Below are 110,766 nucleotides of genomic sequence, written 5' to 3' on the forward strand. Positions count from 1 at the left end.
GGCCGGATTCAGCACCATCTGGATGGCCCAGGGACTTCCCGACGACGGCCAGCTGGTCACGTGTGAATATCTCACCAAACACGCGGACATAGCCCGCGCGAATGTGGACGCTGCCGGGCTGGGCCACAAAGTGGAGATCCGGATAGGCGCGGCGCTGGACACGCTTGCTGCGCTGCAGGCCGAGGGCGGCGCACCGTTCGACTTTGTCTTCATCGACGCGGATAAAGAGAACAACCCGAAGTACCTGGACTGGGCTGTCCGGCTGGGCCGGCCGGGAACCAGCATTGTCATGGACAACGTGGTGTGGGAGGGTGCGGTGCTGGATCCGTCCATGGACGAGGTCAACGCCCCGGGGATCGTCAGCGCGCTGAAGCTGATGGGGGAGGACGCCAGGCTCGACGCCACGGTGATCCAGACGGTGGGGTCCAAGGGCTGGGACGGCTTCGCGCTGGCCGTGGTCCGCTAGCCGGGTTCCCCGGCCCCCTGGCCGCGAAGCCTACAGAGCATAAACCCGGCACGACGCGGCACCGCCCGCGTACTGGCTGTACGCGGGCGGTGCTGCGTCGGAACTCAGAATGCCGGTGCTACATGATGGCGTTCATGGTGTTCCAGCCCGTGCCGATCTGGGCCTTGCCGAGGAAGCCGGTCGCCCCGTTGCCACGGTAGAGAATCAGGTTTCCGGCAGCATCGCGGGCCGTCAGGTCAGCCCGACGGTCGCCGTTGAAGTCCCCCGTCCCGGCAACGCTCAGGCCGTTCCAGCCGGATCCGATCTGGACCCTGCCGAGGAACGATCCGAAGCCGTTGCCACGGTAGAGCCAGAGGTTTCCGGCCGTATCGCGGGCGGCCAGGTCGGCCTTGCCGTCGCTGTTGAAGTCACCGGTAGCCACGATGGCATTCATCGTGTTCCAGCCGTTGCCGATCTGGGTCCGTCCGAGGAAGCCGCCCGTGCCATTGCCGAGGTAAAGGTACAGGTTTCCGGCGGCATCCCGTGCTGCCAGGTCGGGCTTGCGGTCGCCGTTGAAGTCGCCGGGGGCGACGATGTTGTTCAACCCGGTCCAGCCGTTGCCGATCTGGACGCGTCCGGTGAAGCCGCTTGCGCCGTTGCCGCGGTAGAGCCAGAGGGCACCAGCGGAGTCCCGGGCCACGATGTCCGCTTTGCGGTCACCATTGAAGTCGCCGGTGCTGACCATGGCGGTCATGCTGCCCCAGCCGTTGCCGATCTGGAGCCTGGGGAGGAAGCCGCCGGTTCCGTTGCCCCGGTAGAGCCAAAGCCTTCCGGCAGTGTCCCTGGACACGATGTCCGCCCGGCCGTCGCTATTGAAGTCCTGAAGCTTGGGCGTGGCGGCGGCCGCCGTGCCCTGCCCGATCTGCACAGTGCGGCTTGCGAGGGCGCTGACGTTTCCGGCCGCATCCGTGGCCCGAACGTTGAAGACGTACGTGCCGTTGGCCTGTGCATCCCAGGTCCTGGGTGAGGCGCAGGTGGCATCCCAAATGGGGTTGCTGGGCTGCAGCTGGCATTCGAACCTTGCCCCGGCTTCACCCGAGAAGCTAAGCGTGGGCGTGTTGTCCAAGCTCGGTGTTGACGGGAACGGCGCCGTGACGGAAACGCCGGGCGCAGTGGTGTCCACCGTGAACGTCAGCGTCGAGGAGACTAGGAACTGCGGCTGGGTGGGATCGGCTGCGAAGGCCGGATTGGTGATGCGGGACTGCACCCGGTGAACGCCCTGCGGCAGGGCCGCCAGCGTTGCGGAGTAGGTGGAGCCGGAAAGCGTTGTCGCCCGGGGGGCGCCGGCGTCGACAATCAACTGAACGGGTCCGGACGCGCCGGCTGGAAGCGTCCCGGTGATGGTCGGTGTTGTCACACGGGTGACGTTGTCCGTCGAGGAACGGCCGGTGTCGCTGGCCGCCGCCAGGTCGGGAGCGGACGGTGCGCCGTCTGAAGCTCCGTCTATGAGCCCCTGGACAGTGAACGTGTTGACCGTGAGCGTGTCGACTCCGGAGCCGCCAGCATCAGGGCCTGTCACGATGACGGCGTTGGTGCCGGACGGGGCGCCCGTGACGGTCCTGGCGGTATTGATGTCGCCCAATGTTCCGGCGGCGGCGCCGTCCTGGCGGAGGAAGGTGGCGGTGGATCCCGAGGCGAAGTCGCCAAGGAATGAAGCACCGACGCTGGCCCAGTCACAGGCAGCCGTAGCGGACGGAGTGCAGCCTTCATCGAGGGTCACGTTGATTTCACCCAGGCTCGGATCCTGCGGGTCCGCTGCTGCCGTGAAGGTGTGGACGCCGTAGGGGTGGGTGATGGTGTACGAGGCTCCCGCCACGAGGTTGTTCAGCCGGAACCGCAGCCGGCCGAATCCCATCTGGTCGCCGTCGACCACAGGCCCGTTAACGTGGGCTGCCTCAAGGGCAGCCTCGTAGAGACCGAGATTCCCGCCGCTGGCCTCGGCATTGAACCAGAAGGCCTCATCCGGGAAGTTGTCCGGGTAGGACGCCGGCGAGTTCGGGTCTGGCGGCTCGGTGAGGCACCCGCTGTTGGCGATGTAGCACAACTGCAGCTTGACGGTTCCGTCCGAATACCAGGTGGGGAAGCCGTTGGCCGAATCCACGGGACCCATTCCGGCCGTTTCGGCGCCGGCCGGAACCGCGCCCAGCGGTGCGAGTGCGGCGGCCAACAGGGCCCCCGCAGCAACAGGGGCGAGACGTGCCGCGGCGGTCGGCGTGGACCGGTGGTGGGCGGGTTCGATGCGGTTTGTTCCGTCCGGCATCATCGGCCGTTTCACGGATTGCGAGAACATGGTGACTCCTTAGATGGACACTCGATTTGTGGCCCCCAGTACCCTCAAGGCCAGGCCAGAAAGTCATTCCCGACCAATTTCAAAGTGAACTAAAGACCTTGGATAAAAGTCGGATAAAACCAGCCGCTGAGGCGGAAATATGGCTCCGCAGGCCGTTCTTGGGCGGACGCCGGGTCTGGTGCCGATGGGGATACGGCACAGGACCCGGCGGTCCTGGTCCGTCACCGGCGGCGGCCACCGTCCGGTTCAGGACAATGACAAGCGTGCGGGCAGGGACTTGGGAATTTCCCGGGACCGGCCTCTTCGCAGGTCTCTGGACCGCCCAGCGAGGGGGTCGGGAGGGTCCTTCCCGGCCTGCGGGGTTAGACCATCGATTTGAGGGGGCCTAAATAGGGGTGGCGCCAAATCAGCCCCTGCGGGCCTGCTGGCGGCTCCGGTTTTTTCCAAGACGGCCCGGTCATGCTCCTGGCAGCATACGAAAGGAGCTCCGTCGTGACCGATTCCCGGCGGGGAAAGAAAATCACGACGGCGGCCCTGCTGGCGGCGGCCGTGCTGGCCGCGCGCCTGTGGGTAGTGGAGCCGGTGACGGTCAGCTCGGAAAGCATGGAACCGGCAGTGCCCCGGGGGAGCACTGTGCTGATATTCAAGCCAGGGCCGGTCCTGGGCGGACTCAGGGCCGGCGATCTTGTGGTGTTCACGAGTCCGGAGGACGGCAGCCCTGCAATTAAGCGTGCCATTGCCTTCCAGGGCCAGACGGTGGCAATCGAGGACTCAGTGCTGGTGGTGGACGGCGTACCGCAGCCCGAACCGGGCATTGACCACAGCCGGATCGACGGTACGTATTTTGGGCCGGTCACGGTGCCCGCCGGCCACGTTTTTGTCCTCGGCGACAACCGGGCCGGGTCCATCGACTCACGGACATACGGCAGCGTGCCGGTGGGAAACGTTCAGGCCACCGTGCTGTGGCCGGCCGGGCACTAGGAACAGCCGGACACCACCGGCAGCCGGACCGAGGAGCGTCCCGGCGCCCGGAACCGGGCGGAAACCGTGCAGCGCGCGCGGCCTGCGGCGCCGAAGCTAAGTATGCTTGGAATGATGGTCCCGGCCGCAGGCGGCCGGTCCCTGGCATACTGCAGCGGAGGAAGAGATGAAAGCATCCCAGGCGTTGGCCGCCAACCCTCAAAGGGTCGTCGCCGACCTGGTCGAGCTGCAGCGCGCGATGTCAGCGAGCAGTGCATGACCCCGCCGCACCGCCCCTGGCAGGCAGTTGGCATCAGTTCCTCCCCGAAGCAGCTGGCGGAGCTGGACACCACCCTGGAGGCGATGGCCGCTGCCGTGGGGGACGTACCGGCACTCCTGGCCGCAGCCAATCAGGCGGGCCGGTTCGCTCCCAAGCCGGGAGAAGGCCAGACAGCCCGGCTGTGGGAACTCCTGGCCTCCGTAGCTGCGATTGACGTGGCTGCGGGCCGCATCCTGGAACCCCATCTGGACGCCGGCGCCATCCTGTCCCAGGCAAGGGCCGCAGACTCCTTCACCGGAACCTGGGGCGTCTTTGCCGCCGAGGCCCCGGGCACACGCCTTACCGCCGTGCCCCAGTCCGGCGGCGAACCATCCGACGGCGAACACGGCGGCGAACACGGCGGCGTGCGCCTCAGCGGGTCTAAACCGTGGTGCTCGCTGGCGCAGTTCGTGGACCATGCCGTCGTGACGGCACATACGCAATCAGGCGGCCGGGCCGCTTTCGCCATAGACCTCAGGGATGCCGGTGTGACCTGCGTCGACCCGGAATGGACAAGCCGGGGCCTGCGGGAAATACCCAGTGGAACCGTCCACTTCGACCGTGTTCCGGCGGTGCCGCTGGGCGGAGACGGCTGGTATTTCCAGCGCCCGGGCTTCGCCTGGGGCGGCATGGGGGTCGCCGCGTGCTGGCTGGGCGGCGCGGTGGCGCTGGGCCGGCATTTCAAGGCAGCCCTGATACGCGGGGCACAGTCCCAGCGGGAACCTGACCAGGTGGCGCTCGCGAGCCTCGGCGAAGTGGACCGGATCCTCACATCCGCCCTCCAGTATCTTGCCCGGACTGCAGAACTCATCGACGCCCGCCCGGGACATGGGGAACTGCCGGAAGAACCGGGCAGGAGTTCCGGCGCGTGGAGCGAGGCGCTCCGGGTCCGCGGGACCGTTGCTGCCGCCGTCGAACGCGTCCAGCTCCTGGTGAGCCAGAACCTGGGACCCGGGCCGCTGGCGTTCGACGAGCGGTATGGCAAGTGCATGGCGGACCTGTCGCTGTACGTCCGGCAGCACCATGCCCTGCGGGACGACGCGCAGCTGGGCGCCCTCACGCTCAAGGGCGAGCACGAGTGGTGAGCTTTTCGCACACTGACGCCGGCACGGACGAATCAGCCTGGGAGGCGGCCGGGCTGGCCACGCTGGGCGAGTTGCCGCTGGACCAGGGCGAGCTGGCCGGCACGGCATTCATCCTCCTTGCAGCCCACCCGGACGACGAAACGCTTGGAGCAGGCGGCCTGCTGGCGCGGCTGAAGGCGGCAGGTGCCGAGGCGGAGGTGCTGTTGTGTACCGCGGGGGAGGCGTCCCATCCGGTCTCTCCGACCACCACGCCGGAGCAGCTGGCCGCGGTCCGGCTCGAAGAGTTCGGGCGCGCGATGTCCGTGCTCCGGCCCACGGGCGGCTGGCAGTTCCTGGAGCTTCCGGACGGCCGGCTGGCAGAACACCGCGGGGAGATAGCGCGGCACGCTCAAGACGCCATCGGCCGGCACCGCGGCCCGGCTGAGCGGCTGGTGATTGTTGCCCCCTACCGCTCCGACGGGCACCCGGACCACGACACGCTGGGCGCTATCGCGGCCGAACTCGCGCAGGCGGGCGGCCACGGGCTGCTGGAATATCCCATCTGGTACTGGCTTTGGGCAACTCCGGAACACCCGGAATGGCGCCGCTGGGTGCGGCTGCCGCTGGGCGCCGAGGAACAGCGGGCGAAACAGGGCGCCCTGCGGACCCACGCCTCGCAGCTGGAACCCCTGTCCGAGCGGCCTGGGGACGAGGCGCTCCTGGAGGACCATTTCCTGGCGCACTTTGAACGCCCCTTCGAGGTGTTCTCCTGGCTTCCTCCGGTATCCGGAACGCTGGGCGCCCGCGACGCCGAGGGCGTCTTTGATGCCCTGCATCGCCGGGCCGATGACCCGTGGGGGTACGACGTCAGCTGGTATGAGCAGCGCAAGCGGGCGCTGACGCTCGCTGCCCTGCCTGAGCCAAAGTACGACGCCGGGCTGGAAGTGGGTTGCTCGATCGGCACCTTGAGCGCGGAGCTAGCCGGGCGGTGCGGACGGCTGCTGGCCGTTGACGCCAGCGGCGCGGCCGTGGCCAGTGCGGCCCAGCGGCTGGCACCCTTTGCCGCCGCCGAGGCCAGGCAGCTCACGGTTCCGCAGCACTGGCCGGACGGCGGCTTCGACCTGATCGTGCTGTCCGAAGTGGGCTACTACCTTGCGCCGTTGGAGCTCGACGGGCTGTTCACGAGGATCGTCGGATCGCTGGCCCCCGGCGGGACCCTGCTGCTGTGCCATTGGAGGCATCCCATTTCCGGCTGGGAGCTCGACGGCGATGGCGTCCACGCGCGGGCACGTCACCGGCTCGGATGGCCCACCGCCGGCCTGTACCGGGAGCGTGATTTTGTGATCGAAACGTTCTTTGCGCCGGAGCCGCCGAGTGAGGCCGGATCCGTTGAATAACGCCGGAGGCTTCGGATGAGCCCTGAGCCGGTGCGGCCGCCGGTCCGCAGGGTTGAGGTGGTGATGCCGGCCCATGACGAGGAACACCACATCGAGCACGCCCTCCGCGCGCTCCAGGTGGCAGCGCAGGCGCTGGCCGAACGGCGGCCCTCAGTCACCGTCGGAATCACCGTGGTCCTGGACCACTGCACCGACGGTTCGGCTGACATCGCTGCCCGCATCGCCGCAACAGACGAGCGGTTCAGCGTGCTGCACCAAACCTTCCGCAACGCCGGCGCCAGCAGGGCCGCCGGAGTGGCGGCCGCCCTTGGCCACGGCCCGCCGCGCCTGGAAAACACCATCCCGGAAAGCCCAGGCCCGGAACGCCCGGGCCTGGGCGGCATCTGGCTGGCCAGCACGGACGCCGATTCGCGTGTCCCGGAGAACTGGCTATGGCGCCAGCTCGAGTTGGCCGACGCCGGCTGGGACGTGGTGCTGGGTTCCGTCGAGCCGGATCCCCGCGGCATGGATCCTGAAGTCCTCCGGAGGTGGCGCAGCCGGCATCCCGTTCAAGAGCGCCACCCCCATGTGTACGGAGCCAACCTGGGCGTCAGGGCGTCGGCGTACCGGCTGGCCGGAGGCTTTCCGGAAATACCGTCCTCGGAGGACAGCGTCCTGGTGGGCCGGCTGCGGCGGCGCGGATTCGCGGTGGTGGCCACCGATACCATCCGGGTGGTGACATCGGGGCGGACCTCCGCGCGGGCACCCCACGGCTTCGGAGCGTACCTGCGGACGCTGGGGGCGGACGCCGTGGCCGAGTCAGTGGCTGTCGCGCCCGGCTGACCGGCCGCCGCGGTCCGGGGCCGCGCCTGCGCGGCGGTTCCCGCCGTCGTCGTCCGCCCCGGCGCCGCCTTCCTCGCTGTACTTCTCGCGCAGTTCCCGTCCGCGCCGGATGTCCTCTTCTTCCTTCTCCTGGAGTTTGTCGCTCTTCTTGGTATCGCGGGGCGGCAGCTGAATCGTTTCCTCCGCCTCGATGCCCGCCTGCAGCTGCCTGCCGCGCTCCATTTCAGCGTCAAACTCCGCGCCAAACAGGAGGGACATGTTCAGGATCCACAGCCACAGCAGCATCACAATGACGCCGCCGATCGCACCGTACGTCTTGTCGTAGCTGCTGAAGTTGGCCACATAGAACCCGAACCCGACGGAGGCGAGCACGAACGCCATCAAGGCAATGACGGAGCCAATGCTCATCCACCGGATCTTCGGCTGCCTGACATTGGGAGTGGCGTAGTAGAGCACGGCAATGATCACGATGACCAGCAGGAGGATAACCGGCCACTTCGCAATGTTCCAGACCGTCAGGAACACCCCGCCGAGCCCCAGGACGCCGCCCACAGCTTCGGCCACCGGGCCACTGACCACCAGCATTGCCGCCAGGAGCGCCACGATGACGACGGCAAGAAGCGTAACTCCGAGCATCGTCCCCCTGAGCTTGACGAACCCGCGGCCTTCATCGATTTCGTAAACCCGGTTCATGGCGCGGCCGAACGCGCCCACATACCCGGAAGCGGACCAAAGGGCCGTCGCGAGCCCGATCACCAGGGCGAACCCGGCGGCGGGGGACCTGGTGAGTTCCTCAATAGGCTGGCGGATCATGTCCACGGTGGAACCGGGCGCGATGCCCTGCACAATGTCGAGGAGTGCCGCCGTCGTCTTTTCCGGCTGGCCAAAGATCCCCAGCAGCGAAACCAGTGCGAGCAGTGCCGGGAACAGCGATAGGACGCCATAGTAGGTGAGCCCGGCCGCGAGGTCGGGGCACTGGTCCGACGTAAACTCGCGGAGCGTCTTGCGGGCGATGTACTTCCACGACGGTTTGGTGACGTCCGACGGGCTGTCGGGCTTGCGTTCGTCGTCCGGGGCCGGCGCTGTGGCCGCTTTGGCCGTACTGGTGTCGGGGGCTTCGTTCGGGGCCATGAGGCCATCCTTTCCGTCGTCACTCACCCTGCGGGCGGGCGGCGCTCCTGCGGTCGAGGGTGAGCGGGTCGCTGCCCGAAGGGTCGTCGGCCGGCTGCTTTCCGGCGAGCGGATCATCAGCCATCCCCGTGCCGGATGCTGGACTTTCGGCCAGTTGGGTGGAATTCAGCGGGTTGGGGACGTGGGGAGGCACGCTGGCCGGAGTGCCTGTGTCCCCGGGCGCTTCAGGGCCGTCCTCCGGAAGCTGTTGGTCGTCTTTCATCGCCGCTCTCTCTCGAAGAAGGTGGGCCGCGGATCACCACCCGGCATTGCTGGCCCTAAATAGTAAGCATGATTACTATTAGATTGTAAGTACCACGATTGCCGCTAGTTCAATTGGTCGCGCGTTCAGGTGCAACCCGCTGTACGCGCACATGGCCGGCCGGTGCTGGATAGGGAGAGAGGTGGATCCACGGTGGATGCAACCGTCTGGATTTGGATCGTCGTTGTCATTGTCGTCATCGCACTCATTGTTCTGCTCATGAACCGCAGGCGCAGGGAAGCGTTCCGGCAGAAGCGCGATGAGCAGAACCGTCAGCATGCGGCCGAAATCCGCAGCAAAGCTGAGGAGTCGGAACTTCAGGCCCGTGAAAATGAAGCCCAGGCCATGCGTGCCAAAGCCGATGCCGAGAAGGCCCAGGTTGAGGCGGCAAGGCTCCGCCAGCAGGCCGAGCAGCGGCAGGCTGAGGCGCAGGGCTTCCGGACGGACTCCGAGAAGCACCTTCACAAGGCCAATGCCCTGGACCCGGACGTGGATGAGGACGGCGGCCGGCGGGCTGACGCGGACGCTGGGCGCGACGTTGACGCGGACCGGGATCCGCGAACCGATGCGGACACGCGGCGGACCAACCCGCGGGAGTAGCGGGCCGCCCGGATTCGCCATGGCCGGCTATTCCGTGCCCCGGCTCTTCCCTGCTGGCGCTGGGGGAAGGTGTCCGGGGCTCCCCGTCCTGAGGCGGCAGCTGCCTAGGCCGGGTAGATGGCGATGGCGGCTGCCTTGATGACAAAGTAGACGGTCATGCCGGGCGTCAGTCCGAGGTCGGCCGACGCGGCCGGTGTGATGTCGGCGGACAGGCCGCCTCCGTGGACGCGGATCTGGTCGCCGTGCGGCTCGAGGTCCGTGATGGCGACGCGGAATGAGTTGCGCGGGCTGCCGTGCTCCGCCGTGAGGAACACGGACACTGCCGAGGGCGGAAAAGCCGCAACGCCGTCCTGCCCGGAGGCGATGGTGTCGGCGGAGTTGCCGGCGACAAACTGTCCTTGGGGAGTGGTGATGCCGTGGTCGCCGACAATCCCGGTCACGAGGTTCAAGCCGGCCAGTCCTGCCGCGAACCGGCTGCGCGGCTTTTCGAGGACGTCACGCGTGGGTCCTTGCTCACTGATCCGGCCGTCCTCAAGGACGATCACCCTGTCTGCCAGCATCAGGGCGTCAAGGATGTCGTGGGTGATGATGATGGCCCTGCGGCCGGCAAGGACGCGCTTGAGGAGACGGCGGAGCAGCGGGGCGGCGTGGATGTCCAGGGCAGCCATGGGCTCGTCGAGGAGCAGCAGTTCGGGGTCGGCGGCCAGGGCGCGGGCAACGGCAACACGCTGGGCTTGTCCCCCCGAGAGCTGTCCGGGTCGTCGTGAGGCGAGGGATTCGGCGTCGACCTCGGTCAGCCAGTGCATTGCTGTGGCGCGGGCCTCGGCGCTGGAGGCGCCGGCGCTGCGCGGTCCGAACGCGACGTTGTCCAATGCGCTCAGGTGCGGAAACAGCAGGGCCTCCTGGGCCAGGAGCGCCGTGCCCCGGCTGTGCGGAGCACTCCAGGCGGTCCGGCCGGCCGCCAGGTCGAAGAGTACCTCGTCCCCGATCGATGCCTTGCCGGTGTCGGGGCGCAGCAGGCCGGCGATGATCGCGAGGAGCGTTGACTTGCCGGCGCCGTTGGGGCCGAGGACGGCGACGGTCTCGGCCGGCCCCAGGCTGAGGGAGACATCGAAGCCTCGTGCCGCAAGGCTGGCATCCAGCTGAAACGTCATTGCGGCGCCCTTTCCGGCAGTGCCCCGCTGCGGGGGCGACGGTAGGAGAGTCCGACGACTGTGACGGCCACGGCAACAAGGACGAGGGAGAGCGCGACGGCGGCATCGGCGTCGGTCTCCCGTTGCAGGTAGATCTCCAGCGGGAGGGTTCGGGTCACGCCTTGAAGGCTGCCGGCGAAGGTAAGGGTGGCCCCGAATTCCCCCAGGCTGCGTGCGAACGACAAAACCGCGCCGGAGGCCAGGCCGGGCAGGACCAGCGGGATGGTGACGCGGCGCAGCACGGTGGACGGGCGCGCCCCGAGCGTTGCGGCGACGGCCTCGTATTTGTTGCCGGCGGTGCGCAGGGCGCCCTCGAGGCTGACCACGAGGAACGGCAGTGCGACGAACGTTTGGGCAAGGACGACGGCGGTGGTGGAGAAGGCGATCTGGATTCCGGCGAGTTCGAGGTTCTTGCCAAGGAGGCCCTGGCGTCCGAACGTGTAGAGCAGGGCGATGCCTCCCACGACGGGAGGCAGGACCAGGGGCAGCAGGACGAAGGCCCGGAGCAGCCGCTGGCCGGGGAACCGGTTCCGGGCCAGGACCAGTGCCAAGGGCACGCCAAAGATGACGCACAGGGCAGTGCTTCCGGCTGACGTCCGCAGGCTCAGGCCCAGGGCCGTGACTGAGGATTCGGATGTGATCAGCGGGATGAACTGCGGCCAGTTGACCTTGGCCACCATGGCCACCAGCGGCAGCAGGACAAAAAGTGCTCCTGCCGCCGCGATGGCGTAAATCCATGGCGGGATGCCGGTGTAGCCGGTGCCGCTGCGTCGGTTCATGCCGTCCTTACGGGGTGCCGAATTAGGGGGTGCCGAATCCGGCGTCGTTCAGCACTTTCTTGCCCTCGCTGCCGGTGACCATGGCGATAAAGGCGGCGGCCAGGTCCTTGTTCTTGCTCGCGCCGACGGTGGCGATCGGGTACGTGTTCACGGCCTTGCCCGACTCGGCGAAAGGGATGCCCTTGACCTTGCCGCCGGCGGTTGTCACATCGGTCACGTAGACGAGCCCGGCATCAGCCTCGCCGGAGGTGACCTTGCCCAGGACGTCGGTGACGGAGGACTCTTCGCTGACCGGCTCCAGGGTAGTGCCGGTAGCCTGTTCGACCTTGTCGGTGGCAGCGCCACACGGGACCTGGGGGGCGCAGACGACCACCTTCACCCCCGGCTTGGCCAGATCGGCAAAGGAGCTGATCGACGCCGGGTTGGCCGGCGGGACGGCGATCTCGAGGACGTTCGTGGCGAAGTTGCTGGCGGTCCCGTCGATGAGTTTCGCCTCGGAAAGCTTGGTCATATTCTTCGTGTCGGCGGAAGCGAAGACGTCGGCCGGGGCGCCCTGGCTGATCTGCGTGACCAGGTCCGAGGATCCGGCGAAGTTCAGCGTGATTTTGGTCCCGGGGTTCTTGACCTCGAAGTCGCTGGCCAGCTTGGTGAAGGTCGACTTCAGGGACGCCGCGGCGAAGACAGTGATGGTGCCGGACTTTCGGGCGGCCTCGCTGGCGTTGGCCGAGCCGCCCGCAGCCGGGCTCGTAGTGCCGGAGGCGCAGCCGGACAGGCCCGCGGCCAGCGCGCCGGCGGCCAGCACTGCGGCGAGCCGTGTGCGGGTGATCCTCATACGATGCTCTTTCCTCGGGGTGTTTCGATGATGACGGTGGTGGCTTTGACGACGGCGGTAGCGACGGATCCGAGCTCAAGCCCGAGTTCCCGCACGGCCTCGCTGCTCATGAGGGACACAACGCGGAACGGGCCGCATTGAAGCTCGACCTGCGCCATGACTTTGTCGGCCGTGATGCCGGTGACAAGGCCGACGAAGCGGTTGCGGGCCGAGCTGCCCACGCGGGTGGGGTCCCCGGGCAGCTGCGCCTGGTCGCGGGCGAGGTGGGCGAGTTCCAGTCCATCCACGGCCAGGCGGCCGGACTCATCCTTGCCCGGCGTCAGGATCCCGCTCTCCGTCCAGCGCCGTACGGTGTCGTCACTGACCCCGAGAAAACGCGCTGCTTCTGACACTCGAAATTTCGGCATGCTCCCATATTCCCCTATTTGCGGTTCTTTTGGGCATTATGAGCCGCAAATCAGTATGTGACTGTTCCGAGGGGGCTTGCCCGGGATGCATGGGACCGTTGTTTTATAAGTACACTTATGATTTCCTTCTCCTAAGTCTTGCCGCAGGCTTTCTAGAGATCCAGGTCGAAGGAATCCGACGACAATGCCAGAGAATCCTCCACTAATGGCCGTGACCGTGACACCGGTGCCCACTGCAGATCTCCACTACGACGGCGCCGGCGCCCGGTCCGCTGAGCGTCGTGACAGGCATCCTGCCCCGGGGGCGGGCGGCGTCCATGACGCCGTCCAAAATGAGCTGGTGCTGAACTACCTCGACCTTGCCGAGTCCCTAGCGTCACGCTTTGCCGCGCGCGGCAGGGAGCGCTCCGATCTGGTCCAGGTCGCGTACCTGGGGCTGATCAAGGCAGCCAGGGGCTTCGACAAGGAAAAGGGCGAGAGCTTTCCGGCGTACGCCGCCCCGACCATCAGCGGTGAACTGAAGCGGTTTCTGAGGGACCGCTGCTGGACCGTGCGGCCCCCGCGGCGCGTCCAGGACGTGCGGACGCAATTGCTTCGCACCGTGCCGGACCTTACCCAGGCACTCGGCCGCGTTCCTTCAACCGAGGAACTGGCGCACGAACTCGGCGTCAGCCCGGAGGACGTCCGGGAGGCCCACGCGGCGGCCAGCAGCATGCATCCGTATTCGCTGGACACCGCCGATCCTTGGGGCGGTCCGTCGATGGCGGAAGTGTTGGTCTCGCCCGAGGCACCGATCGAGCATCTGGAGGACCTGCTCTGCCTGAACGAGGCGATCCTGGAGCTTGACCCCGACGACCGCGAACTGCTGTATTTGCGGTATTTCGAGGAGGTGACCCAGGCTGATCTCGGCAGGCGGTTCGGGATCTCCCAGATGCAGGTATCGCGGCGCCTGGCGCGCATCCTCGTGCGGCTGCAGCGCAGGCTGCTGGCAGAGGACGATCAGGCCGGCCGGAGCTCGCGCGCCGCCGCAAGCACATCCTGCACGGTCACCGCCAGCAACGCGGGGTCCGGTGTGGCTGCGAACGCGTCGCCCCGGCGGACCCGGGCATCGGTAAGCACAACGTGCGGGCCCGGCGGCGGGCCCCAGGCCTCCGCCGGCGCGGGGCCGAACAGCACTACCGAGGGCCGGGAGTAGGCGGAGGCAAGGTGGGCCGCGCCGGTGTCCGCTGAGATCACCAGCCCGGCTTCCCCAATGCAGGCCGCAAATTCGGACAGCCGAAGACGGCCCGCCAAAACGACGTCTTCACCGAGTCCCGCCATGTGTGCCACCTCGACTGCCCGCTGACGCTCCGCGGTGCTGCCGGTGAAGACTATCTGGTGCCCTTCCGCGGCCAGCTTCCTGGCGACCCCGGCGAAGCGCTCCCCGGGCCACAGCCGGCTGCCGTACGCGGCGCCGACGTGCAGGACCGTTGCACCCGGGCAGGGGCTGGCCACCGCCGGAGGGTGAAGCCTGTAGTCGGCGGAGTCGGCTTCGATGCCGTGCCACCGGAGCAGCCGGGTCCACCGCTCGCGCTCGTGGATCCCGTCGACCCACCGCGGGCCCGGCCTGGCCGCGGTCCGGTGTCCGATTACCGTGTGTGCCGCCAGGGCCGAGAGGCGCGCTTCACTCTCCGGCCCGCAGCCGTGGAGGTTCACCGCCACGTCAACCCGGCCGGGTTCGATGGGAATCGGGACGTCCAGTCCGTGCGTGGGCAGCAGTTCGTACCCGCCCACCAGTTCCAGTGCCTCCTCCAGCCAGCCCTGAGCGGCGTACACCAGCCGGTGGTCAGGGTAGGCCCGCTGCAGCGCACGGAGCGCCGGCACAGCGACCAGCAGGTCGCCCAGCTTCAGTGCCCTCAGTACCAGCAGCAGCGGCCGGTCCGGGCCGCTGTTCGACGCCTCCACCGCTTGGCCTCCTTCGCCGCCGACAGCCCGGGCGGGCCGCCTGCCGAGGAGTCTAGCCCGAAGAAGTGTCCCGCAGGCTGTTTAGGCCCAGCCCGGACGGGGAACGGAGGGGGTATGGCAGGCAATGCTTCCCCACTCAAAGCCGTGCTGTTCGACCGGGACGGAACCTTGGTTGTGGACGTGCCCTACAACGGCGATCCCCTTAGGGTGGAGCCGTTCCCCGCGGCGCGTGACGGGCTCGACGCCGTGCGCAGCCGCGGCCTGGCAACCGGTGTGCTGAGCAACCAGTCCGGCATCGCCCGGGGCATCCTGACCAGCCGGCAGGTCGAAAGCGTGAACGCGAGGGTGGAGCAACTGCTCGGCCCCTTCGACGTCTGGGAAGTCTGCCCGCATGCCGCCGAGGACGGCTGCCCCTGCCGCAAACCGGCCCCCGGAATGATCCGCAGCGCGTGCAGCCGGCTGGGCATTGACCCCTCGGAGGCGGCGTTCATCGGCGACATCGGCAGCGACATCGAGGCGGCACGGGCGGCCGGAGCCCGGGGTGTCCTGGTTCCCACTCCGCTGACACGGGCCGAGGAAATCGCCGCCGCCCGCGAGGTCGCCCACGATCTGGCGCACGCCGTCGCCCTGTTGCTCGCGGATCCGCTGTGAGCAGGGTGCTGGTGGCCCGGCTGGACAGCGTGGGCGATGTCCTGTTGGCGGGACCCGCCGTCCGGGCAGTGGCCCACGGACGGCGGGCCGACGGCGGCAGTCCCAACGACGTCGTCGTGCTCTGCGGAGCGCAGGGAAAGTCCGCGGCTTGGCTGCTGCCCCAAGTCTCCGATATTTTCGCGTGGGACGGCCCCTGGATCAGTAATCCCGCGCCGCGTCTGACGGGTCCCCACGTGGACACCCTGGTGGACTATGTCCGCAATTCCAGGATCATCGAGGCGGTCATCCTCACCTCCTTCCATCAGTCCCCGCTTCCGCTGGCGCTCCTGCTCCGGCTGGCCGGGGTGGAGCGCATCACGGGTGCCTCGACGGACTACGCCGGATCGCTGCTCGACGTCCGGCTGAAGCCCGGAGAAGACTTCCCCGAAGACCAGCCCGAGCCTGTGCGCGCGCTGGGCATCGCCCTGGCTGCCGGATTTCGTCTGGGGCCCGGCGACGACGGCAAGCTCATGGTGAAGGAGCCACCGGACGTCCGGGACCTGGTGGGGAGCGACCCCTACGTCGTGGTGCATCCGGGCGCAACAGTAGCGGCGCGGTCCTGGCCGCCGCTGCATCATGCGGCTGCCGTGGAACTGCTCGAACGGGCCGGTCACCGGGTAGTAGTGACCGGAGGGCCCGGCGAGCAGCAGCTCACCGCCATCGTGGCGGGACGGTCGGCGATCGATCTGGGCGGTCGTACCGGCCTGGCTGCCCTCGCCGGAGTCCTGGCCAACGCCGGGGTGGTGGTCGCCGGAAACACCGGCCCCGCGCATCTGGCGGCCGCAGTCGGAACCCCCGTGGTGAGCCTCTTCGCACCGGTTGTGCCGGCCATCCGGTGGGCGCCGTACGGCGTTCCGCTGGAACTGCTCGGCGACCAGAACGCGCCGTGCAGGCTCAGCCGGGCACGCGAGTGTCCGGTGCCGGGGCACCCGTGCCTGGGGTCGGTTTCCCCGGAAAACGTGGTTGACGCGGTCGAGCGCCTGCTGCGCGGAGTGTCCTCGCTCAGCACCCGGAGAAAGGTTCGCCGGCCGTGAGAGTCCTCCTATGGCACGTCCACGGGTCATGGACGGACGCGTTCGTCCGCGGCAGACACGAGTACCTGCTGCCCGTCCTGCCCGAAGGCGGTCCGTGGGGCCTCGGACGGGCCGGCAGGAACTGGCCCGCGTCAGTGCGGGAGGTGGCGCTGGCGGAGCTGGACGCGGACAGCGTTGACGCCGTCGTCCTCCAACGCCCCGGGGAGGCAGACGAGGTGCGGCGGGTCCTGCGGCGGCGACCCGGCGTCGACCTGCCGGCCGTCTTCGTGGAACACAACACGCCCAAGGGAGATATCCCGTTCACCCAGCATCCGCTCGCTGAGCAGCGGGAGATACCGCTTGTCCACGTGACGCACTTCAACGGGCTCTTCTGGGACAGCGGCAGGGCCCCCACCACCGTCATCGAGCACGGCATCGCGGATCCGGGCTACCTCTACAGCGGCGAACTCGCGGAGCTCGGCGTGGTGGTGAACGAACCGGTCCGCCGGGGGCGCGTGACCGGCACGGACCTGCTGCCCCGATTTGCGGCAGCGGCACCGCTCCAGGTCTTCGGGATGGGCGGCGCCGGGCTTCCGGCCACTAGCGGCATCCCGCCGTCGCGGCTCAGGGTCCGGGGAGACCTCCCGACCGGAGAGCTGCACCGGGAACTCGCCTGCTGCCGGGTATACCTGCATCCGCTGCGCTGGACGTCGCTGGGCCTGGCGCTGCTGGAGGCGATGCACCTGGGCATGCCGGTGCTGGCCCTGGCCACCACCGAAGCGGCGAGGGCCGTGCCACCGGAGGCGGGCGCCATCTCGACCAGCGTTGAGGAGCTCCTCCGGTGCGCCACGCTGCTCGTCAACGATCCGGAGGAGGCCCGCCGGCGCGGCATGGCGGCACGGGAAGCGGTGTTGGAACGCTACGGTCTTGACCGGTTCCTGGCGGACTGGGACGAAATGCTGGCCGCGCTGGGGAGCCGGACACGGAACGGGTCTTTGAAGGGGCCCGGACCGGTGGCCCTTGCCCCGGCGCGAGAGAGGAATGCCACGTGAGGATCTCCATGATTTCAGAACACGCCAGCCCGCTTGCCGCGCTCGGCGGAGTGGACGCGGGCGGCCAGAACGTCCACGTTGCGGCGCTGTCCGGTGCGCTGGCCAGGCGCGGGCACCGCGTCACGGTGTACACGAGGCGCGATGCACCGGACTTGCCCACGCGGGTTCGCGTGCAGCCCGGGCTGGAGGTGGTCCACGTCGATGCCGGCCCGGCCGCCTATGTACCCAAGGACGATCTGCTGCCCTTCATGGGCGCTCTCGCGGACGGGATAGCGGAGGACTGGGCGGAGGCCGCACCTGATGTGGTCCACGCACATTTCTGGATGTCGGGCGTCGCCGCCCTTGACGCCGCGCGCCGCGGGCCGGCCGGTTCCGGGGTTCCCGTGGTGCAGACGTTCCACGCGCTGGGCACTGTCAAGCGCCGCCATCAGGGCGCTGATGACACGAGCCCGCCCGAACGCCGCTTCCTTGAGCCGTCCCTTGGCCGGGCGGCAGACCGCATCATCGCCACCTGTTCCGACGAAGCCTTCGAACTGAAAGCCATGGGCATTGACACGCGCACGGTATCAATCGCCCCGTGCGGCGTCGACCTGGAACTCTTCTCCAGTGAGGGCCCGGCCGACGCCAAGCGCCGGGCGCACCGCATCCTTTCGGTGGGCCGGCTGGTTCCCCGCAAAGGCGTTGACCTGGTGATCCGCTCCCTGCCCCATTTGAAGGACTTGGGGTTCGCCGACGTCGAGCTTCTGATTGTGGGCGGCGGCGGCACCGGAGGCCGGGATCCCGAGGCCCGCAGGTTGGTCGAACTCGCCCGCAGCCTGGGCGTAGCCGGCCAGGTGGAACTGCGCGGGCAGGTCCCGAGGGACGCCATGCCGGGCATCTTCCGGAGCGCAGACGCCGTGGCGTGCACCCCCTGGTACGAGCCGTTCGGCATCGTTCCGCTTGAAGCCATGGCCTGCGGAATCCCGGTGGTCGCTGCCGCGGTTGGCGGGTTGACGGACAGTGTTGTGGACCGCGGAACCGGCCTCCACGTGCCGCCCAGGAACCCCGAGGCCATAGCAGGGGCGCTGGCTGCGCTTCTTGCCAGCCCCCGGCTCCGCACCAAGCTGGGCCGGGCGGGGGAGCGGCGGGCACGGGCCCGGTATTCCTGGAACCGCGTGGCCGAGGAAACCGAAAAGGCCTACCGGCTGGCCATCGCTGGAATGGCCGGCGCCGCCAGGCTGGAACCGATGGAAGGAGCGGCGCTGTGACGACGGAATGGTCCTTGCGGGAAGCCGAACTTCCTCCGTTGTCCGTGAACGCCGGAACGGCGGCGGCCTTTGGAGCGCCGGCGGCGTCCGGGCCGCCGGCCGTCGCGCCGGGCCGGCGTGACGCCGGCACCGGCACAGGCGTCCCGATTGGGTCGCGGGAGGCCGTCAGGGCGCACCTGGCAAACGTCCTGCCCGCCCTTCGGTCACTCGAAAGCCAGGCCGACCGCCTGGCGGCATGGGGCGTGCAGCTGGCTCAGCGGCTGCTCAGCGGGCAGCGGCTGCTGGCTGCGGGCAACGGCGGCTCCGCTGCCGAGGCCCAGCACCTGACGGCCGAGCTCGTGGGCAGGTTCGACGGCGAACGGGTGCCCTTTTCCGCCATCTCGCTGCACGCGGAGAGTTCCGCGGTAACGGCCGTCGCCAACGACTACGGGTACGCCGAAGTGTTCGCCCGGCAGGTCCGCGCGCACGGCAGGTCCGGCGACATCCTGTTGCTTCTCTCCACGAGCGGCCAGAGCCCTAACCTGCTGCGCGCTGTGGAAGCCGCTTCCCGGCTCAACGTAACCACCTGGGCGCTCACTGGCCCGGCGCCGAATCCGCTGGCCTCCTGCTGCGATGACGCCGTGGCCGTCGACGCGGTCTCGGCGAACGCGCAGGAAGGCCACCTCATCGCCCTCCACGCGATGTGCCGCGCGTTCGAGGCGGAGGTCGCTCGCCGCGGCCGGCCCATGGACGGTTCCGGGGGTGGCCGCTGATGAGGATCACCGTGGTGGGAGACGTGCTGCTGGACGTGGACCTGACCGGCGAAGCAACCCGGTTGTGCCCGGACGCGCCCGTGCCCGTGGTGGACCTTACCGATGCCCGACGGCGAGCCGGCGGCGCCGGCCTGGTGGCCCGGATGCTCGCCCGGGACGGACACCGCGTCACGCTCGTGACCGTCCTCTCCGACGACGCATCGCTGGAACTGGCGGGAACGCTCGCCGGCCTGACGGTGGTGGCCGGACCGTCCGGCGCACGCACACCGGTGAAGACCCGCATCCGGGCGGGCCGCTACCCTCTGCTCCGGGTCGACGAGGCCTGCGGCCGTCCGGACGTGCCCGGGGTGACGCCGGCCATGCTGCGGGCCCTCGAGGACTCCGACGCGATCGTTGTGGCCGATTACGGCCGGGGCCTGGCCGCCAACCCGGAGCTCCGGACCCTCCTCGGCGACCTCGCCGATGACATTCCGATCGTGTGGGATCCGCATCCCTCCGGTGCCGTGCCGGTGCCAGGCATAGCGGTGGCCACGCCGAATCTGGCCGAAGCGGCCAAAGCCGCTGGCACCCGAGCGGTGACACCTGCTGAAATCGCCGAGGCGGGCAACGTCCTCCTGGAACGCTGGGGGAGCCAAGCCGTTCTGGTGACCATGGGCGAGCGGGGAGGCCTGCTGATGCGGCCGCCGAACCGCCCGCCGCGGGCCATCCCGGCGCCGCCGGCCGACGTCGCCGATCCATGCGGGGCGGGGGACCGGCTGGCGGCCAGCCTCGCCGTCCGCCTTGCCGAGGGACGCAGCCTCGACGACGCCGCCGAACTGGCCATCCACGAAGCCGCGGACTTCCTGGCCGCCGGGGGAGTGGCCGCCCTTTCCAACAGTTACGTTTCAGACCGGGACCCTTCCGGCGGGAACCTTACGAGCCGGCACCGTCCCGCCTGGCGCCACAGCCGGGACGAAGACGCCCTCGCGCTGGCCCGGAGAGTGCAGGCAAGCGGCGGAACCGTGGTGGCGACCGGGGGCTGCTTCGACCTGCTGCATGCCGGCCACGCCCGCACCCTGGCGGCGGCCCGGGACCTGGGCGACTGCCTGATCGTCTGCCTGAACTCGGACGCATCCGTCCACCGGATCAAGGGCGAACCCAGGCCCATCGTGAGCCAGCAGGACAGGGCCGAGCTCCTCCTTGCCCTCGAATGCGTGGACGCTGTGATGGTTTTCGAGGAGGACACCCCGCAGGCCTGCCTCGACGCGCTGCGGCCGGCCGTCTGGGTCAAGGGCGGAGACTACCGGGTGTCACTGCTGCCTGAGGCGGACCTCGTTGCGAGCTGGGGCGGGCGCTGCGTGACCGTGCCCTACCACCAGGCCCGCTCCACCTCCGTATTGGCGGACGCGCTTGCCAAGGTGAGCTGAGGCCGGCGCAACCCGGCAACTGGCTGAGCTGCCGTGCAACCAGGGCTGCCCACGCGAACCACACGAACACTGAACCCGACCTTCTGAAAGGAACACCATGAACCACATCTCAATCCGGCCCGGACGGGTGCTCGTCACCGGCGGGGCCTCGGGCCTGGGCGCCGCCGTCGTCGACGCTGTCCTGAAGGCGGGCGGAACCCCGGTGGTGCTGGACCGGGACATCCGGAACGTCGCGGCGGCGAAGGCCTTCGAGGTTGACGTGTCCGACCGGGCCGCGGTGAGCGAGGCGGTGCAGCAGGCCGCCGAAACGCTCGACGGCCTGGATGCCGTGGTCACCGCCGCCGGGATCGACCGCTGCGGAAAACTCGAGGACGTGGCCGCCGACGAATGGGAACGGGTCATCGGCGTCAACCTCCTGGGCACGGTATCAGTGGTGCGCGCGGCACTGCCCTACCTGAAACAGTCCCGGGGCAGGGTTGTCACCGTTGCCTCCACGCTGGGCAAGAGGGCGTTGCCCGAGGCCAGCGCCTACTGCGCGTCGAAGTTCGGAGTGGTGGGCTTCAGCCATTCCCTTGCGGCCGAGACGGGAGGGGAGATCGGCGTGACCACCATGATCCCTGGCGGAATGAAGACACGCTTCTTCGACGACCGCGCCGAGCAATACAAGCCGCAGGACGATTCCCGCCTGAACGATCCGGCCAACGTGGCACAGGCCATCCTTTTCGTGCTGTCGCAGCCCGCCGGGTGCGAAATACGCGAGATGCTCATCTGCCACGAGGACGAGGGGTCATGGCCGTGAGCTGGAGGACGTCCTCGTAGACGGCGTCGGCTGCCACGGTCTCCACCGTGGACACATCGTGCCGGCACCGCGGCGCGGTCCACCCCACCTGGGTGATGTCGATCCCGCACACGGCGCAATGGGTGGCCCAGCCAAGGTGGATCCGGTGCATGCTGCGGCCCAGCGGCGCGGCATTGATGGCATTGCCCGCCCAGAAGATGCCAACCGTCGGCGTCCCCAGGGCCTGCGCCAAGTGCCGGGGGCCGCTGTCGTTGGCCACCACCACGCTGCAGCCGGCGAGCAGCCCCGCGAGCTCGCCCAGGCTCAGTTTTCCGGCGAGCGACGCCACCGGCGGATCGGAACTGCTGCCCCTCGCGTCGTCCGCTCCGGGCGGGACAGGGCCGCCGGCGAGTTCCACCACTGTTTCTGCCAGTTCCCGTTCGCTCTGGTCACCGATTACCAGAACCCGGAAGCCGTCGTCGGCCGCCCGCCTGGCCACGGCGGCGAAGCGTTGGGCCGGCCAGCGCCGACGGGGATCGGTGGCGCCCGGGTGGATCACCACCACGGTGTGCGTGTCACCCGCGAGGCTAACGGCCAGTTGCCTCTCGAACTCCGGCCGGGGACGCAGCCGGGCTTCGAGGTCAACCGGCGGCGCGCCGGCGTAACCCGCCACTTCGAGCGCCCGCAGCGGCTCGTGCTGGTAATACGTGTAGGGCACGGTGCGCTCCAGCCTGGCGGCGTCCGGCGTTCCGGCACCCACGGTGTGCCGTGCGCCAAGCCGGAGCAGGAAGGGGTTGGAATGGCGGCCGCCGCCATGCAGCTGGACGGCGAGATCGAAATTTCGGGCGCGCATCGCGGCGATGAACCCGTCCTGATGTTCCTCAATCACGGGCCCGGGGCGTACACCTTCCGCGAACGGAAGGATGGCAGTTTCATCCACCGGACTCTCAACCTGGGCAAGAAGCTCGGCGTGAATGGGCGTGCCCAGCAGCGTCACCGTGGACTTCGGATAAGCCGCTTTCAACGCCGTGACGGCCGGGACGGCGTACATCAGATCGCCCAATCCGCCGCCGCGGAGTACGGCGATCCGCGAGACCCCGGTGAATTCCTCCAACACGGGTCCAATTCCAAACCCGGTCATGTGTGCTCCGCCAAAATCGGCGTTGAGGTGTCCCATGGCGTCAGCCCCTTCGGCTCTTTCCGGGCGGACCAAGGTCCTGCGGGTACGGTCCGTGGTGCCACCATACGGCGCGTCGGCGCTCTGCCGCCAGCGCCGAAACTACTGCCGCGGCGGCGTGTAAACCCGCCGGCGCGAGGGTACGGATGACGTCAGAAGTAGGCGGCGTCCAAGACCCAGCGAAACCCACAACGAGGAGCCCCCCATGCGATCGACAATCGTGGCCGCTGCGGCGGACGAGCTCACCATTCGGGACCCCATCGGCGCAGCCCCGCCGGCAATGGCGCTGCCGGGCCAGGCTGCCCAGGCACCGGCCGCACCACCGGCGGAAGAGGCCGAACCGTGAGCGGCGGCCCGGCCCGGGATGGCTGGCAGGAGCTTTCCGAGCAACGGGGTCTTGCCGCCTGGCTTCCGCGTCGGCTCGCAGCGGAACGCCCTGCCATAACCGTGGTGGGCGATTTAATGCTTGACGGCTGGTGGCGGGGTTCGATCGACAGAATGTGCCGCGAGGCGCCCGCTCCTGTGGTGGACGTCGAGCGCCGGGATTTTGCCCCGGGTGGCGCAGCGAACACCGCCATGAACCTGGCCGCGCTGGGGGCCGAGGTCAGGGTCGCCGGAATTATCGGCCGGGATGACGCCGGTGGGGAACTGAAGCGGAAGCTGCTGGCCGCGGGCATAGACGCCGGCCCGCTGTGCGAGCACCAGGACATGGTCACCACCACGAAGGTCAGGATCAGCAGCGGCGGGCAGGTCCTGTTGCGCTTCGACGACTCCGCGGGCGACATCCCCGGCGACGCCCTGGCCGCGCTGGCCGCAGCGGTGCCTGCCGCCGTCGAACGCCAAGCCGCCGTGGTGATCTGCGACTACGGAACAGGCGTGCTGGCCGGGCCGGTGCGCCGTCGGCTCATCGACTGCCTGGCCCGGCGGGGGCCGGAAACGCTTGTGGTGGTGGACGCCCACGACCCCCGACCCTGGGCGGAGCTCATGCCGGACCTCGCGACCCCCAACGCGCAGGAGGCTGCCGGGCTGCTGGACCTCCGGCTGCCGGCCGGGCCAGAACGTGCCGCCGTGGTCACGAAGCACGGGCGACGGCTGCTGCACTCAACTGGGGCGCGCGCCGTCGTCGTAACCCTGGACCGGGACGGCACCGTCCTGATTCCGGCCACCGGCAGTTCGCACCGGACCTGGGCACGGCCGGTCGCAGAGAAGCAGGCCTCGGGAGCAGGGGATACTTTTGTTGCCGCCCTGACCCTGGCCCGCGCCGCCTCGCTCCCGCTGACGGCCAGCCTCGACCTGGCCCAGGCCGCCGCCGATGTGGTGGTCCATCATCCCGGCACTTCGGTGTGCGGCACGGACGAACTGGGGCGCTACCTTGAAAGCTTCGCTGACACCGCCCTGACCGCCGACGAGCTGGAGCGGCACCTGCGGGCACACCGAAGTGAAGGGCAGCGCGTGGTCCTCACCAACGGCTGCTTCGATGTGCTGCACCGGGGACACACGCGCTACCTGAACCAGGCAAAGCAGCTGGGGGACATCCTGGTAGTGGCCCTGAACAGTGACGACTCGGTGCGCAAACTCAAAGGACCCGGCCGGCCCATCAACGGCGTGGCGGACCGGGCGGCCGTGATCGCGGCGTTGAGCTGCGTGGACTACGTCACCGTCTTTGACACCCCGACGCCCATTCCGCTCATCGAGCGGCTGCGCCCGGAGGTTTACGCCAAGGGCGGCGACTACACTCCCGAGATGCTGGCGGAAACCGAGGCGGTGGAGGCCTACGGCGGCAGGGTTTCCATCCTCGACTATGTGGCGGAGCGCTCCACCACGGCCGTGGTCCAGCGCATCCGCAGCGGAGAAGGCGCTTCCGTGCCGGACGCCTAGCGGGCTCTGCCGGAGTGGCCCGGTTTTGGCGGGGCAGGTCTGATTGGCGCGGCGGCGCCGAGGCAATGCGGCCCAAAGCTGGCCCAGTTCAGCCGGACACCGCCCGGCCCGGCGGGCGTGCCCCGTCAACTAGGGTTGAAGCATGACGGAAGCGGCGGAGAACTGATGGCACGGCGCGGAAAGTCGGGAAGAAAGTCGGACGACTCTGGGCCCGGAGTGGTGGAGCTGCCGCGGGGCGTCCGCCCTGACGGTCCCGTTGAAGGCGTCTACTACATCGACACCGGAGACTGCGAACTCATCGCGGACCAGGACAATTCCACGGGCTGGCTCCTGCGCATTAACGGGGTCATGAGCTCGCACATTGACGTCGCCGACCCGCTGTTCCTCGAGTTCGAGTACATGCGGTGGATGGCGGCCCTCATTGAGTCGCGCTGGCCCACCGAGTCCCGGCCCAAACTGCGCGGGCTGCATCTTGGCGGCGGGGCATGTTCGCTGGCCCGATACTTCCACGCCGCCTATCCCGAGGCGCGGCAGGTCGTCGTGGAACTGGACGGCAAGCTCGCCGAATACGTCCGCGGCTGGTTCGACCTCCCCAAGGCTCCGCTGCTGCGGCTGCGCGTGGGCGAGGCCCGGGCCGTCACCGAGACCCTGACGCCGCAGACCCGCGACTTCATCATCCGCGACGTCTTCGCCGGTGCCCTGACGCCGCGTCCCCTGACCACGGGGGAGTTCAATGACCACGTGCGCCGGGTGCTGGCACCCGGCGGCATCTACGTGGTGAACTCCGGGGACGGACCGGACCTGAAAAACGCGCGCGAGGATGCCGCCACCATCGCGGCTTCATTTAAGCACACGGTGATCATCGCGGATCCCGCCATGCTGAAGGGACGCCGGTACGGCAACATGGTGATGGCCGGCAGCGACGAGCCCTTCAACGACGATCCAGGGCTGGCGCGCCGCCTCCTGGGCGGGGCAGTGCCAGCGCACATTTGGAATGATGCGAAGGTCCGCGCCTTCGCCGCCGGCGCGCGCGTCCGCCACGATCCGGAGCCGGCGTCGCCTGCTCGCTGACTGCGGTTTGAGGGAGCAGCAGGGCAGTTACGGTGCGGCAGTTGAGTCGCCGCCGTGCCCCAGCAGCCACTCCCGGTGAGCCGCGGTCTGTTCCCGCACTGCCTGCACAACGGCCGCGACCGCCGGCCGGCGCATCGAGTCGGGGCGCAGCACCATCCAGTAGGGCAGCCGTTCGCCGATGTCCCCGGGCAGCAGGCGGACCAGGTCGTCATGCCGGTCCGCCATGAAGCACGGCAGGAACCCGATGCCGGCGCCAGCCCGCGTTGCCTCCACATGCACAAACACGTTGGTGGAGCTCACTCCGTCCCGCATGGCCGGTACCAGGCGCCGCGGAGCGTCGAGGTCGTCCACCTGCAGCATGGAGTCCACGAAGTACACCAGCGGATGCGTGCTCAGGGATTCCACGGAGTCGGGCATGCCGTTCTCCTCCAGGTACGCCCGGGATGCGTACATGCCCAGGACGTATTCGCCCAGCCGGAACGCTTCGGCCCGGTGCACCTGCGGTTCGCCCACCACCACCTCGATATCCAGCCCCGAGCGCTGCTGCAGCGCCCGCCTCGTGACAGTGACGATCTCCACGCTGAGCCCCGGATGGTTCCGCCGCAGCCGCGCCACCGCCGGCGCGGCAATGTACGCGCTGAAACCGTCGGTGGCGGTCATGCGGACGACGCCGGTGATGGGGTCCGGCGCACGGCCTGACGGTCCCAGCGCGCGCACCGCAGTTTCGACCTGCTCCGCGACCACCACGGCCTGCGCGCCCAGTTCGGTCAGTTCCCAGCCGCCGGCCGCCCGGGAGAGGACCCTCCCGCCCAGGGCCTTCTCCAAGGCTGCTATCCGGCGCGAAACCGTGGTGTGGTTCAGGCCCAAAACCTGCGCCGCCGTCGTGAATTTTGCCGAGCGCGAGACGGCGAGCAGGACCAGCAGATCATCCGGGTTGGCATCCATATCTGCAATTTTGCACGACTCAAGTGCCGGATTAGTTATTGAACCGCGTTCTTTCTGCAGCAATACTCAGGTGAACCGGATGCGCCGAAATGCGCAGCACGTGTCAACGTGGACACCTTGAGGAGCCAACCATGAACGCGAATCCATCCTTGCCGGCGGGGCAGTGCCCGGCCGCAGACTTGTCGACCGCTCCGGCCCGGCGCCACACGACTCGATAGGCGGTCCTGGGATGGAGAAGACACTGAACGGCCGCAAGGCAGTGGTAACCGGCGGCGCCAGCGGAATAGGTGCCGCCTGCGTGCGCGCGCTCGCGGACCGGGGAGCCAAAGTGGTGGTGGCGGACGTGGACGAAGCCGGGGCCGCGGCGCTCGCCGATGAGGTAGGCGGCACCGCCTGGGCGGTGGACCTCCTGGACGTGGACGCCCTGGCCGCGCTGAGCCTGGACTGCGACATCCTGGTCAACAACGCCGGAATCCAGCGGGTCAGCCCCATCGAGGAGTTCGAACCGGAAGCCTTCCGCAAGATTATCTCGCTCATGCTCGAGGCGCCGTTCCTGCTGATCCGGGCTGCGTTGCCGCACATGTACGCCAACGGTTTCGGCCGCATCATCAACGTCTCGTCCGTGCACGGGATCCGGGCCTCCCCGTTCAAGAGCGCCTACGTTTCGGCCAAGCACGGGCTCGAAGGGCTGAGCAAGGTCACGGCGCTGGAGGGCGGCGAACACGGAGTCACATCGAACTGCATCAATCCCGGGTACGTGCGGACGCCTCTCGTGGAAAAACAGATCGTCGACCAGGCGCGCGTCCATGGAATTCCCGAGTCGGAGGTCCTGGCCAAGGTCATGCTGACCGAGTCCGCGGTCAAGCGGCTCGTCGAGCCCGAGGAGGTGGCCTCGCTCGTGGTGTGGCTGGCCTCCAACGCCGCCGGCATGGTGACCGGAGCCAGCTACACCATGGACGGCGGCTGGTCGGCTCGCTAGCCCCGGTGGCTGAACCTGTCGAAACCCGGGCGGACCCGCTGACGCGATCCGGCGGTTGAGCCTGTCGGAACCCGCTAGGTCTTGGTGCCTGTCAAGGCGAGGGTGCCGCCCAGGGCTATCATCATGGCTCCGCCGGTGGCGCTGACTGCGGAGATGCGGCGGGGCGAACGGGCGAACCATTGCCGGGCGGTGCCGGCGGCGAGGGCCCAGGCACTGTCCGAAATCAGGGCGATCGCAAGGAACGTGGCCCCCAGCACGGCGAGTTGGAGCGGAATGGCCCCGGCAGCGTGGTCCACGAACTGGGGGAGCACGGCCACGAAGAACACCACGGACTTGGGGTTCGTGGCTCCCACGATGAACCCTTCCCCGAGAATGCGCAGCGTGGAGGCGGAACGCGACACGTCCCGCGCCGCCGAACGCCCCTTGCGTTGCCGGACCGCCTGGATGCCCAGATAGATGAGGTAGGCCGCTCCGGCGAATTTCACGACGGTGAACAGCAGCACCGACTGTGCCAGCACCACGCCGAGGCCCAGCGCCACCACCGCGATCTGCAGCAGTTCGCCTACGGCATTTCCCGCAACGCTGAGGAGGCCGCCCCGCCGGCCCAAAGCCAGGGACCGCCCGATGACGAAAAGGACACTCGGTCCGGGGACAGCTATCAGCAACGCGGAGACCAGGGCAAAAGCCACCAGGTTGGTCAAAGGCACCATGCCTGATCGTAACTCCGGCGGCCCCGGCCAGCCACCCGCCGGACCTCCCCGGCCTTAGCCATCCCCGGCGTCCCCACTGTCGCCGGTGTCGCCAGTGGCCGGGGTGCCGGACTGCCGGATGTACTCCTCGACAGCCGATTCCGGGACCCGGTACGACTTGCCGAAGCGGTCCGCCGCCAGCGTTCCGGCCCTGACCATGCGGTACACGGTCATCCTGGAGAGGCGCATGGCCGCGGCGACTTCGGCAATGGTGAGGTACGCGGTGGGTAAGTTGGCGATGGACATGGCTTCGGGGCTCCTCGGTCGGGTGGACTGGACTGACGCCGCATTCCCGGGCCTAGTCCGGCCGCCTCAGCTGCCGGTAGTCGTAGAAATACGTCCGGCCCAAGGACCGGAGCCCGACCGAATGGCCGTCTTTGACCACCACGGTGCCTTCGTGCCTCCCGTTGAAGGGATCATCGCCCACGAGGACGTCGCCAAGCTTGTACGGCACACCCGCCGTGCGTGCACGGTGCAGGGTCTGGCTTAGGAGACCGGAGAGCCGGCCGCTTCGGGTTCTGTCAGCCGGGGCTCCGGCAGGGATTTTCAACATCAGTGACCACTCCTTCACAGCGTGACCGATCGTCGGTTCACTGGCGGCGCGGATCCGGAATGTCTGACAACGGAGAATCGTCCCCGTGGCCGGCTGGCACCGTGGAGTTAACTGTACGAAGCAATCCCATCCATCACACGAGTAACATCTACCCCATTTATCACATTGATCACTCGCGTAACAGTCGGTTAAGTACCCGATTTCGGCCCCGACGGTACTTGGAAGTGGGAATGCCGGCTAGAGTAGTCCGGCGTCCGGCCAGCCCGGCGTCCGGCCAGCCCGGCGGCCCTTGAATCCCCGCCGTCAGCCCCGAACTACGGGCAGCGGTGAAGTTTCGTCCTCAAGGTGGGCCCGCCGTCGTCCGTTCCCCTTGACCCAGAGCCGGTAGGCGAGGAACAGCAGGGCCAGCCAGGCCGCGCCCACGTACAGCGCTATGCGGGTGTCCTCGAAGATGCCCAGGACGGCGATCACCATGGCCATGAAGCCGATGTTGAGCACGGAGGCGGCCGGCCACCAGGGTGACGGGAATTCCGACGCAGGCAGTCCGTCGCGGGCGATCTCGCGCTTCATTGCCACATGGGAGGCCAGGATCATGACCCACACCCAGACGGTGGCGAACGTGGCGATTGAGGCGATCAGGAGGAAGACGTCCTCGGGGATGACCGCATTCAGGACAACGCCCACCAGGAGAATTCCGGCCATCATCACCACCGTCATCCAGGGCACGCCGTGCCGCGATACCCGGCCGAAGCTCTGCGGAGCGTGTCCCTGCCGGGCCAGGCCGAACAGGATGCGGCCGGCGCCGAAAATGTCACTGTTGATCGCCGACAGGGCCGCGGTGATGACCACGGCGTTGAGGATGTGGGGTGCTGCCGGAATGCCCAGGCCGCTGAAGATCTGCACGAACGGGCTGCCGTTGCTGCCGATCTCGTTCCACGGGAAGAGGGACATGAGGACGCCGAGGGTGAGCACGTAGAACAGCAGCACGCGGACAGGCACCGTGTTGACGGCCTGGGGAATCACCTTCTTGGGGTCGGCGGCTTCGCCGGCCGTGATGCCAATGGTTTCGATCCCGCCGAAGGCGAACATCACGACGGCGAAGGACGCCAGGAGCCCCTCGAATCCGTGCGGGAACATTCCGCCGTGCTCCACCAGGTTGCCCAGGCCCGGCGCTGGCGAGGACCCGCCGGCCTGGAACCCGAACGCGAGGATTGCCGCGCCGCCCGCGATCATCGCGATGATCGCCACCACCTTGACCAGGGTGAACCAGAACTCAAGTTCGCCGAACACCTTCACGCTCAGCAGGTTCAGGGCCGCGAGGAGGAAGATGATGGCCAGGACCCAGATCCAGCGCTCCACGGCGGGGAACCAGAAGCCCATGTAGATACTGAAGGCGGTGACATCGGCGATGGCAACGATCGCCATCTCGAACACATACGTCCAGCCGGTCACGAAGCCCGCCAAGGGGCCGAGGTAGCGGCTGGCGTACTGCCCGAACGAGCCCGACACCGGGTGCCTTACTGCCATTTCGCCCAGCGCCCGCATCACCATGAAGACGGCGGCCCCGCCGATCATGTAGGCGAACAGCACGGCGGGCCCGGCTTTCTGGATCGCGGACGCGGATCCGTAGAACAGGCCCGTGCCGATGGCCGAGCCCAGCGCCATGAAGCGGATGTGCCGGACGCTGAGTCCGCGGGTCAGGACGGTTTCCACCGCGGCGGTCGCCGTCCGGATCGCGGCTGCGGGTGCCGTCTTGATGGCGTCTGGTGCTTGCTGCATACGAATACCTTCTCGTCTTTGGGAGGGGGATCGCTTACCAGCAGACCATTTCCGGGGCACACGTGATGAGCCTCACGGCGTACCGGTGTCTTCAATTTCAGACTGTTCGACGGTAGCCATATCCGGCGGTAGCCGCCGTCGGCATTGACCTGAGCGAGCTGGCGCCGTCAGCGGTAACCGGCGGGATCCGCCGGAAGTCCGGCATCATGGACCACGGCCAGGTACCGCCAGCAGTCGGGCTGCGAGCCGTCAACATCGGTGAAACCATACTCGCGGGCCAGTCCGCCGGAGGAGTACGAGCCGCCGTTGCGGAGATGCAGTTCCGGGTCCGCCGCCAGTGCGGCCACTGCACGGCCGACGAAGCGGGGGCTTTCGGAGATCGCGGCGAAGTGCGGGTTCACTGCTGCCCCGTCGCGCCAGTTCGCTTCCGTCACGCCGTAGTGTTCGAGCATCATTTCCGAGCGCATCCACCCGGGCGTGAGGGCCAGCGCCGTGCATCCGAAAGGTTTCAGCTCCTCGGCCTGGCTGAAGGCGAGGCGGAGGACGGCGGACTTTGCCAGGTCGTAGAACGCGGAAAGCCGGTAGTGCGCCGCGTTGTAGTCCCGGGTCCCGTCCGTCATCTCCACCACGAGCCCGCCAGGGCGACGGATGAGCAGGGGGAGCGCGAAATGACTGGTGACCAGGTGCGTGTCCACGGCGCCGTGCAGCATTTTCAGGCCGGCATCGAGGTTGTGCTCCCACAGCGGCGTATTCCACTCGATGAGGTTCTCGCCGCCCCACACGTCGTTGACCAGGATGTCCAGCCGCCCGCGTTCGGCGTCAATCCGGCGGATCAGTTGTTCCACTTCTGCGGCACTGAGGTGGTCGACGGCGGCGGCGATGCCGGTCCCGCCGGCGGAGGTCACCATCGCGGCCGTCTCCTCGATGGTTTCGGCGCGGTTGTAGGCGGACCTGCGGTCCTTGGTGGTGCGGCCTGTGCAGTAGACGATGGCGCCTGCTTCGCCCAGCGCCACAGCGGTGCCTCGCCCGGCCCCGCGGGTGGCACCGGCAACCAGGGCGACTTTCCCAGCCAGCGGTGAGTCCATGCCTAACGCTACCTCCGGCGCCCGCCGGTGGAACATGCGGCAATTGTCTGGTATTCCGGACAGGTAGGTCTTCGCTTCGACCCGCAGGTCAGTCCCGAAGGTGCACGCTTAAGTACGGTATCCCGGACACGAGCCCCGCACGGGACCGGAACGACGGAGGAAAAATGGCAGACACCCCGGCGCCGCAGGCAGCGGTGCGGGCACCGAAGGCGGCTGCAAAGGCGACGTCGAAGGTGCCGGCGGCCGAAAACACCCTCAGGATCCTCAAACTGCTGGCCTCAAGGCGGGGCCCGATGGCGGCGTCGAACATTGCCACTGCGCTAGGACTGCCGCGTTCGAGTGTCTACCACCTCCTGGGGGTGATGGAGGCCAACGGCTTTGTCCTGCACCTGCACGAGGAACAGCGCTATGGCCTCGGCATCAGCGCCTTCGAACTGAGTTCCGCCTACTCGCGGCAGGAGCCGCTGTCCCGGCTGGGGCGGCCCGTGCTCGCTTCCCTCGTGGACGCGATCGGCGAGAGCGCGCACCTTGCGGTGCTGCACGGTCGGGACGTGCTGTACATCGTGGAGGAGCGCGCAAAGAACCGGCCGTCGCTCGTGACCGACGTCGGCGTGCGGCTGCCGAGCCACCTCACCGCCAGCGGGCGGGCCATCCTCGCCGCGCTGCCCAAGTCCCAGGTCCGGGCGCTGTATCCCAATGCCGCCGCGTTCAGCGCCCGGCACGAGGTGGAGGGGGCCATCATGAAGTACTCGGCTCTCTCCTCGCACCTGGACCAGGTCCGCCAGCGCGGCTACGCCACGGAACACGGCGAGGTGACGCCCGGCTTCGGTTCCATCGCCGCCGCCGTCACGGACCACCTGGGATGGCCGACGGCGGCAGTCGCCGTGACCTTCCTCGAGGACAAGCTCCCGGCTGACCAGTGGCCGGCGCTCGCCGCGCGCGTGCAGAAGGTCGCCGACGAGCTCTCCGTCCGCATCCACGGCCGCCGGCAACCCGCCTGACAACCCCACCCCCGGTTGAGCTATCACTTTGGGCTGTCATTCGCCCGTTTTAGCCACCGGGAGTGATAGCGCAACGGGGGGAGGGGTGCGTCTGGAATCCCGGACAGCACCGGCCTGAACCCCCTGTTTCCGGGGCCCGGGACAGGCTTTAGTTGATACAGAACCACTTCCCCGAACCACTGAACACACGAAGGAGCCCCTCATGGCACCCGCCGATTTCACCACCGGTGCCCGCCCGGTCAAAGCTGCCCGCGGTACCGAGCTCACCGCCAGGTCCTGGCAGACGGAAGCCCCGCTGCGGATGCTGATGAACAACCTGGACCCGGAGGTTGCCGAGCGCCCGGATGACCTGGTGGTGTACGGCGGGACCGGCCGTGCGGTCCGGTCCTGGGCCGCGTTCGACGCGATCACCCGCACCCTGGAGACCATGGAGAAGGACGAGACGCTGCTGGTCCAGTCCGGCAAGCCGGTGGGTGTGTTCCGGACCAACGAGTGGGCGCCGCGGGTGCTGCTGGCGAACTCGAACCTGGTGGGGGATTGGGCGAACTGGCCCGAGTTCCGCCGGCTCGAGGCCGAGGGCCTGATGATGTACGGGCAGATGACCGCCGGGTCCTGGATCTATATCGGCACCCAGGGCATCCTGCAGGGCACCTTCGAGACCTTCGCCGCGATCGCGCGCAAGCTCACCGGGGACGAGAACGGCACCCTGGCCGGCACGCTGACCCTCACCGGCGGTTGCGGCGGCATGGGCGGGGCCCAGCCGCTCGCCGTCACGCTGAACGAGGGCGCCTGCCTGATTGTCGACGTCGACGAGACCCGGCTGCGCCGCCGGGCCGGCAAGCGCTACCTCGACGAGGTCGAGACCGACCTGGACGCCGCGATCGCGAAGGTCCTGGCGGCCAAGGCCGAGCGCCGCGGCTGGTCGGTCGGGTATGTGGGCAACGCCGCGGAGGTCTTCCCGGAGATCCTGCGCCGCCACAATGCCGGGGAGCTGACCGTGGACATCGTCACGGACCAGACCAGTGCGCATGACCCGCTCTCCTACCTGCCCGAGGGCATCACGGTCGCCGAATGGCACACCGAGGCCGCGGCGGATCCGGAAGGGTTCACCAAGAAGGCCCAGGCCTCGATGGCGAAGCAGGTCCAGGCCATGGTGGAGTTCCAGGACGCCGGCGCCGAGGTCTTCGACTACGGCAACTCCATCCGTGACGAGGCCCGCACGGGCGGCTATGACCGGGCGTTCGAGTTCCCCGGGTTCGTCCCGGCCTACATCCGGCCGCTGTTCTGCGAGGGCCTGGGCCCGTTCCGCTGGGTCGCGCTCTCCGGGGACCCGGAGGACATCGCGGTCACCGATGCGGCGATCAAGGAGCTCTTCCCGGAGAACAAGCACCTGCACCGCTGGATCGACGCCGCGCAGGAACGGGTGGAGTTCGAGGGCCTGCCGGCGCGGATCTGCTGGCTCGGCTACGGCGAACGCGCCAAGGCCGGCCTGCTCTTCAACCGGCTGGTCAAGGAGGGCAAGGTCAAGGCGCCCATCGTGATCGGCCGCGACCACCTCGACTCCGGCTCCGTCGCCTCCCCGTACCGCGAGACCGAGGCCATGGCCGACGGCTCCGACGCGATTGCCGACTGGCCGCTGCTGAACGCGCTGCTCAACACCGCCTCGGGCGCGACCTGGGTCTCGATCCACCACGGCGGCGGCGTCGGCATCGGCCGGTCCATCCACGCCGGCCAGGTCTCCGTGGCCGACGGCACCGACCTCGCCGCGCAGAAACTCGAGCGCCTCCTGACCAACGACCCGGGCATGGGCGTGATCCGCCACGCCGACGCCGGCTACGACCGCGCCCTCGAGATAGCCAACGAACGCGGCGTCCGCATCCCCATGAAAGAAAACCGCTAACCAACCGCTGGTCGAGCTTGTCGAGATCGAGGTTCGACAGGCTCAACCAGCGGTCCTCAGGCTCAACCACCAGAATTAAGTAGGGATCATGACTCTCACCACCCACGAACCGCTGACCGTTACTCTCGGCTCCAGCGGGGTCACCCCCGAGGACGTTGTCGCCGTCGCACGCCACAACGCCAAGGTGGCCATCTCTCCGGAAGCGCTGGCCACCGTCGCCAAGGTCCGCGCCCACATCGACGAACTCGCCTCCAGCGACGTCCCCGCATACGGCATCTCCACGGGCTTCGGGGCCCTCGCCAACCGGCACATCCCCAACGAGCTGCGCACACAGCTGCAGAAGTCGCTCATCCGCAGCCACGCCGCCGGCATGGGCCCGGCCGTCGAACGCGAAGTGGTCCGCGGCATCATGTTCCTCCGTGCCAAGACCCTCGCCTCCGGCCGCACCGGCGTCCGCCCGGTGGTCCTGCAGACGATGGTGGACGTGCTCAACGCCGGCATCACCCCGGTGGTCCGCGAATTTGGCTCGCTGGGCTGCTCCGGCGACCTCGCGCCGCTCTCGCATTGCGCCCTGGTGCTCATGGGCGAAGGCGAAGCCACCGGACCCGACGGCGTGCTGTACGGCGGCAAGGACTGCCGCCCCGTGTCCGAGCTCCTCGCCGACCACGGCATTGAGCCCGTCGTCCTGGCGGAGAAGGAGGGCCTGGCACTCGTGAACGGCACCGAGGGCATGCTGGGCATGCTCCTCATGGCCATCGCGGATCTCCGCCAGTTGCTGACGACGGCGGACATCACCGCCGCTCTCAGCGTCGAGGCGCTGCTCGGCACGGACCAGGTGTTCCTCCCCGAGCTGCACGCGGCCCTGCGGCCGCACCCCGGCCAGGCCGCCAGCGCGGACAACATGCTGCGCGTGCTGTCCAATTCCCCGATCGTTGCCTCACACCGCGTCGGCGACTCCAGGGTCCAGGACGCCTACTCGCTGCGCTGCGCACCGCAGGTTGCCGGCGCGGTCCGCGACACCGTGGACCACGCGGACCTGGTGGCTTCCCGCGAACTGGCGGCGGCCATCGACAACCCCGTGGTCCTCCCGGACGGCCGGGTGACCTCCAACGGCAACTTCCACGGTGCCCCCGTGGCGTACGTCCTCGACTTCCTGGCGATCGCCGTGGCCGATTTGAGTTCCATCGCCGAGCGCCGCACCGACCGCATGCTGGATCCGGCGCGTTCGCACGGGCTTCCGGCATTCCTCGCCGCCGATCCCGGCGTGGATTCGGGGCTCATGATCGCGCAGTACACACAGGCCGGGCTGGTCTCGGACAACAAGCGGCTGGCGGTGCCGGCTTCCGTGGACTCCATCCCGAGCTCCGCCATGCAGGAGGACCATGTGTCCATGGGCTGGCACGCCGCCCGGAAACTCAGGAAGTCCGTCGAGAACCTGCGCCGCGTCCTGGCGATCGAACTGGTGACGTCCGCCCGCGCCCTCGACATGCGCACCCAGCTCTCCGGCGGCCAGCTGACTCCGGGACCGGCGGGCGCCGCGGTGGTCGCTGCGCTCCGCGGCGTCGTCGAGGGCCCGGGGGCCGACAGGTTCCTCTCACCGGAACTGGAAGCAGCCGATGTGCTGGTCGCCTCCGGCGAGGTCAGGGCGGCGGCCGAATCCGCCGTCGGAATCCTTGCCTAAAGGTGAACAATCTGCGCCGCCGGCAAACATTTGCCGGCGGCGCCGAAATACTCTGCAACGCTCCACGCACGGGCTCGCGGATTGTAGTAGAACTGAAGGTGTAGTGAAAGTCACATCAAAGACGCTGTGGCAGAGAACATCCACAAAGGGGTAGAAGTTCAAATGAAAGCACGCGGGGCAGTCCTGTCCAGGCGCATCGCACACACGGCCACGGTTTCCGATTGGGGATCGTTGCACGCGGGCGAGCGGGTCGAAATCATCAAGCACGCGCATGTTATTGCCGCAGGCGAGGTGGAGGAAGTCTCACGGAGCGGAAACGTTCTGTGGCTCGTCAGCAGCGGGATCTCCGAGACGCAGCTCTTCATGAAGTCCGACGGCGTGCAGGTCCGACGGACGTAAGCCAGGCAAACAAAAGCCCCCGACCCTGGGATCATCCGGCCGATTAAGGCACTGGATGAGACCAGAGGCGGGGGCTTTTTGCTTTGTTGGGCCGTGCTAGGCTGCGATGTCCTCGTGGGTTTCGCCAAAGGGGACCGACTCGTCGAGGGCCACCTTGTAGTGGCCCGGTTCGAGGCGCGTGACCCTGATGCCGCAGTTGCCGTCCTGGGCTGCCGTTTCGATCAGGGCTTCCACCGCATTCTCCAAGCCCTCGTGGACCTGGTCCGCGCTGGTGAAGGCCAAATCGATGGACCGGGAATCCGAGGAGCCTGCCGCGTTTGAAGGAGCGGTTGGGCGCTCCATAGTTGCTGTGCTCATGTACTGACTTTCTGTGATTCGTGCCGAGACTGCAGCCCATTCTAGCCGCCTGGGGCAATAAACGTAAGATGACTGGCATTTGACGGCTGCCATGACCGGGTTTGTCGAGCATGGGCCGGCGGGTATTCTAAGTTCACTTCCGACGTTTGGTGAGCTGACTTCATGGCAGGCAAAAGCTTTGTATTCCGGACGGCGCGGGCCTTGGCGGCGATGCTGGGATTCGTGATCGTCAGCGGCATCTGCGGCGTTTTGGTGGCCAGCTTCCTGGTTCCGGGCGCCGCCATCGCGGGCACCACAGTCAGCAAGTCGATCTCCTATTTCAAGGGCCTCCCCACTGAACTTGTAGTTCCCACGCCGGCGCAGACCACCAGGATGGTGACGGCGGACGGGAAGCTGATCGCCACGTTCTACGCGGAAAACCGGGTGCGGGTCCCGCTGAAGCAGATGTCCCCGTTCATCCGGGACGCCGTGGTGGCCATCGAGGACAGCCGCTTCTACGAGCACAGCGGTGTGGATGCGCAGGGCGTTCTCCGGGCCCTGGCCAGCAACCTGACGCGCGGCGAGCGGCAGGGGGCCTCGACCCTGACCCAGCAGTACGTCACCAACGTGGCCAACGAGACCCTGATTTCAGCCGGCCGCGAGGACCAGGTGGTGCTCAGCGGGCAGAAAAGCGTGGGGGGCAAGCTCCGCGAAATGCGGTTGGCGATGGCGCTGGAGAAGAAGTTCACCAAGGACCAGATCCTCGAGGGCTACCTCAACATCGTCTTCTTCAACCGGACAGCCTACGGAATCGAAGCGGCGGCCCGGTACTTCTACAGTGTGCCGGCCAGCAAACTGACCCTTCCCCAGGCGGCGCTGCTCGCGGGGCTGGTGAACAGCCCCAGCTTCTATGATCCCGTGGCCAACCCCAAGAACTCCATCGCCCGGCGCAACCAGGTCCTGGCGGCAATGCTCAGCCAGGGCAAGATCACCAAGAAACAGCATGACGCCGCTGTGGCCACGGGCGTGGGGCTGAAGGTCGCGCCCTCTCAGCAGGGCTGCGCCGCGGCCACCATAGCGCCCTACTTCTGTGATTACGTCACCCACCTGATCCTCAACAGCCCCGCGTACGGGGCGGACACGGCAGCGCGCGAGCAGAAGCTCTACCGCGGCGGATTGACCATCACCACCACTTTGGACAGCCGGCTGCAGGAAAAGGCGCAGGCGCAGGTGAACGCCACGGCAGGGGCAAACCCCGCCAAGTGGGGCGCCGCGCTGGTCACGGTCCAGCCGGGCACGGGCAAAATCCTCGCCATGGCGCAGAACACGGTCTTTTTGCCGCAGCGCGGAAGGTTCGATACCCAGCTGAACTTCAACGTGGACTCCACGGACCCCGACGGCAACGACCTCAACGGCGCCGGCGGTTTCCAGCCCGGATCCACGATGAAACCGTTCACGTTCGCCGAATGGCTGCATCAGGGGCGGGCCATGACCGAGGTGGTGGATGCTTCGCGGCGCGAGTACCCGCTGGGATTCCGCTGGCGGTCCTCCTGCGGGAAGGTGCTCGGCGCCTACAGCAGCAAGCAGAATAAGGCGGGCCTGGAAGCGGCCGAGGACCTGCAGAATGCCTCCGCCGGCTACTACCGGAAGATGCCGGCCGACTACGGTCTCTACAACTCCATCAACACCGCAACGTTTGCCGAGGCGGCGCAGCTGGACTTCTGCGGGATCCAGAACATGGTCAATGCGGTGGGCCTGCACAGCGGACTCGACGGGAGCCCCATCAACATGCACCAGCTGGGCAACCTGCTCGGCGGCACCGGAGTGTCCCCGCTGTCCATGGCCAACGCCTTCGCCACGTTTGCCGCCGACGGCCGGTATTGCACGCCGTTCGCACTCCTTCGCGTGGCGGACGTCGCCGGGCAGAAACTTCCCGACCAGGCGCCGGAATGCCGCAGCGCCGTGGACCGGGACATCGCCCGGGGCGTGAACAAGGCGCTGCAGGACATGCTCGCGAAGGGCTCGGGAATCTATATCAACCCCAAGGTCCAGAGCCTTGTGCCGGTGGCCGCCAAGACCGGCACCAACAACAACAACGGCGCCAGCTGGGTGGTGGGCTACACCACCGGCCTGGCCACGGCCTCCTTCTTCGGCGATGCCCTGGAGGGCCAGCAGCGGCCTGGCCGGAACCTCACTATCAACGGCAAGTTCTACTCGCGGATTGATGGCTACATGATCGCAGGCCCGCAGTGGGCGAATTACATGCTCCAGGTGGCAGGGCTGTATCCGGCCGCTGCGTTCCCCAAGCCGCCGGCGGCCATCGTCACAAAGCCTGCTCCCAAGCCGGCGCCGAAACCGGCACCGACACCGACGCCGCGCTCATCGGCAAGCCCGCGCGCGTCCGCGGGCCCTCCCGCCGCCAGTCCTCCCGTCCGCGCAAAGGGTTAGTCCGGCGGGCCCGTGCCCTGGCTTGCCGCTGCCGTCCTGCCCAAGAGGGTGTTTACCAAGCGCGCCGCCACCCGGGCCGTGCGGTTGTCAATGTCGAAGGAGGGGTTCAGTTCCGCCACGTCGGCGTGCAGCAGTTTCCCGCTCGCGCACACCTGCCGGCACACGGCACTGATCACCGGCAACGGGACGCCGAACGCCGCCGGGGCGCTCACTCCAGGGGCCACGGACGCCGGCAGGACGTCCAGATCGATGGTCAGGTACAGGACGTCGACGTCGGCCAGGAAGTCCGCCACGAACGTCTGCACGGCGTCCGGCGCACAGTCCTCGTCCAGGAGGTACTTCACGCCCAGTGCGCGGGCCGTGCTGAACAGCGCTCCCGTGTTGTTCGGTTCGGAAATCCCGACGACGGCGTACTTCAGTTCGCGCCCCGCGGCGGCTTCCGCCCGGGCCATCTGGAGGAACGGCGTGCCAGAACCGGGCACGGCCTCGTCGCGGAGATCGAAATGGGCGTCCAGGTTCAGCACCCCCAGGCGCCGTCCGTCGCGTACGGCCCGGGAACCGGCGACGCCGAGGTAGCTCGCGAACGCTGTCTCGTGGCCGCCGCCGAGCACCACGGTGAGGTTGCCGGCGTCGAGCAGTGCCGCGACCGCCACCCCGGCCCGGGCCTGGCCTGCCGCGAGTTCGCCGTCCCGGACGGTCACGTCACCGGCGTCGAGGATGGGCCGGTCCAGGTGGAAGGCCAGCGGGCCCAGCGCAGTGCGGATGGCGGCGGGCGCCTTCGCGGCACCGGTCCGTCCCTTGTTGTTCCGGACGCCCTCGTCGCTGCAGAAGCCCAGCAGCACGGCCGGCCGGGAACTGCCCGGAGAGGTTGTGCCGGCGGCCGCGCCGCCAGGCGGGGTGACCCTGACCGGCGGGTCGGCGCGGAGCGGACTGCGCTGGTGCCGGGCGGCCGCGTATGGAACCACCGCCTGCCACCAGCGGCGGTGCGCTTCGCCGTCGCCGTCGAAACGGCCGCTCCACGGCGGCGGAGGGGCATCGACGGAAAGCGCGGGAAAATCCATGCTTCAAGCTCACCGCACAGGGCCGGACAATGCCAGCAGCGCCGGGGTCGTACTGTCTGGAATCCCGGAACCGCGCAACGGGAAGAGGCTAGAGCATTCCGAGGGCCTGCTCGATGGGCCCGATGCCGAAGAACAGGACAAAAGCGGCGGCCACCGCCCACATGAGCGGGTGGACCTCCCGCGCACGGCCCTGGAACGTCCGGATGACGACGTAGGAGATGAATCCCGCGCCAAGGCCGTTCGCGATCGAGTAGGTGAACGGCATCAGGGTGAACGTGAGGAAGGCCGGCAGGGCGATGCCCCAGTCCTTCCAGTCGATCTTGTCCACCTGGGCCACCATCATGAAGCCGACCACCACCAGGGCGGGTGCCACGGCTTCGAACGGCACCAGGTTGATGAGCGGGGTGAAGAACATGGCCACCAGGAACAGCAGGCCGGTCACAATCGAGGCGAGGCCGGTCCGCGCGCCTTCACCGATGCCGGCGCCGGACTCGACGTAGATCTGGTTGGAGGACACGGACGCGCCGCCGCCCACGATGGCGCCGAGGGCGTCGACCTGCAGCACCCGGTCGACGTCGGGGATGTTGCCCGCTTTGTCCACGGTTCCGGCCTCGTTGGCCAGGCCAACCATGGTGCCCATGGCGTCGAAGAAGATGCTGAGCAGGATCACGAACGCCAGCAGGGCTGCGGCCACGAAGCCCAGGTGGTCGAAGGCGCCGATCGGGTTGGCCTTGCCGATCAGCGAGAGGTCCGGGGCGGCCCACTCGGTGAACTTGGGGGCAACCAGGGACCAGCCCTGCGGGTTGACGTTCTTGCCGTCGAAGCTCGGGCCGATGTGCAGGCTGAATTCCAGGATCACGGACAGGATGGTGGACGCGATAATGCCGATGAGGATGGCGCCCTTGACGTTGCGGACCAGCAGGCCGATGGTCAGGATGAGCCCGAAGACGAACACCAGCGTGGGCCAGCCGAGGAGCTTGCCGTCAACCCCGAGACCCACCGGCACCGTGGTTCCGGCAGCATCCGGGATGCGGCGCACGAAGCCGGCGTTGACCAGTCCGATCAGGGCGATGAAGAGGCCGATGCCCACCACGATCGCCGTCTTGAGCCCGTCCGGAACCGCCTTGAACACGGCGGTCCGGAAGCCCGTGAGGACCAGGATCAGCATGGTGACCCCGGAGAGGACCACGAGCCCCATCATGTCCGGCCAGGTCAGTCCCGGGTTGGTCGCGACGGTGACGGCCACGAAAGCGTTTACGCCCAGGCCGGTGGCCATCGCGAACGGGTGCTTGGCCCACGCTCCCATGAGGATGGTCAGGACGCCCGCCGCGAACGCGGTGGTGGCGGCTACGGCGGGAAAGCCCAGGCTGGCGCCGGAGGAGTCGGGACCGGACAGGATCAGCGGGTTCAGCACCACGATGTAGCTCATGGCGAAGAACGTGGCAAAACCGCCGCGGATCTCGCGGGAGTAGTTTGACCCCCGTTCGGAAATCTTGAAATACCGGTCCAGTGCAGAGCCCTGCTTAAGCATTAGTCCTCCGGGGGTTTTGGGGTTGGTTGAATCCTATTGGGCGGCAAGGGGCCTTCCCGGCATTTTCGCCTAGTCTGTAAGGAAGCCAACACAAGGGAGAAGTCCGTCCATGCGTTCCACCCGTCAGCTGCTAAGCGCCGTCCTGGGCGCGCTCGCCTTCGCAGCCCTGCTTCTCACCGCCGGCCCGGCCGCCGCACACGATGCCGCCGAGGCCAGCAGCCCGGCCAACGGCGCCACGGTGGCCACGCCGCCGGGGAAGGTGTCCATCACCTTCAACAGGAATCCGCTGGGGCTCGGCTCGCAGGTCAGGGTCAGCGACTCCGCCGGAACTGACTGGGCGGACGGCAAGGTGGAAATCGTCGACAACGTGGCCTCGCAGAAACTGCGGGAGGGCGCCCCGGCGGGCAAATACACGGTGGAATGGCGCGTGGTCAGTTCGGACTCGCACCCCATAGAGGGGACGTTCACGTTCACGGCAACGACCGGGGCCGCGGGATCGACGGCGGCAGTCCCGGTTCCCACGGCCGGCAAGCCCCAGCCGGGCATCACCCCCGCACCGGAAAAGGTCCCTGACGCTTCGGAGCCGTTCCCGTGGAGCGTCGTGGTGTTCGCCGTGGTGGCGCTCGGGCTGCTCGTGACACTTGGGGTACTGGCCCGCCGGAGGCTGGGCGCCGGCAATGACCAGGAGGGCCCGGACGCCGGGGAGGCATCCGATGCCGAGGATAACGACGCCGGTGCCCGCCCCGGCGGGTCCGGCGGCCAGGGGGCACAGTAGGCCGGCCGCCAAGCCGGTGCCGTTGCCGTCAGGCCGGTGCCGGGAGGGCCGCGAAGCGTCCCGTCAGCACTGACGGGACGCTGTCCGGGTAGACCTTGGCCGCGATGGCCTGGCCCACCACCTTCGCCTGCCGCAGGACTTCCTTGGGCGTCGGGGTGATCAGCTCTCCCACACCCACCAGGTAGATACCGATGGCGCGCATGGCCGTCACAAGGTTCTGGCCCACGGAGATGCCGAGGTCGGTGAGCATGCGGCGCAGTTGGCTGTGGGCGCAGCGGGTCAGCACAATGTGGTCGGCCAGCAGGACGCCGTCGGGGGTATGGACGGCCCAGCGGAGCGAAGCCTCCGCCGTTCCCCCGCCCATCTTGTCCAGGTGAACGGCGGCGGTGCCGTTTCGGATGTCCAGATGGTGGCTCGAAGCATAATTGCGCAGGTGGCGCAGGATTTCGTTGCGCTCCTGAAGGGAGGATGCCCCGGCTGCGTCGCACCGCTGCAGGGGCGCTGTCTGGGACGCCTGCCCGGTGCCGGGCGCTTCAAGCCTGCTGACGGTGATCGAGTCCACGCCCCGCCGTCGGAGCTCCGTGGCGATGGCCAGGCCGGGAAGGCCGGCGCCGATGACCACGGTGGTGGTCCGTTCAGCCCCGCTGAGACCAGGCATGCTTGACACTAAGCTTCCTCCTCGAAAATTTTCGAAGCACAGGGCGTCTGCGCCCTGCACGGTCCGCTGCCCCAGCAAGCAGACACAAAATATCGTCCGGATGTGTTCTGAAACACAAATCTCGGATCAACAGTGCCTCGAAGACTACAGAATTTTTCGGCCTCTGGATAGCCCGCCGGAAACAATGGGCCGGTGACCAGCGCGGGGGCTTCGGGCCGCGGTTGGACCCGTGCGCCCGGCCGCCGGAAAGGGCCACCGGGCCTTCTTGCTAACAAGTCGCCGACCGAGAATAGTTGGACTTGAAAGCAGGCCTGACGCAACCGGGAACTGAAGGCCTGCCGGTGACGGCGAAAGTCCCTGCTTCTGGCAGAATAGCCGCATCATCAGGGCAGTATCGCGAGGAGGCGGACCGAATGGACGCACACGAGTTGCATCCGGACCCGGCACGGAATGGCGACGGACGGGCCGCCAGGCCCGAGGGGATCGTAGTCGGCGTCGACGGTTCAGATCATGGGCAGTGTGCCCTGGTGTGGGCGGCCCGCGAAGCCGAGCGCCGCCGTCATCCGCTCCATATCGTCACCGCCTACTCCGTGCCCATCTTCGCGGCGTCCGGACTCGACGGCGGCTATGCCACCGTGGACGATTCGGTGATCCGCGAGGGCGCCGAAGCCATCCTGCAGCACGCGGTGGACAAAGTGGCCGGCTACAACATCGACGTCAGCGCCTCGGTTGAAAACGGGGACGCTTCCGGCGTGCTGCTGGAAATTTCGGAATCCGCGGAACTGCTGGTCGTCGGGACCCGCGGCCGGGGCGGTTTTGTGGGACGGCTCCTCGGTTCCGTGAGCAGCGCCCTGCCCGCCCACTCCAAATGCCCCACGGTTACGGTTCCCCTGATTTGCGCAAACCGGCTGGGTGAAACCACGCAGGACAAACATGTCCGGGCGGAACAGGCCAAGGCAGGATCCGGCCCGGTGGAAAACGTGGTGGTAGTGGGCGTGGACGGCTCTGAACAGGCCCGCGTCGCCGTCCTCGAGGCAGCCGCCCAGGCCGAGCGGCTGGCGGCACCGCTTCGGGTGATCTGCGCCGTGCCCCAGTACAGCGGATCCCTGGCGTGGGTTCCGGCGCCGTTGGACAGGGAGGCCCTGTTTGCGGATATCCAGGTCCAGCTGAAGGCCGGCGTCGCCTGGCTGCAGAGCCACTACCCACGGCTGACCATCGAAACCCGGCTCGTGGACGGTTCGCCCGTGGAGGTGCTCGTCGAAGCCAGCCGCCACGTTGAGCTGGTTGTCGTCGGCACGCGCGGGCGCGGCGGGTTCACCGGTATGCTCCTGGGCTCCACCTCCGACGGCGTCCTGCACCACGCCAAGAGCCCCGTGATGGTGGTGCCGGACAGGGAGGACCCGCGGCTCGCCGACCGTGCCAGTTTCGGGCCGATGCTCGGCGCCGCATAGGCCATGAGCGGGCGGGTGCTCGGCCTCGGAGACCTCAACGCACATATGCTGCCGCAGGTGGGCGGGAAGGCCGCCAACCTGGGCGAGCTGCTCTCCGCCGGGTTGCCCGTGCCGGACGGCTTCTGCCTCACCACCGGCGCCTACGCCGAAGCGACGGCCCCCCTGGGCCTCGGCGCGGTGCACGGGGACCTGCTGGCCACCCCGGCGGACCACCTGGACACCCTGGCCGAGCTCGCTGCCCGGGCCCGAAAGATCATCACCGCGGCCGAACTGCCGCCGGAGATCGCCGGCGAGGTGCTGTCCGCCTATGAGGCGCTGGGCTCCGGACAGGGACCAGGCGTTCCGGTCGCGGTCAGGTCGTCGGCCACAGCCGAGGATCTCCCCTTCGCCAGTTTTGCCGGCCAGCAGGACACCTACCTGAACGTCGTGGGCGCGGATGCGTTGCTGGCGGCAGTCCGGGACTGCTGGGCTTCCCTGTGGACGGACCGTGCCGTCGCCTACCGCGCCAGCCGCAGCATTGACCCGTCCACGGTGACGCTCGCCGTCGTCGTCCAGCGCATGGTGGACGCCGCGGCAGCCGGGGTCATGTTTACGGCGAACCCGGTGACCGGCCGGCGCCGGGAATCCGTGATTGATGCCAGCCCGGGGTTGGGCGAGGCCGTGGTGTCCGGTGCCGTGAACCCTGACCATTTTGTGGTGGACACCGCGACCGGAAGGATCCTGGAGCGCCGGATCGGAGACAAACGCCTGGTCATCCGCGCGCTGTCCGGGGGAGGCACGGAAAGCATCGACCAGCCGGCCGCCGGGGACATGCCCTGCCTGACGGACGTGCAGGTCCGTGAGCTCGCCGCGCTGGGAGCCAAAGCCGAGGAGCACTTCGGGGCGCCGCAGGACACGGAGTGGGCGATCGACGCCGCCGGCAAGGCCTGGCTGACCCAGTCCCGTCCCATCACCACGCTGTACCCGCTGGCGGACAAGGTGCTGCGCGGCGAGGTGTCGGAGTACGACGCGCGGATTTTCCTGTGCTTCAGCCTGGCCCAGGGGCTGACCCGGCCCATCACCCCCATGGGGCTCGCCGCCTTCCGCCGCATCACGGCCGGCGTGGCGGCGGAAGCAGGCTTCGACGTTCCCGATCCGCGGAACGGGCCCCCTCCCTATGCCGAAGCAGGCCAGCGCATCTTCTTCGACCTGACAACCGTGGCACGGAGCACGGTGGGCCGGCGGATCGTCCCCCGGGTATTCGACATCATGGAGTCGCGCTCCGCGATGCTCCTGCGCCAGATGTTCGCCGACCCCCGGTTCTCGATCACCCGCCGCACGCCCTGGGGCCTGATCAAACACGTGGCACCGGTGGCCGTGCGCGCCCGGGTGCCGGAAACACTCTTACGGGCGCTGTTCCGGCCGGAAGCAGCGCTGCGGCGCGTGGACCGGTTCACCAAAGAGTTCAACAAGTCGATCGCACTGCCAGGCGGCGCATCGCCCCGGCAGCGGCTGGACCACGCGGAGCAGGTGCTCTCCCGGCTGTTTCCCAATGTCCCGGCCATCATCCCGCTTCCCGCGCTCGGCTTTGCGATGCTGGCCCTCGCCGGAAAGCTGCTCAGGGGCGGCACGCGGCAAGGACAGGGTCAAGGACAGGGACCAGGGCAGGGGGAGGCCGGGCGCGAGGCGTGGGCCGAGCTCCAGCCGGTTCTCCGCGGACTGCCCAACAACGTCACTACGGAGATGGACCTGGACCTGTGGCGGCTTGCCACGGCCATCCGTGCCGACACTGAATCCTCGCAGCTGCTGACCGGCCAGCCGCCCGCGCTGCTTGCCCAGCGGTTCAGTGCCGGCGAACTGCCGGCCGTGGCGCAGTCCGGCCTGGCCGGATTCCTCGAACGGTTCGGGCACCGGGCTGTTGCGGAAATCGACGTCGGGATGCCGCGGTGGCGGGACGACCCCACCCACATCCTGGGTGTCCTGGCCAACTACCTGCGGCTGGATGACCCCGCTCTCGCCCCGGACCGGCAGTTCAGCCGTGCGGAAGCCGAAGCGGAGGCACAAGTGGCGCGGCTGGTGGCGGAGGCGAGCTCCCGGGGCCGACTCCGCGGGATGATGGTCCGGGCCGCGCTCCGGCGGGCCCGGCTATTCGCCGGCCTGCGCGAACTTCCGAAGTACCAGATCGTCGTGGCCCTGGCGGAGGCCCGCCGGCAGCTGGCCGAGGTGGGCAACGCGCTGGCCGCAGAAGGACGGATCGCCCGCGCCGACGACGTCTTCTTCCTGGATTTTGCGGAAACTGCGGACGCGCTGGACGGCGCGGACATGCAGGAGCTCGTGGCGCGGCGGCAAGGGGCCTACTACCTGGAGCTGGAACGGCGCCATATCCCGCGGCTGCTTCTGTCCGACGGGACGGAGCCTGAAACGCTGGCCTCTGCCCGCGGGTCTGCCGCCGAGGGCGCCCTGACGGGGAGCCCGGCGTCGGCCGGCACGGTGACGGCCCCGGCCCGGGTGATCCTGGACCCGGTGGGTGCGCACCTGGAACCGGGCGAGATCCTGGTGGCCCCTTCCACCGATCCCGGCTGGACTCCGCTGTTCCTCACGGCCGGCGGCCTCGTGATGGAAATGGGCGGCCCCAACTCGCACGGCGCCGTGGTGGCCCGGGAGTACGGCATCCCCGCCGTGGTGGGCGTCCCCGACGCCACGTCCGTCCTGCGGACGGGCCAGGAAGTGACGGTCGACGGCGCCGCCGGCACGGTGGTGCCTAGCGACAGCAAAGTGGCCGGCCCCTGACGACCGGCACTTACTGCGGTTCGTCAGCCGTCTTCCTGCGGCGGATGTACCGGACCACGAGCCACGCCACCACGACTGCCAGCGCCGCATAGACCGCGTAGTTGAGGAAGCGGGAGTACTGCTCCACCATCGAATATTGCTTCCCCAGCAGGACACCCAGCCCGATCAGGGCTCCGTTCCAGATCCCGCTTCCGGCGATGGTGAAGATGCTGAACGTGCCCAGATGCATCTTCTCCGCCCCCGCCGGCAGGGAAATGAGGCTGCGTACGCCGGGAAGCAGCCGGCCGAAAAAGATGGCTGACTTGCCGTGCCGCCGGAACCAGCCTTCCGCGGTCTCGAAGTCCTCCCGCTCCACGAGCGGCAGCTTGGACAGCCACCGGATCGAGCGTTCCAGCCCTACCTTCGCCCCGAGGAAATACAGAGCCAGGGCTCCCGCATATGCCCCGAGCGTGCTGGCCACGAAGACCAGCGGCAGGCTCAGGGACCCCTGCCGGGTCAGGAATCCCGCGAGCGGAAGAATGACCTCGCTGGGGATCGGCGGGAACACCGTTTCCGCTAGCGTGAACAGCCCCACGCCCCACTCCCCAAGGGAATCAATGGACCGCGCGGCAAAGCCAACAATGCCGGTCAGCTCATCGGCGGACGTGGACATGGCACCAATACTGCTCATTTGCTCAGGCTCCTGAAGCTGGATGACGGCGTCCCATCCAGTCTGTCCCAGCGCACGGTCCTGCGATAGCTGCAGCACGAACTGGGGGCTGTCACGCGGTGAGCCGAGGCGTACCCTGAGGATATGAGCTGCGACCACGGATCGGAGTTGTGATGACGCCCACTTGGCTGCGGTGGATGCCCGCCGTGGCGGTACCTGCTGTAATCGCTGCCGGAGTCCTGGCAGGGTCCGTTCCTGCCAGCGCCCGCGATCCGTTGCCCGGCAAGACTCCCGCGCAAGTGCTGGCAATGATCGCGCAGCACAGCACCAAGGCCCTGTCCGGAACGGTGGAGCAGACGTCCGAGCTCGGCCTGCCCGACGTTCCCCAGGTAGGGCCGAGCAGCGGCCCCGCCGCAGGCTCGATGGCGGACCTGCTGACCGGTCCGCATAGCGCCCGGGTCTATGTCGACGGACCCGCCAAGGTGCGCGTGCAGGTCATGGACCGGCTGGCTGAGCGGGACGCGGTGCGGCAGGGCAACGAGGTTTGGCTGTACAACTCCAAGGACAACACGGCTACGCACCTGACGCTTCCGGGCACTGCGTCCGGCAAGACGGACAGCGGCTCCCGGATGCCGGGCAGCGTGGCAACGCCCGAAGAACTTGCCGCCCGGATGCTTGAAAAGGTTGATGCCTCCACGGACGTGGCTGTCCGCGGGGACGTTGATGTGGCTGGCCGGGCCGCATACAACCTGGTGCTCACTCCGCGTTCGCAGGGAACGCTGGTGGAGTCCGTGGCTGTCGCCGTCGACGGTGAGAGCGGCTTGCCGCTGAGCGTGGAGGTGCGGGCCCGCGGACAGCAGGAGCCGGCCTTCCGGACGGCATTCACCAGCCTCCAGCTTGGGGCGCCTGACGCCGCGCTCTTCAACTTCACGCCTCCGCCCGGTGCCACGGTCAAGGAACAGGCGGTGCCGCGGTCCGGCTTTGGCAAGCGCGACCTGGGCGAGCACGCCAAGGGCACCGCCGGCGCCGGGAAAAACGAACAGGGCAAGCTGGACAAGGACCGGAAAACGCCCGCTGCGGCTGGAAGGGCCCCGTCTGTGACCGGCTCCGGCTGGGAGGCGGTGGTCGGCTTCCCGGCCCGCGCCAGCGCCGCTGGGGCAGGCGGGCCGTCCGCCGACACGCTGCTGAATGATCCGCTTCTCCGCCAGGCAGCAGTCGCCGTGTCCGGCGGCAGGGCGATCTCCACGTCGTTGCTGAACGTCCTGCTAACGGACGACGGCCGGATATTCGTTGGCTCGGTACCCCTGGAGCGGCTGCAGGCCGCCGCCGCGAGGTGACTGCCGCTGACCGGGGCGCCGGACTCGCCATTGAAACCACGGGGCTGAGTAAGCGCTTCGGCCATCAGCTTGCCGTCAACAGCATCGACCTTGCCGTGCCGCGGGGTTCCGTCTTTGGCTTCCTCGGGCCCAACGGCTCCGGCAAAACCACCACCATCCGCATGATGCTTGGCCTGGCCGCGGCGACGGCGGGGTCGGTGCGGGTGCTGGGGCAGGACATGCCGGGCAGGCTGGACGAGGTCCTGCCGCAGGTGGGCGCCCTCGTCGAGGGGCCGGCGTTCTATCCATTCCTTTCCGGGGCGGCAAATCTGCACCGCTTTGATGCCGCGGACCGCCACGCTTCGCCTGCAACGCGGCGGGCCCGGGTGGGGGAGGCACTCGAACGGGTGGGGCTCTCACATGCCGCACGCAAGAAGGTGCGCGCCTATTCGCTGGGCATGAAGCAGCGGCTGGGCATCGCCAATGCCCTGCTCTCGCGCCGGGAACTGCTGATCCTGGACGAGCCCACGAACGGGCTGGATCCCCAGGGCACCCGGGAGGTGCGCAGCCTGGTCCGGTCGCTCGCCGCCGACGGCGCCACGGTCTTCGTCTCCAGCCACCTGCTGGCCGAAGTGGAGCAAATTTGCACGCATGCGGCCATCATGAGCGCGGGGCGCCTGGTGGCGCAGGGTCCGCTGGCTGAACTCCGCCAGGCGGGCACCGCACAGCTTCGCCTGATAACGCCCGACGCCGGAGCCGCCTCGGGCGTGCTGGTCCGGTTGGGCATGACTCCGGTCATCGGGCACCCCGACGGCGCCGACGCCGTCATCACATCCGCCCTGCCCGGCAGCGCGGTGGAGCTGTCACCGAACGGCTCCCGCAACCCGGGGGGAACTGGCGGAACGGGCGGAACTGACGAACGGGATGCTGCCGACGGGCTTGATGCGGCGCCGGAGGCCATCGTGGCCGCGCTCGTGGCGGACGGCGTGCGGGTCCGGGGCTTCGCCGTCGAACGGGGCAGCCTCGAGGACCGCTTCGTGGCGCTCACGGGGGAGGGCTTCGATGTCGCGCAGTGACGAGTTGTCCGCACACGGTTCCAGGACCGCAGAGGAGCCCGGCAGGGAGGGGGCCGCACCGCGGCAGCGGCCGTCCAGCCTGCCGCTCCTGGCATCGGAGCTCAAGCAGCTCTTCCGCCGCCGGCGCACCCAGGCCCTGCTGCTGGCGCTCGCCGCGATTCCGGTGCTGATCGCCGTCGTCGTCCGGATGTCCACGGCTGTCCCGCCCGGCCGGGGGCCGGCGTTCCTGGACCGCATCACCCAGAACGGGCTGTTCGTCGGAGTGACCGCCCTGATCGTGGCGGTCCCGCTGTTCCTGCCGCTGACCATCGGCGTCGTGGCCGGAGACACCATCGCCGGGGAGGCCGGCCACGGAACCCTCCGCTACCTGCTCGTGGCTCCCGCCGGGCGGGTGCGGCTGCTCCTCGTCAAGTATGCAGGGGCGGCCGCGTTCTGTGTTGCGGCCCCGCTGGCCGTGGCGCTCGCCGGGGCCGGAATCGGGGCGGCACTGTTTCCCGTAGGTCCCGTGACGCTGCTGTCCGGCGACGTGGTGCAGCCCGGCGAAGCCCTGAACAGGATGCTGCTGATCGCCGCCTACCAGACGGTGTCCCTGCTGGGCCTGTCGGCGATCGGGCTCTTCCTGTCCACCCTGACGGACGTGCCGGTGGGGGCCATGGCAGCCACGATCGTCCTGTCCGTCGGCGCGCAGGTGCTGGACCAGCTGCCCCAGCTGGAGTGGCTGCACCCGTGGCTGTTCAGCCATTACTGGTTCGGCTTTGCGGACCTGCTGCGCCAACCGATCGGGTGGGATTCCTTCACCAGCAATGCCGTGCTGCAGGCAGGCTACATCGCCGTGTTCGGCGCCCTGGCCTACGGCCGGTTCGTCAGCAAGGACGTGCTGTCCTAGGCGTACTGCCCAGGGCGAAGCGGCGCTCGCACACCGAGTCAGGCTGGCCGAGCCAGGCTAGTAGCGCGCCGCCACCGGATGGAGCTGCATGCCCGCCATCATGCTCAAATCCGTCACGGTGATGCCGGCAGACGGGTTCAGGGCCTGCACCACCCTGCCGCCGCCCAGGTAGATGGCCACGTGATAGAAGCCGGGAGCCGATCCCCAGACCAGGAGGTCACCAGGCTGCGCCTGGGACAGGGGAACGTGGACGGGTGCCTGGGCGAACTGCTCGGCGGCCGTGCGCGGCAGGTATTTTCCGGCCGCAGCGAAGGCGTTCTGGACGAGGCCCGAGCAGTCATAACCGTAGGCTCCCGTGCCGCCGTACTGGTAGAAATAGGGCTTCCCCACCTTGCCCAAGGCCACGGAGATGGCGGTCTGGTTGGAGTCTCCCGGTGACGGTGCGGGGGCGGGCTGGACCGGTTGCGGAGCCGGAACCACGGGAGCCGGCTGGACCGGAGCGGGCCGTGCCGGTGCCGGTGCAGGCGCCGGGTTTGCTGCCGCCGGCGCCGGTGCCGGTGGCCGAACAGCCGCCGGTGCAGGAGCTGCCTGTGCCGGAGCTGCAGCCCGGGCAGGGGATTGTTCCTGCGGGGAGGCCGGATCGCCGTTTGCCGTGGCCGCCTGCTCCGCTGCGGCCTGATCGGCGGCTGCGGTGATGGCGGCGAGCCGGGCCTGCTGCCGCTGCCGTTCCAGGCCGTCGATTCTGGCCGACTCAAGGGCCGTCGTGGTGCGCCTCAGCGAGGCAAGCTGCCCCACCAGGACGGTTCGCTGCGCCTTGGCCTCGGACACGGCTTTCAACTGTGCCGCGTTGGCCTGCTCGGCGGCAGCCTTGAGCAATGCGGCGGTCGTGGCGGCGTCATCGGCGGCCCGCCGGGCGTCTGCGGCGGCTGCGGTCAGCGATTCGGCCGCGGAGGCGGTGGTCTCGGCCGATTCGAAGGCGCGGCTGCGGCCGGCAGAGAGGGCCTGCAGCGTTGCCGCCTGCTCCAGGACGTCACCCTTGCCGGCGACGAAGCTGCTCAGCGCGGGGTTCAGCCCGCCGTTGCGGTACAGGTCCCCGGCCAGTTGGCCGATCTCCTTGCGGCTCTTTGCCTGCTCCTTGGCCGCGGCCTCGGCACGGGCGGTTGCCACGGCGGCGGCGTCGGTCCGGTTCCGGAGCTCCACGAGGGCGTCGCTGTAGGCGTTGTTTGCCTCGAGGGTCCGCGCGAAGGTCAGCTCCTGCGCGGACGCGGCATCAGTAAGGATCCGTTCGATGCCGGTGACCTGCGCCGCCGTCGCGCTTTCACTGGACTTGGCGGCAGCAATGTCGCCGGGCGAGGGAATCTCCGGTGCGGCCGGCAACACCAGCGCCGGCGCGGCGGCCGGAGGCAGCAGGGCGGCGTGCGCGGGCGCAGCAAGGCTTCCAAAAACTGCGACGGCAGCGCACAGCGCGGCGGCCTTGCGGCCTGTTCCGGTCAAACTCATTCGCAAACCTCGCTGCGTTCGGGGCCGGGACGAACGAGTAAGGAGGCGGCACGAAAGTGCCCCTCTGCAAATCACCCAGCAGCACTGAGGCTACGGCTCATGTGCAACTTTGGCAACACGAGTCACATCAATAACATAAAACACAAGAGTGTCATTTGCTTGGATTTTCCGCCCGCGTGTCACGCGGCGGCGGAGCGCCAGGCTCGGGCGGCCCCGCTCTCGGCCCTGTTCAGCGCTCAGGCGTGCTGGTGGGACTCGTGCTCGGAATGGCTGGCAGGTTCCAGCTGGAAGGTGCAGTGTTCCGTGTCGAAGTGGGAGCCGAGGCACGTGGTGAGCTTGTCCAAAACCTGGTCCGCGCCCTTGGCGCTCAGGACGGCATCCTCCACCACCACATGGGCGGAAAACACGGGCACGCCGGACGTGATGGTCCAGATATGGATGTCGTGGACGGCCACGACGCCGGCCACGGACAGGATGTGCTCCCGGATCATCTGGACCTCCACACCCTTGGGCGTGGCTTCGAGCAGCACGTCCACCACGTCCCGGAGCAGGTGCCATGCACGCGGCAGGATCATCAGGGCGATGACGACCGAGGCAATCGTGTCCGCCGCGTGGAAGCCGGTGAACTTGATCACCAGGGCCGCGGCGATGACCGCGAACGATCCCAGGAGGTCGCCCAGCACTTCCAGGTATGCGCCGCGCACGTTGAGGCTTTCCTTCTGCGCCGGGCGCAGGATCAGCAGCGACGCCAGGTTGGCTGCTGCGCCCAGGACGGCCGCGTACAGCATAATGTCCGTCTGCACTTCCGGCGCGGAACCGATCCGCCGGATCGCCTCGGTGAAGATGACCACGGAGATCACCACGAGGATGAGCGCGTTGGCGAGGGCGGCCAGGACCTCCGCGCGCTGATAGCCGTAGGTGCGCAGGTCGCTGGCCGGGCGGGCCGCGATCCACGCGGCCAGGAGCGCGATGAACACGCCGGCGGCGTCGGAGAGCATGTGCCCGGCATCGGCCAGCAGGGCGAGGGAGCCCGATAGTGCTGCGCCGATCACCTGGATGAAGACCACGGCCAGGGTGATGGACAGGACCGCAACCAGTCGGCTGCGGTGCTTCCCGGTGGCGGTGACACCCTGCGCGTGGTTGTGGTCGTGTCCCATGCCTACAAGGCTAGTCCCAACCGAGTTCGTGGAGGCGCTGGTCGTCGATTCCGAAGTGGTGGGCGATCTCGTGGACCACCGTAATGGCCACTTCCTCCACTACGTCCTCCCGGGAGGAACAGATGTCCAGGATGGGCTGTCGGAAAATGGTGATCCGGTCCGGCAGGGATCCCGCGTCCCACCATGAATCCCGCTCGGTCAGGGGAACGCCCTCGTACAGTCCCAGCAGCACCGTGTCCGGATCCTCACCCGGCTGGGGGGTGTAGTCATCGTCAATGAAGACCGCCACGTTGTCCATGGCCCGCGCCACTTCCGCCGGTATTTTGTTCAGGGCGTCACTGACGGCAGCTTCAAAATCTGCTTCCGACATATCAAAGCCTGCGGGTTCACCGTCGCCGTCCGGGACGATGGGAAGTCCGGGTGGCAGTTTTGCAGGCATACCCAAACTTTAGCGGGATCTCCGCCGGGTGAGCCCCACGCCGACCAGGCAGATTGCGCCGCCCACCAGCCCCCAGACCGTCGGGATTTCGCTCAGCACCAGCCACGAGATCAGGACGGTGGTGCCGGGAACCAGATACGTGGTGGCGGCTAGCTTCCCGGCGTCGATCAGCGACAGTGCGTAGGCCCAGGTGGTGAATGCAATGGCGGTGGGGAAGATGCCGAGGTACACGAGGCCCAGGGTTGCCGGCAGCGGCGCCGTCTGGAGTTCCGTCACAAGCTGGCCGCCGAACGGCAGGCAGCACAGCAGGCCCACCATGATGCCGAACCACGTGGCCTGCCCGGCAGGGAACTTCCGCAGCACGGGCTTCTGGATAATCACGCTGACGGCCGCGAGAGCGGCAGCGAGGAGGCAAAGCAGCACGCCGGCCACATCCGCCGTCGACCGCTGCCCGGAACCCAGCGCGATCACGGCAACACCGCTGAACGCCACGAGGCTGCCGATGATCAGCCAGCGAGGGAATCCCTCCTTGAGGATGAGGCCGGCCATCACCGCGATGAGGATGGGGTTCACGTTGATCAGCAACGCGCTGGTGCCGGCGTCGAGCAGGTGTTCGGCGGAGTTGAGGGCCACGTTGTACCCGCCGAACCACATGACGCCGTAGGCCAGGATGGGCCACCACTCGCGTCCCCGCGGCAGCATGCGGAGTTTGGGCAGAACCACTGCGCCGAGCACGACGGCGGCAATCGCCAGCCGCCCGAGCGTCAGGGGGCCGGGGGAGAAGCTGGGGCCGACGGCGCGGATGCCGACGAAGGCGGAGGCCCAGAGCACCACGGTGACAACGACGGCGGCGACGCCCAGTTTGTTGACGGGCTTCTGCCGGGGAACCGCGGGCTGGGCCGAGGCTGGGCCGGCCGGAGGGGATTGGGAGGGGCCGGATTGGGTTGGGATTGATGGGGCGGGCGCTGCAGCGGCGGATCCTTCGTGGGGATCAGCGGGGTGCAGGGAACTGGTGTCGGCGGTGGTTGCCATGGTGACAATCTAGTCCTGTTCCGTGTCCCGGGGCTGGCGGAAATCGGTCACCTCTAGGCAAGAAACTGCCATTTTGCCGCGCCCGGCGCGGGGCCGGCGCGGGGCCGCCGCGAAGGCTGCCGAGTCGATTTTGGAATTTCCCGGAGTAGGCCCTATAGTTTTAGAGGTCCAGTTCGGAGCAACTCGGAGGGACAAAAACGAATGGCTTCGGCCCTTTATTTTTGCCCTGAATGAGCCGGATTGAGTTCAGGCCCCCATCGTCTAGCGGCCTAGGACACCGCCCTTTCACGGCGGCGGCACGGGTTCGAATCCCGTTGGGGGTACGCAAGGAAGTGGTCAGACCGGACCAAAAAGTCTGGTAGGCTAAAGGCCTTGAAAAATTGCAGTAGCGATACTGCGAACAGTAAGAAACAAGCAAGGCCCTGTAGCGCAGTTGGTTAGCGCGCCGCCCTGTCACGGCGGAGGTCGCGGGTTCAAGTCCCGTCAGGGTCGCTCTGATTGCCAGAAGAAATTCCGGCTGTCATGGTGACAAGTCACCTAGGCTCTGTAGCTCAGTTGGTAGAGCGTTCGACTGAAAATCGAAAGGTCACCGGATCGACGCCGGTCGGAGCCACCAGCTAGAACCCCGCAGTTCCTCGTGTTTACACGGGAGCTGCGGGGTTTTTTCGTTGCCTTCAAGAGTAGCAGTAGGTAGACTGGTCTAACTACTACTACTCTGACGCCAGCGAAGGACCATTGATGACTGAAAAGCCGACGGCGCCCGGAAGCGTCCTCCCCAAGAGGCCGGCTCGCGCCGCCCTGCTTGAAGCGGCGTCGCGGCGCTTCTATGCCGACGGCCTGGCCCGAACGGGAATTGACACGATTACCTCCGAGGCGGGCGTGGCCAAGAAGAGCCTCTACAACAATTTTTCCTCGAAGGCTGAGCTCGTGGCAGCGTACCTGGAGGCCCGCCACGAGGAGTGGATGGGGCTGTACCGGGTGCGGCTGGAAGCGACCACCAGCGCCCGGGAGCGTGTCCTTGCGGTCTTCGATGCCTATGCGGACCATGCCGATCTGGCCTACGAGCACGGCTTTCGGGGTTGTGGCCTGCTCAACGCTGCGGCGGAGCTGCCTGCCGGGGATCCGGGAAGGGCGGCGGTACGGCGGCACAAGGAGGAAGTTGAGGCGCTGATATCGCAGCATGTGGCCGAACTCCTTCGGCACTCACCCGGGCGGGCCCACTCAATGGCCCGGCACCTGGCCTTCCTGCTTGAAGGTGCCATGGCCCGCGCCGGCCTCGAGGGCAATGACCGCTGTATTCAGGAAGCCCGCCAGATCGCGGCCACCCTGATCGGGACCCTGTGACTGGCGCGGGCTTCCCGGGAAGCGCGTGGGGTGCACTGTTTGTGCTGGCCGCCTCGGTGTTATGGGGCACCACGGGCACCGCGGCCACATTTGCCCCCGACGTCAGCCCGCTGGCGATCGGGGCGGTGGCAATGGGCCTAGGCGGCCTCTTGCAGGCGGCGTTTGCGGCCCGATCGATCATCGCGTTCTCGGCGTCCCTGCGCGGTCAGTGGCCCACGGTGGCTTTGGGATCGGTGGCCGTCGCAACGTACCCGCTCGCCTTCTACTCCTCAATGCACCTGGCCGGCGTGGCGGTCGGCACGGTTGTCTCCATCGGGTCGGCCCCACTCGCCTCCGCCGTCATTGAGCGGATCATGGACAAAAGAGGGTTCACCGGCCGGTGGGCCGTGGGTGCGCTGCTCGGTCTGGCTGGTGCCGCGCTGCTCTGCTTCGCGGAATCCGGGCAGGGTGATCCGGCGTCGGCCACGGACTCGGGGTGGTCCACGCCCGCCGGCATCGGCCTGGGGCTCGTTGCCGGGCTCACGTATGCGCTGTACTCCTGGGCTGCACACCGCCTGATTAACACCCGGGTGCCCTCGAGGGCCGTCATGGGTGCCGTCTTCGGCATGGGCGGCCTGCTTCTCATGCCCGTGCTGGCCGCCACCGGATCGCAGCTCCTGGCCACGTGGCAAAATGCGCTGGTCGGCACGTACATGGCGCTGGTTCCCATGTTTGCGGGCTACGTCCTGTTCGGCTGGGGCCTCGCCCGCGTCCGCGCCAGCACGGCCACCACCATTTCGCTCGCTGAGACGGTGGTGGCTGCCATCCTGGCTGTGGTGGTGGTGGGTGAACGCCTGCCGGCACTGGGATGGGTCGGCGCCGCACTCATTGCGGGCAGCCTCTTCGTTCTGGCGCTGCCTGCCCCGATGCGGCGCAAAGGGCGGGCCGAAGAATCCCCGACCGAAGACGGCAGCCCCGCCCCCGCAGCGCAGACCCTGGCGTAGGCCCAGGCAGGCCTCATCTATTCCTCTGGTGCGCCGCCGGCCAGTTTCTCCGACGTCCAGCCCTGTTCGTGAAGCCGCTCGAAACCATCAAGCATCAGGTCGAGGGCAAACTCGAACTCAAACTGGTCGTCGCAGCCCGCCCCGACCACCGAACCGTCGTCGTGACTGGCGGCGGTGGCGACCTTCAGTATGTTCGGATACCGTTCCGCCATTTCACGGAACATGACGGCCTGCGCGTCCGGCGCCACATCGGCAAAATTCTCGTTTGCCGGGTCGCCGAACAATTCCTGGGTGAACCCCCACATCCGGCTGCCGAGGGCGTGCATCACATGGTGGGTGAGATCGACAGAGAACCCTCCCGCCAGGAACATGCCCATGAACGAGTCCATGTACCCAAGAACGGCAGGCGTCGTGTTGGTGCGGGATTCGAGCACCCGTCGTGCCCAACGGTGCCGCAGAAGTGCCCGCCTCGCCGAGAGGACCCTCAGCCTTACCGTGCGCTTCCAGCCCGCACCCCGGACCGGGGGGTCGATCTCCGCGGCGATCGCGTCGACCATGCCGTCGAGAAGTTCCTCTTTGTTGGCGACGTGCTTGTACAGCGCCATCGGCACCACGCCGAGCTCCTGGGCGAGCCTGCGCATGCTGAGGGACTCGATGCCCACCTCATCAGCCAGCTCGACGGCGGCGGCCAACACGCGGTCGCGGCTCAGGGGTACGCGGCGTGCAGCTTCCGTCTGCTGAGTCATCCGGACCAGCCTCCTTTTGCGGTTTCTCTTGACAAGTGTACTGCGTACACCTACTGTCGGGATTCATGAGGTGTACACCGTACACCCGGTTAGCGGAGGTAGACATATGCCAACAGAAACCATCGGCGCACCGGCGCCCGTTCGGCGTTCACGGGCCCAATGGCCCGTGCCCGCCGCCTTGATTTTGCTCAGCCTCATCCCGGTCTTTTTCGGCGCGGTTCGTCTTGCCGAACTGCCGGGCGGCGCCGCGGTGACGCCGCAGAACGCGCGTTTCTTCGACTCGCCCTTCCCTGTGCTGATCCACATTCCCGCTGCCATTGTCTACAGTCTGTTGGGGGCATTCCAGTTCGTTCCATCACTCCGCCGGGGCGGTCGCGGCAGGCTCGGCTGGCACCGGATCGCGGGGCGGATTCTCGCGCCGGCCGGCCTGCTCGTCGGACTCTCAGGCCTGTGGATGGCGGTCTTCTACGACCTCCCGGAGGGCGACGGCGACATGCTGCTCGTCCTCCGGCTCATCTTCGGCTCGGGCATGGTGGTGAGCATCGTCCTGGGGCTGCTCGCGATTCGGCGCCGGGACTTCGTCAGCCACAGTGCGTGGATGGCCCGCGGCTATGCCATTGGAGTCGCCGCGGGAACCCAGGCGTTGGTGTCCATCCCCTGGCTCCTCCTGATCGGCCCCGCAAGCGAGCTGACCAGAGCGGTGCTCATGGGGTCGGCATGGGTGATCAATCTCGCAGTGGCCGAGTACTTTATCCGTCGGCGCGGAAATCCATCCGCGCGCGGGTAGAACCGGATCGGGCGCTCCGCAACTGCCCTTTTGCGGCTCTAAAAGGACAGCCGTGGAGCAGTTGACGGGTTAACAGGTAGTAAATGACGGGTATAAAGCAGATTTATTAAGCGGCGTTTGAATCGCCGGCCCCGATATGGCACGCGCGCGCAGACGGAGATGTAAGCGCTTGCACTTTTTCGGCCCGGCCTTCCGGGGCGTCGAAAACCGGGTTGAACTCGGCTGACAACGTTGTCTACGGTGGAGTGCAGGCCGGGAAAGCACAACCTCCCGAGCCGCTTTACCGGGGCCTTACCCAAGCCCCGTTCTCCCCTCGACACAACGGCGTCCTCGATGACGCCTGCCGTGTCATCGGGATCTCCGGAGTGCGCGGGGACAAGGGCACATGCCCGTCTTCCACGAAATGTAACTCCGCGAGAAGAGCAAAACATGCACAAGCACCCCAACACACCCCGGATGCTGCGGTGGCGACCCGCCGCCGCAGCTCTGGCGGCCGCCGTCGCGGCCACCACGTTCTTGGCCGTGCCGTCGGCGCAGGCAAACGAACCGTCGGATCCGCCGTCGAACACGCAGATGCCCGCCCCCACCCCGGGCTTCCCCCTGCCGACCAAGCACACGCAGCTGGCTCACGATCCGGCGGCCGACTTCACCTCCAAGTGGACCCGTGCCGATGCCAAACAGGTCATGGCCCAGAGCGACTCCACCGTCACGCCTGGCAAGAACTCCATGAGCCCGGATGTCACCATGCCGGAGATCCCTGAGGATTTCCCCGCCATGAACAACGACGTGTGGGTCTGGGACACCTGGTCCCTGACCGATGAGAACGCCAACCAGATCAGCTACAAGGGTTACGACGTGATCTTCTCGCTCGTCGCCGACCGGCACGCCGGCTACGGCTTCGACCAGCGTCACTGGAACGCCCGCATCGGTTACTTCTTCCGCAAGACCAACGCAGATCCGGCCAAGGACAAATGGAACTACGGCGGACACGTGTTCGTGGACGGCTCTTCCATCGGCAACACTGAGTGGTCCGGTTCAACCCGGCTCATGAAGGGCGGCAAGGTGAACGTGTTCTACACGGCCACCACGTTCTACGACGTCAAGGAGCGCAACGCGGGCGGCGGCGGAATCGCCCCCGACGCAGCCATCGCCAAGGCTCTGGGCAACATCCACGCCGACAAGAACGGCGTCACCTTCGACGGCTTCAAGCACACCAAGCTGCTCGAACCGGACGGCAAGATGTACCAGAACAAGGCCCAGAACCCCGGCTTCGCGTTCCGCGATCCGTACACGTTTGCTGACCCGGCCCACCCGGGCAAGACGTTCATGGTCTTCGAAGGCAACACCGGCGGCAACCGCGGCGATTACCGCTGCAAGAACGAGGACCTGGGTTACGCCAAGGGCGACCCCAACGCCGAGAAGCTCGACGAGGTCAACAGCAAGGGTGCCTACTACCAGACCGCAAACGTCGGCCTGGCAGTGGCCGAGAACAAGGACCTGACCAAGTGGAAGTTCCTTCCGCCGGTCCTGTCCGCCAACTGCGTCAACGACCAGACTGAGCGCCCGCAGATCTTCATCCAGAACGAGGGCGGCAAGAACAAGTACTACCTGTTCACCATCAGCCACCAGTTCACCTACGCAGCGGGCATGCGCGGCCCCGACGGCGTGTACGGTTTCGTGGGCAACGGCGTGCGCTCGGACTACCAGCCGATGAACAACAGCGGCCTGGCCCTCGGATCCCCGACGGACCTGAACCTTCCGTCCGAATCCCCGGAAGCCCCGACGCCGAACCAGAACGGCCGCCAGTTCCAGGCCTACTCGCACTACGTGCAGCCTGGCGGACTGGTCCAGTCCTTCATCGACAACGTCAACGGCGTCCGCGGCGGCTCCCTGTCGCCCACCGTGAAGATCAACTTCCGGGACGGCGTGTCCAAGGTTGACCGCAGCTTCGGCCAGAACGGCCTTGGCCCGTTCGGTTACCTGCCCACCAACCTCAAGGTTGGCGGCGCCGGACAGTACAAGTAAGACAGCATCACAGCATCACGTCTGCGGAGGCGCCCGGAGCACATCCGGGCGCCTCCCCGCGTTAACACTGTGATCTTCCGATTGTCCGGTTCCTGAATGCTGCCCAAATTGCCGTGTTCGTTCCCTTATATAAGGGGAGGGCTGCAAGGACCAGGCGCAAAGTCAACTTGGTAAGCGGGCTACGGCCCGGGCTAGACTCGCACGCCGGGGGACACTGCCGGCGCGCTGCGCCGGCCAGACAGGCCGCCGAAGCCGGCGGCGCAACCGATCCAGGAATGTGAATTGTGAAAAACCTTGCACGCCCGCTGACCGCCGCCGCCCTCTTCGCCGTTGCGGCACTCACTGCCTGCTCCGCTCCGACGGCCGGCAGCGCGCCGTCGTCCGCCTCTCCCAGCACCCCCGCTTCGTCAAGCGGCAGCCCCTCGGCGACGGCCAGTGCGTCGTCCGGCCCATTCGGAGGCTACGCCTCCGCTGCTGAGGCGTGCACGACCATCTCCGAGCAGGCCACCGGAGCCTCGCTGTTGCCGATGTCGGCCGCCCAGGGAAAGACCGCGGAACTGGAGCAGAAGAAGGCCGAACTCAGTGAAACGGCGGAGCGCGTTCCGGATGCGCTGAAGGCCGACTTTGCGAAGCTTAATGAAGTCGCCGTGGCGGGGCTGAAGGACCAGACCGTGTATTCCAGCGGCCAGTTCCAGAACGCCATGGCCCCGGTGACGAAGTGGCTGGCCGCCAACTGTTCGTAAACCGCCGGCGGAGGCTTCTGGAACCGCAGGCGAATCCGGTGCGCTGCGCCCCTGACGTTGTCGGACCTAAGGGATAGGGTTGTGTTCAACAGAAGGGGAGCGCCTGATGGAATACCAGAACCCACAACCCTCCGCCGGAGTCCGCGCGGAGGCGGCCCCGGGCCAGTCCGCGGCCAGCGGCCGCACCATCATCTCTGAGACGGCAGTGGCCAAGGTGGCGGGAATTGCGGCCCGCGCCGTGCCGGGGGTGTATTCCCTTGGAACGGGCTCTTCACGGGCGCTGGGTGCCATCCGCGACGCCGTGGGTAGCTCCGACCATGCCGCAGGTGTGCATGCCGAGGTCGGCGAGACCCAGGTCGCTGTCGATATCACGCTGGTGGCGGCCTACGGGACGCCGCTGCATTCCCTGGCCAACCAAGTCCGGGCGGCTGTCTATTCGGCGGTCGAAAAACTCGTTGGCCTGCAGGTCATTGAGGTGAACGTCGAAATCAATGACGTTTATATAGCTCCGCCGCCGAAACCCGTGGGGGCTGCGGCTGTGACTGAAAGGGAGTCGGTCCTGTGAGCCTGACGGTCGTAGGCATCGCAATCGGTGCGTTCGTGGCGTTCATGTCCTTCCAGTTTGGCCTGTGGGGATTCCTGATCTCCCTGCTGTTCATGGGCATAGGTGCCCTCCTGGGCCGCGCCGCAGAAGGGAAACTGGACCTGCGCAGCGTCATGGACGCCCTCAGCGGCCGGCGCTCCTCATCATGAGCGGGGCAGCCGAAGCAGCCATGCCGAGCCCGCCGTACAGCGGGCATAACCGGATCAGCACCCAGGCCCTCACCAGCCTGGCCAAGGCCGCAGCCGCAGAGTCCCTGGGCGTGCCGGCCCACGACGTCCGTGCGGAGTGGTCGGACGACGACGGCCTGCTGGCTTTATCCCTCGTCACGCCTATCAAGATCCCCGGCCTGACGGCCGTTCTCCGCGATCCGGAACGTGTCTCTGTGTTCGGCGGATCCATCTGGGAGCGAGCGGTCGCCGCCAAGTCCGACATCCTCACCAAGGTCACGGAACTCAGCGGTGCACGGTTGAGCAGGGTGGACATCCGCATCAGCGGGGCACACGTCACGGAGAGGGGCCGGGTTCGTTGAGTTCCGTCACTGAACAGCAGAACGAGGCAGGCGACGCGCCCGGGGAGGGTGCGGCCGGCCCGGCGCATGCCGCCCCGGTGGACATGAACCGGGTTCTGCGCCGGGAGACGCATTCCTCCCGTGCGGCAGCAGCAGGGGTCGCCGCGGCCCTGGTCGTTCTCCTCTGCCTTTATGCCCTGCTCGAGTCCGCCGTGCGCGCCATCGGCCAGCCGCCTTGGCTTATCGATCCCCAGACGGCGGCGGAACGGATCGTGGCGCTGCCGGGCGGAGTGCCTCCGCTCCTCTTGGGAGTCACGGGAGCCGTGACCGCAGCCGCGGGGCTCTTTTTCTTCCTCAGTGCCGTCCTGCCGGGCCGCCGGGCCCGTCACTTACTTGACGATCCGCGAGTAGCCGTGGTGGTTGATGACGAAGTCATCGCCTCAGCCCTTGCCCGCCGGGCTCGCCTGGCGGCGAATGTCACCCAGGAACAGGTCATGGTGGTGGTGTCCCAGCGTCAGGCAGTGGTGAATGTCCGCCCCACGTCCGGCGTGCCGGTCAGCGAGAACGCAATCCGTGAGGCGGTCGAGGACGAACTGCACTCCATGGCCCCGACCCCCATGCCCCAGGTGCGGATCAACCTCGCGACGTCCGGGGTGATAGGCGCATGAATAGCACGCCTAGGACCCTCAACAGGATCCTCATCGGGATCCTTGGATTCAAGTTGCTGGCAGTGGGTATCCTGCTCATGCTGCTGGCCGCTGTTCCCGCTGTGGGGACGTGGTGGCAGTCCTGGTCGCGGGGCGTGTGGAACGTCGCCAACCAGATGTTCGAGAGCACGCGGTTCCCGGGCCGGTCGGAAAGCTGGCTTTGGATCGTCCTGGCCCTGGTCCTTGTTGTGCTGATCGGCCTCATGGTGGCCTGGGTCGCGCAGCAGGGAAAGGGCCGGACAGACCTCCTGCTGGCTGCCGAGGATCCCGGCGGGGTTCCCGGTGACATACGGATCGGAAGCGGAGTGGCCGAACAGGCGCTGAGGAATGCGCTGGCCGAACGCCCTGACCTGGCCGGTGCCACGGTTGCCACGTACGAGGTCCGCGGGCAGCCCGCCCTAAAGATCCGACTGCACCCCAGGCCGGGAGTTCCGCCGCAGGTCCTCGCCGCGGACACCTCGGCGCTGGTGGCCGCACTGGAAGCCGTGGTGGGCCAGCGCACGCCGGTGCTGGTGTACATCGCCGCGGGCGCGCGCGCCCGGTTCAGCCGTGCGGAGCGCGTCCGCTGAATTGAGGTTTCCTGATTGTGACGTCACTGTGCCCTGGTGCGTCCGGGGCCGCGGACGGTTTTGGCCCGGGGATCTTCAAGGCCATAGGTTGAAAGAGAAGGCTGGCGGCTGCCCTGCAGACGCCATTGCCCTGACCGGGCCAAAAACCCGGCGAAGCCCGTCAACAAGGAGAACACTGTGAGCGATGAAGTAACAGGAAACCAGGCTGCCAAGGACGGACTCGAAAACGCGGTTGGGCACGCCAAGGAATTTGCCGGTGAAGCGGCCGGCCACGCGAAGGAATTTGCCGGTCAGGCCACGGAAAACGTCAAGGAATTCCTCTCCGGAGATGTTGCGGACAACGCCAAGGAACTCGCCGGTGACGTGGCAGGGAACGCCAAGGAAATCGCGGGAGACGTTGCCGAGAACGTCAAGGGCCTCGGAGCCCGGATCGCCGGCTTCTTCAAGGGCGGCAAGTAGCCAGGCTCGAATTGCCGGCTCCTGCGGGCTCACCTTCGGCGAGGCGCGTACTCCGTTCCGCTGAGTGCCGTCCCGCCTGAGTGCCGTTCCGCCGGTGCACCGCAGAGCGCTGCGTTCCTTTCGGGACGCAGCGCTCTTTAGTTAAGAGTTAAGGCGCGGAGCGCGGGGCTACCCGGCCACGAGGTACGCGGCAGTGTTGGGGGCAATGACGGCAGCGTCGAGGGTTCCGCCTGCTGGTACCCCGGATGCCGGGACTCCAGTCTCCGCAGCTGCCGGGCGCGAGGCCAGCCGTCCGGCACCTGCCCCGACAACGGCCGGTTCGCCGTGGACCGGTTCGACGGCGGCCGGTCCGCCGGCGCCGGCCTCTGCGGCACTCGAAAGTTCCACCCGGTAACCGTCCGGCACGGGAGTCGGCTCCGTGCCCATGTTGGCGATCACCAGGATGTCACGGTTCTGGAAGGCCAGGACGCCTGTTTCGGGATCGTGCATGTCGGCCCAGCAGAAGGTGCCCGACCCCAGGCCGTGGCCCTTGCGCAGCGACAACGCCGAGCGGTACAGCTCCAGCGTTGAACCCTCGACGCCGTCCTGCCGGTCAGCGGCCAGTTCCCCGAACGAGTCGGGCTGCGGCAGCCACGGAGCCGCAGGCGGGCGGTGACCAGATCCGCCGTCGGACGCAACGCCGTCGGACGCAGCGCCGGCTGTGTAGCCATCGGCGAAACCGTAGCCGGGCTCGCCGGACTTCCACGGCAGCGGCACCCGGCACCCGTCGCGCCCGCGCTCAATGCCGTTGGTGCGGAAGAACGTCGGGTCCTGGCGGGCCTCAGCCGGCAGCGTGGTGTGCTCCGGAAGGCCGAGCTCCTCGCCCTGGTACACGTAGGCCGAACCCGGAAGCGCCAGGGACACCAGAGTGGCTGCCCGGGCGCGGGCCAGGCCCAGGCCGGCGTCCGGCTGCTCGTCCTCCGCCGCAATGCCCTTCGGGAACGTGGTGGGGTCGGCCAGGCCGAAGCGGGTGGTGTGGCGCACGGTGTCGTGGTTGCTCAGGACCCAGGTTGACGGGGCAGCCACCGATGCGGCCGCTTCCAAGGAGTCTTCGATGGCCACCGCCATCCTCTGGGCGTCCCAGCCGGCCAGCAGGAAATCGAAGTTGAAGGCCTGCTGCATCTCGTCCTTGCGGATGTACCGCGCAAGGCGTTCCGCGGGTTCCACCCAGGCCTCGGCCACCAGCATCCGGTCACCGTCGTACCCGGCCAGCACCCGGTTCCAGTCGCGGTAGATCTCATGCACGCCGTCCTGGTCAAAGAAGGGCGACGGCGGGTACAGCGGTGACACCGGCTGGTGCCCGGCGTCGTCTGCAGACTGGTCTTCGCCGGGCCGATCCCGGGAATGGTGGGCCGTGTGCGGCTCCACCGCTTCGCTGTGCGCGCCGGGCGCATCCGGCCGGTGCCCGGCGTCGGCCGAGCCCTCCACCATGGCGGCAACGCCGTCCCAGTCCGGAAGCCCGGCCTCCTTGACCATGCCATGGGCCACGTCCACGCGGAAGCCGTCGACCCCGCGGTCCAGCCAGAACCGCAGCACCGAGCGCATCTCCTCCTGGACTTCCGGGTTCTCCCAGTTCAGGTCGGGCTGCTTGGTATCGAAGAGGTGCAGGTACCAGTCGCCGGGAGATCCGTCTGGATTTGTGGTCCGGGTCCAGGCCGGGCCGCCGAAGATGGATTTCCAGTTGTTTGGCGCCAGGTTTCCGTCGCCGGAACCCGCCACCTGGTCCTTCCCCGGCCTGAACATGTAGCGCTCCCGCGCGGCCGAGCCGGGCGCCGCAGCCAGCGCCTCCTGGAACCAGGCGTGTTCATCAGAAGTGTGGTTCGGTACCAGGTCCACGATGACCTTCAGGCCCAGGCTGTGAGCTTGGCGCAACATGCCGTCGAAGTCCTCCAGCCTGCCAAACATGGGGTCCACCTGGCGGTAATCGGCGACGTCGTAGCCGGCATCCGCCTGGGGGGATTTGTAGAACGGCGACAGCCAGATCGCGTCCACACCGAGCTTCTGAAGGTACGGCAATCGCGCCGTCACACCCAGGAGATCGCCCATTCCGTCCCCGTTGGCGTCGGCGAATGACCGGGGGTAGATCTGATAGACGACGGCGCTGGCCCACCACGCCGTGATGTCGGAACCGGGCGTTGCAGTAGGGCGGTGGGTCATAGTTGCCTCTCCGGTAACAATTAGGTGTAAACGCTTGCATTTCCCAGCGCAACGTTACTAGTGTGATGGTCACCACATCAACCGCACTATGTCTTTTTTCTTGTCACTCAGCGAGGAGTCTCCAGCCAATGAAAACCCCGAAGTTCTTACTCCCGGTAGCTACTGCCGGTATTCTCGCCCTGACGCTTTCCGCCTGTGGTGGCGGCGGCGGAGGCGGCGGTACCCAGGCTGGCGGCGGCGACGCTGCTGCCGGCCTTGATGGGCGTGGACCAATTACCTACGTCCAGGGCAAGGACAACAGCAACGTGGTCCGGCCGCTGGTGGCCAAGTGGAACGCTGCGCACCCGAACGAGAAGGTCACCTTCAAGGAACAGACGGACCAGGCCGACCAGCAGCATGATGACATCGTGCAGCACTTCCAGGCCAAGGATGCCGGTTACGACGTCGTGGATGTTGACGTGGTTTGGACGGCCGAGTTCGCCGCCAAGGGCTGGCTGCAGCCGCTCAAGGACAAGATGGCAATTGACACAAGCGCCATGCTGAAGCCCACCGTTGACAGCGGCACGTACAAGGGGACGCTGTACGCCGCGCCGCAGACCTCCGACGGCGCCCTGCTGTACTACCGCAAGGACCTGGTGCCCACCCCGCCCAAGACCTGGGACGAGATGATGAGCATGTGCTCCATCGCCAAGAAAAACAACATCGGCTGCTACGCCGGCCAGTTCAGCAAGTATGAGGGCCTCACGGTCAACGCGTCCGAGGCCATCAACTCCGCCGGCGGATCGGTCCTGGACAAGGACGGCAAGCCCAGCCTGAACACCCCCGAGGCCAAGGCCGGCCTGGAAAACCTCGCCAAGGCATACGCCGACGGCAACATCCCCAAGGAAGGCATCACCTTCCAGGAGGAACTGAGCCGGCAGGCGTTCCAGAGCGGCAAGCTGCTCTTCCTGCGCAACTGGCCGTACGTCTACAACCTGGCAACTACTGAGGGTTCGTCCGCAGTGAAGGACAAGCTCGGCATCGCTCCGATCCCCGGCGCGAGCGGCCCCGGCGCCTCCTCGCTGGGCGGACACAACCTGGCTGTCAGCGTCTACTCCAAGAACAAGGCCACTGCCCTGGACTTCGTGAAGTTCATGACCTCGGAAGAATCCGAGAAGTTCTACGCAACCCAGGGTTCGCTGGCCCCCGTGCTGGGAGCGCTTTACACGGACAAGGACCTTGTGGCGAAGCTTCCGTACCTGCCGGTCCTGAAGACGTCCATTGAGAACGCCATTCCCCGCCCGGTCAGCCCGTTCTACCCGGCGGTAACCAAGGCCATCCAGGAGAACGCGTACTCAGCCATCAAGGGCGAGAAGCCCGTGGACACTGCACTGTCTGACATGCAGAAGTCCATCGAGTCCGCCGGTGCAGGATCGTAGGTCTGCCATGGCAACCGAAGTAGGCCCGACGCCGGTCAAGGCACCGGCGTCGGGCGGTACCCCGATTCACCACGGGCCCAAGGGTGTTGGTGAGGACAACAAGATCCTGAGCCAGGGCAGGTGGGCCTCTTGGCTCCTTGCCCCCACCATCATCGCGTTGGGCATTGTGATCGTTTACCCGATCATCAGCGCCATCGTGATGTCCTTCCAAAAGGACGCCGGGCTCGACCCGGCCACCGGCCTCTTCACCGCCGGCGGCCCTGCGGGTGTCCAGAACTACGTGAATTGGCTGGCGCAGCAGTGCGCTGCCCCGGCCGGCGGAACCGTCGCCTGCCCTCCGGGAACCCTGGGCGCCCAGTTCTGGTCGGCCACCGCCACCACGTTCTTCTTCACGGTGGTCACCGTTACGCTCGAGACGGTCCTGGGCTTCTGGATGGCCATGATCATGGCCCGGACCTTCAAGGGCCGCAGCCTGGTCCGCGCGGCAGTCCTTGTGCCGTGGGCCATCCCCACGGCCGTGACGGCCAAGCTCTGGTTCTTCATCTTCGCTTTCGAAGGCATCGCCAACAAACTGTTCAACACCACTATCCTGTGGACCGGCAGCGAGTGGCCGGCGAAGTGGGCAGTGATCATCGCCGACGTCTGGAAGACAACGCCATTCATGGCGCTGCTCATCCTCGCCGGCCTGCAGATGATTCCGGCCGAGGTCTACGAGGCGGCCAAGGTGGACGGCGCCACGGCCTGGCAGCGGTTCCGGATGATTACCCTGCCGCTGGTCAAGCCGGCGCTCATGGTGGCCATCCTGTTCCGCACGCTTGACGCGCTCCGCATGTTCGACCTGCCCTACATCCTCACGGGCGGTGCCAACAACACCACCACGCTGTCGATCCTGGTGATCAACCAGATCAGGCAAGGCTTCAACTCCGCCGCGGCGTTGTCGACCATCACCTTCATCATCATCTTTCTTGTCGCTTTCATTTTTGTCCGCTTCCTCGGAGCGAACGTTGTGGAGCAAAGCGGCGCCACCGGTAAGGGGAAGAAATGACCGCCGCGACAACCGAACTGCGCGCGCAGCAGGACAGGGGCAGGAAGGCATCCCAGAACCGGGAGAAATGGGCGCAGGGCCGCACTTACATCAGCGCGGCAGTCGTCCTGATCTGGTGCCTCGCCCCGGCGTACTGGATGGTGGTGACCGCCTTCCGCGACGTCGGCTTCACCTACGACACCTCCATCCTGCCCACGCACATCACGCTGGACAATTTCAATACCGCGTTCGACACATCGTTTGGTAACCGTTTCGGCCAAGCACTGCTCAACAGCGTGTTCATTGGCGGAGTTGTCACCTTGGTGTCACTGGTCATCGGCGTGTTCGCCGCCTACGCACTGGCCCGGCTGAACTTCAAGTTCAAGTATTTGGTGCTTGGCTTCATCCTGGGTGCTTCCATGTTCCCCGGCGTTGCCCTGATCACCCCGCTGTTCCAGCTGTTCACCAACATCGGCTGGATGGGCACCTACCAGGCGCTGATCATCCCGAACATCTCGTTTGTCCTGCCGCTGACCGTTTACACCATGACCTCCTTCTTCCGCGAAATGCCGTGGGAGCTGGAGGAGTCGGCCCGTGTGGACGGTTGCACGCAGGGCCAGGCGTTCCGGAAGGTGATCATGCCGCTGGCGGCTCCGGCCATCTTCACCACTGCGATCCTGGCGTTCATTTCCTCCTGGAATGAATTCCTGATCGCCAGCCAGCTGTCCAGCGATGCGACCCAGCCGGTGACGGTGGCCATCGCCAACTTCGCCGGGGCGCAGCCTAACCAGATTCCGTACACAGCCATCATGGCGGCGGGCACCATCGTCACCATTCCGCTCGTCATTCTGGTGCTGGTGTTCCAGCGCAAGATCGTGGCCGGCCTGACGGCAGGCGCAGTCAAGTGACCGACGGAGCAGCGCCGCGTGGCGGGAAGCCGGCAGCCGGGATCGGCCACAGGCGGGTCCGCTCCGGCGAGGACTTCGACATCATCATCGGATTCCTCGGTTTCTGGGCAGTGGTGCTGCTCGTCGTCACGGTATGGATGGAGGTCACCGCCCAGCCGGCACTCGGCTGGGCGCTGGGCCTGCTGGCCACGCTGCTGGCGCTGTACGGGATGATCAGGCTGCGCAGGCGCCTTCCCGCACGCACGGCCACGCGCCGCAGCTAAGCGCCGGCCAGACTAAAATGATTGCTTGCCGCCGGGAGAACGACATGGCGGAAAACTGTACAGGGGCTTTGAGGGGACACCGTGGCGCGCACAACTGACAGGGCACAGCGCGGCGGCCACTCGGGAGTCAGCATCGAGGACGTGGCAGCGGCGGCCGGAGTGTCCACGGCCACCGTGTCCCGGGCCGTGCGCGGCCTGCCGAGGGTTTCACCGGCCACCCGGGAAAAAATTCTCGAAGTGGCCGGTGCCCTCGGGTACGTGGCGTCGTCGTCGGCGTCTGGCCTGGCCACCGGCCGCACCAAGACCATCGGCGTGCTGGCGCCCTTTGTGAGCCGCTGGTTCTTCTCCAAAGCCATCGAGGGCGCGGACCGCGAACTGCACGCGCGGCAGTACAACCTGTCCCTGTTTAACCTGGGGGGCCACGGCAGCCACCGAGAGCGGCTCTTCAGCAAAACCATGGTCTACAAGCAGATCGACGCGCTGCTGGTCCTGTGTATGGCACTCACGCACGAGGAACTCGAACACCTGCAGAAGATCGAGATCCCCCTGGTGGTGGTGGGCGGGCACGTAGAGGAATGCGCCTACATCGGCATCGACGACTACGCCGCCGCTTCCACCGCCGTCAAGCACCTGATCGACCTCGGCCACCGCGATATTGCGCTGCTCCACGGGGACGACGAAACCGACCTAAACTTCGACGTTCCGCGCGTCCGCATCCTGGCGTTCCAGGACGTGATGACTGCGGCGGGACTTGAGGTCCGTCCGGAGTGGGACGAGTGGGGCGATTTCACCGTCCGCAGCGGCCAGGAGGCGTTCCGGCGGCTGTGGGGCCAGCCGGGAACCAAGCCGACCGCCATCTTCTGTGCCTCCGACGAAATGGCCATGGGGGTCATCTTCGAAGCGCACCGCGTGGGCGTCCGAATTCCCGAGGACCTGTCCGTGATAGGGATCGACGACCACGACTTCTCCGACGCCGTGGGCCTGACCACCGTGGGGCAGCGGCCCGACGAGCAGGCCGAACTGGCCACCAAAATGCTGCTGGACGAGCTGGTGGGGATGACCGGCTCCGTGCGCTCCGCCGTCGCGCCCCACACGCTCATCGTCAGGCGAACGACGGCGCCCCCGCGCGCCTAGCGGGCGGCAATTAGCCCGCGGGAATTAGCCCGCGACAATTACCCCGCGGCAAATTGGCGCGGCCAGTGACAGGCGGGAAGCGGAGCGCCTGGTCAGGAAGCGCGGGCCAGCTGGCGGATGGGGATCCAGCGCGAGGCGAGCCTGCGGTAGGCGGCGGCCGCGCCGGTCATGTCGCCCTCGGCGAGGCACTCGATCCCAAGCCGTACGTCCATGGGGGAGTCGTCCGGGTAGACCTTGTCCGCCACGGCTCCGTAGTCGAGTTCCACCATGGAATCCGCATGGAACAGCTCCAGCCATTCCGTGAGCTGGGTCAGGTCATCCAGCATGTCCAGGTCGGGCGCCGCCAAGGCCAGGTTTGCCACCGCGTAGCGCACCCGGTCCAGGGCCTCGGATATGGTCGCCCACACGCGGACGGTGAGAATCCTGCCGCCGGCCTCCACCACGTCCTGCGGGTCGGACTCCAGGAACAGCGAGAACCAGCTGAAGGGGATTCCCCACGTGGAAGCCCGGGTGTGCACGCGGGTAATGCCGTCGCGGGCGTTGACCTGGTCGATCCGCTCCTGGTGCCGGTCCCGCTGCTCCTCTGGAATCAGCAATTCGGCAAGGGGGCCGTGGATTCCTTCCATGAGCGCGTTGGCGGCCAGGCCGGCCCGCAGCACAAGCTGGCTGGGGCAATACAGCAGGGCGGCGCCGTCGGAGGTTTCCGCGCCGGACTCTTTCGCGGCGTCGCCGCCGGTGGAAATGCCCGGTGCCCGGGTGACGCGCACCAGATCGGTACGCCCTGTGGGGAACGGATCTCCGCCGGGCCGCGTGATCCGTCCCAGCGAGGCCAGCAGCTCGGCGTTTTCGACGGCGGCCCGGGAAACTGCCCGCTTCCCGGCGGCTTTGAGGGCAGCCCGCTGGTCCTCCGGGAAAGCCTCCAGCGGTTCATAGACCCGGAGCGTGGACGAGAACGGCAGCCCGGCCTGCCCCCGGTAAAGGCTTCCCGTCATGAGTGCCTGCCTGTCATCGGCGTTCAGTCCCCATCAGTCGGCCAGTTCCACGATCACGGGCGCGTGGTCCGAGGCGCCCTTGCCCTTACGTTCCTCGCGGTCGATCGAGGCTCCGGTGACACGGGCCGCAAGGGCAGGGGAGGCCAGGACGAAGTCGATCCGCATGCCTTCCTTCTTCGGGAAGCGCAGCTGCGTGTAGTCCCAGTAGGTGTAGACGCCGGGGCCGGGAGTGTGCGGCCGCACGACGTCGGAATAGCCGGCGGCCTCGAAAGCGTGGAACGCGGAGCGTTCGGGTTCACTCACGTGCGTCATGGCATTGGCACGGAAGAAGTCGATGTCCCAGACGTCGCCGTCCTGCGGCGCGATGTTCCAGTCGCCCATCAGGGCAATCTGCGCCTCGGGGTTTTCGGTGACCCAGCCGGCGGCGTGGTTCTTCAGGGACTCGAGCCACTCGAGCTTGTAGGGCATGTGTTCGTCGTCGAGCGAGCGGCCGTTGGGGACATACAGGCTCCAGACCCGGACGCCGCCGCACATGGCAGACATGGCGCGGGCCTCTTGGATGGGGTCCTTGCCCGCCTTGCCGAACACCGGCTGGTCCACAAAGGCGCGTTCCACGTCGTCGAGCCCCACCCGGGAGGCGATGGCCACGCCGTTCCACTGGCTGACGCCGTAATGCGCCACCTCGTAGCCCATCCGCTCGAACAACTCCCATGGAAAGTTGTCGTCCTTGCACTTCGTTTCCTGGATGGCGAGCACGTCGCAGTCACTGCGCTGCAGCCAGGCCTCCACACGGTCGGCGCGGGCACGGAGCGAGTTCACATTCCAGGTAGCAATCTTCACAGTTCCTAACTTACCCAACTTGGGCCGCGGGTGGATGGTGGGCGGCCGGGGTGGGGCTGCCGGCCCGGATCCCCGGACTCTGGAATTTAGTAGGAAGTCCGAGTATATTCAGCTCCAAGATGACCCGGGTCACATGCAAAGGAGCATTCCACCATGGTGCGCGAACTGTCCCACTACGTTGACGGCCGGAGGATGGAGGGCACCTCCGGAAGGTTCAGCGACGTCTATGACCCCTGCACCGGCGAGGTCCAGGCAAAACTCCCGCTGGCCAGTGCGGAGGAAGTCCGCAACATTATCTCCAGCGCGGAAAAGGCCCAGCTGGAGTGGGGTGCCATGAACCCGCAGCGCCGCGGGCGCATCCTGCTCAAGTTCGTGGACCTGGTGAACGAGAACCTGGACGAGCTGGCCCGGCTTCTCTCCTCTGAGCACGGCAAGACGGTTCCGGACGCCAAGGGGGACATCCAGCGCGGCATCGAGGTGGTGGAGTTCGCCGCCGGCGCCCCGCACCTGCTGAAGGGCGAGTTCTCGGACGACGCCGGTTCCGGCATTGACGTTCATTCCATGCGCCAGCCGCTGGGCGTGGTGGCGGGCATCACGCCGTTCAACTTCCCGGCCATGATCCCGCTCTGGAAGTCCGGCCCCGCACTGGCCGCGGGCAACGCCTTCATCCTTAAGCCCTCCGAACGGGATCCCTCCGTGCCCCTGCGCCTGGCCGAGCTCTTCACCGAGGCGGGCGTGCCGGACGGCGTGTTCAACGTGGTCAACGGGGACAAGGAAGCCGTGGATGCGCTGCTTGAGGATCCCCGCGTCAAGGCAATCGGCTTTGTGGGGTCCACGCCCATCGCCCAGTACATCTACGCCACGGCGGCTGCCCACGGCAAGCGGGCGCAGTGCTTCGGCGGCGCCAAAAACCACATGGTGATCATGCCGGACGCCGATCTCGACATGGCCGCGGACGCCCTGATCGGGGCCGGCTACGGCTCCGCCGGCGAACGCTGCATGGCCATCTCGGTGGCTGTTCCGGTGGGGGAGGACACCGCGGACAGGCTTGTCTCACGGCTCCGGGAACGGATCAAGGGACTTAAGGTAGGCCATAGCCTGGACAAGGACTCCGACTTCGGGCCCGTCGTGGCGGCCGCCGCGAAGGAGCGGATCGAGGGGTATATCCAGTCCGGCGTGGACGACGGCGCCACCCTCGTGACTGACGGCCGCGGCCTCACCGTGGACGGGTACGAGGGCGGCTTCTGGGTCGGCCCCACGCTCTTCGACAACGTCACCAAGGACATGAAGATCTACAAAGAGGAGATCTTCGGCCCCGTCCTGAGTGTCCTCCGGGCTTCCGACTACGACGAAGCCCTGCGGCTCTGCAGCGAGCACGAGTTCGGCAACGGCGTGGCCATCTTCACGCGCGACGGCGATGCCGCACGCGACTTCGCCAGCCGGGTGCAGGTGGGCATGGTGGGAATCAACGTTCCGATTCCGGTGCCCATCGCCTATTACACCTTCGGCGGCTGGAAGGCCTCCGGCTTCGGGGACCTCAACCAGCACGGCGCGGACGCCTTCCGCTTCTACACCAAGACCAAGACAGTGACCACCCGCTGGCCGTCGGGCATCCGCCAGGGCGCCAGCTTCATCATGCCGGAAGGAAGCTGATGACCGGAACATCCCCCGACGCCAGCCCCGCAGACGCAGTTCCCGAGGAAGCAACACCCGAAGAAGTGCTGTTCGAGCGGCGCGGCCACCTCGGCGTGGTGACGTTGAACCGGCCCAAGGCCGTCAACGCGCTCACCGCCGGGATGGTATCGGTAATGCTCGATCAGCTGTCCGCGTGGGCGGACGACGACGCCGTGGCGGCCGTCCTGGTGCAGGGTTCCGGTGAGCGCGGACTGTGTGCGGGCGGCGACATCGTGGCGATTTACCGGGACATGCTCGCGGGCGGGGACGAAACGGCCGGATTCTGGGAGGCCGAATACCGGCTTAATTCGCTCATTGCGCGCTACCCGAAGCCTTACGTGGCGTTCATGGACGGGCTGGTGCTGGGCGGCGGTGTGGGCATCTCGGCCCACGGTTCCGTCCGCATCGTCACCGAACGCACCCGGATGGGCATGCCCGAGACCACCATCGGATTCGTCCCCGACGTCGGCGGCACTCTGCTGCTCTCCCGCTCGCCGGGGGAGTCGGGCACCCATGCTGCACTGACGGGGGCGCACCTGAGCGGCGCCGATGCGGTGTTCCTGGGGCTCGCGGACCACTTCGTTCCGTCCCAACGGCTCGCCGACCTTGCGGCGGCGCTGGAAACCGAAACCGCGGAAGCCGCCGTCGGGCGCTTTTCCGGCCCGGCTCCCGCCTCGGGGCTGGAGGCGCAGCGGGACTGGATCGACGCCTGCTACGCCGCGGATGACGCCGAGGAGATCGTCCGCCGGCTGCGAGCGGCGGGCGGCGAGGCCGCGGAGGCTGCGGACACCATTGAGGCGAAATCGCCCACGGCCGTCAAGGTGGCTCTGGAATCGCTGCGCCGGGTCAGGGGGCTGAGCCTCGACGAAACGCTCGCCCAGGAGTACCGCGTGGGTCTGCACTGCCTGGCCGGCCCGGATTTCCGTGAGGGAATCCGTGCGCAGGTGGTGGACAAGGACCGCAACCCGAACTGGCGGCCGGCCACGCTCTCGGAAGTGCGCGCGGACGACGTCGAGAGGTACTTTGCGCCGTTGGGGGACAGGGAGCTGGTTCTTTTGGAGAAGGAGACGGGTCATGCCTGAGGATGCAACGCCGGACGTAGCCGCAGACGATTCCGCGGCCAGGAAGGAACACATCGCCTTCCTCGGGCTGGGCCACATGGGCGGACCCATGGTCGTCAACTTGGTCAAGGCTGGTTATCCGGTCACCGGGTACGACGTCGTGCCGGCGGCGGTCGAAGCCGCCCGGGAGCACGGCATACCCGTCGCCGCCAGCGCCAGCGAAGCCGTCGCCGGGGCCGACGTGGTGCTCACCATGTTCCCGAGCGGGCAGCATGTGCTGGACGCATACCTCGGCGCGGAGGGCCGGCCCGGGCTGCTCGCCGCCGCCGGCCCGGACACCATGTTCCTGGACTGCTCCACCATCAACGTGGACGAGGCCAGGGAAGCGGCCAGGCTGGCCCTCGACGCCGGGCATCGCTCCGTGGACGCGCCGGTCTCCGGCGGCGTTGTCGGCGCGGAGGCCGGCACCCTGACGTTCATGGTGGGCGCACTGCCGGAGGACTTTGAGGCGGTGCGCCCCATGCTGGACGTGATGGGCAAGCGCGCAGTCCTCTGCGGGGAGCACGGCGCGGGCCAGGCGGCGAAGATCTGCAACAACCTCATCCTGGGCGTGTCCATGATCGCCGTGAGCGAGGCGTTCGTCCTGGGCGAGAAGCTGGGCCTGACGCATCAGGCGCTGTTCGACGTCGCCTCCGCGGCGTCCGGCCAGTGCTGGGCACTGACCACCAACTGCCCCGTGCCGGGACCTGTGCCCACCAGTCCGGCCAACCGGGACTATCAGCCCGGATTCGCCGGGGCCCTGATGGCGAAGGACCTGAAGCTGGCCCTAAATGCCGTCCAGAGCACAGGCGTGGCAGCCCGGATGGGCCCGCTGGCCTCCGAAATTTACGATGCCTTTGCCGCTGAGGGCGGCGCCGGGCGCGACTTTTCCGGCATCATCACCGACATCCGGGACAAGTCCGGAAAGTAGTCTTGGATTCAGGACCAACCAACCACGTGAGGAACACGGATGACGCACGAGTACGGGAACATTCTGGTGGAGCGCCGGGGGCGCGTCGGCCTCGTAACCCTGAACCGGCCCGAGGCACTGAACGCCCTCAACAAGGCGACCCTGGATGAGCTCGTCGCCGCGGTCACGGCCATGGACACGGATCCGGGCGTGGGCGCCGTGGTGATCGCGGGGTCGGGCAAGGCGTTCGCCGCCGGCGCCGACATCAAGGAAATGGCCTCCCAGGGCTACATGGAGATGTACGACGCCGATTGGTTCCGCGGGTGGGAGGACCTCACCCGGCTTCGTATTCCACTGATCGCCGCCGTGTCCGGCTTTGCCCTGGGCGGGGGCTGCGAACTGGCCATGATGTGCGATTTCATCATCGCCGGAGACAACGCCAAGTTCGGCCAGCCCGAAATCAACCTGGGGGTTCTTCCGGGGATGGGCGGCTCCCAGCGGCTCACCCGAGCCGTGGGAAAGGCCAAAGCCATGGACATGATCCTGACCGGCCGGTTCATCGACGCGGATGAGGCGGAGCGCTGCGGGCTGGTGGCCAGGGTGGTGCCGGCCGGGGACACGGTGGAGGAGGCCCTGAAGGCCGCCGAAGTGATCGCGTCCAAGTCCAAGCCTGCGGCCATGCTGGCCAAGGAGGCAGTCAACGCGGCCTTCGAGACCGGGCTGGCGCAGGGCGTGCTGTTCGAGCGCCGCCTGTTCCATTCGCTCTTCGCCACCGAGGACCAGAAGGAAGGCATGGCAGCTTTCACCGAGAAGCGCCAGCCGGAGTTCAGGCACCGGTGAGCATGCCCCTGGCCGTGCAGCGCACTGTCAGGGGGACATCCCTGCGCATTATCCCGGCCGCGATGCTGTCGCTGTCCGGCTTCCTCCTGTTCGGGCTGGAGCAGGGCGCTCCCGGATACGCCCTGCTGGCGGCCTCGCTGCTCCTGGCCGCCTTGCTGGACAGGATATTGCTCCGGGACCTGGCGCTGATTGCTGCGGGAGTCGTCGCCATCAGCGCCGTGCCGGTCACCACGGACGTCAGCACGTCCCACATGCTCGTCATGGGATCCGCGATGATTCTGGCCGTCGGGATCCCCTACGCCGTTTCACGATTCGTCACCAGGGAGCACTCGGTGGTCTTCCCGGTCCGGACCGGGAAGAAGTGGACCCGGGCCGAGAAATGGTATCTGCCGGCCGTGGTGGTGATGGGCTACGCCCTGCTGCCCGTGTACATGATCAGGACCGGCGTCTACATGAACTGGCCGGCCGTGCATGACCCCGAAGGCATTGCCCGCCTCTTCGTGGGCACCAACGCCCTGGGCATTTGGGACGAGCTGTTTTTCATCTGCACCACGTTCGCACTGCTCCGGAGGCACCTGCCCGACTGGCAGGCCAACCTGCTGCAGGCCGTCCTGTTCACATCATTTCTGTGGGAACTGGGATTCCGGTCCTGGGCGCCGCTGTTCATCTACCCGTTCGCCCTCCTGCAGGCACGCATCTTCACGGTCACCAAGTCGCTGTCCTACATCGTCAGTGTCCACCTGCTCTTCGACTTCGTGCTGTTCCTGGTGCTGCTCCACGCCCACAACCGCGCATGGATCGACATTTTTCTGTACTAGGGCAGGCCGCCGAGGGGCCGCTGATCGAGCCTGTCGAGATCCCGCCCGTTTCCGCAGGCTGTTGGCCGTCGGGATTTCACCTGCCGTTAAGCGCGGTGCTCTAGCCTTGCACTTCAAGCAACTGGGCGGATCCGGTGACCGGCCGAACCGGCAACTGTGCGGGAAGGGAAACGATCGTGGACAATATTGCTGCTGTACTGGGACGGCTTACCGCGGATGAACTCGAGGAAATCCACGCTGCGGGGCCCCACGGCCACCTCACCCGCCGGATCGTTGAGGCGCTTGATCGCGCTGCGGGCGGGCCGGGATCCGGGCGGGGTTACTACGTGCCGGCGGGAAGCGTCAGCGGGACCGGAAGCCCGCACCTGGTCCTGCGGAGCGACGTCGCGGCGTGGCTCTTCGGGTCGCCAGCGACGGCGGCCGTGGCAAATCCGGTCTGACGCGCTGACACGGTCCCTCCGAGGCTCCGCCCCGGCGCCGTTCCCGGGCGCTGGCTAGTGCGCTGGCCTTAGCGGTGGCACGCAGCGGCTAGAGAGCCGCCGCTCGTCGGCTGCTGGTGCCGGCGGTGGCACGCCGGGCCACTGACGGCAAATTGCCGGTCTGGAAGCCGCCAGCCGGAGGATTTCCGCTGGTCTGGAGGACTGTGCCAAGGAGGCCCCGCGCTGCGTCGAGAACCTCGCTCACGTCCGAGCAGGAGAGTTCGTAGAAGAGGCGGCCGTCCTTCCGCGACGGGACGACCAGGCGCTGGCGGCGGAGAATGCCCAGGTGCTGGGACAGGTTCGATGCCTCAAGGCCCGTCCCGTCCCGCAGGCGGCTAACTGCAACCGGACCGTCAGCCATCATCTCCAGAATCAGGATTCGCGCGGGATGACCCATGGATTTGAACAGCTCAGCCTTCACCTCCGTCTGGATCACACCCTCTGGCATGTCATCCGTCATGGGATTCCTTCCGCTGAATTCCTGGTTCCGGCGCCGATAAATGTCTTCTGGTTCCAAGTATAGAGACAGAACGGTCTGTCTCGAGATATCACCCAATCCGTGCTCTGCAACATGTCGGCACGCCCCGCGGCCGGGCTGCTCGCCGCCCCGTCTTCGGCGCGGACAAGGCTTGCCAAGAGCGCCTCGGCTAGTTCACAATTTCATAAATTCATCAATTCGAACCCCGGGACATCTGCGGGGTTACGGTGCGGAGAACTTCAACTGTCCCCTGTGACGATGGCGTCGCGGGAGGACTGGGTGATCCTTGGATCCAGGAGGACTTTATGGCTGGCATGTTCGAACTTTTCATCGACTCAGACGCTTCTTTCAGATTTCAGCTCACTGCACCGGACGGGACCGTGATGGCAGTTTCCCGGGCGTTTCCGAGCAAGGCAGCCGCGGTGGAAGGTATCGCTGCCGTTCGCGAATACGCCGGCATGGGCCACGTGCGGGAGTTGCCCGAAGCGCCCGCGGAACGCCGGGCCGCACATCGCCCGGCAGCGGTGATGGGCGGAGCTGTCCGGCGGGTCCAGCCCGTCCGGCCCGAATTGCGGCCTTCCTGCAAGGATTCCGTTCCTCCCCTTTCGCTGGCGACGTCTTTCGTTCGGTATCCCGCCGGTGCCCGGGGATGAGCTGGCAGAGGGCGCCGAAGTTGCCCCGATGAACATGCCGAAGACGGTCCGGACCTACTCGAGTGCGCTCGGGGAGGCAGAGTGTGCCGCCGGCACGTTCCGCTACGATGCTGCCACGCAGCGGCTGGACTGGTCGGATGAGCTCTACGCCCTTCACGGATACAGCCGCGGGGAGATCGTTCCAACGCTCGATCTGCTCCTCTCCCACAAACACCCGGAGGACAGGGACCGCTGCCAGGACATCTTTGCGTCTGCCTGCGCCTCGGGAGGGTACTTCTGCAGTTACCACCGCCTCATCGACGCCCGCCTGCGCGAGCACCGGGTCCTGACGGCGGGGGAGGCGCTGGTGGAGGCCGGGACCCTGCGGGTTGTTGACGGGTTCATCATCGACCTCACCAGCACCATGCACTGGGAGACAGAGCGCGCGTCCCGGGAAGCCGTGGCGGGAGCCATCGGCACGCGGAGCACCATAGAACAGGCGAAGGGAATCCTGATGGGGGCCCTGCGCATCCGCTCCGACGCCGCGTTCCAACTGCTTGCCACCTACAGCCAGCAAACCAACATCAAAGTGGCCAGCACCGCCGCCGACCTCGTGCAGTTGGCGAATAATCCGCAGCAGCACGCACTGCTCCGCACGTTCATCGACGAGCTGCACCGCCCCTCCGAACTCCAGCCGGGGAGAGACTCCGTTCCCGGCCGCTAGCCCGTTTGCGGGGCGCTAGTCCAGAGAGGTCATTCGGAGAAGTCACCGGCTCCCCGGCGGAAGTCACCGAGGATGCGGATTAGCTGGTCAACATCACGGTCTGCGAAGCCGGACTGGCTGAACACTTCGGTGTTGAGCACCGCCGTCGCGCTTTTCGCAAGGGTGCGCCCCTCGGCGGTGAGCTCGATCAGCGTGGTGCGACCGTCCGTGGGGTGTGGCGAACGGGCCACCAGCCCGGCCTTTTCGAGGCGGTCGACGGCGTTGGTCACCGAGGTGGGGTGGACCTGAAGCAGGGCGCTCGCCTTGTTCATGGGCAGCGCGCCGCTCCGGGCGAAGCTGAGCAGCGCCAGAAGTTCGTAGCGTGCAAACGTCAGGCCGAAGGGTTTCAGGGCGCCCTCGATCCGGGCCAGGAGAATCTGCTGGGTGCGCATGATCGCCGTGATGGCGGCCATCGGCGCGGCGACGTCCCCCCAGCCGTGGCGCTCCCAGTTGCGCTGCGCATCGGCAATGGGATCGCGGGGCAGCGGCGAGTTCATGGCTCAGCCCTGGCTTTTCAGGCCCGGGAAATCCGCTTCCGAATATTCCCTCCCGAGGCTGGCCTGAACCGCACTCCCGGACGCTCCGGCCGCGCCGGAGGCCGCGTCGGAGGCCGCGTGGGCGGGGCCGGGGGCCGCGGCGCCGGACTCCGCCGGGCCGTGCCGGAGCTCCTCGCTGTGCCGCAGTTCAACGCGCCGGATCTTGCCGGAAATGGTCTTCGGCAGCTCGGCGAATTCGATCCGCCGGATGCGCTTGAACGGTGCCAGGTGCTCGCGGCAGTAGCGCAGGATCTCCTCGGCCAGCTCCGGCCCGGGCTCATGGCCGGCAGCGAGGACCACGAACGCCTTGGGCACGGAGAGCTTGAGCGGGTCAGGGGACGGGACCACGGCGGCCTCCGCCACGGCTGGATGCTCAATCAGGACACTCTCAAGCTCGAACGGGGACAGCCGGTAGTCGGAGGACTTGAAGACGTCGTCGTCGCGGCCCACGTAGGTGATGATGCCGCGCTCGTCCCGGCTGGCCATGTCGCCCGTGTGGTAGTAGCCGCCACGGAAGGCGTCCGCCGTCTTCTCCGGATCCCCGTAGTAGGACTTCATCAGGCCCACGGGCCGCGGCTCCAGGCGCAAGCAGAGTTCGCCGTCGTCGGATTCCTCCCCGGTGGCAGGGTCAACCAGCACCACGTCATACCCCGGGAGGGGCTGGCCCATGGCGCCGATCTTCACCGGCTGTCCGGGCGTGTTGGCCACCTGCACCGTGGTCTCGGTCTGCCCGAAGCCGTCTCGGATCGTCTGGCCCCAGGCGCGCTGGACCTGCCCGATCACCTCGGCGTTGAGCGGCTCGCCCGCGGACACCACCTTCGTGGGCGGGTTCTGGAGGAGCGTGAGGTCAGCCTGGATGAGCATCCGCCAGACCGTTGGCGGGGCGCAGAAACTGGTGACCTTCTCGCGGTCCATCTGCTCCATCAGGGCGCGGGCGTCGAAGCGGTCGTAGTTGTAGATGAACACGCAGGCCTCCGCGATCCACGGCGTGAACACGTTGGACCAGGCGTGCTTGGCCCAGCCCGGGGATGCCACGTTGAGGTGGACGTCGCCGGGCTCCAGGCCGATCCAATACATCGTGGACAGGTGGCCCACGGGATAGGACGTGTGCGTGTGCTCCACGAGCTTGGCCTTGGATGTGGTCCCGGAGGTGAAATACAGGAGCAGCGTCTCGTCGGCCTTGGTCGGGGCGTCCGGAGTGAACTCCGCCGGGGCCGCCGCGGACTCCGTGTACCGGAAGGCATCCGGGGCCGCGTCCGCTGCGGAGGGCCCGGCGTCGCCGATTTCAATGAGCTTGTAATCGCCGGGAACCGCGGCGAATTTGGCGATGTTGGCGCTGCCGACGGCGGCCCAGCCCGCTTCGCCGCGCTCCACGCGGTCCTTCAGGTCGGCCGGGCCCATGAGCGTGGTGGTGGGGATGAGTACGATGCCTAGCTTGATGCCGGCCAGCATGAGTTCCCACAGCTCCACCTGGTTGCCCAGCATGATGATCATGCGGTCGCCTCGTTTCACACCCTGGCCGCGGAGCCAGTTGGCCACCTGGTTCGAGCGCGCCGATAACTCGGCGAAACTGCGGCGCGTCGCCGAGCCGTCCTGCTCGACGATCACCAGCGCCGGGTTGCTCCCCGTGGCCGGATCAGCCGCAATGGCGTCGAACCAGTCGAGCGCGAAGTTGAACTCCTCCAGCCGCGGCCACTCGAAGGTGCTCCTCGCCTGGCTGTAGTCATGGCGCAGGGCGAGCAGGTGGTCGCGTGCGGCACGGAAGTCGTCGGTGACTGTCATGGGGCACCTTTCGCCTTTGGAATCCACGTCCTAGTGATCCACATCACTGTGCAATATACTAGGACATCCAAGGGTTTGGAAGAGCGAAGGGATCTATGCCCGTGCAGCCACAAAGACGTGACAGCGGACAATCAACCGAAACGGCGGCCGCCGGTACCGACGCAGCCGCGCCGCCTTTTCCGGACGCGGACCTCATGTACATCGCGGACCTGCTGCCTGCCGGGGAGCGGCAGCGCTACCTCGACACGAGGGAGTTCCTGCAGTCCCGGGTACGTGCCCAGTCCATCGACTACTGGAACCGCGAGGAGTTCCCCTTCGGGCTGCTGGCCGAGATGGGCAAGCGCGGGCTCGGCGGGCTGCAGACGGACGGCACCTCCAAGCTCTTCAAGGGCCTCATGTACGTGGAAGTGGCCCGGGCCGACGTGTCGCTGTCGGCGCTGGTGGGCATCCACAACGAACTCATCGTGGGCATGATCAACGAGCTTGGCTCCGAGGAACAAAAGCGCCGGTGGTTGCCCGGCCTGACTGCCTTCACCCAGCTGGGTGCCTTTGCGCTCACGGAGCCGGACCACGGTTCCGACATCGCCGGCGGCCTGGCCACCACCGCCCGGCTCGAGAACGGCGAATGGGTGATCAACGGCGCCAAGCGGTGGATCGGGGCCGGCACCATTGCGGACTTTGCCCTGGTGTGGGCCCGCGATGTGGCCGATCAGCAGATCAAAGGCTTCATCGTGGAGACGGACCGCCCGGGCTATGTTGCAACGAAGATCGCCAACAAGATCGGGCTGCGGATCATGCAGAACGCGGACATCGTGCTCGATGACGTCCGGATCCCGGAGGCAAACCTGCTCCCCGGCGCCACCGATTTCTCCAAAGCCAACGAGCTCCTGCGGGATTCGCGTGCCTGGGTGGGCTGGCAAGGTGCCGGGATCCAGCTGGCCGCGTTCGACGTCGCCCGTTCCTATTCGCTGCAGCGCAAACAGTTCGGCAGGGAACTGGCCCGCTTCCAGCTGGTCCAGCAGCAGCTTTCCGAGATCCTGGGCAATGCGTCCGCCTCGCTGGCACTGATGGTTCAGCTGGCCCGGATACAGGAGGACGGCAAGCTGGAAATGGCGCAGGCCGCCATGGCCAAGGCCACCACCACCAGGCTCGCGCGCGCCTCCGTGGCCATGGGACGTTCCCTGCTGGGCGGCAACGGCATCAGCAGCGACTTCGAGATGGGCAAGCTGTTCGGTGACGCCGAGATCCTTTACACCTACGAGGGCAGCTACGAGATCAACTCGCTGATCGTGGCCCGGGCCGTGACGGGGAAATCGGCCTTCGTATAGAGCCGCCGTGCTGGCTGGGGGCGCCACGGCTCCTTGGCGCGGTGCGGCGGGGCAGTTTTGCACCATTTTCCTGCCGGGACCGGTGCACGAGGGTTGGAATTCCGCGGGCTGACCCGGACAGGTCGCGGGGTCGTGGCGGCAAAGCGGTGCAGAAATGCGGGCTAAGGCAGCATCCGCCGCCTAGAACAGTGCGGCCGCAACCGTCTGCGTGACCTGATGGATGATCCCGGTGCCGCCGGGCATGCCTGCAGGGTCCTGCCCCAAGGTGTACACCACAAGCACGTAGGCCCGCGTGCCCTGGACCAGGATGGCCGCATCATGCAGGTTGCCGCCGAGCAGGCCGTACTTGTGGAAAACGTTGATTCCGTCCGGAAGGGCGGCCGGGATCAGCCACTCGTAATTCGTGTACTGCATATAGGAGAGCAGCTGGGCAGTATTGGCATCGCCGAGCAGCCGGCCGCTGAACAGCAGCGCCAATAGCTGCGCCGTCTCTGCCGCGCTGAGGGTGTTCGTCATGCGGTCGTAGGTGATGCCGATCGATGCCGCGTAGTCCTGGATCCCCTGGTGGCCGATGGCGCCAAGGATCAGTGACCAGGACTGGTTGTCACTTTGCTGGATCATCCGGCGGAGCTGGATTTCGGCCGCGGCACCGCCCATGGGCGCCGCCAGCGAGAGGAGCCCCGATTCGGCCAGGTGGTAGTAGGCGGCCGCTGCCAGAACCTTGCCCGTACTCGCCGCCACGAACTTCTCCCGGACACCGTACTGGTGGACGATGCCGTCCGCCATGTCGATCAGGGCGACCCCTACCTGGCTGGGGGCGTTTGCGCTGATGATGCCGCTGATCTGCGCCTCAAGGGCCGGGCCGATGGCCGACACCCGGGTGGCCGGGATGACGGCCGCGGCGGGAACCGGCGATGCTGTGGCACGGGTGGTGGCACTCATTGCGGGAGTTGGCTTTGCAGTGGCTTGCTTCGCGGCAGCCGTCGCCGCACGTGTTGGTGCGGGACTTGCGGCTATTGACCGGCTGGGCGGCACTGGCCGGGCGACGGCCGGATTTGCAGGGGTGGCGGCCGACGACGGCGTCATCCCGGGCGGTGTGCCCGCCGCGCCAACGGGAGGCGAGAGGGCGGATGCATAGATCACCGCCGCGGCGGCCAGGGAGGCAGCCAGGGCCGCTGCAAGAGCGCTGAAAGGGCGGGGAAGAACTCGGCCGCCAGGCGGCCTGTGCGGGCGTCCCGGTATCGGTGTCCGGCGGTCAGGGGTCCCACGATGCCTGCCGTGGCCGCCGTTCATCGGCACGGTCCATGCACGAAATGAGGTTCACGGCTCCGGAACCGGCCGCCGCCGGGACATCCAAAGCGCCACAGTGGCCAGCCTGGCGAGCACCCTGACAACGCCCCTCCCAACGCTTGTCACGCTGATTTCGGTGCACCAAGCTTCGCCGGAGGACGTTGTGAAAACCTTGAAGGCCATTCCACGGGTGAGGAAGGGAAGCGGGCCGAACCGCGCCTGGTCAGGCGATCGGTCCGCCGGCCGCAGCTTGCCGGGCGGCGGCTTCCAGCCGGTCGAAGTGTGCGGTCTTCTCCGCATCGCTCCGCATCGGGAGGTTGGGGTCGCTCGGGCCCTGCCCTGCGGCGCCGTCGATGAGTTCGCGGAGGATGTCCGCGTGCCCGAGGTGCTGGGCCGTCTCCGAACCCATATGGACCAGGATCTGCTGCAGGGTCACGTGCTTTCGCTCTTCCGGCCACCATGGCACCACGCCGGGGGCGTCGAGCGCGAGGGCCTCGATGGTGGCATCGCTGTGGTCCGCCGAGAATTGGTGCAGGGCGATGATGTCCGCGCGGGTTTCAGCGGGCGTCGCCCACATATCCGCATCAGGCTCGGCGTCGTCGTCAAGCCACGGGACGTCCCGCTCGCTCGGCCGTCCGAACACCTCGCCGAAGTAGCCCAGCTCCACGCTGGCAACGTGCTTTACGAGGCCCAGGAGGTTGGTGCCGGTGGGAGTCATGGGACGGCGGACGTCGTATTCGCCCAGCCCGTCGAGCTTCGCGAGCAGTTGGGCCCGCCGCGTCTTCAGGTAGCGGTGCAGAATCGCTTTGTCATCCATAGCGGGCACTATACCGAGAACCTTGGGCACTGGCTGTCACATTGGCCGGCCGGAACCCGGCAGTTCTGCACCACTTTGTCCCGCCGGCCGGGCACGCAAGCCAGGAATGACGGGCGGCCCGGGACTTGGAACTGCGGAAACAGGTGCAGAACTGCGCCGGAAAGCAGCGCAACCAGGCCGGGGAGAGCAAAAAACTCCCCTGTCAGTGCTGAGATCAGCACGGACAGGGGAGCTCTCAAGCCGTTACAGCGGGCGAATGTTCTCTGCCTGCGGGCCCTTGGGACCCTGGGTCACATCGAATTCGACCTTCTGGTTTTCATCCAGGGAGCGGTAGCCGCTGCTGGCAATTGCCGAGTAGTGAGCGAAAACATCTGCTGATCCGTCATCCGGAGCGATGAAGCCAAAACCCTTTTCGGCGTTGAACCATTTAACTGTGCCTGTTGCCATTACTACTACTTCCTTTGTAACCCTTTTCTGGTCCTGCTCCGACGGCAGGCAGATGCGGAGACTGTCTTCCGCTGTCTCAAACCTAGGGGGCGTACGCTGGGCGTGCAATAGCTACCGTCATCAACTGTCCCTCCTGTAACGGGAGATTCTGTCCAAAGGGTCAGCCGGACGGCGGAGGGCGAGCGCTTTTTCGCTGCAGGAACCGGACTACGGCAGGGTCCCGCCGTCGGGTTCGGTCGCAACTTCGGTGATGGTCCCGGCGGCTCCGTCCACGACGACGGTCTGGCCGGTGCGCAACCGCGTGGTGGCGTCCGGCACCCCAACCACGGCGGGGATGCCGTATTCGCGGGCCACCACGGCGCCGTGCGAAATGACACCGCCCATCTCCATTACCAGGGCGCCGGCAGTTAGGAAAAGCGGTGTCCAGCCCGGATCGGTGGACGGCGACACCAGGATTTCCCCTGGTTCCAGGTGCGCGCCTACGGGGTCCATAATCACCCTGACCCTGCCCTCGGCCGTCCCGGCCGACGCAGGTGTCCCAACGAGTGCGCCCGGGGCGCCAGCGGCGCTCGCGATGGCGGCTTCTACGTCTGTGCCGTCGGAGAGCAGGAGCCGCGGTATCCGCCTCCGCCGAAGTTCCGCATCGTAGATGCGACGGCGATCCGCGACCATTTCCTTCAGCTCGCCGCCGCGAAGCCCCACGCGGACCTCATCGAAGGTCAGGAAGAAGACGTCGTCTGCAGCCGCTATGGTGCCTGCCTTGGCCAGCTCGGCGCCGATGGAAGCGAGTTGCCGGTGGACTTCGCCAAACACGGTCACCACGTAAAACTTGGGCAGTTCGCGCAGGCCGGCGAGCTGCCGCGTCCGGTGCAGGCAGAAAGCCACGAGGCGGCCCCGCAACGGGCTCACCGCCCCGGCCCGTGCCACGAGACTGCTGATCCTGGCTTCGGCATGGTCGGCCGCCCGGTCGAACTGCCGGTCCGGCGCCAGCTCAGGATCCTCCACCCTCAGGTAGTTGGAGATCATTCCGAGAAGGTGGTCCGGCTTCTCGGACCACCGCGGCATGCCCAGGTCGATTTCGGCCACGGCTCGATGGCCGTACCGATCCAGGAAGCGGTGCAGGCCCGTCTGGGCCACGTGCGGCAGCTCCCCGGCGGCGTAGCTGACGGCCAGTTCGTCGGGACGCCCGCGCAGGAAAGCCTCCCGCGAGGGGGCGTCGTCGCGGACGGAAACAGCCAGGCTCCACAGTTCAAGGTCCATTTCGGTGGTCACATTGTGGGGGAGCCCTCGCAGGACTGCCTCCAGCTCGCGGGGTTCGGCCACTCCGCGCAGGAGCCAGCGGGCCAGGCCCAGCATGGCGTACCCGGCGGCGGGTGCCGGCAGCGTAGCTCGGATCAGGTCATCAACCATGCGGGCCGGGGCGTGCTGGGCGTGGTCAAGCCTCCTGAACGCTGTTGCGGGCTGGGGCAGGGCGAGGTCCGCCTCGAGTCGCTTTCCGTAGCGAAAAGCCCGGCGCAGCTCAGCCTTTGGCCGGAGGACGGCGCGGATCAGGGCGGGGACCAGCCATACGATCGTGGCCAAGCCCGCCGTGCCGTCCCCGCGGACCCATTCCGCTGCCCTAGTTCTGGACCGCCGGGGCGGGGCGTTGGTGAGGCCGAATCTCGGGTCGTCGAGGAGCGCGGGCAGGACAGCAGCCGATCTCCCGTCCGCGAGGGGAACCCACTTCAGCAGCATCCGGCGGCCGGACGCGGTGCGGATCAAAGGCGTCAGGTCCGCGTACATCCTCAGTCCGGGACTAACATACGTCCAGGGCGACCTGCGGTTTCCCATCATTCCCATCATCGAGAGCCCCATTGGCGTGAGGGGACGCGTCAGCCCCTGCAGCAGAGTGCCGCAGAGATACACGCGGGTTTCAGCGTCCGGCGCCGATTCCAGCCCGAAAGGCTTGGCCGACGATGGATCAGGCAGGGGGTACAGGGTGGTGATCGGCCGTGACTGGGTCAGCCAGATTGTGCCCTCGGCGTCGAGGACCCACTCCACGTCCTGCGGTTCCCCGAAAAGCTCCTGGGCTGATAGGCCCAACGAGGTGAGTTCACGGACCTGCGCTTCGGTCAGGCTTGGGCTGGCTCGGTCGCCTGGTCCGGACTCGTTGCGTCGCGGGCTGGACTGCCGGATCTTTCCCGTGGCCGTCTCCACCACGAAATGGTCCGGAGCCACCGCTCCGGACACCACCGCCGCCCCGGGGCCGGCGCTCGCATCGATGACCGTCTCGCCGCGCGTCCCCGTGACCGGGTTTGCGCTGAACAGCACGCCGGCGGCGGCGGCGTCCACAACATGCTGAACGACGACGGCGAGGCCGACGTCGCCATGGCGGATCCCATTGGCCGAACGGTACGCCACCGCCCGGTCCGTCCAGAGTGAGGCCCAGCAGCGCCGAACCGCCTGGATCACGGCGTCGGCGCCGACGATGTTGAGGAAGGAATCCTGCTGTCCGGCGAAGCTCGCGAAGGGCAGGTCCTCGGCGGTGGCGGAGGACCGCACCGCCACCGCGGGTTCGATGCTGGCGGGCGGCGCGTTGCCGGCGGGCGGCGGCTCGCTCATCGCCGCGTAGGCCGTCCGGACGGCTGCCTCCACCTCGGGGGGGACGGGTGCCGTGCCCACGAGCTCCCTGGCACGCTGCGCCATCCCGTGCTGTGTGGTGTCCCGCTGTGCATCGTCCCGCTGTGCGGTCTCCGCCTGTGCGGTCCCGCGCTGCGTGTCCTCATGGCCGGAACTGCCGGCGGCCGGCGCCTCGCCGGTGCGTGCTGTTCCGGCCGCCAGATCGTCCAGGCGGGCCGCCAGCGCGGCCAGCTCGGGAGGAACCGCCATCCGGTAGGCGGCCGTGGTCAGGCAGAACCCGGCGGGCACCGGGAAGCCGGCGTCGGCGAGCCGCCCGAGATTCAGGGCTTTCCCGCCCACGAGCTGCAGGGGCTGCGAGCCCAGCTGGCCGAGTTGCAGCACGAGCGGGTCAGGCGCGCCGCGCTCCGGAAGGCCCATGTCCTGTGCCTCGTTTCTGGGCCAGGTCCGCTCTTTGTTGCCCGTCTATGTGGCGGGGTCCGACTCCTGACCGGTGTCCTCCCACTGCACGTCGAGATTGCGGAAGACAGGTGGTCCGTCACACAGGGCTGCCATCTTGGCGGCGAAGTCCGACGTTTCCGGCCGGTTGGAGTTCTCCATTGCTGACTCATAGGAGTCGAATTCCACGATGGTGAAGTACATCCCGGGCCGGTCGCGGTCCGCTGCTGCGATGATGCGTCGAAACGTCGGGGCCGTGGTTCCGTCGGTTCTTGACGGCCGGCCCAGCTCTTCGATCTCTTCGATCCGGGAGGTCTGGAATTCGATGATCTGCACAAACCTGGCCATGACGGCTCCTCGATGGCGGCGGTGGAAGCTGATGCGGATCACCGTAGACCCGGTGCCGGGGCAGCGCAATAGCCGCGGCCACGCAGGAGTAGGGCGCGGCACCCGCACCCGGCCTACGGCGTCAGCAGCACCTTGATGGCTCGGCGTTCGTCCATGGCCTTGTACGCCTCGGCCGCCTCCTCGAGCGGCATTTCGACGTCGAACACGCGTCCCGGGTTGATGGTTCCGGCGAGGACATCCGCCAGCAGTTCCGGGATGTACGTCCGGGCCGGAGCCATGCCGCCGCCCACCGTGATGTTGTTGTCGAACAGGTAGCGCAGCGGGATCTCCGCGCCGCCGGTCGGGACTCCCACGAACCCCAGGGCGCCGCCGGGGCGGACGGAATGCAGGGCCTGTTCCATGGACTCCTTGGTGCCCACGCACTCAAGCACGGAGTCGGCCAGCACGCCGCCGAGCAGCTCGCGGACTTTCGCGACGCCGTCGTCCCCGCGTTCCTCCACGATGTCCGTTGCGCCGAACTCGCGGGCGATGGCCTGCCGGTCGGCATGGCGAGACATCGCAATGATCCGCTCGGCTCCGAGCCGCTTCGCCGCCAGGACGCCGCAGAGCCCCACGGCGCCGTCGCCAACGACAACAACGGTCCGGCCGGCGGAGACTCCGGCGCTGAGGGCGGCGTGATGGCCGGTGGCCATGACGTCCGACAATGTCAGGAGGCTGTTCCGCAGGGCGGCATCGGGTTCACGTACATCGGAAACCTTGACCAGGGTGGATTCTGCCAGCGGGACCCGCACCGCCTCGCCCTGGCCGCCGTCGATCTTGAACCCTGAGTCGTCCTTGCCGCCCCAGCCGGCGAGGTGGTCGCAGGCGACGGTGACGCCGTTCAGGCACTGCGGGCACGTGCCGCAGCTGACCACGAACGGGGCAATCACGAGGTCGCCCTCCTTGAGCGCGGTTACGGCAGCCCCGGTGCTCTCCACAACGCCGATGAACTCGTGGCCGATGGCCGCAGGCTTGTGCGTCGGCTTCACGCCGCGGTATGGCCACAGGTCCGAGCCGCAGACACAGGACGCCGTCACCTTGACCACCACGTCGGTGGGCAGCTGGACGACGGGGTAGTCGCGGTCTTCCACCCTGATGTCTCCGGGGCCGTGGATGATGGTGGCGCGCATGGCTGCTCCTGTTACTGATTCGGGTCGGGGGCCGGTTCGGGCTGCAACGAGTCTAGCGCCGGGCCGGGCGGGTTCAGCGGGGCAGCACCGCGTCAGCGCATCCCCTCGCGGCGGATGGCTGTGGCAATGGCGGCGGCACGGGTCTCCACCCCGAGCTTGGCGTAGATGTGGGCGAGGTGGGTCTTGACCGTCGCCTCGGAGATGAACAGCCGCTGGCCGAGCTCCCGGTTGCTGAGCCCCTCGGTCAGGAGGCTCAGCAGCTCGGCCTCCCGCGGGGTCAGCACCTCGTCCGGGTTGCGCAGCTGCTGGAACAGCCGGGAGGCCACGGGTGCGCTCATCACGCTCTTGCCCTGCACAGCCCCGCGGACGGCGGCGAAGATCTCCTCCGGGGCGGCGTCCTTGAGCAGGTAGCCCATGGCGCCGGCGTCCACGGCCCGGACGATGTCGGCGTCGGAATCGTAGGTCGTGAAGACCAGCACGGCCTGCCTGCGGTTGCGCTCGCGGAGCTTCCGGATGGCCTCGATCCCGTCCATGCCGGGGCTCATGGCCAGGTCCATCACCACGACGGCGGGCGAGTGCTCCTCCACAGCGGTCAGCGCCTCCTCGCCGGAGGAAGCCTCGGCCACCACCTCAATGTCCGGCTGGGTCCCGAGCAGGGCCTTGAGCCCGCTGCGGACTACGAGATGATCGTCCACCAGGAGCACGGTAATGGCGCTCATTCCTCTCCCCTCACCGGCAGTTGGGCGGCCACAATCGTTCCTTCACCCGGCGTGCTTTCCACGGAGAAGGCGCCGCCCAGCTGCTCCACGCGTTGCCGCATGGCCCGCAGCCCGTACCCTCCGGCGTCCGACGGCGGTGCTGCCGCCGCCGGATCGAAGCCGGCGCCGTCGTCGTAAATGTCCAGGGTGACGGCGTCCGGGAGGAAGCCGAGGGTAACAGTGGTGTGCGCCGCGGCGGCGTGGAGTTTGATGTTGGCCGCGGCGCTCTGCACCACCCGGAGGAGCGCGTGCCGGACCTCGGCGGGGACGGGCCGCGGTTCACCCGTGACCATCAGCCTGGCATCGGGCACGTATTGGGACGCGGCCTGCCGCAACGCGTCCGGCAGCGGAGAGGCATCGAGCCCGGGGGACGCCAGTTCATGGACCAGGCTGCGGGTATCGGACAGGTTGCGCCGGAGCAGTTCGCTGGCCTGGCGAAGGTCCTGCCGGGAGCCGGGTCCCGGCCAGGCGCGGTTGGCCGCTTCGAGGAGGAGCAGGCTGCTGGCCAGGCCCTGCGTCACGGTGTCATGGATTTCGCGGGAAACGCGCTCGCGCTCGGCGATGGTGCCGGCACGGCGTTCACTGGCTGCCAGCTGTCCCTGGGCGAGCGACACCTCGGCGTGCAGGCGGCGCTGCTCGGCGGCGTCGTGCTCTATGCGGTCGTAGATCAGCGTCAGGAGGACGCCGACGGCAAGCGGGCCCAGTAGCATGGCGACGTCGGTGGCGTCGCTGAGCCTGAACAGCCCGACGGCGGTGGCTGCCGCCGTCGCGCCTGCCGCAATGTAGGCCACCGCGCCCGTGAACGCCGTGCGGCAGAGGAAGAAGAGGGCGAACGAGCACCAGGCGAAGCTGGGGGCGGAAATCACCAGCAGTGCCCAGGCCGCCACCAGGACGAACATCCAGACGGCCCAGGGCCGCCGGCGCTGGGCCAGGACGGCGATGACGGCGTAGAGGGCACAGGCTGCGGCCGCGAGGCCCAGGACCAGGAGGTTGTCATGCGGGCTGTGCCGCATCACGTAGCGCACCACGGACGCCACCATCAGCACTGCGAATCCCACGTGGACGGCGGCGTCAATGCGGCCCAGCCGTCCGCTGCCCTGCGTTGCGGGCGGCCGGGCGGGCAATATTTCCGGGGATGCGGCTGGGGCTGAGGGAGGCATGAGGGGATCCGGTTCCGGTGGTTGAAGTCCTAACCACCATGCTATTGCCCGCGCCGTTGCTGGTCTCTCAGCCTTTTGGCTGATCCGGCCGGCCCGAAGTACGACGCCGGTTCACCTGAAGGCCCGATGTGTCCTGTTGCGCCGGGCGGCACGATGGAATGTAGCCGTTCAGGCCGTTCAAATTTCAGGCTTAGCCAAGGAGAACCACTGTGAAGAAGTCCCAGAAGATTCTTGCCGCCGCAGCAGCCGGGGCGGTGCTGCTGACCGCCGGCGCCACTGCGGTGGCCAATGCGGGCACGGCCCCGATGGCGGCTGCCCCGGCAGCAGCGCCGGCTGCGGTGCCTGCTCCGGCAGCTGTGCCGGCGGCGGACGTCCAGCCTGTACCCGACAATGTCGTGTCCCAGAGCAGGATCAGCGTGGGGGCCTCGGCGAAGGCCGTCGGTGCCGCGCTGGCCAAGTGCCAGGCGGACAAGCTGCCGTTCGTGACCGTAGCCCTTGTGGACCGGTTCGGCACGGTGCAGGCCATCCTGCGCGGGGACAACGCAGCCGAGCACACCATCGAGTCAGCCAAACAGAAGGCCTACACCGCTGCCGCCCTTGGTGCTCCCACGAGTGAGCTGGCCAAGCGCATCACCGGCAACGGACCCAGCATCGCCGATCTTCCGGGAACCCTGTACCTGCCGGGCGGCGTCCCGCTCAAGGTGAACGGCGCATTCGTGGCCGGGATCGGGGTGGGCGGCGCTCCCGACGGCAAGCTTGACGAGGCCTGCGCAGTGGCCGGCGCCGAGGCGATTGCCGGAACCGCGAAGTAGGCTCCGGCTCATGGCAGCGCGCATATCCAGCGGCACGGGCAGATCCGGGAGAACGTGCAGGTCCGGGGGCCCGTGCGGGTCCGGGGGCCGGCGTTCAGCCGCTCAGCCCACGATGCTGGCGCTGGCGTGCCTGGCGGCGCTTCTGGCGGGGTGCGGGCCCGGATCCCCGTCGACTGGAGGAACGCCCTCGGGGAGTGCGTCCGGCAACAGCGGCGCTGCTCCGCCGTCGTCGTCAGCCACGGCCGCGGTACCGGCCACTAGCCGCCCTGCAGCAGCGACTGGCCCGACACAGCCTGGCGCGGCCCAGTCCCGGCCGGCCCAGTCCCGACCGGCCCTGTCCCAGGAGGCCCAAATGAAGCTGGACCAGCAACTGATCCTGGCAGCCAAAGCCGATGACGTCGCCCTCGTCACGAAGCTGATCCAGGACGGCGGGAACGTGAACGCCAAGGATGTGCTTCAGGATTCGGCATTCCTGTACGCAGGGGCTGAAGGCTTCAACGATGTCCTGCGGCTGACCCTGGCCAACGGCGCGGACGTTGCCAGCACCAACCGTTTCGGCGGAACCGCGCTGATTCCCGCTTCCGAGCACGGCCATGTGGAGACCGTGCGGATCCTCATCGCCGCGGGTGTGCCCGTCAACCACGTCAACAATCTCGGCTGGACCGCCATGCAGGAAGCCATCCTGCTGAACAATGGCGGGCCGAACCAGCAGGAAGTGGTCCGGCAGCTTCTTGCCGCCGGAGCCGACCCCAGCATCCGGGATCCGCAGGGCCGTACAGCCTTGGAGAACGCGGAGCGGCTGGGCTTTTCCGAGATTGTAGGGCTCATCCGGGCCCGGGGCTGACGGGGCAGCGGCTGAACTGGCCCGTTTTTGGACCGCCCACCGCCGCCGTGCGCCCGTCTCAGCCGGCAGGTCCCGTCAAAGCTGGGCCGGTTCAGCCAGCCGCTCCAGGGCAACCGTGAAACCCGCCTCGGTTTTCTCCCGGATCTCTTCGACGGTGACGCCCGGGGCAAGCCGGGTCAGCGTGAGGTGCCGGTGGCCGTCGTCCGTCTTTTCCAGGTCGAAGACCGCGAGGTCGCTGATGATCCGGTCCACCACGCTGAGGCCGGTGAGCGGCAGGGTGCATTCCCGGACGATCTTGGCGGTGCCGTCCTTGGCGTTGTGCTCGGTGAGGACCACGACGCGCGGGGTGCCGGCGACGAGGTCCATGGCGCCGCCCATGCCCTTGACCATCTTGCCGGGGATGGTCCAGTTGGCGAGGTCGCCGCCATCGGAGACCTGCATGGCGCCCAGGATGGCGACCTTGACGTGGCCGCCGCGGATCATGCCGAAGGACGTGGCCGAGTCGAAGATGCTGCCGCCGGGCAGGACGGTGACGGTCTGCTTTCCGGCGTTGATGAGGTCGGCGTCCTCGTCACCCTCGTAGGGGAATGGGCCCATGCCAAGCAGCCCGTTCTCGCTTTGCAGGACCACGCGGACGCCGGCGGGCAGGTTGTTGGCCACGAGCGTCGGAATGCCGATGCCCAGGTTGACGTAGTCGCCGTCATTGAGTTCCTCGGCTGCGATGGCGGCCATTTCATCCCTGGTCCAGGCCATGGGGTTCTCCTTGGGTTTTCAAAGTTTCAGGGGGCTTAAGTGTTCGTTCGCGCCAGGTCAGGCAGGCACCGCGGCGGAGGCGGGCTCGACGCGCGGGCGGACGGTGCGCTGTTCGATGTCCTTGACACGGCCGCTGGCCTGCACCAGGCGCTGGACGTACACGCCGGGCGTGACGATGTGGTTGGGGTCCAGGGCGCCGGGCTTCACGATCACCTCGGCCTCGGCGATCGTCACGGCCCCCGCGGTCGCCACCACGGGGTTGAAGTTCCGTGCGGTGTAGCGGTAGATCAGGTTGCCGTCCGTGTCGGCGGTGTGCGCGTGGACCAGTGCGACGTCGGCGCGGATGGCGCGCTCCTGGACGTACATTTCGCCGTCGAACTCGGTCAGCGGTTTGCCTTCGGCAACCAGGGTGCCTACGCCGGTTTTGGTGTAGAACGCCGGGATGCCGGCGCCGCCGGCGCGCAGCCGCTCGGCCAGGGTGCCCTGCGGGGTGAACTCCACTTCGAGGAGCCCGGCCAGGTACTGCTCGGCGAACAGCTTGTTCTCACCCACGTAGGACGCGATGACCTTGCGGACCTGGCCGGCCTCGATCAGGACACCGAGGCCCTTGCCGTCCACGCCCATGTTATTGGACACCACGGTCAGGTCGCGGACGCCGGAATCCCGCACGGCCAGGATCAGGTCCGCCGGGATGCCGCTCAGGCCAAAGCCGCCGACGGCGAGCGTCATGCCGTCCCGGAGCACATCCCGCAGGGCCTCGACCGCTGCGGATCTAAGTTTGGACATCGCATCTCCTCATTGAGCTGGGTTGGATCGTCGGGCGTCGGATTGTCTGGCGGCGAACCCTCTCGAGACATGCTCGCCGCCCGTTCCACTTTGTGGACTCAGGCTTTGGATGTTGAGCGTACGGGCGGCCGAGATGCACTGTCAAGGCCAATATTGCCCACATACCTGGCGCTTATTACAGTGTGGACGGTAGTCTTACGCGTGTCCACATTATGGATACTAGAGGAGAATGATGAACCCGACACCCGTTCAGGGAGCCCAGGTGGTCAGCCGCGTTGCCGGACTGTTACGCATCGCGGGCCGCAGGCCCGAAGGAAGCTCCCTGATGGAACTGGTGCGCGAATCCGGCCTCACCCGGCCGACGGTTCACCGCCTCCTCACCTCTTTGGCTGCGGAAGGACTCCTGGACCACGATGCCCGGACCGGCCATTGGGTCCTGGGCCCGGAGATACTGCTGATGGGATCGGTCGCATCCACCCGGTTCCCCCTGGAGGACATTGCCAGGCCCAGCCTGAGGCGGCTCGCCGAGGAAACAGGCGAGAGCGCTTTTTTCTCTGTTCGCAGGGGCGCCGAGACCGTCTGCCTGCTGCGCGAGGAAGGCAGCTTCCCCATACGCTCGTTCGTGCTGCATGAAGGCGTCAGATTTCCGCTGGGCGTGGCGTCGGCAGGCACAGCCATCCTGGCCTTTCTGCCGGACAGCGAACAGGAGCAGGTCCTGTCGGAGTGGGCCGCCCACGCCGGAAAATTTGCAGAAGGGCATCCGGAGTCAGTCGTGCGGGCAAACCTGCAGCAAACCCGCCAGCTGGGCTATTCGGTGAACCCCGGCCTGGTACTGGAAGGCAGCTGGGGAATGGGCGCGGCCGTGTTCGACCAGGCCAACCGCCCGGCCTGGGCACTGTCCCTGACGGGGATCGAGCCGCGTTTCCGCGGAGACCGGCAGGAGTTCCTGGGCCGGCTCCTCCTCGAAGAGGCCCACCGGATCTCAGCCCTGCTCCGCACGCCCAGCGCCAGCTGACCACCCTCGGCATCTCGACAATTTCATCGACGCGGAGCACGATGGGAACTGTATCTGTAGTCTCTGACCGACAGGCTTCGAGCGCATGCCGTCGGTCACGAATCAGGGCTCTGACGGCTCAGCAGAACCACAACTTATTCCTTCGAGAACCGGAAAGTCCCGTGTTGTCGCCCGTTCGGCGGCGGGTCCGGTTCCGAGGCCTCTTCCCTTCCGTGGGCTGGGCGACATGGGAAAGCAGAAGGGTCCCGATGGATCCGCGCCGCTCTGGCATCGGTCCGACGCCGCAATCTGCGGCTCGGGCTCTCCCGGCCGCACCGCGGCTGCCAACGCCCAGCGAAAAAGGAATGGGTCGTAATGACTCTCAAACCAAAAAACCACCAAAGACCGCACCTGCTGCGCATTCTCCTCGCCTCCCTGGCGACCCTGCTCCTGCCACTCTCACTCAGCAGCGCTGCCATTGCCGACGACGAGAACTCGCCGAGGACCTGGACTGTCCAAGTCGGCTCAGAGTCCTCAGACCAAGCCATCCAGGGCATGGCCTTCCTTCCGTCGAACATCTATGTCAACGCCGGGGACAAGATCAAGTGGGAGGCAAACTCCGCGGAAATCCACACCGTGACGTTTCTCGCGAAAGGCCAGCCGCTCAAGCCGTTCAACCCCTTTGACCCGCAGCAACTGAATCGGCAGGGCGGCACGACGTATGACGGCCACTCGTACTACAACTCCGGAATCATGGCCAATGTCTCCAATACCGGCTTCAAAGAGGTGGAGCATTACACCCTGAAGTTCACGCACACCGGCACATTCACCTACTACTGCGTCGTTCACGGCATGGTGATGAAAGGTACGGTGCATGTCCGGGCCGCCGGAACGGATTACCCGTTCACGCAGTCGCAATACGACCGCCAGACCAAGAAAGAGGAACGGAAGATCGTGCGGGACGGCAAGATGCAGTGGGAGGCAGCCCGCAAGCAGGCCAGCAACCACAAGGTAATCGCCGGAACGGACAACGAAACCGCCATGCTAATGCGGTTCGTCCACCACGATATAGTCGTCCACCTCGGCGACACGGTGACCTTCGTGAACACCGGTATGGGAGCGCCGCACACCGTGACGTTCGGGCATGAGCCGGCCAATGTGTTCGCGCCGGTGGGCAATCCCAAGAACTTCAAGGGCGGGGACCTCAGCTCCGGCCTGATGGAGCCCGGGGACAAATTCACCGTGACCTTCAACAAGGTGGGCGAGTTCGACTACCTTTGCGCCCTGCATGACTACATGGGCATGGTTGGAGAGGTGGAAGTCCGGCGCTGAGGGGACTCCCAGATGCCTCCTTGTGATGCCTGCAATGCCCTGCCTACCCTTGCACTACAGTGCGGGACAGCAGCAAAGGAGCCAGAGCCATGAGCACCAGGGTCTACTTCGACGAATACGGCGGCCCCCACGTCCTCCAGGTGGGAACGGAGGAGCTGCCTGAGGCCGGCGAGGGCGAGGTCCGCGTGGAATTCCGGGCCGTCAGCGTCAACCCCGTCGACTGGAAACTCGTGGCAGGCTACCTGAAGCAATGGGCACCGCTGGATCTTCCGGCGGTGCCCGGCAGTGAGGCCGCTGGCGTGGTCACGGCTGTGGGGCCCGCCTTCGAGGGGTTTGCCGTCGGCGATGAAGTGATCTGGAACGGCCTCACCGGCGGCTACCGCACGGAAGCCCTGGTCCCGGCGGAACAGCTCACTCCGATCCCTGCGGGTGTCGACTTCGAACAGGCGGCGTGCATCCCCGTGGCCGGCGGCACCGCGTACTCTGCCCTCAAGCAGCTGGGAGTGGGCCCCGGGGACACTGTCCTCATCCATGCCGCGGCCGGAGGAGTCGGCTCCGCGGCGGTCCAGATCGCCGTAGCACTCGGGGCGCGGGTGGTCGGCACGGCGTCCGAGTCCAACCATGAATACCTCCGCGAGCTGGGTGCCGAGCCCGTGACCTACGGGGCGGGACTGGCAGACAGGGTGCGGGATCTCAGCGACGCCACAGGCGATGTCACTGCTGTGTTCGACACCATCGGCAACGAGGAGGCCGTTGCCGCGACTGCCGAACTGCTTCAGGGCCGCAGCCGCGCCGTAACAACCGTTCCCGGCAAGCTCTCGGCGGAAGCCGGAATCGCCGCGGTCCGGCAACAGGAGGGACGCGTCGAGGAAGTGGCAACCCTCGCTGCGGACGGCCAGATCACCTTCACCATCTCCCACCGGATGCCGCTCATTGAGGCCGCCGATGCCCTGGAGATCAGCAGGGCGGGCCACGGCCGCGGCAAGATCGTGCTGCTGCCCTAAGCGGCCAAGCAGCTCCCGGCGTCGTGGTTCAACCCGGGTCAGAGACCTACCCTGGGCTCCTCCGGACCCTCGTGCTTCCACCAGGTGTCGAAGATGCTGACCGGGACGGTGCGCTTGTGCCGGGTCCGCAGGTACTTTTCCTCGATCAGGGCGGCGGCGGATTCGGGGACGTCGCGGCCTTCGAGATAGTCGTCGATCTGGTCGTAGCTGATGCCGAGTTCGTCCTCGTCGGTGCGGCCCGGCTTGTCGTCCAGGAGGTCGGCCGTGGGCACCTTCTTCCAGATCCGCTCGGGAGCGCCGAGGTGCTCCAGGAGGGCGCGGTTCTGCCGCTTGTCCAGACCGAAAAGCGGCAGGATGTCGGCCCCGCCGTCGCCGTACTTGGTAAAGAACCCGGTCACGGATTCAGCGCCATGGTCTGTGCCGATGACGAGGTAGTTGTGCTCGCCGGCCAGGGCGTACTGGGCGATCATGCGCGTGCGCGCTTTGGTGTTGCCCTTATGGAAGTCGGAGATCCCGTTGCCGACGGTTTTTTCGAACTCCTCCTCGAAACCGTCCACGGCAGCGGAAATGTTGAAGGTCCACTCCGTCTTTGCCTTGATGAAGTCCAGAGCCGCCTGGGCGTCGTCCTCGTCATGCTGGACGCCGTAGGGGAGACGGACCGCCACGAAGTTCGCATCCGTGCCCTCGGCCTGGAGCTCCTCGACCGCGAGCTGGGCCAGCCGTCCCGCCAGTGAAGAGTCAAGTCCCCCCGAAATGCCCAGGACAAAGCCCTTGGTGCGGGTGGCCTTGAGGTACTCCTTCAGGAAAGTAACCCGTTTGCGCACCTCCTCTGCAGGATCGATCCGGGGCTGAACGCCCATTTCTTCTATGATCTTGGCCTGGAGTTCGCGCATGTGACCCAGCCTAGTCAGCGGGGTCAAGCATGCTCAACTGTGTCCTACCGAGCCGGGCACGGACTTCCCACGTCGGGGGCGGAGTTACGCCGCTGCCGGGCCTGGCGCAGGCGCGAGCCCAGTGGAGCCGCGGACCGTCAGATGCGTGGGCATCACGGACCGGCTGCGGGCGCCGCCACCCGCCAGCGGGTTCAGCTGCGCCAGCAGCATGGAGACTGCCACGCGGCCGGCCTGTTCGATCGGGGAGGCCATGGTGGTCAACGGCGGATTGCAGAAGTCCGCACCGAAGATGTCGTCGCAGCCCACAATGCTCATGTCCTCCGGAACACGGATGCCGCGTTCGCGGAGGCGCTGGAGCATGCCGATGGCGATGAGGTCGTTGAACGCGATGCAGGCCGTCACCCCGCTGTGCACGGCGGCGTCCGCGGCGGCCGCGCCGGACTGCGTCTTGGGCGCGAACGGCCCCAGCCTCCGTACTTCCACGCCGCGTTCCTCTGCCGCCTCGGATAGGGCGGTCCAGCGCCGCGTGCTGGACTGGGACGTTGCCGGTCCGGCGACGTAAGCAATCCGGGTATGGCGCAGCGAGATGAGGTGGTCGAGGGCCTGGCTCGTGGCGGACGGCGTGTCAATGAGAACCGCTGGGATGCCGGGGACGTCCCGGTTGATGGTGACCATAGGCATCTTTGCCGCCGCCGCCAGCAGCGCTTCATCGCTGAGCCGGGAAGCGGTCACCACGATTCCGTCTGCACTCTTGCGGAGCTGTTCCATAGTGCTGGCCTCCACCTCGTCCGATTCCTCCGTGTCCACCAGCAGCTGGGTGTATCCGGCAGCCTTGAGCTGAAGCTGGGTGCCCCGGATGAGGTCGAAGTAGAAGGGGTTGGTGATGTCCGGGACCAGTACTCCCACCGCGCCTGTGCGGCCGGAACTCAGCGCCTTGGCCTGGCTGTTGGGGATGTAGTGCAGCCGCGCCGCGGCCGCCTCGATCCGCTGGCGCGTCCGGATATTGACGCGGTCCGGCGTGGAAAGCGCCCGGGAAACCGTGGAGGCCGCCACACCGCAGAGCGCGGCGATGTCGTGGATGGTGGCCGGGCGGTCCACTGCTGCTGGTTGCGTCGTAGCCACGGCGCTCCTCTCTGAACGTGGTGCCGGGCCGTGGTGGCCGGGCCGTGGTGGCCGGGTCGGATGGGCCGCCCTGTAACTGCGGCCACAGGTCCGGTCAGCAAAGAATGCCACAGATTGTCAAAGTTTGGCAATCGGTTGTCATTTGAAGGCAGGTCTAGCTAAACTGAGATGGACAGTGTTTGTGAACTGCGTCACCGCGCCGGAGCTGGGAAAGCAGGCGCGGCGGCCGCGAAACCCAGGAGATCCGCGTGAGCAAAACAACATCCGCAGTCTGGCCCCTTTCCGGTTTCGGCGATGAGATCGACCCGGATCCCGCGGTCCAGGCCGCCGTTTTGCTGGCACTAGGCGCGAGCCACATCGAGGTCCGCAGCGCCTGGGGCACCAACGTCTCCGAGCTGGAACAGGAGCAGGTTGCCCGGCTCAAGGAGATCCTCGATGAAAAGGGCCTCAAGGTCTCGGCAGTGGCCAGCCCCATCGGCAAGGTGGACGTGAGCCTGCCGGTGGAGCACGAGCTGGAACGGCTCCGGCAGATCATCTCCGTGGCCAAGGGCCTGGACACCAAGTACATCCGCATCTTCTCGTTCTACCGGGCGGAAGGCCGCAGCCCCGAAGATATCCGCGAGGATGTCCTGGCCCGCATGGGTGCGCTGGCAGCGCTCGCGGAGGAGTCCGGCGTCGTGCTTCTGCATGAAAACGAAAAGGGCATCTACGGGGATACGCCGCAGCGCGTGCTGGACATCATGGAGTCCGTGGACTCCCCGGCGCTGCGCATCGCCTGGGACAACGCCAACTTCGTCCAGGTGGGCGTCAAGCCCTACACCGAGGGCTATGCCATGCTGCGCCCGTACCTCGACTACTTCCAGGTCAAGGACGCGCTCTCCACCAGCGGCGAAGTGGTGCCCTCCGGCGAGGGCGACGGCGAACTCGACGCCACCATCGCCGCCCTGAAGGCCGACGGCTTCACCGGTTTCGCCTCGCTGGAACCCCACCTGGCCAGCGCTCACGAGCTGGGCGGCTTCTCAGGCCCGGTGGCCTTCGGTATCGCGGCCCGTGCCTTCGCGGCGCTCGCGGCTAAGAACGGGGTTGAACTCTCTTGAGTACGACGGCGGCGGTCATCGGCTGTGGCGATGTTTCGGCTGTGCACTTCGAGGCGGTTGCAAAGCTCGACGGCGCCACGCTGGTTGCGGTCTGCGATTCGGATCCGCGGCGGCTGGCCGCCGCCGTGGCCGCCTATGGCGTGCCCGGCTTCGCCGACCATCTGAGCCTTATCGAGGCGGTCCGGCCGGACGTGGTGCATATCTGCACCCCCCATGACCAGCATGCCTCGGTGGCCGCGGACTGCCTGGAGCGCGGCGTCAACGTCATCGTGGAGAAACCGCTGGCCCACACCCTGGCGGAAGGCCGGCGGCTGGTGGAAGCCGCGTCGGCAGGCCATGCGAAAATCGCCGTGTGCTTCCAGAACCGGTACAACGCCACCGCGCAGGCCATGCACGCCCTCCTGTCCTCGGGTGAGCTGGGGGCTGTGACGGGAGCGTCGGCAACGGTGATGTGGCAGCGCTCCGCCGAGTACTACGAAAACCGCCCTTGGCGTGGAACCTGGGCCGGCGGCGGAGGCGGGCTGATGATGAACCAGGCCATCCACACCGTAGACCTGCTCCAGTGGCTGGTGGGCGACGTTGTCACGGTCACGGGGAATGCTTCCACGCGGTTCCTGGCCGGCACCATCGAAGTGGAGGACACCGCGGAATTCGTGGCGGAACATGCCAGCGGGGCCCGGAGCGCGTTCTATGCCACGCTGGCCAACGCCTTCAACGCGCCGGTGACGCTTGATGTGGTCACCGAGAAGGCCGTCCTCTGCCTGCGGGGCGACCTCACGGTCACCCATGATGACGGGCGCGTGGACGTCATTCCGGAGCGCAAGAGCGATTCCGGCGGCCGGTCCTACTGGGGTGTCTCGCACGAGCTGCTGATCAACGACTTCTACAGCCGGCTGGACGAGGCGGAGCCGTTCTGGATCAGCCCTGCTGAGGCCGAAAAATCGCTGTGCATCATCAAAGACGTCTACCGGCAGAGCTACCCGGAATTGGCTGGCAAGGTGTCCTGAGGCGCTGGCTGCGGTGACGCCTGGGGCTTAGCCGCAGCAACCGGTTGCCTTCAGTGTGCTCCCGTTCGAACCACTCATTCCGGTACGAAAAAGAAATATTGCAACGATTTTGACAATCGGTTGCCAAGCGAGGCAACAGTGCGTACTGTGAATCTCACAAGGCGGATGTGGCCCACGCCACACTTGATTCATCCCGCAGGTCTTACGTTCCACGGATCCTAGGAGCCAACAATGAAGTTAGGTCCCAAAGCGGCAGCAGCCGCCCTCGTACTCAGCGCCTCGCTGGCGCTCACCGCATGTGGCGGGGGCGCCGGAGCGGGCTCAAACGCCGGCGCTGCACCAACAGCGCTCACCTTGGGCACCCTGCGTGACATCACTTCCTGGGATCCTGCCCAGGCCCACGTCGGCCATGCCCTGCAGCCGTACCAGGCAGCGTATGACACCCTGATCCTGCGCGAACCGGACGGCAAGCTCAGCCCCATGCTGGCCACGAAGTGGAAGTACAACGCCACCAACACGAAGCTCACCGTGGATCTCAGGACCGACGTCACGTTCAGCGACGGTGCCAAGTTCGACGCCGAGGCAGCCAAGGCCAACCTCGACCACTTCAAGAAGGCAAATGGTCCCCAGATGGCCCAGCTGGCTTCTGTGTCCGACGTTGCCGTGGTGGACGCGGACACCATCGACATCAACCTCACTGCCACTGAGCCCGCCCTGGAATACTTCCTGAGCCAGGCAGCTGGCCTGATGGGAAGCCCCGAGTCCCTGGGTACAGACGCCATCAAGACCGTACCGGTGGGCTCCGGCCCGTACGTGATGGACAAAGCAGCCTCCGTGAAAGACTCACAGACCGTCTTCACCGCCCGCGAGGGCTACTGGAACAAGGACCTCCAGAAGTACAAGAAGCTGACCCTCAAGATCCTTACCGATCCCACAGCCCGCACCAACGCCTTGGTTTCCGGCCAGATCGACGCCACCCTGCTGGACCCCAAAAACGGCAAGCAGGCCGAGGGCGCCAAAATGAAGCTTGAAACCAACCAGGTTGACTGGTCCGGCCTGCTCCTCCTGGACCGCGCCGGAACCAAGAACCCCGCTCTGGCCAACGTCAAGGTCCGCCAGGCCATCAACTATGCGTTCGACCGCAAGACCATCCTGGACCAGGTCATGCTCGGCCAGGGCACTCCCACGTCCCAACCGTTTGGCAAGGACAGCGGTGCCTGGACTGAAGAGCTCGAAAACTACTACAGCTACGATCCCGCCAAGGCCAAGCAACTCCTGAAGGACTCCGGCTTCGAAGGCAACGTGACTATCGACGTCCCCACCCTTCCGGGAGCTGAAACGCTCATCTCGGTTCTCCAGCAGCAGCTCGCCGACGTCGGAGTCACCCTGAAGCCGGGCGCCGCGATCACCAACACCTTCACCGCGGACGTCGCAGCCCAGAAATACCACGCATTGTTCTTCAACCTCTTCCAAGGTGAGCCCACGGTAGCGATCGACCAAATCGTCTCCACCAAGGCCCTCTACAACCCCTTCAAGAACACCACCCCGGAGCTGGAGGCCAAGATCCAGGCTGTACGCACAGGTGGCGAGGACGCCGGCAAGCTGGCCCAGAACGTCAACAAGTACGTGGTGGAACAGGCATGGTTCGCGCCGCTGTTCCGTGTGAACCAGATGTATTACCACAACGACAAAGTGAACGTCACCCCGCAGGCACAGCAGGCCGTTCCGTCCATCTACAACTATTCGCCCGCCAAGTAGGACCCCATGATCAAGTTCATTGCGAAAAGGCTAGGCAGCGGGTTGGTGGTGTTGTTCGTAGTCTCGGCACTCACCTTCACTTTGCTGTACACCTCCAGCGGCAGCATTGCCCGGAACATCCTGGGTGACCAGGCCACTCCGGAGCAGGTTGCCCTGAAGGAACAGGAGCTGGGACTCGACCAGCCCCTCGTGACCCGTTACTTCGCCTGGTTGGGCGACGCCCTCTCAGGAAACCTTGGAGCCTCGTGGTTCACCTCGGAACCGGTGGCCAGCTCCCTGGCTACGCGTATCCCGGTGACCATGACGATGGTTTTCACCGCAATGATCCTGATCGCCATCTGCGCAGCACTGATCGGTGCTGCCGCGGCCGTCAAGCGCGGCTGGGTGGACAGGTTAGTCCAGGTGGGCGCGATCGTAGGCGACTCCATCCCGGGGTACGTGATCGGCGTGCTCCTTGTGACCCTCCTGGCCATCCAGCTGGGCTTCTTCCCGGCCACCAGCACCATCTCTCCCGAGGTAGGTCCGGAGGCCTGGGTCTATTCGATGACCCTTCCGGTCATTGCCCTGCTCATCAACGGCGTGACCGGCGGAGCGCAGCAAATCCGCAGCGCCGTGATCAAGCAGCTCGAGCGCGACTACGTCAGGACATTGCGCAGCCGGGGCATCGGAGAGCGGGAAATCCTCTTCAAGCACGTGCTGCGCAGCGCGGCACCGGCAGGCCTGACCGTCTTGAGCCTGCAGCTGATCGGCATGCTGGGCGGCGTGGTGATCATCGAGCAGATCTTTGCCCTTCCCGGAATGGGACCCCTCGCGGTCACCGCCACCGGCCAGTCCGATCTTCCCGTGGTCATGGGAGTGGTCATGTACACCGTGGTGGTGGTCATCGTGGTGAATCTCCTGGTAGACATCCTCAATGGTTGGCTCAACCCGAAAGTGCGTGTGTCATGAGCGATTCCGTAGAAAAAGCGGCGGTAGCCGCACCACTGGCCACCGGCCAGAGCGGCACAGTGGTCCGTTCCACCGTGATGCGCCGCCTCCTCAGGAACCCGATGGGCATCGCCTCGCTGACGATTCTAGGATCCATCGCCTTGCTGGCCATCTTCGCCCCCGTCCTGGCCCCGTTCGAGGAGAACTTCGCGAACATCACCAAGACCCTGGCACCTGCAGACTCGGTGAACATCCTGGGCACGGACAGCGCCGGACGCGACACCTGGAGCCGCGTGCTCTTCGGTGCACAGCTCACGCTGTTGTCCGCACTCCTGTGCGCCGGTGTTGCCATCGTCATCGGCCTCCCGGCCGGTCTGATCGCCGGCTACTACGCAGGGAAGTTCGAGGCCGTCTCCAACTGGGCGGTCAGCATCCTCATGAGCCTTCCGGGCCTGATCGTGCTGCTCACCATCCGCGCAGCGTTCGGACCCTCGGTATGGATTTCGATGATCGCCTTCGGCGTCCTCATCAGCCCGTCCTACTTCCGCTTGACCCGCACCGCGGTCCAGTCTGTACGCAATGAGCTTTACGTCGACGCTGCCCGGGTGTCCGGGCTCTCCGACTGGAGCATCATTGCCCGCCACATCTTCTCCGTGGTCCGCGCACCCATCATCATCCAGACTGCAGCCATTGCCGGCGTGGCCATCGCGATCCAGTCCGGACTTGAGTTCCTGGGACTCGGCGATCCCACCAAGGCAACCTGGGGCGTGATGCTCTCCGAAGGCTTCAAGAACGTCTACCTGACCCCCACGCTGCTCTTCTGGCCCGCCCTCACCATGGCGCTCACCATCGGCGGACTCGTCCTCCTCGGCAACGCTATCCGCGATGCGCTGGAAGACGGCGAAAAGATCAAGCGCCGCAAGAAAAGCGCCGCGTCTTCGGCCACAGGAGCGAACCCGACGGCGGGACCCGCCTCGGCGCGGCCGTCGCGTAAGGCTGTGGCCGCCGTCGATGCCGGAACCGAGCACCACCTCGTAAAGGTCACCAATCTCGGCGTCGGCTACCCGCAGGCCGACGGCTCCATCAAGAAAGTGGTGGACGATGTGTCCTTCCACGTGGACCGGGGTGAGATCCTGGGCATCGTGGGTGAATCCGGTTCGGGGAAGTCCCAGACGGCGTTCTCCATCCTGGGCCTGCTGCCGGACAATGCCCGCATTGTGGGCGGCGCCATCCAGTTCGATGGCAACTACACCGTGGCCCCGGGCGACGAACGCGTCAACCAGACGCGGCTGTCCAAGCTGCGGGGCAAGCGGATCTCCTATATTCCGCAGGAGCCCATGAGCAACTTGGACCCCGCCTTCACCATCGGCTACCAGCTGGTCACGCCCATGGTGCGGGTCCTGGGGATTTCCAAGGAGGAGGCCCGCGGGCGGGCGCTGAAGCTGCTGACCGACGTCGGGATCGTCAGCCCGGAACGGACGTTCAGCGCGTACCCGCATGAAGTCTCCGGGGGCATGGCCCAGCGTGTGCTGATCGCCGGTGCCATCAGCTGTGAACCGGACCTGGTGATCGCCGATGAGCCCACCACCGCGTTGGACGTCACGGTGCAGGCCGATGTGCTGGATCTCCTGCGCGAGCTCCAGCAGCGTCTGAACATTGGCGTCGTCCTGGTGACGCACAACTTCGGTGTGGTGGCGGACCTCTGCGACCGCGTGGCCGTGATGCAGAACGGCCGGCTTGTGGAGGAAGGATCCGTCCGCGACATCCTCCGGAACCCGAAAGAGCAGTACACCCGGACTCTTCTGGCCTCGATGCTCGAAGGCAAAACCCCCATGTCCATGCTTGTATCCAGCCAGAAGGAGCCGGTCGCTTGAGCACCACGGAAAGCGCACCGCTTCTGACATCCCCGCTTCTGACAGTGAGCAACCTGGTTGTCGAATACCCGAGCAAGAAGTTCCGGGCCAAGCCCTTCAGGGCCCTGACGGACATCAACATCTCCATCGGCCAGGGCGAGACCCTTGGCCTGGTGGGGGAGTCCGGCTCCGGCAAGACCACCCTGGGCCGCGCGGTCCTGGGCCTGGCCCCGGTCACGGGCGGCAAAATCACCTTCGAGGGCAAGGACATCAGCCACGCCACTCGCAAGCAGCGGCGAACCCTGAGCCGCGACCTCCAGGTGGTTTTCCAGGATCCGTATACTTCGCTCAACCCCGCCCTGGAGATCGGCGACATCCTCGCCGAGCCCCTCGGCGTGCAGGGCATGGAGCAGAATGCCGCCAAGCATCGCGTCAAAGAACTCCTGGACCAAGTGGGTCTGCCCGCGGACGCCATCCACCGCCTGCCGCGCGAGTTCAGCGGCGGCCAGCGTCAGCGCGTGGCCATCGCCCGTGCCCTGGCCCTCTCGCCCAAGCTGATCGTCTGCGACGAGCCCGTCAGCGCACTGGACCTGTCCACCCAGGCCCGGGTCCTGGACCTGTTCCTGCAGATCCAAAAGGACACCGGTGTTTCGTACCTGTTCGTCTCCCACGACCTTGACGTTGTGCGGCACATCAGCCACCGTGTGGCCGTAATGCACCACGGCGAAATCGTCGAACAGGGACCAGCCGAGATCGTTACCCGCGACCCCGAGCACCCTTACACCCAGCGCCTCCTGCTGGCGTCCCCAGTACCCGATCCGGACCGGCAGGAACAGCGCCGGGCGGATCGTCACCGACTGCTGGAAAGCCAGCGGCATCAGATTGAACAGGCCGGAGCCCTCGCCTAACGGCGGACGCCGGATTTAACACACCAGGTACAACAACGGAGGAATAACGTGGCCAAAATAGGCGTGCAGGCGATGATGCTGAAGGACAGTTTCACCGAACTCGGGGCGTTCGAAACGCTCCGCAAGGTCAGCGCGATCGGTTACAACGCCGTCGAAATTTCCCAGATCCCGATGACCGCTGAGAACGTGGCCGAGCTGGACCGCTCCCGTTCGGAGCTGGGCATGGACATCGCCGCGTTGTCCGTAGCGATGGAATCCCCCAAGGGCCGCCCCGGCGATT

Annotated in this window: 108 protein-coding genes, 3 tRNA genes and 1 pseudogene (2 of these 112 cut by a window edge); 68 read left to right on the top strand and 44 right to left on the bottom strand. The window is 67.3% G+C overall.

Features of this window, described 5'->3' with window-relative positions; translation table 11 throughout:
* On the top strand, positions 1-466 hold the 3' portion of the coding sequence (locus tag ABFP37_RS11885; protein ID WP_144275850.1) for an O-methyltransferase. Its footprint begins 212 nt before the window's first position; the window shows 466 of its 678 coding nt (coding positions 213-678); its start codon lies off the left edge, out of view; it ends in the stop codon at positions 464-466.
* 118 nt (positions 467-584) lie between these two features.
* On the opposite strand, the gene ABFP37_RS11890 is transcribed toward ABFP37_RS11885, so the two are convergent.
* A complete protein-coding gene (locus tag ABFP37_RS11890) occupies positions 585-2,795 on the bottom strand; it encodes an FG-GAP-like repeat-containing protein (protein ID WP_347033692.1) in 2,211 nt (736 codons plus the stop codon).
* 492 nt (positions 2,796-3,287) lie between these two features.
* Here ABFP37_RS11890 and lepB point away from each other — a divergent pair, with 492 nt between their 5' ends.
* The 4 genes from lepB (at position 3,288) to ABFP37_RS11910 (ending at position 7,357) form a co-directional block, all read left to right on the top strand.
* Positions 3,288-3,776 (top strand): signal peptidase I, encoded by a 489-nt coding sequence (lepB, locus tag ABFP37_RS11895; protein WP_260680898.1) that lies wholly within the window; start codon positions 3,288-3,290, stop codon positions 3,774-3,776.
* Between the two features lie 255 nt (positions 3,777-4,031).
* Positions 4,032-5,159: a hypothetical protein gene (locus tag ABFP37_RS11900; protein ID WP_078029107.1), complete on the top strand. Its 1,128-nt coding sequence runs from the start codon at positions 4,032-4,034 to the stop codon at positions 5,157-5,159.
* Positions 5,156-6,535 carry a bifunctional PIG-L family deacetylase/class I SAM-dependent methyltransferase gene (locus ABFP37_RS11905; RefSeq protein WP_347033693.1) on the top strand — a complete coding sequence of 460 codons (1,380 nt, stop codon included), beginning with the start codon at positions 5,156-5,158 and terminating at the stop codon, positions 6,533-6,535. Before ABFP37_RS11900 ends, ABFP37_RS11905 begins: the two co-directional genes overlap by 4 nt.
* A 15-nt stretch (positions 6,536-6,550) precedes the next feature.
* Entirely contained in the window at positions 6,551-7,357 is an 807-nt protein-coding gene (locus tag ABFP37_RS11910) for a glycosyltransferase (protein WP_347033694.1), read from the top strand.
* Here ABFP37_RS11910 and ABFP37_RS11915 read toward each other — a convergent pair.
* A complete protein-coding gene (locus ABFP37_RS11915; RefSeq protein ID WP_347033695.1) occupies positions 7,334-8,488 on the bottom strand; it encodes a YihY/virulence factor BrkB family protein in 1,155 nt (384 codons plus the stop codon). The genes ABFP37_RS11910 and ABFP37_RS11915 overlap by 24 nt on opposite strands.
* A 19-nt stretch (positions 8,489-8,507) precedes the next feature.
* Positions 8,508-8,750: a hypothetical protein gene (locus ABFP37_RS11920; protein WP_347033696.1), complete on the bottom strand. Its 243-nt coding sequence runs from the start codon at positions 8,748-8,750 to the stop codon at positions 8,508-8,510.
* 192 nt (positions 8,751-8,942) lie between these two features.
* Here ABFP37_RS11920 and ABFP37_RS11925 point away from each other — a divergent pair, with 192 nt between their 5' ends.
* Entirely contained in the window at positions 8,943-9,389 is a 447-nt protein-coding gene (locus ABFP37_RS11925) for a hypothetical protein (protein WP_078029110.1), read from the top strand.
* 104 nt (positions 9,390-9,493) lie between these two features.
* Here ABFP37_RS11925 and ABFP37_RS11930 read toward each other — a convergent pair whose 3' ends face one another.
* The 4 genes from ABFP37_RS11930 to ABFP37_RS11945 are packed head-to-tail and all read right to left on the bottom strand — an operon-like array spanning position 9,494 to position 12,585.
* Complete coding sequence (locus tag ABFP37_RS11930) at positions 9,494-10,543, bottom strand: ATP-binding cassette domain-containing protein (RefSeq protein WP_078029111.1); 1,050 nt, start codon at positions 10,541-10,543, stop codon at positions 9,494-9,496.
* Positions 10,540-11,361: an ABC transporter permease gene (locus ABFP37_RS11935; protein WP_078029112.1), complete on the bottom strand. Its 822-nt coding sequence runs from the start codon at positions 11,359-11,361 to the stop codon at positions 10,540-10,542. Before ABFP37_RS11935 ends, ABFP37_RS11930 begins: the two co-directional genes overlap by 4 nt.
* Before the next feature lie 22 nt (positions 11,362-11,383).
* Complete coding sequence (gene modA, locus ABFP37_RS11940) at positions 11,384-12,193, bottom strand: molybdate ABC transporter substrate-binding protein (RefSeq protein WP_078029113.1); 810 nt, start codon at positions 12,191-12,193, stop codon at positions 11,384-11,386.
* A complete protein-coding gene (locus tag ABFP37_RS11945) occupies positions 12,190-12,585 on the bottom strand; it encodes a TOBE domain-containing protein (protein WP_347033697.1) in 396 nt (131 codons plus the stop codon). The genes modA and ABFP37_RS11945 overlap by 4 nt, the downstream gene beginning before the upstream one ends.
* Positions 12,586-12,805: 220 nt before the next feature.
* Here ABFP37_RS11945 and ABFP37_RS11950 point away from each other — a divergent pair.
* Positions 12,806-13,573 (top strand): annotated as a pseudogene (locus ABFP37_RS11950) (sigma-70 family RNA polymerase sigma factor); the annotation flags it as partial.
* A 26-nt stretch (positions 13,574-13,599) separates the two neighbouring features.
* On the opposite strand, the gene ABFP37_RS11955 reads toward ABFP37_RS11950, so the two are convergent.
* Positions 13,600-14,544 (bottom strand): glycosyltransferase family 9 protein, encoded by a 945-nt coding sequence (locus ABFP37_RS11955; RefSeq protein ID WP_078029116.1) that lies wholly within the window; start codon positions 14,542-14,544, stop codon positions 13,600-13,602.
* A 114-nt stretch (positions 14,545-14,658) separates the two neighbouring features.
* Here ABFP37_RS11955 and ABFP37_RS11960 point away from each other — a divergent pair, with 114 nt between their 5' ends.
* The 7 genes from ABFP37_RS11960 (at position 14,659) to ABFP37_RS11990 (ending at position 21,503) form a co-directional block, all read left to right on the top strand.
* A complete protein-coding gene (locus tag ABFP37_RS11960; RefSeq protein ID WP_078029117.1) occupies positions 14,659-15,195 on the top strand; it encodes an HAD-IIIA family hydrolase in 537 nt (178 codons plus the stop codon).
* Positions 15,192-16,268 (top strand): glycosyltransferase family 9 protein, encoded by a 1,077-nt coding sequence (locus tag ABFP37_RS11965; RefSeq protein WP_144275846.1) that lies wholly within the window; start codon positions 15,192-15,194, stop codon positions 16,266-16,268. Before ABFP37_RS11960 ends, ABFP37_RS11965 begins: the two co-directional genes overlap by 4 nt.
* Positions 16,265-17,299 carry a glycosyltransferase gene (locus tag ABFP37_RS11970; protein ID WP_078029118.1) on the top strand — a complete coding sequence of 345 codons (1,035 nt, stop codon included), beginning with the start codon at positions 16,265-16,267 and terminating at the stop codon, positions 17,297-17,299. The genes ABFP37_RS11965 and ABFP37_RS11970 overlap by 4 nt, the downstream gene beginning before the upstream one ends.
* Positions 17,300-17,307: 8 nt before the next feature.
* Positions 17,308-18,546, top strand: a complete 1,239-nt coding sequence (locus tag ABFP37_RS11975; protein ID WP_347033698.1) for a glycosyltransferase — start codon at positions 17,308-17,310, stop codon at positions 18,544-18,546.
* Positions 18,543-19,298: an SIS domain-containing protein gene (locus tag ABFP37_RS11980; protein ID WP_078029120.1), complete on the top strand. Its 756-nt coding sequence runs from the start codon at positions 18,543-18,545 to the stop codon at positions 19,296-19,298. Before ABFP37_RS11975 ends, ABFP37_RS11980 begins: the two co-directional genes overlap by 4 nt.
* On the top strand, positions 19,298-20,704 hold the full coding sequence (locus ABFP37_RS11985) for a PfkB family carbohydrate kinase (RefSeq protein ID WP_347033699.1): 1,407 nt from the start codon (positions 19,298-19,300) through the stop codon (positions 20,702-20,704). Before ABFP37_RS11980 ends, ABFP37_RS11985 begins: the two co-directional genes overlap by 1 nt.
* Positions 20,705-20,801: 97 nt before the next feature.
* Positions 20,802-21,503: an SDR family oxidoreductase gene (locus ABFP37_RS11990; protein WP_078029121.1), complete on the top strand. Its 702-nt coding sequence runs from the start codon at positions 20,802-20,804 to the stop codon at positions 21,501-21,503.
* Here the strand turns inward: ABFP37_RS11990 and ABFP37_RS11995 are convergent.
* Positions 21,469-22,623 carry a glycosyltransferase family 9 protein gene (locus ABFP37_RS11995; RefSeq protein WP_347033700.1) on the bottom strand — a complete coding sequence of 385 codons (1,155 nt, stop codon included), beginning with the start codon at positions 22,621-22,623 and terminating at the stop codon, positions 21,469-21,471. The two genes, ABFP37_RS11990 and ABFP37_RS11995, sit on opposite strands and share 35 nt — an antisense overlap.
* A gap of 241 nt (positions 22,624-22,864) precedes the next feature.
* On the opposite strand from ABFP37_RS11995, the gene ABFP37_RS12000 reads away from it, so the two are divergent.
* The 3 genes from ABFP37_RS12000 to ABFP37_RS12010 all read left to right on the top strand — a co-directional run bounded on the left by ABFP37_RS12000 (position 22,865) and on the right by ABFP37_RS12010 (position 25,608).
* Complete coding sequence (locus ABFP37_RS12000; protein ID WP_347033701.1) at positions 22,865-23,005, top strand: hypothetical protein; 141 nt, start codon at positions 22,865-22,867, stop codon at positions 23,003-23,005.
* The gene (gene rfaE2, locus ABFP37_RS12005; RefSeq protein WP_347033702.1) at positions 23,002-24,537 is read left to right on the top strand and encodes a D-glycero-beta-D-manno-heptose 1-phosphate adenylyltransferase; all 1,536 of its coding nucleotides are present in this window, start codon (positions 23,002-23,004) and stop codon (positions 24,535-24,537) included. Before ABFP37_RS12000 ends, rfaE2 begins: the two co-directional genes overlap by 4 nt.
* Before the next feature lie 165 nt (positions 24,538-24,702).
* On the top strand, positions 24,703-25,608 hold the full coding sequence (locus ABFP37_RS12010; RefSeq protein ID WP_078029124.1) for a fused MFS/spermidine synthase: 906 nt from the start codon (positions 24,703-24,705) through the stop codon (positions 25,606-25,608).
* A gap of 27 nt (positions 25,609-25,635) precedes the next feature.
* Here ABFP37_RS12010 and ABFP37_RS12015 read toward each other — a convergent pair whose 3' ends face one another.
* On the bottom strand, positions 25,636-26,553 hold the full coding sequence (locus ABFP37_RS12015; protein WP_078029125.1) for a LysR family transcriptional regulator: 918 nt from the start codon (positions 26,551-26,553) through the stop codon (positions 25,636-25,638).
* A 229-nt stretch (positions 26,554-26,782) separates the two neighbouring features.
* Here ABFP37_RS12015 and ABFP37_RS12020 point away from each other — a divergent pair, with 229 nt between their 5' ends.
* On the top strand, positions 26,783-27,532 hold the full coding sequence (locus ABFP37_RS12020) for a 3-hydroxybutyrate dehydrogenase (RefSeq protein ID WP_078029126.1): 750 nt from the start codon (positions 26,783-26,785) through the stop codon (positions 27,530-27,532).
* Between the two features lie 74 nt (positions 27,533-27,606).
* Here the strand turns inward: ABFP37_RS12020 and ABFP37_RS12025 are convergent, their stop codons facing one another.
* From ABFP37_RS12025 to ABFP37_RS12045, 5 genes are all read right to left on the bottom strand, one after another.
* Positions 27,607-28,242, bottom strand: coding sequence for a LysE family translocator (locus ABFP37_RS12025; protein WP_078029127.1), 636 nt, complete (start codon positions 28,240-28,242; stop codon positions 27,607-27,609).
* 54 nt (positions 28,243-28,296) lie between these two features.
* Positions 28,297-28,527, bottom strand: a complete 231-nt coding sequence (locus ABFP37_RS12030) for a helix-turn-helix domain-containing protein (RefSeq protein ID WP_347033703.1) — start codon at positions 28,525-28,527, stop codon at positions 28,297-28,299.
* Positions 28,528-28,579: 52 nt separating this feature from the next.
* Positions 28,580-28,834, bottom strand: coding sequence for a hypothetical protein (locus ABFP37_RS12035; RefSeq protein WP_347033704.1), 255 nt, complete (start codon positions 28,832-28,834; stop codon positions 28,580-28,582).
* 303 nt (positions 28,835-29,137) lie between these two features.
* A complete protein-coding gene (locus tag ABFP37_RS12040) occupies positions 29,138-30,499 on the bottom strand; it encodes an amino acid permease (protein WP_347033758.1) in 1,362 nt (453 codons plus the stop codon).
* Positions 30,500-30,780: 281 nt separating this feature from the next.
* Positions 30,781-31,698 (bottom strand): SDR family oxidoreductase, encoded by a 918-nt coding sequence (locus ABFP37_RS12045; protein ID WP_347033705.1) that lies wholly within the window; start codon positions 31,696-31,698, stop codon positions 30,781-30,783.
* 164 nt (positions 31,699-31,862) lie between these two features.
* Here ABFP37_RS12045 and ABFP37_RS12050 point away from each other — a divergent pair, with 164 nt between their 5' ends.
* The 4 genes from ABFP37_RS12050 to ABFP37_RS12065 all read left to right on the top strand — a co-directional run bounded on the left by ABFP37_RS12050 (position 31,863) and on the right by ABFP37_RS12065 (position 36,679).
* A complete protein-coding gene (locus ABFP37_RS12050; RefSeq protein WP_078029131.1) occupies positions 31,863-32,699 on the top strand; it encodes an IclR family transcriptional regulator in 837 nt (278 codons plus the stop codon).
* A 202-nt stretch (positions 32,700-32,901) separates the two neighbouring features.
* Positions 32,902-34,599 carry a urocanate hydratase gene (locus ABFP37_RS12055; protein WP_078029132.1) on the top strand — a complete coding sequence of 566 codons (1,698 nt, stop codon included), beginning with the start codon at positions 32,902-32,904 and terminating at the stop codon, positions 34,597-34,599.
* An 88-nt stretch (positions 34,600-34,687) separates the two neighbouring features.
* Complete coding sequence (gene hutH / locus ABFP37_RS12060) at positions 34,688-36,280, top strand: histidine ammonia-lyase (protein WP_078029133.1); 1,593 nt, start codon at positions 34,688-34,690, stop codon at positions 36,278-36,280.
* 162 nt (positions 36,281-36,442) lie between these two features.
* Positions 36,443-36,679: a hypothetical protein gene (locus ABFP37_RS12065; protein ID WP_078029134.1), complete on the top strand. Its 237-nt coding sequence runs from the start codon at positions 36,443-36,445 to the stop codon at positions 36,677-36,679.
* 96 nt (positions 36,680-36,775) lie between these two features.
* On the opposite strand, the gene ABFP37_RS12070 is transcribed toward ABFP37_RS12065, so the two are convergent.
* Positions 36,776-37,036 (bottom strand): hypothetical protein, encoded by a 261-nt coding sequence (locus tag ABFP37_RS12070; protein ID WP_347033706.1) that lies wholly within the window; start codon positions 37,034-37,036, stop codon positions 36,776-36,778.
* Between the two features lie 162 nt (positions 37,037-37,198).
* Here ABFP37_RS12070 and ABFP37_RS12075 point away from each other — a divergent pair, with 162 nt between their 5' ends.
* On the top strand, positions 37,199-39,463 hold the full coding sequence (locus ABFP37_RS12075; RefSeq protein ID WP_347033707.1) for a transglycosylase domain-containing protein: 2,265 nt from the start codon (positions 37,199-37,201) through the stop codon (positions 39,461-39,463).
* Here ABFP37_RS12075 and hutG read toward each other — a convergent pair.
* Both hutG and ABFP37_RS12085 read right to left on the bottom strand, forming a co-directional pair.
* Positions 39,460-40,524, bottom strand: coding sequence for a formimidoylglutamase (hutG, locus tag ABFP37_RS12080; protein ID WP_347033708.1), 1,065 nt, complete (start codon positions 40,522-40,524; stop codon positions 39,460-39,462). The genes ABFP37_RS12075 and hutG overlap by 4 nt on opposite strands.
* Positions 40,525-40,612: 88 nt before the next feature.
* Complete coding sequence (locus tag ABFP37_RS12085; RefSeq protein WP_347033709.1) at positions 40,613-42,055, bottom strand: NCS2 family permease; 1,443 nt, start codon at positions 42,053-42,055, stop codon at positions 40,613-40,615.
* A gap of 109 nt (positions 42,056-42,164) precedes the next feature.
* On the opposite strand from ABFP37_RS12085, the gene ABFP37_RS12090 reads away from it, so the two are divergent.
* Entirely contained in the window at positions 42,165-42,830 is a 666-nt protein-coding gene (locus ABFP37_RS12090) for a copper resistance CopC family protein (protein WP_347033710.1), read from the top strand.
* Between the two features lie 28 nt (positions 42,831-42,858).
* On the opposite strand, the gene ABFP37_RS12095 is transcribed toward ABFP37_RS12090, so the two are convergent.
* On the bottom strand, positions 42,859-43,497 hold the full coding sequence (locus tag ABFP37_RS12095; protein ID WP_347033711.1) for a hypothetical protein: 639 nt from the start codon (positions 43,495-43,497) through the stop codon (positions 42,859-42,861).
* A 404-nt stretch (positions 43,498-43,901) separates the two neighbouring features.
* Here ABFP37_RS12095 and ABFP37_RS12100 point away from each other — a divergent pair, with 404 nt between their 5' ends.
* Both ABFP37_RS12100 and ABFP37_RS12105 read left to right on the top strand, forming a co-directional pair.
* Positions 43,902-44,939 carry a universal stress protein gene (locus ABFP37_RS12100; RefSeq protein WP_347033712.1) on the top strand — a complete coding sequence of 346 codons (1,038 nt, stop codon included), beginning with the start codon at positions 43,902-43,904 and terminating at the stop codon, positions 44,937-44,939.
* 3 nt (positions 44,940-44,942) lie between these two features.
* A complete protein-coding gene (locus ABFP37_RS12105) occupies positions 44,943-47,708 on the top strand; it encodes a PEP/pyruvate-binding domain-containing protein (protein ID WP_347033713.1) in 2,766 nt (921 codons plus the stop codon).
* Positions 47,709-47,718: 10 nt separating this feature from the next.
* Here ABFP37_RS12105 and ABFP37_RS12110 read toward each other — a convergent pair whose 3' ends face one another.
* On the bottom strand, positions 47,719-48,378 hold the full coding sequence (locus tag ABFP37_RS12110) for a DedA family protein (protein ID WP_347033714.1): 660 nt from the start codon (positions 48,376-48,378) through the stop codon (positions 47,719-47,721).
* Positions 48,379-48,530: 152 nt separating this feature from the next.
* Here ABFP37_RS12110 and ABFP37_RS12115 point away from each other — a divergent pair, with 152 nt between their 5' ends.
* The 3 genes from ABFP37_RS12115 to ABFP37_RS12125 are packed head-to-tail and all read left to right on the top strand — an operon-like array spanning position 48,531 to position 51,635.
* Positions 48,531-49,694 (top strand): hypothetical protein, encoded by a 1,164-nt coding sequence (locus ABFP37_RS12115; RefSeq protein ID WP_347033715.1) that lies wholly within the window; start codon positions 48,531-48,533, stop codon positions 49,692-49,694.
* Positions 49,691-50,749, top strand: coding sequence for an ABC transporter ATP-binding protein (locus ABFP37_RS12120; protein ID WP_347033716.1), 1,059 nt, complete (start codon positions 49,691-49,693; stop codon positions 50,747-50,749). The genes ABFP37_RS12115 and ABFP37_RS12120 overlap by 4 nt, the downstream gene beginning before the upstream one ends.
* Entirely contained in the window at positions 50,736-51,635 is a 900-nt protein-coding gene (locus tag ABFP37_RS12125) for an ABC transporter permease (protein WP_347033717.1), read from the top strand. The genes ABFP37_RS12120 and ABFP37_RS12125 overlap by 14 nt, the downstream gene beginning before the upstream one ends.
* A gap of 57 nt (positions 51,636-51,692) precedes the next feature.
* Here the strand turns inward: ABFP37_RS12125 and ABFP37_RS12130 are convergent, their stop codons facing one another.
* From ABFP37_RS12130 to ABFP37_RS12145, 4 genes are all read right to left on the bottom strand, one after another.
* Positions 51,693-53,135, bottom strand: coding sequence for a C40 family peptidase (locus tag ABFP37_RS12130; RefSeq protein WP_347033718.1), 1,443 nt, complete (start codon positions 53,133-53,135; stop codon positions 51,693-51,695).
* A 236-nt stretch (positions 53,136-53,371) separates the two neighbouring features.
* On the bottom strand, positions 53,372-54,292 hold the full coding sequence (locus ABFP37_RS12135; RefSeq protein WP_078029146.1) for a cation diffusion facilitator family transporter: 921 nt from the start codon (positions 54,290-54,292) through the stop codon (positions 53,372-53,374).
* A gap of 10 nt (positions 54,293-54,302) precedes the next feature.
* Positions 54,303-54,731: a metallopeptidase family protein gene (locus ABFP37_RS12140; protein ID WP_347033719.1), complete on the bottom strand. Its 429-nt coding sequence runs from the start codon at positions 54,729-54,731 to the stop codon at positions 54,303-54,305.
* 9 nt (positions 54,732-54,740) lie between these two features.
* Positions 54,741-55,763 (bottom strand): DMT family transporter, encoded by a 1,023-nt coding sequence (locus ABFP37_RS12145; protein ID WP_347033720.1) that lies wholly within the window; start codon positions 55,761-55,763, stop codon positions 54,741-54,743.
* A gap of 250 nt (positions 55,764-56,013) precedes the next feature.
* Between ABFP37_RS12145 and ABFP37_RS12150 the strand changes: the two genes are divergently transcribed.
* The 5 genes from ABFP37_RS12150 (at position 56,014) to ABFP37_RS12170 (ending at position 58,090) form a co-directional block, all read left to right on the top strand.
* Positions 56,014-56,086: transfer RNA gene (locus ABFP37_RS12150), tRNA-Glu, on the top strand.
* Between the two features lie 95 nt (positions 56,087-56,181).
* Positions 56,182-56,255 (top strand) — tRNA-Asp (locus ABFP37_RS12155).
* A 48-nt stretch (positions 56,256-56,303) separates the two neighbouring features.
* A tRNA-Phe gene (locus ABFP37_RS12160) sits at positions 56,304-56,379 on the top strand.
* A gap of 122 nt (positions 56,380-56,501) precedes the next feature.
* Complete coding sequence (locus tag ABFP37_RS12165; RefSeq protein WP_347033721.1) at positions 56,502-57,107, top strand: TetR/AcrR family transcriptional regulator; 606 nt, start codon at positions 56,502-56,504, stop codon at positions 57,105-57,107.
* The gene (locus ABFP37_RS12170; RefSeq protein ID WP_347033722.1) at positions 57,104-58,090 is read left to right on the top strand and encodes a DMT family transporter; all 987 of its coding nucleotides are present in this window, start codon (positions 57,104-57,106) and stop codon (positions 58,088-58,090) included. Before ABFP37_RS12165 ends, ABFP37_RS12170 begins: the two co-directional genes overlap by 4 nt.
* Positions 58,091-58,107: 17 nt before the next feature.
* Here the strand turns inward: ABFP37_RS12170 and ABFP37_RS12175 are convergent, their stop codons facing one another.
* Positions 58,108-58,836 carry a TetR/AcrR family transcriptional regulator C-terminal domain-containing protein gene (locus ABFP37_RS12175; protein ID WP_347033723.1) on the bottom strand — a complete coding sequence of 243 codons (729 nt, stop codon included), beginning with the start codon at positions 58,834-58,836 and terminating at the stop codon, positions 58,108-58,110.
* 106 nt (positions 58,837-58,942) lie between these two features.
* Between ABFP37_RS12175 and ABFP37_RS12180 the strand changes: the two genes are divergently transcribed.
* The 9 genes from ABFP37_RS12180 (at position 58,943) to ABFP37_RS12220 (ending at position 65,238) form a co-directional block, all read left to right on the top strand.
* A complete protein-coding gene (locus ABFP37_RS12180) occupies positions 58,943-59,623 on the top strand; it encodes a DUF2306 domain-containing protein (RefSeq protein ID WP_347033724.1) in 681 nt (226 codons plus the stop codon).
* Between the two features lie 429 nt (positions 59,624-60,052).
* Entirely contained in the window at positions 60,053-61,648 is a 1,596-nt protein-coding gene (locus tag ABFP37_RS12185) for a glycoside hydrolase family 68 protein (RefSeq protein WP_347033725.1), read from the top strand.
* 284 nt (positions 61,649-61,932) lie between these two features.
* The gene (locus ABFP37_RS12190; protein ID WP_078029152.1) at positions 61,933-62,391 is read left to right on the top strand and encodes a hypothetical protein; all 459 of its coding nucleotides are present in this window, start codon (positions 61,933-61,935) and stop codon (positions 62,389-62,391) included.
* Positions 62,392-62,497: 106 nt separating this feature from the next.
* Entirely contained in the window at positions 62,498-62,956 is a 459-nt protein-coding gene (locus ABFP37_RS12195; RefSeq protein WP_078029153.1) for an Asp23/Gls24 family envelope stress response protein, read from the top strand.
* On the top strand, positions 62,953-63,144 hold the full coding sequence (locus ABFP37_RS12200) for a hypothetical protein (protein ID WP_078029154.1): 192 nt from the start codon (positions 62,953-62,955) through the stop codon (positions 63,142-63,144). The genes ABFP37_RS12195 and ABFP37_RS12200 overlap by 4 nt, the downstream gene beginning before the upstream one ends.
* Positions 63,141-63,524, top strand: a complete 384-nt coding sequence (locus tag ABFP37_RS12205) for a hypothetical protein (protein ID WP_078029155.1) — start codon at positions 63,141-63,143, stop codon at positions 63,522-63,524. The genes ABFP37_RS12200 and ABFP37_RS12205 overlap by 4 nt, the downstream gene beginning before the upstream one ends.
* A complete protein-coding gene (locus ABFP37_RS12210; protein ID WP_347033726.1) occupies positions 63,521-64,171 on the top strand; it encodes a DUF6286 domain-containing protein in 651 nt (216 codons plus the stop codon). The genes ABFP37_RS12205 and ABFP37_RS12210 overlap by 4 nt, the downstream gene beginning before the upstream one ends.
* A complete protein-coding gene (locus ABFP37_RS12215; RefSeq protein ID WP_347033727.1) occupies positions 64,168-64,779 on the top strand; it encodes a hypothetical protein in 612 nt (203 codons plus the stop codon). The genes ABFP37_RS12210 and ABFP37_RS12215 overlap by 4 nt, the downstream gene beginning before the upstream one ends.
* A 177-nt stretch (positions 64,780-64,956) precedes the next feature.
* Positions 64,957-65,238 carry a hypothetical protein gene (locus ABFP37_RS12220; RefSeq protein WP_078029158.1) on the top strand — a complete coding sequence of 94 codons (282 nt, stop codon included), beginning with the start codon at positions 64,957-64,959 and terminating at the stop codon, positions 65,236-65,238.
* Between the two features lie 168 nt (positions 65,239-65,406).
* On the opposite strand, the gene ABFP37_RS12225 is transcribed toward ABFP37_RS12220, so the two are convergent.
* Positions 65,407-67,434 carry a glycoside hydrolase family 13 protein gene (locus ABFP37_RS12225; protein WP_347033728.1) on the bottom strand — a complete coding sequence of 676 codons (2,028 nt, stop codon included), beginning with the start codon at positions 67,432-67,434 and terminating at the stop codon, positions 65,407-65,409.
* Positions 67,435-67,562: 128 nt separating this feature from the next.
* On the opposite strand from ABFP37_RS12225, the gene ABFP37_RS12230 reads away from it, so the two are divergent.
* From ABFP37_RS12230 to ABFP37_RS12250, 5 genes are all read left to right on the top strand, one after another.
* Entirely contained in the window at positions 67,563-68,852 is a 1,290-nt protein-coding gene (locus ABFP37_RS12230) for an ABC transporter substrate-binding protein (RefSeq protein WP_078029160.1), read from the top strand.
* 7 nt (positions 68,853-68,859) lie between these two features.
* The gene (locus ABFP37_RS12235) at positions 68,860-69,897 is read left to right on the top strand and encodes a sugar ABC transporter permease (RefSeq protein WP_078029161.1); all 1,038 of its coding nucleotides are present in this window, start codon (positions 68,860-68,862) and stop codon (positions 69,895-69,897) included.
* The gene (locus ABFP37_RS12240) at positions 69,894-70,784 is read left to right on the top strand and encodes a carbohydrate ABC transporter permease (protein ID WP_078029162.1); all 891 of its coding nucleotides are present in this window, start codon (positions 69,894-69,896) and stop codon (positions 70,782-70,784) included. The genes ABFP37_RS12235 and ABFP37_RS12240 overlap by 4 nt, the downstream gene beginning before the upstream one ends.
* Positions 70,781-71,047: a hypothetical protein gene (locus ABFP37_RS12245; protein ID WP_078029163.1), complete on the top strand. Its 267-nt coding sequence runs from the start codon at positions 70,781-70,783 to the stop codon at positions 71,045-71,047. Before ABFP37_RS12240 ends, ABFP37_RS12245 begins: the two co-directional genes overlap by 4 nt.
* A gap of 81 nt (positions 71,048-71,128) precedes the next feature.
* Positions 71,129-72,181: a LacI family DNA-binding transcriptional regulator gene (locus ABFP37_RS12250; protein ID WP_078029164.1), complete on the top strand. Its 1,053-nt coding sequence runs from the start codon at positions 71,129-71,131 to the stop codon at positions 72,179-72,181.
* A 92-nt stretch (positions 72,182-72,273) separates the two neighbouring features.
* On the opposite strand, the gene ABFP37_RS12255 is transcribed toward ABFP37_RS12250, so the two are convergent.
* Together ABFP37_RS12255 and ABFP37_RS12260 are read right to left on the bottom strand one after the other, a co-directional pair.
* On the bottom strand, positions 72,274-73,173 hold the full coding sequence (locus ABFP37_RS12255; RefSeq protein WP_078029165.1) for a hypothetical protein: 900 nt from the start codon (positions 73,171-73,173) through the stop codon (positions 72,274-72,276).
* A 33-nt stretch (positions 73,174-73,206) separates the two neighbouring features.
* Positions 73,207-74,013: an exodeoxyribonuclease III gene (locus ABFP37_RS12260; protein WP_078029166.1), complete on the bottom strand. Its 807-nt coding sequence runs from the start codon at positions 74,011-74,013 to the stop codon at positions 73,207-73,209.
* Positions 74,014-74,166: 153 nt separating this feature from the next.
* On the opposite strand from ABFP37_RS12260, the gene ABFP37_RS12265 reads away from it, so the two are divergent.
* The 6 genes from ABFP37_RS12265 to ABFP37_RS12290 all read left to right on the top strand — a co-directional run bounded on the left by ABFP37_RS12265 (position 74,167) and on the right by ABFP37_RS12290 (position 79,795).
* Positions 74,167-75,666, top strand: coding sequence for a CoA-acylating methylmalonate-semialdehyde dehydrogenase (locus ABFP37_RS12265; protein ID WP_078029167.1), 1,500 nt, complete (start codon positions 74,167-74,169; stop codon positions 75,664-75,666).
* The gene (locus tag ABFP37_RS12270) at positions 75,666-76,769 is read left to right on the top strand and encodes an enoyl-CoA hydratase/isomerase family protein (protein ID WP_078029168.1); all 1,104 of its coding nucleotides are present in this window, start codon (positions 75,666-75,668) and stop codon (positions 76,767-76,769) included. Before ABFP37_RS12265 ends, ABFP37_RS12270 begins: the two co-directional genes overlap by 1 nt.
* Positions 76,762-77,718, top strand: a complete 957-nt coding sequence (gene mmsB / locus ABFP37_RS12275; RefSeq protein WP_078029169.1) for a 3-hydroxyisobutyrate dehydrogenase — start codon at positions 76,762-76,764, stop codon at positions 77,716-77,718. The genes ABFP37_RS12270 and mmsB overlap by 8 nt, the downstream gene beginning before the upstream one ends.
* Positions 77,719-77,757: 39 nt before the next feature.
* Positions 77,758-78,537, top strand: a complete 780-nt coding sequence (locus tag ABFP37_RS12280; RefSeq protein ID WP_078029170.1) for an enoyl-CoA hydratase — start codon at positions 77,758-77,760, stop codon at positions 78,535-78,537.
* A 2-nt stretch (positions 78,538-78,539) separates the two neighbouring features.
* Complete coding sequence (locus tag ABFP37_RS12285) at positions 78,540-79,355, top strand: CPBP family glutamic-type intramembrane protease (RefSeq protein WP_347033759.1); 816 nt, start codon at positions 78,540-78,542, stop codon at positions 79,353-79,355.
* A 176-nt stretch (positions 79,356-79,531) separates the two neighbouring features.
* Positions 79,532-79,795 carry a hypothetical protein gene (locus ABFP37_RS12290; protein ID WP_078029263.1) on the top strand — a complete coding sequence of 88 codons (264 nt, stop codon included), beginning with the start codon at positions 79,532-79,534 and terminating at the stop codon, positions 79,793-79,795.
* 88 nt (positions 79,796-79,883) lie between these two features.
* On the opposite strand, the gene ABFP37_RS12295 is transcribed toward ABFP37_RS12290, so the two are convergent.
* Complete coding sequence (locus tag ABFP37_RS12295) at positions 79,884-80,294, bottom strand: metalloregulator ArsR/SmtB family transcription factor (protein ID WP_347033729.1); 411 nt, start codon at positions 80,292-80,294, stop codon at positions 79,884-79,886.
* 699 nt (positions 80,295-80,993) lie between these two features.
* On the opposite strand from ABFP37_RS12295, the gene ABFP37_RS12300 reads away from it, so the two are divergent.
* Positions 80,994-81,668, top strand: a complete 675-nt coding sequence (locus ABFP37_RS12300) for a PAS and ANTAR domain-containing protein (protein ID WP_078029264.1) — start codon at positions 80,994-80,996, stop codon at positions 81,666-81,668.
* Between the two features lie 29 nt (positions 81,669-81,697).
* Here the strand turns inward: ABFP37_RS12300 and ABFP37_RS12305 are convergent, their stop codons facing one another.
* Together ABFP37_RS12305 and ABFP37_RS12310 are read right to left on the bottom strand one after the other, a co-directional pair.
* Positions 81,698-82,204 (bottom strand): MarR family transcriptional regulator, encoded by a 507-nt coding sequence (locus tag ABFP37_RS12305; RefSeq protein WP_078029174.1) that lies wholly within the window; start codon positions 82,202-82,204, stop codon positions 81,698-81,700.
* Between the two features lie 3 nt (positions 82,205-82,207).
* On the bottom strand, positions 82,208-84,025 hold the full coding sequence (locus tag ABFP37_RS12310) for an AMP-binding protein (protein ID WP_347033730.1): 1,818 nt from the start codon (positions 84,023-84,025) through the stop codon (positions 82,208-82,210).
* Positions 84,026-84,126: 101 nt separating this feature from the next.
* Here ABFP37_RS12310 and ABFP37_RS12315 point away from each other — a divergent pair, with 101 nt between their 5' ends.
* Entirely contained in the window at positions 84,127-85,353 is a 1,227-nt protein-coding gene (locus tag ABFP37_RS12315) for an acyl-CoA dehydrogenase family protein (RefSeq protein ID WP_347033731.1), read from the top strand.
* Positions 85,354-85,533: 180 nt separating this feature from the next.
* On the opposite strand, the gene ABFP37_RS12320 is transcribed toward ABFP37_RS12315, so the two are convergent.
* The 8 genes from ABFP37_RS12320 to ABFP37_RS12355 all read right to left on the bottom strand — a co-directional run bounded on the left by ABFP37_RS12320 (position 85,534) and on the right by ABFP37_RS12355 (position 94,396).
* Entirely contained in the window at positions 85,534-86,295 is a 762-nt protein-coding gene (locus tag ABFP37_RS12320; protein WP_139362878.1) for a serine hydrolase, read from the bottom strand.
* Between the two features lie 571 nt (positions 86,296-86,866).
* Positions 86,867-87,460, bottom strand: a complete 594-nt coding sequence (locus ABFP37_RS12325; protein WP_347033732.1) for a DinB family protein — start codon at positions 87,458-87,460, stop codon at positions 86,867-86,869.
* Positions 87,461-87,703: 243 nt separating this feature from the next.
* Entirely contained in the window at positions 87,704-87,907 is a 204-nt protein-coding gene (locus ABFP37_RS12330; protein ID WP_013599688.1) for a cold-shock protein, read from the bottom strand.
* 207 nt (positions 87,908-88,114) lie between these two features.
* A complete protein-coding gene (locus ABFP37_RS12335) occupies positions 88,115-90,943 on the bottom strand; it encodes a PEP/pyruvate-binding domain-containing protein (protein WP_347033733.1) in 2,829 nt (942 codons plus the stop codon).
* Positions 90,944-90,988: 45 nt separating this feature from the next.
* Positions 90,989-91,309, bottom strand: a complete 321-nt coding sequence (locus ABFP37_RS12340; protein ID WP_347033734.1) for a hypothetical protein — start codon at positions 91,307-91,309, stop codon at positions 90,989-90,991.
* Positions 91,310-91,422: 113 nt separating this feature from the next.
* On the bottom strand, positions 91,423-92,478 hold the full coding sequence (locus ABFP37_RS12345; protein WP_347033735.1) for a zinc-dependent alcohol dehydrogenase family protein: 1,056 nt from the start codon (positions 92,476-92,478) through the stop codon (positions 91,423-91,425).
* Between the two features lie 92 nt (positions 92,479-92,570).
* Positions 92,571-93,197: a response regulator transcription factor gene (locus tag ABFP37_RS12350; protein ID WP_078029182.1), complete on the bottom strand. Its 627-nt coding sequence runs from the start codon at positions 93,195-93,197 to the stop codon at positions 92,571-92,573.
* Positions 93,194-94,396 carry a histidine kinase gene (locus ABFP37_RS12355; RefSeq protein WP_347033736.1) on the bottom strand — a complete coding sequence of 401 codons (1,203 nt, stop codon included), beginning with the start codon at positions 94,394-94,396 and terminating at the stop codon, positions 93,194-93,196. The genes ABFP37_RS12350 and ABFP37_RS12355 overlap by 4 nt, the downstream gene beginning before the upstream one ends.
* A 209-nt stretch (positions 94,397-94,605) precedes the next feature.
* Between ABFP37_RS12355 and ABFP37_RS12360 the strand changes: the two genes are divergently transcribed.
* Positions 94,606-95,208, top strand: coding sequence for a heme-binding protein (locus tag ABFP37_RS12360; RefSeq protein WP_347033737.1), 603 nt, complete (start codon positions 94,606-94,608; stop codon positions 95,206-95,208).
* Between the two features lie 102 nt (positions 95,209-95,310).
* Here the strand turns inward: ABFP37_RS12360 and ABFP37_RS12365 are convergent, their stop codons facing one another.
* The gene (locus ABFP37_RS12365; RefSeq protein ID WP_347033738.1) at positions 95,311-95,466 is read right to left on the bottom strand and encodes a hypothetical protein; all 156 of its coding nucleotides are present in this window, start codon (positions 95,464-95,466) and stop codon (positions 95,311-95,313) included.
* A gap of 94 nt (positions 95,467-95,560) precedes the next feature.
* Between ABFP37_RS12365 and ABFP37_RS12370 the strand changes: the two genes are divergently transcribed.
* Positions 95,561-96,052 (top strand): ankyrin repeat domain-containing protein, encoded by a 492-nt coding sequence (locus ABFP37_RS12370; RefSeq protein ID WP_347033739.1) that lies wholly within the window; start codon positions 95,561-95,563, stop codon positions 96,050-96,052.
* 75 nt (positions 96,053-96,127) lie between these two features.
* Here the strand turns inward: ABFP37_RS12370 and ABFP37_RS12375 are convergent, their stop codons facing one another.
* Together ABFP37_RS12375 and ABFP37_RS12380 are read right to left on the bottom strand one after the other, a co-directional pair.
* Positions 96,128-96,805, bottom strand: coding sequence for a CoA transferase subunit B (locus tag ABFP37_RS12375; protein ID WP_347033740.1), 678 nt, complete (start codon positions 96,803-96,805; stop codon positions 96,128-96,130).
* A 57-nt stretch (positions 96,806-96,862) separates the two neighbouring features.
* On the bottom strand, positions 96,863-97,591 hold the full coding sequence (locus tag ABFP37_RS12380) for a CoA transferase subunit A (RefSeq protein ID WP_347033741.1): 729 nt from the start codon (positions 97,589-97,591) through the stop codon (positions 96,863-96,865).
* 229 nt (positions 97,592-97,820) lie between these two features.
* On the opposite strand from ABFP37_RS12380, the gene ABFP37_RS12385 reads away from it, so the two are divergent.
* From ABFP37_RS12385 to ABFP37_RS12395, 3 genes are all read left to right on the top strand, one after another.
* The gene (locus ABFP37_RS12385) at positions 97,821-98,606 is read left to right on the top strand and encodes an IclR family transcriptional regulator (RefSeq protein WP_347033742.1); all 786 of its coding nucleotides are present in this window, start codon (positions 97,821-97,823) and stop codon (positions 98,604-98,606) included.
* A 354-nt stretch (positions 98,607-98,960) separates the two neighbouring features.
* Positions 98,961-99,917 (top strand): plastocyanin/azurin family copper-binding protein, encoded by a 957-nt coding sequence (locus ABFP37_RS12390; RefSeq protein ID WP_347033743.1) that lies wholly within the window; start codon positions 98,961-98,963, stop codon positions 99,915-99,917.
* Between the two features lie 89 nt (positions 99,918-100,006).
* Positions 100,007-100,921, top strand: a complete 915-nt coding sequence (locus tag ABFP37_RS12395) for an NADP-dependent oxidoreductase (protein WP_347033744.1) — start codon at positions 100,007-100,009, stop codon at positions 100,919-100,921.
* 38 nt (positions 100,922-100,959) lie between these two features.
* Here ABFP37_RS12395 and nadE read toward each other — a convergent pair whose 3' ends face one another.
* Both nadE and ABFP37_RS12405 read right to left on the bottom strand, forming a co-directional pair.
* Entirely contained in the window at positions 100,960-101,814 is an 855-nt protein-coding gene (gene nadE / locus ABFP37_RS12400) for an ammonia-dependent NAD(+) synthetase (protein ID WP_078029190.1), read from the bottom strand.
* Between the two features lie 84 nt (positions 101,815-101,898).
* Positions 101,899-102,936 carry a LacI family DNA-binding transcriptional regulator gene (locus ABFP37_RS12405; protein WP_260680894.1) on the bottom strand — a complete coding sequence of 346 codons (1,038 nt, stop codon included), beginning with the start codon at positions 102,934-102,936 and terminating at the stop codon, positions 101,899-101,901.
* Between the two features lie 248 nt (positions 102,937-103,184).
* Here ABFP37_RS12405 and ABFP37_RS12410 point away from each other — a divergent pair, with 248 nt between their 5' ends.
* The 7 genes from ABFP37_RS12410 to ABFP37_RS12440 all read left to right on the top strand — a co-directional run.
* Positions 103,185-104,033, top strand: a complete 849-nt coding sequence (locus ABFP37_RS12410) for a sugar phosphate isomerase/epimerase family protein (RefSeq protein WP_078029192.1) — start codon at positions 103,185-103,187, stop codon at positions 104,031-104,033.
* On the top strand, positions 104,030-105,040 hold the full coding sequence (locus tag ABFP37_RS12415; protein ID WP_347033745.1) for a Gfo/Idh/MocA family oxidoreductase: 1,011 nt from the start codon (positions 104,030-104,032) through the stop codon (positions 105,038-105,040). Before ABFP37_RS12410 ends, ABFP37_RS12415 begins: the two co-directional genes overlap by 4 nt.
* Before the next feature lie 231 nt (positions 105,041-105,271).
* Positions 105,272-106,798, top strand: coding sequence for an ABC transporter substrate-binding protein (locus ABFP37_RS12420; RefSeq protein WP_347033746.1), 1,527 nt, complete (start codon positions 105,272-105,274; stop codon positions 106,796-106,798).
* A 6-nt stretch (positions 106,799-106,804) separates the two neighbouring features.
* On the top strand, positions 106,805-107,746 hold the full coding sequence (locus ABFP37_RS12425) for an ABC transporter permease (RefSeq protein ID WP_347033747.1): 942 nt from the start codon (positions 106,805-106,807) through the stop codon (positions 107,744-107,746).
* A complete protein-coding gene (locus ABFP37_RS12430) occupies positions 107,743-109,599 on the top strand; it encodes a dipeptide/oligopeptide/nickel ABC transporter permease/ATP-binding protein (protein ID WP_347033748.1) in 1,857 nt (618 codons plus the stop codon). The genes ABFP37_RS12425 and ABFP37_RS12430 overlap by 4 nt, the downstream gene beginning before the upstream one ends.
* Positions 109,596-110,486, top strand: coding sequence for an ATP-binding cassette domain-containing protein (locus tag ABFP37_RS12435; protein WP_347033749.1), 891 nt, complete (start codon positions 109,596-109,598; stop codon positions 110,484-110,486). Before ABFP37_RS12430 ends, ABFP37_RS12435 begins: the two co-directional genes overlap by 4 nt.
* A gap of 48 nt (positions 110,487-110,534) precedes the next feature.
* Positions 110,535-110,766, top strand: the 5' portion of a protein-coding gene (locus ABFP37_RS12440; protein ID WP_347033750.1) for a sugar phosphate isomerase/epimerase. It continues 629 nt past the right edge of the window; 232 of the gene's 861 nt are visible here — the first part of the coding sequence; its start codon is at positions 110,535-110,537; the stop codon falls past the right edge of the window.

It is taken from the genome of Burkholderia sp. RS01 (assembly GCF_039748055.1).
GTDB lineage: Bacteria > Actinomycetota > Actinomycetes > Actinomycetales > Micrococcaceae > Arthrobacter.

What these genes read in the sequence shown, in the direction of transcription:
- ABFP37_RS11890 (WP_347033692.1), bottom strand. Translation starts at nt 2,795, where the DNA reads ATGTTCTCGCAATCCGTGAAACGGCCGATGATGCCGGACGGAACAAAC.
- ABFP37_RS11900 (WP_078029107.1), top strand. Translation starts at nt 4,032, where the DNA reads ATGACCCCGCCGCACCGCCCCTGGCAGGCAGTTGGCATCAGTTCCTCC.
- ABFP37_RS11910 (WP_347033694.1), top strand. Translation starts at nt 6,551, where the DNA reads ATGAGCCCTGAGCCGGTGCGGCCGCCGGTCCGCAGGGTTGAGGTGGTG.
- ABFP37_RS11915 (WP_347033695.1), bottom strand. Translation starts at nt 8,488, where the DNA reads ATGGCCCCGAACGAAGCCCCCGACACCAGTACGGCCAAAGCGGCCACA.
- ABFP37_RS11920 (WP_347033696.1), bottom strand. Translation starts at nt 8,750, where the DNA reads ATGAAAGACGACCAACAGCTTCCGGAGGACGGCCCTGAAGCGCCCGGG.
- ABFP37_RS11930 (WP_078029111.1), bottom strand. Translation starts at nt 10,543, where the DNA reads ATGACGTTTCAGCTGGATGCCAGCCTTGCGGCACGAGGCTTCGATGTC.
- ABFP37_RS11935 (WP_078029112.1), bottom strand. Translation starts at nt 11,361, where the DNA reads ATGAACCGACGCAGCGGCACCGGCTACACCGGCATCCCGCCATGGATT.
- modA (WP_078029113.1), bottom strand. Translation starts at nt 12,193, where the DNA reads ATGAGGATCACCCGCACACGGCTCGCCGCAGTGCTGGCCGCCGGCGCG.
- ABFP37_RS11960 (WP_078029117.1), top strand. Translation starts at nt 14,659, where the DNA reads ATGGCAGGCAATGCTTCCCCACTCAAAGCCGTGCTGTTCGACCGGGAC.
- ABFP37_RS11975 (WP_347033698.1), top strand. Translation starts at nt 17,308, where the DNA reads ATGATTTCAGAACACGCCAGCCCGCTTGCCGCGCTCGGCGGAGTGGAC.
- ABFP37_RS11985 (WP_347033699.1), top strand. Translation starts at nt 19,298, where the DNA reads ATGAGGATCACCGTGGTGGGAGACGTGCTGCTGGACGTGGACCTGACC.
- ABFP37_RS11990 (WP_078029121.1), top strand. Translation starts at nt 20,802, where the DNA reads ATGAACCACATCTCAATCCGGCCCGGACGGGTGCTCGTCACCGGCGGG.
- ABFP37_RS11995 (WP_347033700.1), bottom strand. Translation starts at nt 22,623, where the DNA reads ATGACCGGGTTTGGAATTGGACCCGTGTTGGAGGAATTCACCGGGGTC.
- ABFP37_RS12000 (WP_347033701.1), top strand. Translation starts at nt 22,865, where the DNA reads ATGCGATCGACAATCGTGGCCGCTGCGGCGGACGAGCTCACCATTCGG.
- ABFP37_RS12010 (WP_078029124.1), top strand. Translation starts at nt 24,703, where the DNA reads ATGGCACGGCGCGGAAAGTCGGGAAGAAAGTCGGACGACTCTGGGCCC.
- ABFP37_RS12015 (WP_078029125.1), bottom strand. Translation starts at nt 26,553, where the DNA reads ATGGATGCCAACCCGGATGATCTGCTGGTCCTGCTCGCCGTCTCGCGC.
- ABFP37_RS12020 (WP_078029126.1), top strand. Translation starts at nt 26,783, where the DNA reads ATGGAGAAGACACTGAACGGCCGCAAGGCAGTGGTAACCGGCGGCGCC.
- ABFP37_RS12025 (WP_078029127.1), bottom strand. Translation starts at nt 28,242, where the DNA reads ATGGTGCCTTTGACCAACCTGGTGGCTTTTGCCCTGGTCTCCGCGTTG.
- ABFP37_RS12030 (WP_347033703.1), bottom strand. Translation starts at nt 28,527, where the DNA reads ATGTCCATCGCCAACTTACCCACCGCGTACCTCACCATTGCCGAAGTC.
- ABFP37_RS12035 (WP_347033704.1), bottom strand. Translation starts at nt 28,834, where the DNA reads ATGTTGAAAATCCCTGCCGGAGCCCCGGCTGACAGAACCCGAAGCGGC.
- ABFP37_RS12040 (WP_347033758.1), bottom strand. Translation starts at nt 30,499, where the DNA reads ATGGCGCTGGGCTCGGCCATCGGCACGGGCCTGTTCTACGGATCCGCG.
- ABFP37_RS12045 (WP_347033705.1), bottom strand. Translation starts at nt 31,698, where the DNA reads ATGGACTCACCGCTGGCTGGGAAAGTCGCCCTGGTTGCCGGTGCCACC.
- ABFP37_RS12050 (WP_078029131.1), top strand. Translation starts at nt 31,863, where the DNA reads ATGGCAGACACCCCGGCGCCGCAGGCAGCGGTGCGGGCACCGAAGGCG.
- ABFP37_RS12055 (WP_078029132.1), top strand. Translation starts at nt 32,902, where the DNA reads ATGGCACCCGCCGATTTCACCACCGGTGCCCGCCCGGTCAAAGCTGCC.
- hutH (WP_078029133.1), top strand. Translation starts at nt 34,688, where the DNA reads ATGACTCTCACCACCCACGAACCGCTGACCGTTACTCTCGGCTCCAGC.
- ABFP37_RS12065 (WP_078029134.1), top strand. Translation starts at nt 36,443, where the DNA reads ATGAAAGCACGCGGGGCAGTCCTGTCCAGGCGCATCGCACACACGGCC.
- ABFP37_RS12070 (WP_347033706.1), bottom strand. Translation starts at nt 37,036, where the DNA reads ATGAGCACAGCAACTATGGAGCGCCCAACCGCTCCTTCAAACGCGGCA.
- ABFP37_RS12075 (WP_347033707.1), top strand. Translation starts at nt 37,199, where the DNA reads ATGGCAGGCAAAAGCTTTGTATTCCGGACGGCGCGGGCCTTGGCGGCG.
- hutG (WP_347033708.1), bottom strand. Translation starts at nt 40,524, where the DNA reads ATGGATTTTCCCGCGCTTTCCGTCGATGCCCCTCCGCCGCCGTGGAGC.
- ABFP37_RS12085 (WP_347033709.1), bottom strand. Translation starts at nt 42,055, where the DNA reads ATGCTTAAGCAGGGCTCTGCACTGGACCGGTATTTCAAGATTTCCGAA.
- ABFP37_RS12090 (WP_347033710.1), top strand. Translation starts at nt 42,165, where the DNA reads ATGCGTTCCACCCGTCAGCTGCTAAGCGCCGTCCTGGGCGCGCTCGCC.
- ABFP37_RS12100 (WP_347033712.1), top strand. Translation starts at nt 43,902, where the DNA reads ATGGACGCACACGAGTTGCATCCGGACCCGGCACGGAATGGCGACGGA.
- ABFP37_RS12105 (WP_347033713.1), top strand. Translation starts at nt 44,943, where the DNA reads ATGAGCGGGCGGGTGCTCGGCCTCGGAGACCTCAACGCACATATGCTG.
- ABFP37_RS12110 (WP_347033714.1), bottom strand. Translation starts at nt 48,378, where the DNA reads ATGAGCAGTATTGGTGCCATGTCCACGTCCGCCGATGAGCTGACCGGC.
- ABFP37_RS12115 (WP_347033715.1), top strand. Translation starts at nt 48,531, where the DNA reads ATGACGCCCACTTGGCTGCGGTGGATGCCCGCCGTGGCGGTACCTGCT.
- ABFP37_RS12125 (WP_347033717.1), top strand. Translation starts at nt 50,736, where the DNA reads ATGTCGCGCAGTGACGAGTTGTCCGCACACGGTTCCAGGACCGCAGAG.
- ABFP37_RS12130 (WP_347033718.1), bottom strand. Translation starts at nt 53,135, where the DNA reads ATGAGTTTGACCGGAACAGGCCGCAAGGCCGCCGCGCTGTGCGCTGCC.
- ABFP37_RS12135 (WP_078029146.1), bottom strand. Translation starts at nt 54,292, where the DNA reads ATGGGACACGACCACAACCACGCGCAGGGTGTCACCGCCACCGGGAAG.
- ABFP37_RS12140 (WP_347033719.1), bottom strand. Translation starts at nt 54,731, where the DNA reads ATGCCTGCAAAACTGCCACCCGGACTTCCCATCGTCCCGGACGGCGAC.
- ABFP37_RS12145 (WP_347033720.1), bottom strand. Translation starts at nt 55,763, where the DNA reads ATGGCAACCACCGCCGACACCAGTTCCCTGCACCCCGCTGATCCCCAC.
- ABFP37_RS12165 (WP_347033721.1), top strand. Translation starts at nt 56,502, where the DNA reads ATGACTGAAAAGCCGACGGCGCCCGGAAGCGTCCTCCCCAAGAGGCCG.
- ABFP37_RS12175 (WP_347033723.1), bottom strand. Translation starts at nt 58,836, where the DNA reads ATGACTCAGCAGACGGAAGCTGCACGCCGCGTACCCCTGAGCCGCGAC.
- ABFP37_RS12180 (WP_347033724.1), top strand. Translation starts at nt 58,943, where the DNA reads ATGCCAACAGAAACCATCGGCGCACCGGCGCCCGTTCGGCGTTCACGG.
- ABFP37_RS12185 (WP_347033725.1), top strand. Translation starts at nt 60,053, where the DNA reads ATGCACAAGCACCCCAACACACCCCGGATGCTGCGGTGGCGACCCGCC.
- ABFP37_RS12195 (WP_078029153.1), top strand. Translation starts at nt 62,498, where the DNA reads ATGGAATACCAGAACCCACAACCCTCCGCCGGAGTCCGCGCGGAGGCG.
- ABFP37_RS12205 (WP_078029155.1), top strand. Translation starts at nt 63,141, where the DNA reads ATGAGCGGGGCAGCCGAAGCAGCCATGCCGAGCCCGCCGTACAGCGGG.
- ABFP37_RS12215 (WP_347033727.1), top strand. Translation starts at nt 64,168, where the DNA reads ATGAATAGCACGCCTAGGACCCTCAACAGGATCCTCATCGGGATCCTT.
- ABFP37_RS12225 (WP_347033728.1), bottom strand. Translation starts at nt 67,434, where the DNA reads ATGACCCACCGCCCTACTGCAACGCCCGGTTCCGACATCACGGCGTGG.
- ABFP37_RS12230 (WP_078029160.1), top strand. Translation starts at nt 67,563, where the DNA reads ATGAAAACCCCGAAGTTCTTACTCCCGGTAGCTACTGCCGGTATTCTC.
- ABFP37_RS12235 (WP_078029161.1), top strand. Translation starts at nt 68,860, where the DNA reads ATGGCAACCGAAGTAGGCCCGACGCCGGTCAAGGCACCGGCGTCGGGC.
- ABFP37_RS12240 (WP_078029162.1), top strand. Translation starts at nt 69,894, where the DNA reads ATGACCGCCGCGACAACCGAACTGCGCGCGCAGCAGGACAGGGGCAGG.
- ABFP37_RS12255 (WP_078029165.1), bottom strand. Translation starts at nt 73,173, where the DNA reads ATGACGGGAAGCCTTTACCGGGGGCAGGCCGGGCTGCCGTTCTCGTCC.
- ABFP37_RS12265 (WP_078029167.1), top strand. Translation starts at nt 74,167, where the DNA reads ATGGTGCGCGAACTGTCCCACTACGTTGACGGCCGGAGGATGGAGGGC.
- ABFP37_RS12270 (WP_078029168.1), top strand. Translation starts at nt 75,666, where the DNA reads ATGACCGGAACATCCCCCGACGCCAGCCCCGCAGACGCAGTTCCCGAG.
- mmsB (WP_078029169.1), top strand. Translation starts at nt 76,762, where the DNA reads ATGCCTGAGGATGCAACGCCGGACGTAGCCGCAGACGATTCCGCGGCC.
- ABFP37_RS12280 (WP_078029170.1), top strand. Translation starts at nt 77,758, where the DNA reads ATGACGCACGAGTACGGGAACATTCTGGTGGAGCGCCGGGGGCGCGTC.
- ABFP37_RS12285 (WP_347033759.1), top strand. Translation starts at nt 78,540, where the DNA reads ATGCCCCTGGCCGTGCAGCGCACTGTCAGGGGGACATCCCTGCGCATT.
- ABFP37_RS12295 (WP_347033729.1), bottom strand. Translation starts at nt 80,294, where the DNA reads ATGACGGATGACATGCCAGAGGGTGTGATCCAGACGGAGGTGAAGGCT.
- ABFP37_RS12300 (WP_078029264.1), top strand. Translation starts at nt 80,994, where the DNA reads ATGAACATGCCGAAGACGGTCCGGACCTACTCGAGTGCGCTCGGGGAG.
- ABFP37_RS12305 (WP_078029174.1), bottom strand. Translation starts at nt 82,204, where the DNA reads ATGAACTCGCCGCTGCCCCGCGATCCCATTGCCGATGCGCAGCGCAAC.
- ABFP37_RS12310 (WP_347033730.1), bottom strand. Translation starts at nt 84,025, where the DNA reads ATGACAGTCACCGACGACTTCCGTGCCGCACGCGACCACCTGCTCGCC.
- ABFP37_RS12320 (WP_139362878.1), bottom strand. Translation starts at nt 86,295, where the DNA reads ATGAGTGCCACCACCCGTGCCACAGCATCGCCGGTTCCCGCCGCGGCC.
- ABFP37_RS12325 (WP_347033732.1), bottom strand. Translation starts at nt 87,460, where the DNA reads ATGGATGACAAAGCGATTCTGCACCGCTACCTGAAGACGCGGCGGGCC.
- ABFP37_RS12330 (WP_013599688.1), bottom strand. Translation starts at nt 87,907, where the DNA reads ATGGCAACAGGCACAGTTAAATGGTTCAACGCCGAAAAGGGTTTTGGC.
- ABFP37_RS12335 (WP_347033733.1), bottom strand. Translation starts at nt 90,943, where the DNA reads ATGGGCCTTCCGGAGCGCGGCGCGCCTGACCCGCTCGTGCTGCAACTC.
- ABFP37_RS12340 (WP_347033734.1), bottom strand. Translation starts at nt 91,309, where the DNA reads ATGGCCAGGTTTGTGCAGATCATCGAATTCCAGACCTCCCGGATCGAA.
- ABFP37_RS12345 (WP_347033735.1), bottom strand. Translation starts at nt 92,478, where the DNA reads ATGCGCGCCACCATCATCCACGGCCCCGGAGACATCAGGGTGGAAGAC.
- ABFP37_RS12350 (WP_078029182.1), bottom strand. Translation starts at nt 93,197, where the DNA reads ATGAGCGCCATTACCGTGCTCCTGGTGGACGATCATCTCGTAGTCCGC.
- ABFP37_RS12355 (WP_347033736.1), bottom strand. Translation starts at nt 94,396, where the DNA reads ATGCCTCCCTCAGCCCCAGCCGCATCCCCGGAAATATTGCCCGCCCGG.
- ABFP37_RS12370 (WP_347033739.1), top strand. Translation starts at nt 95,561, where the DNA reads ATGAAGCTGGACCAGCAACTGATCCTGGCAGCCAAAGCCGATGACGTC.
- ABFP37_RS12375 (WP_347033740.1), bottom strand. Translation starts at nt 96,805, where the DNA reads ATGGCCTGGACCAGGGATGAAATGGCCGCCATCGCAGCCGAGGAACTC.
- ABFP37_RS12380 (WP_347033741.1), bottom strand. Translation starts at nt 97,591, where the DNA reads ATGTCCAAACTTAGATCCGCAGCGGTCGAGGCCCTGCGGGATGTGCTC.
- ABFP37_RS12385 (WP_347033742.1), top strand. Translation starts at nt 97,821, where the DNA reads ATGATGAACCCGACACCCGTTCAGGGAGCCCAGGTGGTCAGCCGCGTT.
- ABFP37_RS12390 (WP_347033743.1), top strand. Translation starts at nt 98,961, where the DNA reads ATGACTCTCAAACCAAAAAACCACCAAAGACCGCACCTGCTGCGCATT.
- ABFP37_RS12395 (WP_347033744.1), top strand. Translation starts at nt 100,007, where the DNA reads ATGAGCACCAGGGTCTACTTCGACGAATACGGCGGCCCCCACGTCCTC.
- nadE (WP_078029190.1), bottom strand. Translation starts at nt 101,814, where the DNA reads ATGCGCGAACTCCAGGCCAAGATCATAGAAGAAATGGGCGTTCAGCCC.
- ABFP37_RS12420 (WP_347033746.1), top strand. Translation starts at nt 105,272, where the DNA reads ATGAAGTTAGGTCCCAAAGCGGCAGCAGCCGCCCTCGTACTCAGCGCC.
- ABFP37_RS12425 (WP_347033747.1), top strand. Translation starts at nt 106,805, where the DNA reads ATGATCAAGTTCATTGCGAAAAGGCTAGGCAGCGGGTTGGTGGTGTTG.
- ABFP37_RS12430 (WP_347033748.1), top strand. Translation starts at nt 107,743, where the DNA reads ATGAGCGATTCCGTAGAAAAAGCGGCGGTAGCCGCACCACTGGCCACC.